This window comes from Burkholderia sp. S171, from assembly GCF_009766085.1.
Taxonomy (GTDB): Bacteria; Pseudomonadota; Gammaproteobacteria; order Burkholderiales; family Burkholderiaceae; genus Caballeronia.
Genome location: NZ_LMUF01000010.1, coordinates 315,026 through 412,484, shown reverse-complemented (window position 1 = coordinate 412,484; position 97,459 = coordinate 315,026). Strand labels below are relative to the sequence as shown.

The following is a 97,459-nucleotide window of genomic DNA, read 5'->3' as shown; positions in this document are numbered from 1 at the left end:
GCCCAGTTCACGATCCAGCGTGGTCTCACCAACACCGTCACCGCTTATGGTGGCGTGGTGGCATCGAGCGGATATGGCGCGATGAATGTGGGCGGCGCGTTGAACACGGGCGTTGGCGCGTTCTCGATGGACGTTACGGGCGCGTTCACGAGCATCCCGAATGCGCAATCGATGCACGGCACGAGCTTGCGCGTGGGGTATAGCAAGTTCATCGCGGCCACCGACACGAACGTATCGGTCGCGGCGTATCGCTTCTCGACGGCGGGGTACTTGAACCTGAACGATGCGGCGACGGTGCGCGATATCGCGGATCACGGTGGCGATATCAACTCGATTTACAGGCAGCGTAACCGCATGCAAGTGTCGGTGAACCAGAAGCTGGGCGACCACGGCACGATGTTCGTGACGGGCTCGTCGCAGAACTACTGGAACCGGGGTGGCGCCGACACGCTGTTCCAGGCCGGCTACACGAACGGGTTCAAGTACGGCACGTACAGTTTGACGGCTGGGCGCACGCGCTCGATGGACGGTCAGTTATCGAACGACTTCATGCTGAGCACGACCATTCCGCTGGGCCACACGGCGCATGCGCCGATGCTGACCACGAACGCCTCGCATACGTCCGATGGCGCGACGAACACGCAAGCGAACGTGAGCGGTTCGCTGGGTGAAACGAACCAGTTCTCGTACAACGGATACGGCACGTATAACGCGGGCGGGAGCGCGGCGAAGAACAATGCGAACGCGGGTGCGAGCGCGACGTATCGTGCGCCTTATGCGACGTTGAATGCATCGGCGAGTGGTGGCGCGGGCACGCGTCAGGTGTCCGCCGGCGTGCAGGGTTCGGTGGTGGCGCATCCGGGCGGGGTGACGTTATCGCAGACGGTGGGCGACACGATCGGCATCGTTGAGGCGCCTGCAGCCGCCGGTGCGATGGTGACGAGTTCGCCGGGAACGAAGGTGGATTCGCGCGGTTATGCGGTGGTTCCGTACTTGTCGCCGTACAGCATGAATGTTGTGGATATTGACCCGAAGGGCACATCGACCGATGTCGAATTTAAATCGACATCAGCGCAAGTGGCGCCGCGTGCAGGCTCTATAGTGATGATGAAGTACGAGACGGTGAGTGGACGGGCGGCATTGATTCAGGCGCCGAAACTGGGTGGTGGAGCGTTACCCTTTGGAGCGAGTGTGGAAGACGAACAAGGCAAGAGCGTGGGTGTGGTCGGTCAGGACAGCAGAATATTTGCGCGCGGTCTTGAGGATCAGGGCGCGCTGACGGTGAAATGGGGCAATGGCCCGGTCGAACAATGCCGGATCGCTTATACGTTGCCGAAGAAAGATTCGAAGGCGTATAACCCCGGGTATTTGTCGCTGCAGTCGCATTGCGTGCCGGGCAGTGAGATGCAGGCGGGGGTGACCCCTGCAGTAATGCCGGCGACTGTTGCACGGCAGAGCTGATGCGAACAACACGAGGACGACCCAACGTCTGCGGCCAACGCGAACGGCATGGGATCGCACCGCCACGCCGCCGCCAGCGCCGATGGTGCCCGATCTAGGTTTCCAGCACCGAGCCCGACGTGCTTGCCGATGGCAGCAACGCATCGCTATCGTCTTTGAGCTTGACGCCCGTGAGCTTCAGTCGCGTCGCTTCAGTCAACAGGTAATGCAGCTTGAACGCCGCTGCGTCGTAGTCGAGTCCTTCAGGCCGCACGTTTGAAATACAGTTGCGCTCCGCGTCGCTTTTGCCGATGCGCGGCTCATACGTCAAGTAGATGCCGAGACTATCGGGTGAACTCAAACCCGGCCGTTCACCAATCAGCATCACCACAATCCGAGCCCGTAAAATTTCACCGATACCATCGCCCAGCGCGACCCGCGCCTGCGTGGCCACGACGATCGGACCGATGCTAACGCCCTCCAGCTTCGTGCGCATCCGTTCGAGCAGCGGTACCGCATGACCTGTGGCGGCGTAGGCCGACAAACCATCGGCGACGACGAACACGATATCGAACGCAGCAGGCGCTGCGGCCGCGTAATCGCGCAACCGCGCCGCGCTTTCATCGTTCAGTTTTCTGCCCAGATCCGGGCGCCGCAAATAATGATCGCGATCAGGGGCCGCGCTTTCGGCGTCGAGCGTTTCAAAACCCGCTGCCCGCAACGATGCATGCAGGGCGGCGACATCGAGCGGTTGATGCACGGCGTCGCGGGCTTGCGCATGCGAAAGATTAAACGCAAGCAGAGGCGCTGTCGGCAGGCTGCTGCCCGCCCGGCCGAGCGCAATGCGCGCGTTGGTAAAACGGCGCAACGCGTCCCACGGATTGGTGCTGACTGAAGAAGGGGGATCGTCGAAATCAGCCATCAGGCGCCTATCCATTCAAGCAACGGTTGCGTGGCGGACGGGTTTAATAACCGGCCGCGCGGATCGGAAATTCGCATCGATTCAAGCCACACCTCGAACTCTGGCGCGCGCCGCAAGCCGAGCACATTGCGAACATACAGCGCGTCGTGGAATGACGTGCTTTGATAGTTCAGCATGACGTCGTCCGCGCCGGGAATGCCCATGATGAAATTGACATTGGCGACGCCGAGCAGCGTGAGCAGGTTGTCCATGTCGTCCTGATCGGCTTCAGCGTGATTCGTGTAGCAGATGTCGCAGCCCATGGGCACACCAAGCAGCTTGCCGCAAAAGTGATCTTCCAGTCCGGCGCGAATGATTTGCCGGCCGTCGTACAAATACTCGGGGCCAATGAACCCGACCACCGTATTCACCAGCAGCGGATTGAACTTGCGCGCGACTGCATAACCGCGCACTTCGCAGGTTTGCTGATCGACATCGTGGTGAGCATTGGCGGACAACTCGCTGCCCTGGCCGGTTTCGAAATACATCAGGTCGTTGCCAACGGTGCCGCGCTTCAGCGACAACCCCGCTTCATGCGCTTCCTGAAGCAGCGCCAGCGAGACGCCAAAACTGCTGTTCGCTTTCTCGGTGCCCGCTATCGACTGGAACACGAGATCGACCGGCGCGCCTTTTTCGATCGCGGCAATGGTGTTGGTCACATGCGTGAGCACGCATGATTGCGTGGGGACTTCGTAGCGTTGCCGGAAGTCATCGATCATGACGAGCAGCGTCGTGATCGCATTCAACGAATCCGATGCCGGATTGATGCCGATCATCGCGTCGCCGCAGCCGTACATGAGGCCGTCGAGCATCGATGCGGCAATGCCCTTGACATCGTCGGTCGGATGGTTCGGCTGCAAGCGCACCGACATATGTCCGGGCAAGCCGATCGTGTTGCGAAAACGCGTGATGACCGGACGTTTTTTCGCGGCGAGGATCAGGTCCTGGTTGCGCATCAGCTTCGATACGGCCGCGACCATCTCCGGTGTCAGCCCCGCGCTCACGCGGATCAGCGCGGCGGAGTCGGTGGTGTCTGCCAGCAGCCAGTTGCGGAAATCGCCTACGGTGAGATGCGAAATCTCGGCAAATGCCTCAGAGGAATGATCATCGATGATCAGGCGCGTGACTTCGTCAATCTCGTACGGAATGACGGCTTCGTTAAGGAAAGTGCGCAGCGGCACTTGCGCCAGTGCCATCTTCGCCGCCACGCGTTCTTCTTCGGTGTGGGCCGTCACGCCGGCCAACTGGTCGCCGGAACGCAGCGGGCTGGCTTTCGCCAGCAGCGTCTTCAGGTCGTCGAAACGGTAAGTCCGCAGACCAATGGTTTCGCTATAGCTCATCGCGTGATCCTTTCCAAAGCTTCTCCAGGCACTGATTGCGCGGTCGCCGGCCGGCCAGCGCTTACGGCATCCGGCCAGCGTCTTGCGCAGGTTGAGCCGCGCCCTTCGCCGACGACCGGGCCTGCGGTCGATGCACGCCAATCCACACGTTAACCCGAAGTATGGGGCGAAACAGTCAACCGCCAAAAATGTGGACCCGGTAATTCGAATGGAGCCATGCCGGATCTCCGCGCGGGAAGGCGCGCAGCGCCCATCGCGACCCTATTTCCCCCGTGCGATAATCCGGCTCTCCCCATCCGGGCACTTTCGCGCGGCGCACCTTGAAAAACCTGCTTGTTTCCCTCGATCGCGTGGCCGATTTCGACGAGATTGTCGACGTCCGCACGCCGCTCGAATTCGCGGACGACCACATTCCCGGCGCGATCAACGCCCCCGTGCTGAGCAACGAGGAGCGGGTGCGGGTCGGTACGATGTACAAGCAGGTGTCGCCGTTCGAAGCGTCGCGCGTGGGCGCTGCGCTGGTCGCGCGCAATATCGCGCAGCATCTCGATACGACCTTTGCCGGTCGGCCGCGCAACTGGCGCCCGCTGATTTATTGCTGGCGCGGCGGTACCCGCTCCGGTTCCGTCACCACGGTGTTCAGCATGATCGGCTGGCAGGCACGGCAACTGGCAGGCGGCTATAAAACCTACCGGCGCGTGACGCTCGATACGCTCGACCATCTGCCCGCCACGTTTCAATACATCGCGCTCACAGGCCCCACCGGCAGCGGCAAAACGCGTCTGCTGCATGCGTTGCACGAAGCGGGTGCACAGACGCTGGATCTGGAACATTTGGCGGCACATCGCGGCTCGCTGCTCGGCGCGTTGCCGGGTGAGCCGCAGCCATCGCAGAAATGGTTCGATACGCTGCTGGTCTGCGCGCTACGCGGCTTCGATCCGGCCCGGCCGGTGTTCATCGAGGCGGAGAGCCGGCGGATCGGCACGATCTCGTTGCCCCTGGCGCTGCTGGAGTCGTTTCACCGCGGTGCGTGTGTCGAGGTCGAGGCAAGCCGCGAGGATCGCGCCACGTTCCTGCTGCACGATTACGCGCATCTTTTCGACCAACCGGAATCGTTCAAGCAGCAACTGTCGCGGCTGATCGGACTGCATAGCCGCGAGCGGGTGAGCGGCTGGCATGCGTTGATCGACGAAGGGCGGCAGGCGGAGCTGGCTCGCGAACTGATCGACCTGCATTACGATCCGGCCTATTCACGAAGCAGCCACCAGAATTTCAGCGAACTGCCGCACGCCACGCACATGCTGTTCCGGCCGAACGACGCCGATGTGATCGAGCAGGCAAGGGCGCTCCTGGCACAACTCGACGCGACGCAGCAGGCCAAGACTGAAAAGCCGCCGGTGGCGTCGGCTTGACGCCGTTTCATTCCAATACAAACTAAACAAGACCATGCAATCCACTCTTCGACAACCTCGCGTCGCACTCGGCTGGATCACGTTCCTGCTGATTGCGGTCGTCGGCCTGTTCTACGTCAAATGGTTTCCGTACTACAACCGCGCGTTCGTGGCGGCCAGTCAGCATTCCATCGGTAAATCAATCTTGATGGGCACCGCCGCGAGCGCGCCCGCGCCGTCGTGGCATGCCGCGCTTGACTATGCCATCGCCTATGGCAAGGCGATCTGGCAGGCAATGGTCCTGGGGCTTCTGCTCGGCTCGGCGGTGCAGGCGCTGATTCCGCCGCAATGGGTGGCGCGCGCGCTCGGCAAGAGCGGCTTTGGCAGCGTGGTGAACGGTGGCCTGATGTCGCTGCCGGGCATGATGTGCACCTGCTGCGCAGCACCGGTCGTGGCGGGCCTGCGGGCGCGTCAGGCGGCGCCGGGCGCGGCTATCGCTTTTTGGCTGGGTAACACCGTGCTGAACCCGGCCACGCTGATTTTCATGGGCTTCGTGCTTGGCTGGCAATGGATGGGACTGCGGCTCGCGCTGGGCATCCTGATGGTTTTCGGTCTGGGGTACGCCGTGAACCGGATGGTGACGCCGAAGGAAGCCGAAGCGTCACGCAGCGTAATGGCGAAACTGGTGACCGAGGAAGATCCGGGGACCGCGTTCACGCGCTGGGTTCGCATTCTCGGACGCATGACGATCCGGCTTGTACCCGAATACATCGTGCTCGTGCTGGTGCTCGGCGCGGCGAGGGCGTGGTTGTTTCCGCATATCGGTCCGAATATCGACAATAGCGTGCTGTGGATTGTCGGTCTCGCTATCGCCGGCACGTTGTTCGTGATCCCGACAGCCGGTGAAGTGCCGATCATCCAGGCCATGCTGTCGCTCGGCATGTCGGTCGGTCCGGCAGGCGCGTTGCTGATGACGCTGCCGCCGGTCAGCTTGCCGTCGGTTGCCATGCTCGGCCGTTCTTTTCCGCCGCGCGTACTGACGTTCGTGGCTGTTGCGGTAATCGGGTTCGGGGTCGTCGCGGGGCTGCTTGCGGTGGCGCTGGGGTTCTAGCCACGGGTGACGTAATTTGTGGCGTCCAAAACACGAGAGGCCGGTTTCAATGCGAGTTGAAACCGGCCTCTTTTTCGTGAGCGTCAGTTGTTTATTGCAGTGGATGCGCGTACCCGACAGCCGCCGCCACCACTAACGCGTAGCCGCCTGGATCAGCAGCTTGAACGGCAGCGCCAGCAGCATCGCGCCGCCCACGCCGACACACCAGAGCGCCACGAACCACACCGTGCTCTTGAGCCGCGAACCCTTGCGGCGGTTGGTATCGGTTTCAGCCTCGGTCTCAGTGATAGTGATGTTCGCCATGGCGCACCTTCCCGCGAAAAACCCAGTAACCCAGCGTCGTATAAGCGATGATCACGGGCAAGATCACCGCCGCGCCAACGAGCGTGAACATCTGGCTCGAATGCGGAGCCGCGAGTTCCCAGAGGGACACGCCGGGGAAGATGGCATGGGGCGAAATGCTCGCCACCAGGCCGCTATAACCGAGCAGCACGAACGCCAGCGCCATCATGAACGGCCGCGTTTCGTGCCGTGAACGAATGGACCGGCGCATCAGCCATGCGCAGGCGATCACGAGCACAGGCACCGGCAGGAATCGATAGAACCACGGGGTATCGAACCAGCGCGTCGCAATGCCCGCGTCCTGCAGCGGTGTCCAGATACTGACGACCGCAATGGTCCCAAGTTGCAGCAGCGTCAGCGGCCACACGATCCGATAAAACCTGCGCTGCAAATCACCCTCCGTTTTCGCGATCAACCAACAGCAACCCAGCAGCGCATAGGTGACCACCAGCGCGAGTCCGGTGAACATGCTGAAGGGCGTGAACCACGTGAAGGCATCGCCGGAAAAACGGCCGTCCGTGACTGGAATGCCATTGAGAAATGCGCCAAGCGTTACGCCCTGGAAAAACGTCGCACCCGTCGATCCGCCGATAAACGCAAGATCCCACATGTGCTTCGTGCGCGTCGCCTTCGAGCGGATTTCGAACGTGACGCCGCGAAAGATCAGGCAGACCAGCATGAACATCAACGGCAGATAAAGCCCGGACAGCACGGTCGAATAGATCATGGGGAACGCGGCGAACAGGCCGGCGCCGCCCAGCACGAGCCAGGTTTCGTTGCCGTCCCAAACCGGTGCGACGGTGTTCATCATGACGTCGCGATCACGCTCTTCGGGGAAGAACGGAAACAGGATGCCGATGCCGAGATCGAAGCCATCGAGTACGACATACATCAGCACGCCCAGTGCGATGATCGCGGCCCACGTGAGGGACAGGTCCATGTCAGGCTCCTTCGATTGAATGCGTCACGGCGGACAGCGGCCGGCGCGCAGTATGGTTGTCGTCGTCCATGCGCGGTGCGTGAGTGATGGTGCCGGGCAATGCGGGACCGGTTCTAAGGAGCTTGAGCAGGTAGTAGATGCCGGTACCGAACACAAGCGTATAAACGATGACGAAAATCAGCAGCGTCACGCCCACTTGCTGTGCGGTGACAGGCGACACAGCCTGCGCCGTGCGCATCACGCCGTAGACAACCCAGGGTTGCCGTCCTGCTTCGGTCGTCACCCAGCCGGCGAGCAGCGAGATAAAGCCGGACGGGCCCATCACGAGCACGAAGCGCTGAAACATCTTCGATTCGAACAGCTTGTTTTTCCTTCGCAGTACGAAGCCGGCGACGCTCATCAGGATCATCAGTACACCGAGTCCGGCCATGATCCGGAAGCTCCAGAACACGATGGTCGAGTTCGGCCGATCCTCTTTCGGAAACGACTTGAGGCCGCGAATTTCGCCGTCCCAACTATGTGTCAGGATCAGGCTGCCCAAGTGCGGAACGGACACGGCGTACTTCGTGGTTTCGGCTTCCATGTCCGGGATGCCGAAGAGGTTCAGCGCCGTGCCGCCTTTCTCGGTGTCCCACAGGCCTTCAATAGCCGCGATCTTCGCCGGTTGATATTCGCGCGTGTTAAGTCCGTGCTGGTCGCCGACCATGGCCTGAAGCGGGGTGAGCACCAGCAGCAGCCAGAGCGACATCGAAAACATCTTCTTGATGGCGGGATCCTTGCGGCCCTTGAGCAAGTGATACGCCGCGCAAGCCGCCACCACGAGCGCCGCGACAATGAACGCCGCGATCGCCATATGCGACAGCCGGTACGGAAACGACGGGTTGAAAATGATCTTGAACCAGCTCACCGGCACGACATGATCGCCTTCGATACGAAACCCCTGCGGCGTCTGCATCCAGCTATTCGATGCAAGAATCCAGAAGGTCGAGATCAGCGTGCCGATAGCGACCATCAGCGTGGCGCCGAAGTGCGCTTTTGGTCCGACCTTGTTCCAGCCGAACAGCATGATGCCGAGGAATCCTGCTTCCAGGAAAAACGCGGTCATCACTTCATAGGCGAGCAGGGGGCCGGTGATCGGGCCGGCGAAGCTTGAAAAGCCGCCCCAGTTGGTGCCGAATTCGTAGCTCATCACGACACCGGACACCACGCCCATGCCGAACGCCACGGCGAACACCTTGGACCAGAACAGGCATAACTCCTTGTAGACGGGCTTACCGGTTTTGAGCCACATGCCTTCGAGCACCGCGATAAAACTCGCCAGCCCGATGCTCAGCGCCGGGAAAACGATGTGGAAAGAAACCGTAAAAGCGAACTGGATACGCGCTAGATCGAGCGCTTGCTGAGTGGCATGCATGGCAGGTTGTGCAGCCATCGCGGGCGCACTCGAAACGAGCTCGCGGGCGGGCGCTGGTTGGTTGGACTAAGTACGACGGAAGTGACTGTAAGCCAGTTTTTGAGATGAATGGTGCGGCGCGGCAGGAGGCGATAATGTGCGGAAATGTCGCAATTTTTGAGATGAATGATCTGTAACTCGCTGTTTACAAATAATTTTTCTGAGACATTGTGTAGGCGGACGAAATTGCTAGTTTGCTAATTCCGCGACAATCGACCGCACTGCGTCAAAGAACGTTCGTCATGTGGAGGCGAGATAGGGCGCGTTTTGGCGCGGAACGTGTGACGACGTGATCAGCGCGATTCTCCGGTGGTGCGTCGCCATACGCCGGGTACCATGTCGGAACAGCATCGCAGGCATTTTCTGGTCGAGATAACCGGCCTGCAGCGAAGCCAACCCAACACCGCGACGGGAGAAAAACCATGCGTCTTGATGACGAAGCCGAGAGCCGCAATGTGGAAGACCGGCGTGGCGCCGGAGGAAGCGGGGGCGGAGGATTTCGCATCGGCGGAGGGCGCTCGATTGGTATCGGCACGATCGTCGTGGCGCTGGCGGCCGCCTATTTTTTCGGCATCGATCCCATGCTGATCTTGAGCGGCGGGTCGACCGGACAGAGTGGTTCATACAGCCAGCCACAGACGCAGCAACGGCAGATGGACCTGCGCGCTCAGCCGCAAGCAAGCGCGAACGATCAAGGCGCAGTGTTCGTGCGCCGGGTGCTCGGCAACACCGAGCGCACGTGGCAGCAGATTTTCCGGACCCGCTACAACCAGGATTACCCGGCGCCCAAGCTCGTCCTCTTCACCGGCGGCACCGCGACGGCGTGCGGAACCGGTCAGTCAGCCATGGGGCCGTTCTACTGCCCGAACGACCGGACGGTGTATATCGATTTGTCGTTCTATCGGGAGTTGCGCGACCGCTTCGGCGCGGGCGGAGATTTTGCGCAGGCGTATGTGATTGCGCACGAAGTCGGCCACCATGTGCAGAACGTGCTGGGCATCATGAATAAAGTCGATGCTGCCCGGCAACGGATGTCGCGGGAACAGGCCAACCAGTTGTCGGTGCGGGTCGAGCTGCAGGCGGATTGTTTCGCGGGTGTTTGGGCGAACGTGGCCCAGAAGAACAACGCGAAGCTGATCGAACCCGGTGACTTCCAGGAAGGGCTGAACGCGGCGGGCGCAATAGGTGATGACCGGCTGCAGAAGGAGACGCAAGGACGCGTGGTTCCGGAAGCGTTTACGCACGGCACGAGCGCGCAGCGGCAGCGCTGGTTGAATCGCGGATTGGCGACGGGCGATCTGGGGCAGTGCGACACCTTTGGCGCCAAAACGCTCTGAGCGTGTCCTCTTTCTGGGCACCGCACGACGCAATTTTCAATGCCAAGGCGCCTGCACGTCAGGCGCTTTGTTCGGGCAAGACCGTGAAATAGTAGTGAAGACCGTTATTTCGACGGATAATTCGGGCAGAACGCGCGCCGCAGAACTTACCAATCCTGACAGCGCGGCTTTACGCCAATTTATAGAATTCCGGCTTTCGAATCGATCATGACCCGAACCGCTTTCGAACTGCCGAAAGCGCGACCGGTCAAGCGATCCAGCCGACCGGTGCACGGTTTCATGCGTTCTCGCCTGAAACCGTGCACCGGCGAATTAAAGGTCCCATAGCATCCCCATGAAGCGAATCCTGATTGTCAAGGTGACATCATTGGGCGATATCGTCGAGACGCAGCCCGTGGTCTCCGATCTTCGCCGTGCATTTCCGTCCGCCAAGATCGACTGGGCGGCAGACGCGGCCTTCGCCGACATCATTCGTTGGAATCCAGCGGTTGACCGCGTGTTGAGCGCGCCGCTGCGCAAGTTCAAGAAAGCACGAAGCTGGGCGGATTTGAAAGACATTGCCGCGTCTATCGGAGAACTGCGGGCCGAGAAATACGACGTGATCCTCGATATCCATGGCGTGTACAAGAGCGCGATCATCGCGTTCCTGGCTCGCGGGCGGCGGCGTTATGGCTACAAGAACAAGGATCTGGGCGAACTCGGTGCGGCGTTTGCGTACAACAAACGCTTCGGGCCGCGGCCGAAAACGGACGCATGGCGCGGCATGCGCGTGAGCGTGGCTGACGCGCTGGGTTATTCCTTCGATGAAACCCCCGGCTTCAATCTTCGCCTGCCGCCGCTGGCTACGCCGCTGCAGCTTCCTCAAGGCGCGCCCATCGCCATGCTGTTCCACGCCACTTCCGCCGATGAAAAGAAATGGCCGATCGACCGATGGGCCGAGACGGGGCGTTCGCTAACGGCGCGGGGTTATCGGATCGCGTTGCCGTGGGGTACTGAAGGCGAACGCCGGGAGGGCGAGCAGATTGCGGCGCTCGTGCCGGGTGCAATCGTTTTGCCGAAGCTGACCGTGACCGAATGCGCGCATTGCATCGAGGCGTCGGCGCTGGTTGTGGGCATGGATACGGGGTTGGTCCACCTGGCGTATGCGCTGGGCCGGCCCACGGTGATGATTTTTACGGCAACGTCGCGCGAGCATTTCGGCATTGGTGCGTCGACGCATTCGGTTGCTGTCGGGGACCAGGGTGCGCCGCCCAATGTCGCGTCGGTGCTGGAAGCAATAGAAGGCGTGTTGACGGGATCCACGGCGGCCGCCGCTCACGACGTAGCGACGGGGGCGGTGTCCTGATTCGAGTCGTTAAAGCATCTCGAAGAGCGCGTTCAAGCGGCCGAAAACCCCTCTGGGAACAGTCGTCCGAGCGCTGCTTCAAAATGCTCGATGGGCGCCGCGCCGCGTAACGCAATGGGCGGCGGCGGTTCCTCATTGCCCACACCGTCACGCGACAGCACGACGAACGGCACGCCCGTTACGCCGAGCTTCTTCGCAAATTCTTCGTCTTCGATCACCGCGTCGGTGAGTTCATCGCCGAGCAACGCTTCTTCCAGCGATTCCGGATCGATGCCGCACGTGGCGGCAATATCCAGCAGCGCATCGGTGTCGCCGATATCGATGCCGTCCTCGAAATACGCCTTGAAGATCGCACGATGCACCACGTCGAAACGACCCGATTCGCGCGCGAAAAACGCGGTCTCGAACGCCTTGCGGCTATGCGGTTGAACCGGCGGCAGGCGTAGCAACAAACCGCGTTCGATAGCGATCGGGTAGACCGAGTTTTCCCAGGTTTCATGCAGGGTGTCGCTATCCGGATCGATCGCGGAAGCGGGTTCGGGACGCAGTTCGAACGCGTGCCAGCGGACTTCGACGGCGTCGCCATAGGTCTGCTTGAACTGGTCGATGACCGGCACTTCCAGATAGCAGAAAGGGCACACGAAATCGGACCACACGTCGAGGTACAGCTTGGAGCTTGTCATATAAGGCTCGTTCAAAATTAGTCCAAAATTCTACCCGACATTGGGCTTTAGCCGCGTCCGCACTTTACCCGGCTATCGCGGTAGAGCGACGGGGTTTCTGCGACCCGTCTGCGCTGTCTTGCCGTCGAGCAGTGCGTGCAACACGGCACGACCGAAAGGGGTAGGACGCTCGTTCGTGATAGGATCCGCCCACTATTAAACAGGGGGCCGCAATGGCATTCAAAGAAACGAAGGGTAATAAGACCGTTGAGGCACTCGTAATGCCGGCACCGGGCGCAATGTTCAAGGGCTATATCCGCGTTGTTACGGAACACGTAAACGGGCCCATTGGCCAGACAATTGGACGCGGATGTGGACGTCCGGTCAAAACCGAGCAGGCTGCGCTTGAACTCGCAGAAATCGAAGCACGCCGGGTAATCTCGGGCAAGTAAGTGGGAAAAGCAGCTCTGAGCGACCGCTCGGAGCTGGCCGGCAGTGACAAAAGCCAGAAACACCCTCCGTAAAATTCTGCATTCCTCTGTTTTTCGCGCTTAAAACCCACCGTCCAGTTCGATCTTCGTGCCGTCGCTAAAGCGGCTTAGCCGGAACGCTTGCGGGTCCATCAGCGGTTTATCGTTCGCGACCATATCGGCCATCAGCTTCCCGGCACCCGGCCCGATCCCGAAACCGTGACCCGAAAATCCCGTGGCGATAAACATTCCCGGAACCTGTTGCGCGGCCGAAATTACCGGCACCGCATCCGGCGTGACGTCGATATAACCCGCCCATGCCTGCGCCACTTTCACGTTCCCAAGCCCCGGAAAGAGCGCTCGGAAAGCGTCGATGGCGACATCGTTGAATTTTTGGGTCGGCGCCGGATCGAGCGTGCGAACGGTTTCGAAGACAGTAGGCTGATCGAGCTGCCATGTCCGAGGCCGGCGTAGCTCTTCAAAAAACCGCTCGCCGAATGTGAAGTCCATCGACCTGAACTGGCTTTTCAGCGCCGGGAGGTATTGGCTGAATAGCCGGAAGCTGTCGGGCGTAATCTCGGCCAGGCTGCGGAACGCATTCGCGATCGTGTAGCCGCCATCCAGCCGCTTGCGGTATCCGACTGTCTGGTTGCACGCACTGACTTCAGGCCCACCGCTGACCGGTTCCGTGCGCAGCACCGACGACCTCACACTCAGCTGCGGCAGTTCAACGCCAACGCTGCCCGCGAACAAGCGTGTCCACGCACCGCCTGCCACCACCACACTCGAGCAGCGGATCGGACCGTATTCGGTCACGACGCCACTGATCGCACCCGCGCTCGTTTCGATACCCCGCACCGCACACGGCGTTAAAACCTTCACGCCCTTGGCTCGCAGCGCGTGGGCAATGGCCGGTGCCGCGCGCTGTGGTTCCGCGCGACCATCGGAGGGTGTGTAGATGCCGCCGGGAAATTTGCGCGCGGTGCCCAACATCAGCGCGGCGGTTTCGTCGCTGGATGTGATGCGTGAGTCGATACCCTCGCGGCCCACCAAGCTAACGGCGCGCGCCAGCCAGCTTTCGTGATCGGCGAGGGCCTTGAGGTCGTCGGCGGCGTAGAGGATGCCGCATTCCCGGAATCCCGTATCGATACCAAGCGTACGGTCCAGCTCTCGCCACAGCTTGAGGCTTTCCAGACTGAGTTCAAGCTCGCGCAAATCGCGATGCGTCGCGCGGCACCAGCCCCAGTTGCGGCTGGATTGCTCACCGGCAATATGGCCTTTTTCGCAGACGGCTACCGAAACGCCTTTCTCGGCGAGAAAAAGAGCTGTGCTCACGCCAATAATGCCGCCGCCGATAACGACAACATCGACGCGCTCGGGCAAATCACGATCTTCAACAACTTCAACGACTTGCGGACCCATCTATCCTCCTTGAACAGAGTGGTTGCCGGAAAACGGGTCCGGCAACCTGCTCACTGTGTTTTCGGGCATCCTGTGTGCTTCGCTCAACCCGATGGCGCGTCAAAGCCGGCGGCGTATTTTCAAGCCGGCTTGGCAGTCGATTCCATGCTGCGGCGGTACGCGCGGCATATCCACCCTGACTTTCTGGAGAACACTCGTGCAAAAAACAGCATCGGCCAAATGGAGTGGTGGCATCAAGGACGGTAAAGGTTACATTTCGACGCAAACCGGCGTTTTGAAAGACGCGCCCTATGGTTTTGCAGCGCGTTTCGAAGGCGGTCCCGGAACGAATCCCGAAGAGCTGATCGGCGCTGCGCATTCGGGTTGTTTCACAATGGCGCTGTCACTGCAACTCACGCAGGCGGGGCTCACGGCGGAAAGCCTCGAGACGAAGTCTACCGTGACGCTAGACAAGGACGGCGACGGGTTCTCGATCACTGCCTGCCATCTGGACTTGAAAGGCAAGGTTCCCGGTACCGACAAAGCCACGTTCGAAAAGCTCGCCAACGCGGCGAAAGAGGGTTGCCCGGTGTCCAAGCTATTCGCTGGAAACGCGAAGATCACGCTGAACACGGAATTCATCTCCTGAGTTTAAGTTGATGGGCTACTAAGGGCGCGGCCGCGTAACTGGCCGCGCCCTTTTTTGTGCGGGGTGAGCTGCCCGTGACCGTCGCGAGGCCGCAGGTCGAACGCCGAGGACCTGCCCACGGAGACTCAACGAATCAATTGACACGCGCCACCGTCTAAAATCAGGGGCGCGACTTATCCACATTTTTTGTGGATAGCCATGTGGACAACATGCGTGAGCACCGGCCAACTCATTGACGCGTAACGATTTACGGTTCCCCAACGTTTCGAAGGCAGGAACGCCGTCCACCGCCGGCAATGCATCTTCGGACGGTTGTTGCAAGCCCTGCAACCGCCGTTTTTGTCGAGAACCTGTAATCTGACGGCACTTTCAAGCAATCGAGCCGAACTGACCGAACTGAACCCTACTGTCGGTCAGCCTTCCTCACACTTCCATCCACACGCAGCACCGCCCTGGAGCATCAATGAAATTCAAGCTGGACTGGACGTGCATTGCGCCATTTGCCGCACTTGTCATCCTGGGACTGACGTTCGCCATGCCGAACGGCTTCCTGTTGATACTCTCCGCCGTCGCCCTCGCGTTCGCCGTATTCGCCGCGATCCATCACGCTGAAGTGGTGGCGCATCGCGTTGGTGAGCCGTTTGGCACGCTGGTGCTCGCAATAGCGGTCACGGTGATCGAAGTGGCGTTGATCGTCTCTGTCATGCTGACCGGCGGCCCGGAAAAGGCAGCATTGCCGCGCGATACGGTGTTCGCCACGATCATGATCGTCTGCAACGGGATCGTCGGGCTTTGCCTGCTTGTGGGCGGCATGCGCCATCACGAGCAGAATTTCCAGCTGCAGGGTGCAAGCGCAACGCTCGCTGTCCTGTGCGCGCTGTCGGTCCTGACCATGGTTTTGCCTGATTTCACCAGCACGGTGATCGGGCCGGGGTTGTCGACCTCGCAACTGGTGTTCGTGGGCGTGACGTCGCTCGTGCTTTATGTGGTCTTCGTGTTCGTGCAGACGGTGCGCCATCGCGACTATTTCCTGCCGCCCGTGCCTGCGCTCGATCCGAACCGAGGCGAATCCGACGATGTTCACGCGCCGCTGCCGACCAACGGTTTCGCACTGGCCGCTGGCGGTTTGCTGCTGCTCTCGCTGATTTCTGTGGTCGGGCTGGCGAAACTGCTTTCGCCAGCGGTCGAGGCAGGCGTCGCCCGTGCTGGCGCGCCCGAAGCGGTGGTTGGTGTGGTGATCGCTGCGTTGGTGCTGCTGCCGGAAGGCGTCGCCGCATTGCGCGCGGCTCGGCTTAACCGCTTGCAGACGAGCTTGAATCTGGCGCTTGGATCGGCGCTGGCGAGCATTGGACTGACCATTCCGGCAGTGGCGATGGTGTCGCTGGCGATCAGCCAGCCGATCGCACTTGGCCTCGGACCGAAGGAAATCGTGCTGCTCGCACTGACCTTGATCGTGAGCGTCCTGACGCTTGGCACCGGACGATCGACCTTGCTTCAAGGCGTGGTTCACCTTGTAATTTTCGCGACCTTCCTGTTTCTTTCCGTCGTGCCCTGATTGCGTCTAGCGGGGTAGCGGCGCATTCCCGGCGCCCGGAACCGTCTTTGCGCAAAAGGCTGGACTCAATCCGGGAAAGAGCCACGCGCTGTTGCGTTGACGCTTCATGACCCCGCTGATCTCAAAATATTTTTGCAATGCAGCATCGAATGCGTATAATAAGGGTATTCCCTAACGGGTAATCCCTTATTCGCGCTGAGGTGCTCTCATGAAAACCACCGCTCAAAGTTCGCTGCTCGTTTCGTTCGGTTCCTGGTTCCGCAAGACGAAGGCTGTTGTTCGCCGCGAAGCTGCTCACGCGCTGAACCTGCATCTGCAAAATTGCGCAGTAGTGGCCGAAGCGTATCGCCGGAAGTAAATCGGCTGGAGTTTGGCTGATTGCTGAATCAACGTATCGATGAGCCGTTTTATCGCTCTCGAACGTCGATTAGCGTGTCTTGTAAAAGCGAAGGCGGTTGCCGGAAAAGTTGCCGGCAACCGGGGGTGTTAAGCCTATTCGTACTGACTGCGCTAGATGTTCACTAGCCCATCAGGTCAGATTGCCCATCCGCCGAGATAAAACGCGGCGAGCACTGCGGCAATCACCACCGTGCCAACGTTCAGCTTCTTGTATTCGCCGGCTATCACGCGCCCGATTACGAGGGTGCAGAAGCCGAGCATGATGCCGGTCACAATATTGGCCGACAGCACAATGAATACGGCGCAGACAAGACCGGACATGGAGTCCACCAGATCGTCCATGTGAAGCTTGCTCACACTCGCCAGCATCAGCAGGCCGACATACATTAGCGCCGGAGCCGTTGCGTACGCGGGCACCAGTCCGGCGAGCGGCGAGAAGAACATCACCAGCAGGAACATCACGCCAACGGTCGCGGCCGCCAGACCCGACTTCGCGCCTGCCGCCACGCCTACCGTCGATTCAATATAAGCCGCCGCCGGCGCACCGCCCAGGCACGCAGCCACAATCGAGCTGACCGAGTCCGCCGTCAACGCCCGGCCGCCGTTCACTATCCGGCCTTTCTCATCGATTTGACCTGCCTGTCCCGCAACCGCGCGAATCGTGCCGGTGGCATCGAAGACGGCTGTCATCACCAGCGCGAACACACTAGGCAGCACGGCCAGCGACAGCGCGCCGCGAATGTCCATGGCGCCGATCAACGAAGCATGTCCGGGCGCGCTCAGCGAGGGCAGCGCGAACACGCCGGTGAAACGGACGGCGGGATCGAAGGCCAGTCCCAGCGCCGACAACCCGACCACCACCAGCAAGATTCCGCCCGGCACGCGCCGGCGTTCCAGACCGATGATTGCCGCGAGTCCGAAGATCGACATCAGCACCGGAAACGCGGTGATATGGCCAAGCGAAACGGGCAAACCAGCACCCGGGTTCTTGACGATCAGGCCGACATCGTTCGTTGCAATCAGCAACAGGAACAAGCCGATACCGATCCCCGTGCCATGCGCGACGCCTGCCGGCAGATTGCGCAGGATCCACGAGCGCACGCCGGTGACGGAGATCGCGGTGAACGAGACGCCCATCAGGAAGACGGCGCCGAGCGCGACGGCTGGCGAGAGCCCTTTGCCGAGCACCAGCCCGAACGCGGTGAACGCGGTGAGCGAGATTGCGCAACCGATGGCGATCGGCAAGCGCGCCCAGATGCCCATCAACAGCGAGCCGAATGCGGTCGTCAGGCAGACCGCCACGAAGACGGCGCGGGTGTCGAATCCGGCCTTGCCGAGCATCTCCGGGACGACGAATACGGAATACACCATCGCCAGGAAGGTCGTGATCCCGGCAATGACCTCGCGCCGTTGCGTACTGCCGCGCGCACTGATCTGAAAATATTTGTCGATCAATCCGCCGGATTGGGACGCGGGTGCGTCATCCTGGATGTCGATACCGGCAAGCGGCTGGATGTGGGGTTCCATCATTGAGCTGTTCTCCTTTATCAGCAGGCTGAAACAAGCGCGCCGGATGGTCTCGGGAGACCGGGCGGCGCCGTCTTCAGGGTCGTCTCGATAGGTTTATTTGTAGTGTTGGCGGGGGCCAACGCATTGGACTGGGGCCAGCACAGAGACTAGGGCAACATTAAGCCGCCTCCAATCTCAAAAATGGGATTCCAGTCATGCCGCGATCCTTATAAGGTCCGTTTCAGCACGGCTTTGAGGGAATACGTGTACGCCTTAAAAGTAAAGCAAAGCAAAAGGGCCAGGTCATGAATGACCCGGCCCTTTTGTCTGCCTTGAACCGACTGGAACGAATGCGGCCGCTTACTGGATCACGCGCGTCACGCCCCGTCCACGCGGATCGGCAACAGGTTCCGGCGTCTTGTCATCGATCTTGATGACCTGGATATCGCCGTTGAAACCTTGCTTCGCGAGCGTATATCCCTTTGCCTCCAGTTCCTTCGCGAGATCGCCGTCAATGGGTTTGTACGGCTCCCAGAAGATCGTGTTCGGCGGCAGCAACTGATGATGAAAGCGCATTGCAGCGACTGCTTCAGGCAAAGGCATGGAGAAGTCGTAGACGTTGCTGATCACCTGGAAGATCGATGTGAAGATGCGCGAACCGCCCGGCGTGCCGATCACCATGGCAACCTGATCATCCTTCGTGAGGATGGTCGGTGTCATCGAGGAGAGCGGGCGCTTGCGCGGTTCGATGGCGTTGGCGTCGCTGCCCACCACGCCGAACATGTTCGCTACGCCCGGCTTGGATGAGAAGTCGTCCATCTCGTCGTTCAGCACCACACCCGTGCCGTCGACCACCACACCGGAGCCGAAATAGCCGTTAATGGTGTACGTATTCGATACCGCGTTGCCCCACTTGTCGACCACCGAGAAGTGCGTGGTTTCAGCCTTCTCCGGCATCGTGGTGCCCAGGCCCGGAACGACGCTCTTGGTATCCGACGGCGTGTCGGGATTGACCTCCGATGCACGCTTCAAGATGTAGTCGTCGTCTATGAGCTGCGCGATCGGCACCTTGTAGAAATCGGGGTCGCCGAGATATTGGGCTCGATCCGCGAACACGCGTTTTTCAATTTCCGCGGTCAGGTGAATGTACTGGGCGGAATTGAGCGGCACGTTGGCATACTTGTCCTTGAGATCGGCCTTCATCTTCAGCAACTGGACGAGACCGATACCGCCGGAACTCGGCGGCGGCGCAGTGATGATCCGATACCCGTTCCAGCTCGCGAGCACCGGTTGCCGCCAGACCGCCTTGTATTCCTTCAGGTCCTTTGACGTGATCAGGCCGTGGCCGGCCATGGCTGTCGAGATCAGATCCGCCGTCTGGCCTTCATAGAAGCCCTTCGCACCCTTGTCCGAGATGCGCTGAAGCGTGGCTGCCAGCTCCGGCTGCTTGAAGTTCACGCCTTTATTAAGGTTTCCGAAGTAACTATCGAAGTTGGTCTTGCCGGCGAAGTCCTTCGACGCCGCATCCTTGCGTTCCTGCAATTGGTCGCTGACTTCAAAGCCGTCCTGCGCGTACTTGATTGCGGGCGCGACGACCTGTTTCCATTTCAGCTTGCCGAAGCGCTTTTGCGCTTCCCACATGCCCGACACCGTGCCGGGTACGCCGACTGCGCGATACCCGTACAGGCTCATGCCCTTGATGACTTCGCCTTTGTCATCGAGATACATGTTCTTCGTGGCGGCAATGGGGGCGCGCTCGCGATAGTCGAGGAAGTACGGACGATGATCCACGTAGAGCGTCATGAAACCGCCGCCGCCCAGGTTGCCCGCTTCCGGGTAGGTCACCGCCAGCGTGAAGGCGATCGCGACGGCTGCATCAACGGCATTGCCGCCTTCCTTAAGGACTTGTTCGGCGGCGTCGGCCGCGAACTTGTCGGCGACTGCCACCGCTGACGCGGTCAGGACCGCGGGTTGCGGTGCGACTTTCGCGTAGGCGGGACTGCTTTCAACGAACCCGATCGAGAGCGAAAACACCGTAGCAGCGAGCGTTCCGAGCGCAAACGGACGTGCGTGATGCAGCGAACTCATGGACTTCTTCATGGACATCTGGCTCCTCCTGAAATTGGGCGTCCGCCTGGGGTAATGATCATTTCCCGTCGCTTTCCCGTCGTTTTTCCGGCGAAGCGCTTAGGCGGAGACGCTCCGGGGCTTATACCACGGGCCTAATTGATTACGAAAGGGTGGGAAGCCCCGTGCCTGAGCTTGAGCAGGGGCGTGATGGTCCGGCGTGGAGGGCGACAAGCTATGCGATCTCCACGGCCACGGGACGTTGATCACGACCTGAGCTAACGGCGTCTCGCCGCCCCGGTGAAAGCGCGAAGCCGGACGCGCGTGCGTCAGGCCTCCTCGGTATCCGCGGATGCCGGTGTTTCGTCGAGGGAGTAGGTTGCCACCACACGCAGCACGGACTCACGGAACGAAGCAACCAGGTCCGAGCGGATGCCGCTGCTCGGATACGACAGCACATATTCGTATTCGATCGCGGCATCGAACGGTCGCACGACCACGCCGTGCGCGCGCCACACCTTGGCTGCAAACGGTTCGACGATCGACACACCCAGGCCGCCCGCGACCATCGCATAGCGCGTGTGCGCGGTATCGGTCAGCACCGTGTAGTTCGCCCGGTCTTCGCCGGCAGCGAATAGCGATTGCTCGGCCGCATAGGGTTGCCTTGAATTCGGCACCCAGCCGATGATGCGTTCGCCGCGCAGGTCTTGCGCCCGCACGGTTTTTTTCTTCGCCAGCCGATGCGACGCCGGCATTGCACACTGCGCCCGTGCATGGATCAATTTCTCGACCTCGATGCCCGCAACCGCCGCGAACGCTTGACTGATGGCGACATCGGCCTTGTGGTTCTGCAGGATCGTGAGCACTTCGGGTACTTTGACCGAGTCGACACGAATGGGCACGCCCGGATGGCGTTCGACAAAGTCGGCCAGGATGGGCGGCAGCAGGGTGCTCGCGATCACCGGCATGCACGCGACAGTGAGCCCTTCGGACGCCTCGTCGCGAATGATCTCGGCGACCTGCCTCAGGCGGTCCAGTCCCAGGAAATTCTCCTCGACCGACTTATAAAAACGCAACCCTGCGTTAGTCGGATTCAAGCGGCCGCCCACACGGCTAAAAAGGCTAAAACCGAGGTCAGCCTCTAAATCCGCAATCAGGCGGCTGATGGCGGGCTGAGTGACGTGCAGCGCGCGCGCGGCCCCAACACTGGTACCCATCATGATCAACGAGCGGAAAGCTTCTATCTGGCGAAAACGAATCATTGTCTTGAATCACCCTCCATGAACCTCAAGGACGCCGATGTTAGCGCGAACCAAGCGTGCCTGCCGATTTACGGTCGCGCGCGCGTAGATAAAGCACAGGTGAAACACGCAGCCTCCTGCCTATACCCAAAACGCATGGCCTATAAGCACATGTGAGTGGATTCCACTTTATTGCTCTGAAATACTCCCCGCGAACTCGCCTGATGTCGTCAGTTCGTAGGATATGTGTAAATATTTTTGAAGGTAATTGTTGGTGAAGGAGACGAATCTACGACGAGGCAAGGTACACGATGCCAGTCCTTGATCGATAAATTCGAAAGCGAAATGTTAGGTGGGCTAAGATGCTGGCCGCCGTCCGTCTGCTTCGGCATGCGAAGCACGGTACATAGCGACAGATAGCCACACATAACGGCACGCATCGCCGCGTTGCACAGGGTCAAAAGCCCTTTTGCTCCGCCGATCAGTGCTTGATGAACACATAAAAAATAAGGTTTCCCATGACGTTGTTTGCAGCTCTCGTTGCCCGTAGCACCTGCGTTGACGCGTTTTTTCGTCCGGGCGATGCTGTTCATCGCCGCGTTTCAGGCAAGTGGCTCCCCGCCCTTGCAGCGAGTGTTTGCGTTGTAGCCGCAAGCAATGTTCATCTGGCTCATGCGGCTATCGTGCCGCCCGGCGTGCAGCTTGCTGCCAAGCAGGAACTGGTGCGCAACAACGCGTCCGAGGTGGAGACGCTCGATCCGAACCTGGCTGAGACTGTGCCGTCCAACAACGTCACGCGCGACCTGTTCGAAGGCCTGACCGCAACCGATGCCGACGGGACCGTCGTGCCGGGCGTGGCGGAAAAATGGGAGCAGAAGGATGCAACCACGTGGATATTTCATCTGCGAAAGAATGCGAAGTGGTCCAACGGTGAGCCGGTGGTCGCGAACGATTTCGTGTACGGCTGCCAGCGCCTTGTCGACCCGAAGATTGCGTCAACGTACGCCAGTACCTTTGGCATCTTCTTGCTGAACGGCGCTGAAATCGTGGCGGGCAAGAAGTCACCGGACACGCTGGGCATCCGCGCAATCGACCCGTACACGGTCGAGATCAAGACGCCGTATCCGGTGTCGTTCATCCCGGAACTGATGTCGAATACGAATCTCGGTCCGATCAACAAAGCGGCCGTCGACAAGTACGGCAAGGACTGGACCAAACCCGGCAAGCTGGTGAGCAATGGCGCGTTCATGCTGAAGGACTGGCAGGTGAACAACAAGCTCGTGCTGGCACGCAATCCACAATACTGGGATGCGGCTCATGTTCAGTTGTCGCAAGTGACCTATCTGCCGGTCGAGAGCGAGACCTCGGACATCAAGCTGTTTCAGTCGGGCGACAACGACTGGGTGTATCAGTTGCCGTCCGGCATGTACCCGAAATACAAGCAGGAGTTCGCCGCCGACATGAAGATCGCGCCGATGCTCGGACTGCGCTACTACTCGTTCAATAACAAAGATCCCTTGCTCAAGGACGTGCGCGTGCGCCAGGCGCTCTCCATGGTGATCGACCGCGACATCCTCGCGCAACGCGTCACCGCGGACGGGCAGATCCCTGCGTACGGCGTCATTGTGAAGGGCGTGAAGGGTGCGGATGTGACCGCGTATGACTGGTCGACGTGGCCGATGGCGAAGCGCGTTGAAGAAGCGAAGAAGCTGCTCGCACAAGCGGGCGTCAAGCCGGGTACGACGTTGCACTTCGCGACGAACACCAGCGACTATCACAAGAAAATGGCTATTTTTGCGGCCTCCGAGTGGAAAACGAAACTGGGTCTTGACACGCAGATCGACGCGATGGAATTCAAGGTCCTGCTGAAGAAGCGTCATGCCGGCGACTATCAGATTGCACGCAATGGCTGGGTCGCGGACTATAACGACGCGACCACGTTCCTGCAGCTTGTGCAATGCGGTTCGGATCAGAACGACAGCTTCAACTGCAATCCCAAGGCCGACGCGCTGATCAAGGAAGCCAACGAAAGCACGGACCAGGTTAAACGTACGCAGTTGCAAACCCAGGCCGCGAAGCTTGTGATGGACGACTATCCGATCCTGCCGCTGCTGCAATACACCACGGTACGGCTGGTGAAAAGCTACGTGGGCGGGTATTCGCTGAAGAACCCGATGGACCGTTACCGTAGCAAGGACATGTATATCGTCGCGCATTGAGCGGGACGTAAATTCTCGCAATACTATCCAGCAAACAGCAAGAGGCGGTTACCGTGACGCGTTTTGTCGCGATGCCGCCAGGAGAGATGTCCCATGTGGTCCTATACGTTGAGGCGCGTGCTGCTGACGGTGCCTACGCTGTTGATTGTCGTCACCGTCTGCTATCTGCTGCTGCATGCTACGCCGGGCGGTCCGTTCGACGGTGAGCGCAAAGTGTCCGCCGAAGTGCTCGCAAACTTGCAGGCGAAATACCATCTCGGCGAGCCTTTGTGGAAGCAGTATCTGCTGTATCTCAACAGCCTCCTTCACGGTGACCTCGGTGCGTCGTTTCGATACGCCGACTGGAGCGTCAACGACCTCGTGCTGCGTGCATTGCCGGTGTCCTTGACCATTGGCGGTGTGTCCATGGTGCTCGCCATTGTGCTTGGCGTGGCGCTCGGTATTGTCGCGGCGCTGTATCGCAACAGCCCGGCGGATTATCTGCTGATGATCATCGGCAACGCGGGGAGTGCGTTTCCTTCGTTCGTGATCGGACCCGTGCTTATCCTGGTGTTCGCGATCCTGCTGAAGTGGCTGCCGGCCGGTGGCTGGAACGGCTTTCATGTGCGCTACATGGTGCTGCCGATTGCGCTGCTGACCATCATCAACGTGGCGACCGTGGGACGCGTGACACGCGGCAGCCTGATCGAGGTGATGAACACCAACTACATTCGAACTGCCTATGCCAAGGGCTTGTCGCGATGGACCGTCGTGATGCGCCATGCGCTGCGCCCGACGATGATTCCCGTGGTCTCCGTGATCGGTCCGCTCGCGATCGGTTCGATCACGGCAGCGGTCGTCACCGAATCCGTGTTCTCGTTGCCGGGCATCGGCAAGCTGATCGTGAATGGCGCGGCCAACCGCGATTACACGCTTGTGCTGGGACTGGTCGTGCTGGTGACGGTGGTCGCGGTACTGCTTAACCTGCTGGTCGATCTCGCGTATGCGTGGCTCGATCCGAAAATCCGCTACTGAAATAATGAGTCAACCAGCATGAGGTCCGCAATGAAACAAGGAACGCTCGTCCCCGCGCTCGAGAGCGTGCTGGCCGTGCCGGTGGAAGGCCGCAGCCCCTGGCAGGACGCCCGTATGCGCTTCGCGCGCAACAAGGCCGCCGTGGCAAGCCTCGTGATCCTGCTGCTGATCACGCTGGCCTGTGCGATCGGCCCCATGTTGCTGCCGAACGCCTTCGATTCCACCGACTGGAACATGATGAGTTCCGCGCCAACGTTTGCAAACTGGCATCTGTTCGGCACGGACGACACCGGCCGCGACCTGCTCGTGCGCTGCCTGGTTGGCGGCCGCGTCTCGCTGATGATCGGCGGGCTCGCCACGCTGACGTCAGTCACGCTCGGCATTGTGTGGGGCGCTATCGCGGGCTTCGTAGGCGGCCGCGTGGACAACGCGATGATGCGTATTGTCGACATGATGTACGCGATCCCGTACCTGCTGATCGCCATCCTGATGGTTACGCTGCTTGGCCGCGAGTTCTACCTCGTGGTCCTGACCATTACGGTGTTCTCGTGGATGGACATGGCGCGCGTCGTGCGTGGCCAGACGCTGGCGATCCGTTCGAAGGAATACATTGAAGCGGCGCGCGCTATCGGCGTTTCCACCAGCGGCATCATCCTGCGCCACATCGTCCCGAACCTGCTCGGCATTGTGGCAATTTACACAACGGTTACGGTTCCTGGCGTTATTCTTACGGAGTCCGTGCTATCGTTTCTTGGACTCGGCGTTCAAGAACCGATGACCAGTTGGGGCGTGCTGATTCAGGATGGCGTTGGCGTGATGGAAACAGCGCCGTGGATTCTCCTGTTCCCGGCGGCGTTGTTGTCGGTGACGCTGTATTGCATCAACTTTGTTGGCGACGGTCTGCGCGACGCGCTCGACCCGAAGGATCGGTAAGCACCATGTCACTGCTCAAGGTAAGTAATCTGGAAGTCGCCTTCGACTCGCCCGACGCCGTGGTCCGCGCAGTCAACGGCGTGAGTTTCGACCTGGAAGAAGGCAGCACGCTCGGCATTGTCGGCGAGTCGGGATCGGGCAAGAGCCAGAGCGTGCTCGCCATGCTCGGATTGCTCGCGACCAATGGCCGGGCAAAAGGCAGCGTGATGTATCAAGGTGAGAACCTGCTGAGCATGCCGGCGAAGAAGCTGAACCGCATTCGCGGCAATCGGCTTTCCATGATCTTCCAGGACCCCATGACGTCGCTGAATCCGTATCTGACGATTGAACGCCAGATGACGGAAGTGCTTGAACTGCACAAGAACATGACGCGACGCGCCGCGAAGAAACGCGCGATCGAGATGCTGGAAGCGGTGCGCATTCCCGAAGCCGCGCATCGTATCGATCAATATCCGCACGAACTGTCCGGTGGCATGCGCCAGCGCGTAATGATCGCCATGGCGCTGCTGTGCGAGCCGCAGGTGCTGTTTGCCGACGAGCCAACCACCGCGCTCGACGTCACGGTCCAGGCGCAGATACTTCAACTCCTGCGCAACCTGCAACACGACTTCGGCACGGCGATCGTTCTGATCACGCACGACCTCGGCGTGGTTGCCGGTCTGTGCGAGCAAGTGATGGTCATGTACGGCGGCCGCGTGATGGAACAGTGCAACGCGGACAACCTGTTCGCGCGTCCTTCGCATCCCTATACCATTGGTTTGCTGCGCGCATTGCCGCGGCTGGATCAGAGCGATGCGCCGCTCGTCGGCATTCCCGGCAATCCGCCGAACATGGCGCATCCGCCATCGGGCTGTCCGTTCCAGGAGCGCTGCATAGATGCAAGCCAGCGTTGCGCCGAGGCAGTCCCGCCGCTCGAATCGTTTGGCGGCGACACCACCTGGCTGCGAGCCTGCAATCGCCCGATCGAGCAGATGAAGTCGTTGCACGAGGTGGCCCATGTCTGAGCAAACCATCCTGTCCGTTCGCGACGTCCAGGTTCATTTCAACGTCAAGGCGAAGAGCAAATTACCGTGGGCACCGTCGCGCACGCTGAAGGCAGTTGACGGCGTGAGTTTCGATCTGAAGGCCGGCGAGACGCTCGGCGTAGTGGGTGAATCGGGCTGCGGCAAGTCGACCTTGTCACGCGCGATCCTCAACCTCATTCCGGCTACGCACGGTGAAATCGTCTGGATGGGGAAGGATCTCAGCGGCGCCACGGCAAAGCAATGGCACAGTGTGCGGCGCGACATCCAGATGATTTTCCAGGACCCGCTTGCATCGCTTGATCCACGCATGACGGTCGGGCAGATTATCGCGGAACCTTTGCGTGAACATCGTCCGGGTATGTCGAAGGACGAAATGAACCAGAAGGTTCGCGCAATGATGGGGAAGGTCGGTTTGCGCGAGCAGATGATCAACCGCTACGCGCACGAATTTTCAGGTGGGCAATGCCAGCGTATTGGCATTGCGCGTGCGTTGATCGTGGAGCCGAAGCTGATTGTCTGCGACGAACCTGTGTCCGCACTCGACGTCTCGATCCAGGCGCAGATTGTCAACCTGCTCAAGTCCTTGCAGCAGGAAATGAAGCTCGCGCTGATTTTTATTGCGCACGATCTGGCCGTGGTCAAACACATCTCGGACCGCGTCATGGTCATGTATCTCGGCCACGTCATGGAGCTTGCCGACAAACATTCGCTTTACGCGCGTCCTCGGCATCCGTACACGCGCGCGTTGCTTTCCGCGGTGCCGGTGCCGAATCCGGCTATCGAACGGACGAAGGTCGTGCAGATCCTGTCCAGCGATATTCCGAGTCCGATCAATCCCCCATCGGGTTGCGTCTTTCATACCCGTTGTCCCATAGCGGAGGCACGTTGTTCAGTGGAAGTGCCGACGCTGCGCACGCTTGAACATGGAGTCGCGGCAGCCTGCTTACTGGCTTAAATTACTGGCTTAAATTACTGGCTTAAATTATTTGCCTGATAGGCGCCTGAATCAGCGCTTTATTTGACCGCCGTTTCGACCCCCTGGCAGTAGCAAAGGTCTCCGTTTTTAACGGGGGCCGGGGAGTCGTTCGGCCAATCGTGAACTTTTCGTAGTCCCTTTCGTAGTCCCTGTAGTTCGCGTAGTTCCTGCAGTCACAACCCTCCGGTGAGTCGTTCCGAGCCCGGCGTGGGCGATTTCGTTCGCGCTGAAATTATATGAGAACAGCCATCGGCCCTTCACTCGCCGCCCATAAGAAATAAGAGACAAGCACATGAAACAACAAAAGCGTTCAATCGCCCTATCTCTAATTGTTTTCTCCGGTTTGATAAGCCCGTCCATGGCTGTTTTTGCAGACGATGATGATGTTGCAACACGCCATACTGAGGCACCTCCAAGTTCTCCGCCGAATTCCGAAGCGGATGCGCCGATCAGTAATCAATCGAAGTCTCAAGGGTTTATCGAAGATTCACATTTCAATCTTTTGTTTCGCAGTTATACCGAACACCTCGAAGGGGACGGTATCAAGAAGAAAGACGCGTCGATTCTCGGCAACCAGGCGGTGTTTGAATCGGGATATACGCGTGGCTTATTCGGCGTCGGTTTTGACGCGTCGTTGTTCAGCGCATTCAAGCTAAATGGCGGGCAAGGCGCCGGCAACCGCGTGCATTTGAATCACGACGGTCAAAGCGGTCAGAATCAGCTTGCATGGACCTACCCGGGCGTGTGGGACGTGAAAGCGCGGGTATCGAATACGGTTGTTAAATATGGTCAACAGTTATTCGATAATCCCTTTCTCGTCCCTCACGACAACCGCGCACTACCGCCGACTTACCGGGGTCTTTCCCTCGCGAGCGACGAGATCAAGAACCTGACGCTCAAGGCAGGGAGCGTGGATGCCGTGCTGGCCCGCGGCCAGACCAGCGTCTCGTCGTTGTCGACCGAATACGGCGGGACGCACTTCAGCCGCTTCACGTTCGCGGGCGGTGACTACACGCCCAATGACGACACGGCCGTATCGTTATACGGAAGCCGCGCGGAAAACGTCTGGGATCAATATTATCTGTCGCTCTCGCGCAGTATTGGCGATCCGTCGCAGATTCGGTGGACGGGCGGGCTAACCTATTACTACACGCACGATGTGGGGCAGAGTCGCGAAGGCTCGATCAATAACCACGCGTATAGCTTGCAGTTTTCGGGTACGCACAACGCGCATACGGTATCGCTGGGATTCCAGCAGATCGCCAGCAATCAGTTCTTCGATTATGTCGGCCAGTCCGCAGGCGATTATCTGGCGAATTCGCTTGATGTCGACTACAACGCGCCGCACGAAAAATCATTGTCGCTCAGCTACACGGTCAACATGAGCGGGTACGGTGTTCCCGGTTTGAAAATGACGGTGTGGAGCGCGTATGGATGGGGTGCGGATGCGTCAGACATGGCGAATCGATATGCCGATCCGTCGAACGCACTGCATGACCTCTATTGGAAGAATGGCGAGGCGGTTCATGGCACCCATTATGAATTCGGGTTCATTCCGTCCTATACGTTCGGGTCTGGAAAGCTGAAGGGAACAACTGCAAAGTTCTATTACATGCATCACCACGGCAGCAAGTACTATTCCGATTCCAGCAGCGACGTTTATCGCTTGATGGTGAACGTACCGGTGAATGTGTTTTAACCCGTGCCCTAAAGTTCTTCTATTGAATGGCTGAAAGGGTGCCGTGAGCTGGGCGCAACTCACGGCATGTAACCCAGCCGATAAAGCGTGGGGGATCAACCACCACGCGTTCAGCCCGCCGGGTGCTCCCAGCGGGCCTTTTTTTGCGCCTGGCTGATCGTAAGGCGTTCTAACGCTGTACACCCCAACGACGGACAGTAAGGCGCTCGAAGGTATCGAAGACAAGATGCTCCACGACCAGACCGATCACGATCACCGCCGCCAATCCCGCGAATACGCGATCCGTATACAACTCGTTACGGTTCTGAAAGATGTACCAGCCGAGGCCGCCATTTCCGGAGCTGGCGCCGAACACCAGTTCCGCCGCGATCAGCGTTCGCCACGCAAAGGCCCAGCCCACACGAAGCCCGGCCAAAATCGAAGGCAAGGCTGCGGGGACCAGAATCAGCAACACATGCCGAAGTCCCTTCAGCCCATAGTTGCGGCCGGTCATGCGCAGCGTCTCCGGCACCGATTGAAAGCCGGAGTACGTGTTCAACGCGAGCGGCCACAACACCGAATGCACAAGCACGAACAGCAGGCTCCCGGTCCCCAGGCCGAACCACAGTAACGCGAGCGGTAGCAGCGCGATGGATGGCAACGGATTGAACATGGCGGTCAGCATGGACAGCAGGTCCCGGCCAAAACGCGTCGACACGGCAAGCGATGTCAGCACGAACGCGAGCATCACGCCGAGCAGATAACCTCGCAAGAGCACGGACAAGGAGATCGCCGTTTTAGCGATCAGTTCGCCCGACCAGATGCCTTGTACGAAGGCCGTCAAGGTATCGGTGAAGGTGGGCAGCAGCAGGTCGTTGCCGACCGCACGCGCAGCCGCTTCCCAGATCCCGATCAGCACCAGGGCGATCAACGCCTTGCGTAACCACGTCTGGTTGGAAAGCCGCTTGCCGAACGGTAACGGCGCCTCCACGGCGACATCCTGCAGTGGTTTGGGAATGCATTCATATTCTTCGCGAACCGGCGGCACGAGCGCAGCAGGTTCGAACGAGGGGATCGTCGGCGTGCTCATTGAACGGCCTCCGTATCTTCGAACAGCAGCCGATGAATGCGCGCAACGCTCTGCTGAAAGTCGGTGCGTCCCGAACTGTCCTTGGTGAATTGATGGCTGTTCAACTCGGCACGCACCCGGCCCGGATGTGGCGTCAACAGCAAGATGCGGTTGCCGACAATCAGCGCTTCCTCGATCGAGTGCGTGACGAACAGCAGCGTGAAACTCGCCTCGTCCCACAAGCGCAGCAGTTCTTCCTGCATCTTGCGGCGCGTGAGGGCGTCCAGCGCGGCGAACGGTTCGTCCATCAGCAGCACGCGGGGTTGCATCGCCAGTGCGCGAGCGATTGCCACGCGCTGTTTCATGCCGCCGGAAAGCGTGTGCGGATAAGCATCGGCGAAAGCGGCCAGGCCGACTTTATCGAGGAAATGCAGCGCTCGTTCGCGGGCTTCCGCACGGCTCAGCTTCTTCCCGACACGCAACGGAAACGCCACGTTTTGCAGCACCGTTTTCCACGGTGGCAGTTGGTCGAACTCCTGGAACACGACAATGCGGTCCGTGCCGGGACCTCGCACCGGTTTATCGTCTATGCGGATCGACCCTGCAGTGGGTTCGATAAAACCCGCCACCGCTTTCAGCAGCGTTGACTTGCCGCAACCGGACGGTCCGAGCAGCACGAAGCGGTCGCCGCCATACACGTCGAAGCTGACCTCATGCGTCGCGCGCACGATGCGCTCGCGGGTGCGGTACTCGAGGCTGACGTTATCGACGGTGAGAAGCTTCGCGCTTGTCGCAGGAGCACTATTGCTCCCGGGCGGCGGATAAAGAACGGAAGGGTTGGCGGCCATGGCTGTGCATTCAGGCATAAAACACGACCTTAGCCGGACGTCTTGCGCGCGTGAACCAATCATTGCGCATATTCAAAACACGCCGACGCATAAGCGACGGTTTTGTTGTTCCAGTGCCGCGAACGTATGTTTAAGCGAGGGACGGAAAAACGCCCGCTGGAGTCGCGGGCGTCGTTAAAACGTGGCCTTGCAGCAGACAGGTTCAGCTGCCGTTGCCGAGCGCCGGATCGGCGAAGAAATAGTCTTGCCATGACTTCGGTTCGTTCTTGATCGCGCCGACCCGGTACATGAACTGGGCGAGGCCAAGCGTATTTTGCGGGGTGATCTTGAACTGCGTGTCCGGGTTCTTGATGATTGAGATCAGCAGCTTGCGATCAATCCGGGCGTTGTTCACGCGGATATAGGTATCCGCGGCCGCTTCCGGATTCGCCGCAATGAAGCGCGCGGCATCCGCCAGCGCAGCGATGAACGCGTGATACGTCTTAGGATTGTTGTCGTGGAATTTTTCGGTTGCGTAGAGCACGGTGGCCGAGCTGGGGCCGCCAAGGACATCGTAGGAATTCAGCACGATGTGCGCTTTCGGGTTACCCGCGAGTTCCTGTTCCTGGAACGGCGGATTGCCGAAGTGCCCGCTGATTTCCGTCCCGCCCGCGATGATCGCCGCGGCGGCATCCGGGTGCGGCACGGCTTGCGTCAGCTTGTCGAGGCGATCGTAGTCCTTGTCGCCCCAGCGCTTCGCGGCGGCGAACTGCAGCACGCGCGATTGCACAGACACCGATACCGCCGGCACCGCAATGCGGTCCTTCTCGGTGAAATCCGCGATGGTCTTAACGTTAGGATTATTCGATACGAGGTAGTACGGCAGGTTGCCGAGCGAGGCTACGCCCCTGACGTTCTGCTTACCGTGCGTACGGTCCCAGATGGTCATCAGCGGACCGACGCCTGCAGCCGCAATGTCGATGGAATTGGACAGCAGTGCGTCGTTGATCGCCGCGCCACCCGACAACTTCAGCCAGTCCACCTTGATATCGATGCCGGCTTTCTTGCCTTCCTGTTCGATCAGCTTCTGGTCACGCGCAACGTTCAGCAGCAGATACACCACGCCGAACTGTTCCGCGATCCGGATGGTGCCCTCGGCGTGTGCGGGCGTGGCCGTACCGAGCGAAGCGATGGCAACGGAGAACGAGATAAACGCTGCTGACAACGCGCGCAGCGACGAACGGGAACCTTCAGGTCCCCGCTGGGGGAGGAACGGAAGCGAGAACGAAAACGGCATCGAAAGTCCGAAGAAGTGTTTTTTAGAATTGAATTCGAAGCAGGGCATGAGCAGGGCGTGTCGACGCTCAGAACGGCGTATCGCCTTCGATCGTCGTCCGATACATCTTTCTGCGCAGATGGTCAGGCGTGCCCGCTGCGAGGTGCATGAGGGAGCGGTTGTCCCAAAAGACGAGGTCGTGCTCGCGCCACACATGCCGGTAGATATGCGCGTCGCGGACGCTGTGTTCGAAGAGCGCTTGCAGCAGGTCGCGGCTCTCGTCTTCCGGCAGGCCGATCACGCGCGTCGTGAAATGCTCGCTCACGAACAGCGCCTTGCGGCCGGTTTCCGGATGCGTGCGAATGATCGGATGAACGACCGGTTTTACCTCGGCGATCTGTTCGGCGGAGAGGTTGGGGCGCCACGGGCTGCGCTTTTGCAACTCGGCGTATTTCGCGAGATAGGTGTGCTCGGCGGAGCGCCCCTTGACGGCGTCGCGGAGCGCTTGCGGCAGCGTATCCCATGCCAGATGCATGTTGGCGAACAGCGTGTCGCCACCTTCCGCGGGTAGTTCCTGCGCGTGCAGCAAAGAACCCAGGCTCGGTGTTTCCTTGTACGACAGGTCCGAATGCCAGAAATGCCCGGCGTCGCCGAGACCGATCGGCTTACCGTCTTCCAGCACGTTGGAGACGATCAGGATTTCGGGGTGGCCGGTTAACTGGAATTGACGCAGCACGTGGATTTGCAGCGGCCCGAAACGGCGGCTGAAGCTGATTTGCTGATCGGGCGTGATGCGCTGGTCGCGAAATACGACCACGTGATGATCTAGATGAGCGCGATGGATGCGCTTGAAATCTTCGTCGGCAAGCGGCCGGCTCAGGTCGAGACCCGTTACCTCTGCGCCTAACGGCGAGCCTTCAAACGGCGTGATTTCGATGGTCTGGTGTGGGGATAAGGTCGTCACGCGGGACTCGTTAATTCGATTAAGAGCGCCAATTCAGGGCGGAAACGCTTGAATTTAAGCGGCGGTAATGCGCCAAGAAAAGCACGCCGCAAAACCCTGCTTAGACCCCGAATCTAGAATCCTCTGCGAACAACGTCAACGAACCAAATCCCATACGCTTATCTGTTTTAACGATAAACGGGCCGCTCCAGTGGAGGAGCGGCCATTCCGCCTCGCCGAATCATCAATGATTATGCGCCGGGTCGCTGCAATGAGCGCATGCACCCGGGCTGTCATTCCACGACGACCCCAGGATCAGGCTGCAAAAATTGAGGCGCTTGTAGGAAGGGTCCTTGAGCGCGAGGACATCGGCTTTCACGTTGCCGAACGTGGTCTCCGGCTTCTTGATCGTGCCGTGAGCGAACGCATCGATAATCCCTTCCTTGAAATTCACTTCACGCGGATGCACGGCGATAACCTGTTTGCGCTGCGACTCAGTGAATTGGTCGTAAGCGAGCCCGAGTACGTCCATCTCCACGCCCGCCGTGACTAGCGCGACCACCGGCTTCTTGTGCTGCGGAATGCCCGGCGTGGTGTGCAAGGCGATCGAATCCCAAACCTGTTCGATGTCCTGCTCGCCAATGCCATAACCCTTGAGGAAGTTACGCGCGGCGTTCGCGCCGTCCACTTCGAAGCGCTCAGTCGTGCTGCTGTAGGCGTCGATCAGGCCCATGTCATGGAACATGGCGCCGATGTAAAGCAGCTCCGCGTCGTAGGCCAGCTTACGCCGTTCGCCGGTCAGCGCGCCAAACAGGAACACGCGGCGCGAGTGGTTATACAGCAGGTCCGGTTCGGTATCGCGAACCAGTTCAGTCGCAGCGCGCGCCATGGTGCTGTCAGGAATGTGGATGCCGGCAATCGTAGTGCTCATGTTCAATTCTCCTTGGATGGTGGGCTTCTCCCCGATGCCGCCCTCGATGCCCCGAACACCTTGCTAAAATGCGCTGTTCGAAGCGGGTCATCGGGAGAAACGAAAGGGGGTGGACGACGAATTCAGTGTCGCCGCGCGTGCTCATGGCCGCAACGCATTGGGTCCGTCGAAGTCTGCCAACCGCACGGCGTCTCCTGCCAAGCGCGTAAAACGCGTGAAAAAACAGCCCTTTCCATAGGAGTACGACCTCATGCGCAGCGTCGCCATCGCGATTTTTCCGCAAGTGCAGGCGCTCGATGTCGCAGGTCCACTCGACGTATTCGCCGAGGCGAACGGTTTCGTCGCCCCGGGCGCGGGGTACGCGATCACGCTGGTCGGCGCGGACAACACGCCGGTGCGCGCGTCGAACGGCACGCGGATGCTCGCGGACATTACGTGCGAGGCACCGCAGCAGCGTTACGATATTGCGCTCGTGGCGGGTGGTCCCGGGCTTCCTTCCGATCTCCCCGATCCGCGCCTGAGCGCGTGGCTGCGCGACGTGGCTTCCCGTTGTGAGCGCTACGGTTCGATCTGCACGGGCGCGTTCGCGCTGGGTCATGCCGGTCTGATCGATGGCCGTCATGTCACAACGCACTGGCAAAATGCGCCGCAACTCGCACGGCAATTTCCACGGGCCCAGGTCGAGCTCGACCGTATTCATATTCGCGACGGCAACCTGGTGACATCGGCGGGTGTGACGGCGGGGATTGACGTCGCCCTTTCGCTTGTCGCTGAGGATCATGGGGCGCGTATTGCACTCGCAGTCGCGAAGCGTCTGGTGGTATTTGCACAGCGCCGCGGCGGCCAGTCGCAATTCAGCCCGTACCTGAGTGCGCCTGCCGACGAGACGTCACCCGCAGCCAAGGTGCAGGCCTACGTGATGGAGCATATTGGCGAACGCATGACGGTTGAAAAGCTGGCGCAAATCGCGGGCATGAGCGAGCGCAATTTCGCGCGCGGGTTCGTCGAGGCAACTGGCGTGACACCGCATGATTTCGTGGAGCGGGCGCGTATTGATGCAGCGCGCAACCTGTTGGAAAGCAGTACGACGCCGTTGAAAACAATCGCGTATGAGTGCGGTTTCGGCACGGCGGATCGCATGCGAATAGTGTTCCGGCAACGCCTGGGGGTGTCGCCCAATGATTACCGTCTGAGCTTTCAGAAACTCGGCGCAGACGCTTGACTGTGCACGAACGGTCGTGACGCGCTTTACGATGCTGGCATATGACGATGTCAAAACCCGGGCGATAAAGCACGCGGCCGTTTTGCATTGCTGCTTGCCGTATGCTGGACCGCTTCATGCTCACGGGAGAAGCGGGAGACGTTCCGTTCTTGTCGAGAGTGTTTCCGCTATCGAACCGACGTCGTCGTCAGTTCAGGTCGTGGTGTTCGAATCGTGCTCGTCCGGTTCAATGCTCGCGAACTTTTATGACACCGCCGACGAAGAACAAACCGGCTTCGCCGCCAGCAGCCTGAATCAATGAATCTGGAGATTTGAATGAAAGATGCTTATGAACGACGTGCACTTTTGCTGCATCTGGGCGATGTGCTGGAGGCACTGTCGTGCTTGTCACGTAGCGCTCAGCGTTACGCCACGCTCGGTGACGCAATTGCGCGTGAGGACTCGCTCACCAGTTTTACGTGGCTCGGTTATCTCGATGCCGCCATGACGCCGCAACAGGTGACCGAGCGCGCGACCGCTGCGTTTTTCCTTTGGCCGAAAACCCTGCTCGATGAAGACCTGAACCGCTCCTTGCTCGCATCGACGGTGCAGCACGACCTCTTCACTGGCAACGCCAAAGGGTGGGAGCGCTATGTCAAGGAGCGCAGAAACGACGTTGCTTGGTTCGCGGAAGGACTGCAGGCACCGTCACACGAAGCCAAGGCGGAATCGCGTTTTAGCCGCTGGCCTTATCCGGCAGAGACCGGGGCATCCTAACGTCCTGGATAGGCTCGTTGCTCATACCGCCTGTTCGCGCGACAAGACGGCTTGCAGGAAGCTGCGTGTGCGGGCTTCGCGCGGCGCCCCGAAAATCTGTGCCGGCGGTCCAGCCTCGATCACGCTGCCATGGTCCATCACCACGATCGTATCCGCCACATCGCGTGCAAAATTCATCTCATGCGTGACGATCAGCATGGTCATGCCTTCCCTCGCCAGCGTCTGCATAACCTGCAGCACCTCGCCGACCAGTTCGGGATCGAGCGCGGAGGTGGGTTCATCGAAGAGCATGACTTGCGGGCGCATGGCCAGCGCTCGTGCAATCGCCACGCGTTGCTTTTGCCCACCGGATAAAGTGCCCGGATAAACGTCGGCCTTATGACCGAGCCCGACCTTCGCGAGCAAGGCGCGCGCCTGGGCGTCGGCTTCCGCCGCGCTCACGCGGGCCAGCGAGCGCGGCGCGAGCGTGACGTTCTGCAGCGCGGTCAGATGCGGAAAAAGGTTGAACGATTGAAACACCATGCCCACATCCTTGCGGATCCGGTTCAGGCCGTTCTCGTTGATCATCCGGCCGTTGTCCACCAGCGCGTGGCCGCAGATCTTGACCGTGCCTTCTTCGGCCGTTTCCAGCCCGTTCAGGCAGCGCAGGAAGGTGCTCTTGCCCGAGCCGCTAGGCCCGATCACCACGATCACCTGAGACGGCTGCACGTCGATATCGATACTGTTCAACACGCGGTTGGGCCCGAACGACTTCGCCAGTTTTCTGACTGAAACAATGGGCTCGTTCATACTCATATTCACGGTCGTGCTCATGCTCAGACTCTCCCGTCGGCACGCAGCGATTTTTCTGTCTTGCGCAACACCAGCGACGTTGCGCTCGTCAGGATCAGGTAGATGAATGCGATCACGATGTACACCTCCAGCGACCGGTACGAGACACTAATGATCTTCTCGCCTTCGTGCATCAGGTCGTTGATCGTCAGCAGGGAGACCAGCGCCGAGTTCTTGATCAACGCAATAAACTCGTTGCCGAGCGGCGGAATCATGCGCACAAATGCTTGCGGCAAGATCACCTTGCGCATCGACATTCGATAAGGCATCCCAAGTGATCGCGCGGCTTCCATCTGGCCACGATCCACTGATTGAATTGACCCTCGCACGATCTCCGACACATACGCCCCGCTATAAACGCCGAGTCCAAGCACGCCGCACGCAAACGCGGGCAGCATGATGCCAAACTGCGGCAGGCCGAAGAACAGGATGAAAAGCTGCACGAGTAATGGCGTGCCGCGTATGAACGTGAGATAAGCGGTGCAGATGCCATAGACCACGCGACGCTGCGGCGCGAGCCTGCCGATTCCCACTAACAGGCCCAGCACGCAGCCGAGTACGAGCGAACAGGCCGTGACTTCGATAGTCGTCGCAGCGCCGGTCGCGAGTGCTTCCCAGCCTGCCCATACGGGGGAAAAATCGAGCGTCATCGGTTACTCCTGTCAGGCGATGCTTTATTGCTTGCCGAACCACTTCGTCGCGAGCGCGTCGTACGCGCCATTCGCGCGCAGTGTCTGCAGCGCCTTGTTCATTTGCGCCGTCAGATCGGTTTCGTCCTTGCGCAGCGCAAAGCCGTACAGTTCCGTGCTCAACCCCTTGTCGAGTACACGTACGTTAGGCTGCGCCTTCGCGTACTCCACGGCGGCGGGGCGGCCGGTGACCGCGGCATCGGCGCGGCCGATGTTCACCAGGTCAAACATCTCCTGGTTCTTTTCAACTTCCACGCGCTGCACCTTCGGATAGTTGTCTTTCAGGAAGGCGACCGATTTCGTGCCGACCTGCACGGTCACTTTCTTGCCGTCGAGATCGGCGGGTGTCTTGATCGACGTATCGTTCTTGCGCACCACCACTACAAGGCCGCCCTTGTAGTACGGATCGGTGAAATCGACGACCTTGCGGCGTTCGTCCGTCATGTAGATGCCCGACGCGGCCACATCAAAGCGATTCGCGATCAGCCCCGGAATCAGCCCCTTGAAGTCGATATCCACCCATTGCACTTTCTTGCCCATGGTCTTGGCCATGGCTTCGATCAACTCGATATCGAAGCCCGTGCGCTTGCCGTCCTTGACGAATTCGAGCGGGGGAAAGGTCGCGTCGGTCGCCACGCGGATGGTGTCATCGGCGGCGCGGGCGGCGGGCGCGGCGGCCACGCTAACGACAACAGCGAGCGCGAGGGCGGAAAGTGCCTGGGTCAGTTTCATGCTGGGTTCCTTGAATAGCGTGGACACAAAATAAAAGGGTTCAAAGCTTGTAGCCAATGCGATCTGCCGCCGCGCGCGTGAGCTGCGCGAGTTCGGCTTCACGTCCTGCAATGCGAGCCACCGGCGCCATCAAGGTGATGGTTCCTTCCAGCCGTCCCGCATCGGATATAAGCGGGGCGCTCACGCCCCATACGCCTATATCGACTTCGCTCTCGCTCGTCGCAAATCGGCGGCGGCGAATCTCGTCCAGTTGCACGCGTAGCGCGGCGGCGCTTTCAGCGTCATCGGATGCACTGCCGGCGATCAGGAGATCAGCCCTTGCTTCGGGCAGAAACGCGAGCAGTGCTTTCGCGGAGGCGCCGCGTGTCAGCGGATGCGTGCGGCCACGGGCGAACGAGCAGCGCAGCGGCTGGTCACTTTCAATCATTGAGAGGCATACGACGGCGTCGTTGATCGGGACGAGCAAGCCCACGCTCTCGCCGGTTCGCTGCACGAGCGCCCGGATTTCGTCGCGGCTTTGGGTAACGAGCTGCGCGTTCTGGTCGAAACCCCACGCGAGTTGCACGCTGGCCGGACCGGGTTCGAACAGGCCGGAGTTTGCATGCTCCTGCAAGAGTCCCCACTCTTTGAGCGAGCCCAGCAGCCGATACACAGTGGACAAAGGCGCACCAATGTCCGATGCGATCTGCTTGGCGCCGATCGGTCGTCCTGCTCGCGCAACGCTGGTCAGCGCGTTAAGGACGCGATCGACGACGGAGGAGGATTCGGCAGGCTGTTTCATGGCGAGAGTCTCTCTCGCCAATTCTCAAAGAAAGAAATAAATTCTTACTGGATGAGAAAATGACCGCGGCGAGGCCATTTTCCCTTTCAGTGCGGCGTGATGATCGGCAAAAAGGTCCGGCTTGCTGGAGAATCCGGGCGTTGCGCGACGGAGTTGCTCGGCTGCAAAGCCGGCTGAAGCTAACCGCGCCGCACCCTCAAGGACGAGACATGGACTATCTGACAAGCCTCAAAGTGTTCCGCGCGGTCGTGGAAGCGAAGAGTTTCACGCGTGCCGCCGATCTGCTTGGCGTGTCGCCGCCGGTCGTGTCGCGCGCCATCGCCACGCTTGAGCAGCGGCTGGGCAACAGGCTCTTTCATCGGACCACCCGCCACATCTCGCTGACCGAGACCGCCGAGCAATTCTTCGCGGGCTGCTCACGTGTGCTTGATGAACTCGACGCGCTGGAGGCTCAGGCGTCCGACCACACGAGTGATCCGACCGGCATGCTGCGGCTGGTCGCGCATACGACGGCAACGGTCAACCGGCTGGTCCCGTTGATCGCCACTTTCCGCCGTCGATATCCGCTGATCGGACTCGACGTCACGCTGACCGAGCGTCCCGTGGACCTGGTGGCGGACGGTTACGATCTCGGTGTCGTGCTGCCCTTCATGCTGACCAGCGACACCACCGTCACGCGCCTGCTCGAGCGCATTCCGCTCGTCATTGTGGTGACGCCGGGGTATCTGGAAGGCAAGCCGCGGCCGGTGCATCCGTCCGCGCTCGCCGGGCTTGAATTCGTCGCCATGCATGCGTCGATCCGCAAGCCCATGCTGACGTTCCGGCTGGACGGAGGCGAGCAGATCACGGTGCCGCTGAAGGCTGACGTGACATCGAACAACGCGGTGTTCAACCGCGAACTGGTGCTGCAGGGTTTCGGCCTGGGCGTGTTGCCTGCTGCGCTGGTTCGCGACGAATTGGCGTCCGGCAAGCTGGTGTCGCTGCTGGACGACTTCGAGATCGTCGATGGCGCGATCGAGATCCGGCTGGCGTATAGCAGCCGCACATTACTGCCGGCCAAGGTGCGGGCGTTCATTGAACACGCGGCGGAATTCTTCGAAGTCTGAGCCGGGCGGGCAAGCTTTCATTCTCATTTCGTATCGATTTCCTTCCGATTGTTGACCGATTCGTCATTAATTAAATGTGCGCAATGACGGTTGACTACGTGCATATGCACACATAATCTGTGCACATGCACACACGCCCTCCCAGACACGACGACTGTTTTGCGGTTCGCCAAGCTGCGCGGCACATCTCTCAGTTATACGAGCGGCATTTGTCTGCGGTACAGATCACGCCGACGCAATTCAGCATTATCTCGGCGCTTGAGCGCATGCCGGACCTGACGATGGCGGAACTCGCCCAGGCGATGGTGATGGAGCGCACGACGCTGGTCCGGGGGCTGCAGCCGTTGCTGCGCAGCGGGTTTGTCGTGGCGAAGTTGGGCGGCCCGTGTCAGCGGCGTTTGCAGTTGTCGTTGACTGAAGGCGGCCAGACCAAGCTAACCGAGGCCCTGCGGCACTGGCAGGCAGCACAAGAAGAATTCGAGGCGAAGTTCGGGCGCCGGCAAGCGGCACGTCTGCGGCGCGAACTGTTCCGCTTGACCAGCGAATGAACGTAGCGCCTGACCGTGCACCGCGCATGCCCGCATAAATCATTCGACGCAACCAACAGGATCCACCGATGACCACTCCCTCCACGCAGCTTCCGTCCACCGCCGCGCCCACGGCTGAGCGCGGAGCGCGGCGGCCTTTTCGGATCGGCTGGATGCCGCTCGCGATCATCGTCGTGGTGATCGTGATTGCCGCTGCGGCGACGTATTGGTTCACCGTGCTGCGTTTCGTGCAAAGCACGGACGACGCGTATGTCGGCGGCAACGTCACCGTGATGGCGCCGAAGGTGAATGGTTTCGTGACCGAACTGCTGGTCTCCGACAACCAGCGCGTGAAAGCGAACCAGGTGCTGATCCGGCTCGACTCACGGGACTACGACGCGAGGCTTGCACAAGCCGATGCCGACGTACAGGGCGCACGTGCCGCCGTTGCCGAGCTCGAAGCCAGGCAGCAGTTGCAGGCCGCCGTGATCAACCAGAGTCAGGCGGAGGTGCGGGCATCGGCGGCGGAAGTCACGCGCAGTGCGTCCGACCAGGTGCGTTACCGGCAACTCGTCAAGGACGAAGCGGTATCGAATCAGGTGGTCGAACGTGCCGACGCGGATTACCTGAAGGCTCGCGCCACGCTCGATAACAGCAACGCAGCGGCGCTTGCCTCGCAACGCCAGCTCGCCGTGCTTGCCGCACAGATCGACGACGCGCGTGCGCATGTCGCGACCGCTGAAGCGTTGCGGCGCGTAGCCGAACTGAACGTGGAGTACACGATCATCCGCGCGCCCGTGGACGGTTACGTCGGCAATCGCACGGCGCGGGTGGGGATGCTCGCGAACACGGGGGCGTCGCTGCTGACGATCGTGCCCACTGAGGGTCTGTGGATCGACGCGAACTTCAAGGAAGATCAGCTTAAGAAGATGCATGTGGGCGATCGTGTGGACGTCTCGCTCGATGCATCCAGTGGGACGTTTGAAGGTCATGTGGAAAGCCTTGCGCCGGCGACCGGTGCGACCTTCAGCGTATTGCCGCCTGAGAATGCCACCGGCAACTTCACGAAGATCGTGCAGCGCGTACCGGTGCGGATTCACCTCGACGTACCGAAGGACAAGCAGGACGTGCTGCGCGCGGGCCTCTCGGCAACGGTCAAGGTTCACCTCGACAGCGCGAGCCGTTCATGAGCCCGGCCGTTCCGATGAACCCCGCCGACCAGCCCACGAGACAGCGTGTTTTCGCGTTCGCGCTGATGTGCCTGGGCTTTTTCATGGCGACGCTGGACATCCAGATCGTGGCGTCGTCGCTCAGGGAAATTGGCGGCGGTTTGTCGGCGAGCCAGGACGAACTTTCGTGGGTCCAGACCTCATATCTGATCGCGGAAATTCTTGTGATCCCGATGTCCGGCTGGCTCTCCAAAGTGTTCTCCACGCGCTGGTTGTTCGTGGCTTCCGCAGTCGGTTTCACTGTCACGAGCATGCTGTGCGGCCTCGCGTGGGACATCAATTCGATGATCATTTTCCGCGGCCTGCAAGGTGCGCTCGGCGCCGCGATGATCCCGACCGTCTTCACCACGGCGTTCGTGTTGTTCCCCGGCAAGCAACGGCTGATTGCATCGACGACGATCGGCGCGCTCGCTTCGCTCGCCCCGGCGATCGGTCCGGTGATCGGTGGATGGATCACCTCGCAATGGTCATGGCACTGGCTGTTCTATCTGAACCTCGTGCCGGGGCTGGTGGTTGCAATCCTGGTGCCGAAGTTCGTGCATATTGACGAACCCGATTTGTCGTTATTGAAGAAAGGCGACTACCTGGGCATCGCGTTGATGTCGGGTTTCCTTGGTTGCCTTGAATATGTGTTGGAGGAGGGGCCGCGCAAGAACTGGTTCGGCGACGACGTGATCATCACCTGCACATGGATCTCCGCTATCTGTGGTTTCCTGTTTCTCGTGCACGCGTTCACTGCAAAAGATCCCGTTGTCGATCTGCGCGCGCTCGCGGTCAGGAACTTTGCGATCGGCTGTTTGCTGTCGTTCGTGACAGGCATTGGTATCTTCGTCGCGGTGTTCCTCACGCCGCTGTTCCTCAGCCGCGTGCGTGAACTGGATTCGCTGCAGATCGGGATTGCGTTGTTGTCGGTGGGCGTGTTCCAGTTGCTCGCGCTCGGGGCTTATGCCTTTACTTCCCGTCTCGTCGATATGCGCTGGTGTTTGCTTTTTGGCCTCGTGTGTTTTGGTCTTGGCTGCTACTTCTATGTGCCGCTCACGAACGACTGGGGCTGGCAGCAACTCCTGTTGCCGCAGGCGCTGCGTGGTATTGGCCAGCAGTTCGCGGTGCCGCCTATCGTGACAATGGCGCTGGGGTCATTGCCGCAATCGCGTCTCAAGTCAGCGAGCGGCCTGTTTAACCTGATGCGCAATCTCGGCGGCGCGATCGGCATTGCGGTCAGCGCGACCATGCTCAACGACCGGCTGAATTTTCACTATCTGCGAATCAGCGAGCGCGTCACAACGGGAAGTCCGGAGACCGAAGCGTTCTTATCGAGGCAATTTTCGCATTGGGGGTCGGTAGCCGGCGATGCGCTGAACGCGACCAACGCGGGCCTCGCCAACCTGCATGCGCTGGTGTTTCGTGAAGCGCTGGTGATGACCTTCTCCGACACCTTCTATGTCCTCACGATGTGCTTCGCCGTCGGCATAGTCAGCGTGATTTTCGTGCGGCCTATTGGCGCCGCGCCGCCTTCTCCTGACGCTCATTGAGGTCGACCATGTATAAGATTTTATTGGCACTGGCAGCAAGCATGACGCTTGCGGCGTGCGCCGTGCAACCCGCGAGCCATGCAGATCTACCGTCGACCGTACAGTCGATAGCGCCCGCGAACTGGAGCGCCGACGCCCCGCAAGCCAACGTGGATGCCGCCGCATGGTGGGAGCAATTCGGCGACCCCGTGCTGCATGAACTGGTGAGCTCGGTACTGAGCCAGAACCTGGATGTTCAAGCTGCGCTGGAGCGCGTGAAGCAGGCCGAGGCCGTGACTACGCAGCGGCGCGCGGCGCTTCTGCCGGAACTCGACGCGACTGCCACGGCGGCCGATGCACGCCAGAACACGCCGCCGCCGCTGGGCTATGTTCGTCAGGCGGGCTTCGGCGTAACGCTCGGCTGGACGCCCGACGTATTCGGCGGCGAGCGCCTTGAGTTGCTGGCGGCACAGGCGCAATTGACAGGCCGTCAACATGATGTCGATGCACTTCGCCTTGCGCTCGCAGCAAACACGGCGTCGGCATATGTGGATCTGCGCTGGGCGCAAAGCGAACAGAAGATCCTGCAGGACAACATCGCGATCCGGGAACGTGCGCTGCGCCTGACGCAAGAACGCATGCAATACGGGCTCTCGCCGCGCCTTGACGTCACCCGCGCACAGAACCAGCTGAGCGAGTTGCAGGCGCGTTTGCCGCGTGCCAACGCCACTGTCCAGCATCAGCTCAGCCTGATCGCGGTGTACTCGGGGCGCACGCCCGAATCCGTCGATACCCTCGTGCTCGCCACGCCCGGGACCATTCCGACGCCCTCGAGCGCCGTGCCGCAGATGCTGCCGTCGGAGGCGTTGCTGCGCCGTCCCGATGTCCGCAGCGCCTACGCCGAGCTCACGCAACGCGCAGCGGAAGTGGGTGTCGCGCAAGCGGACCGCTATCCGAAGTTCTCGCTGCAACTGACCGATGGTTTGCTCGCGTCGTCGTATCTTGGCTTGCCCACGCTCACCGACAACCTCTTCAGCGCCGCGCTCAATGCGACCAGTCCTATTTTCAATGCCGGGCGCATTACGGCGGGTATCGAGCAGAGCCAGAGCCGCATGCGCGAGTCCGATCTGCGTCTGCGGCAGACCCTGCTGCAAGCGCTGAAAGATGTGGAGGACACGCGTACCGATCTTGTCAGCACGTCGGAGCAGGCTGACCGCCTGAAGGAAGCATTGCAATCCTCCGATCAGTCGCTGCGCCTCTCCACGCAACTTTATAAGGGCGGTGCGAGCGGTTTCCTCGATGTCCTCGCCGCGCAGGAAGCATATTTGCAGGACTCGGATGCGCTGAATCAGGCGCGGCGTGAACACGCGCTGGCAGCAGTGGCGTTGTACCGTTCGCTTGGCGGCGGCTGGAGCGAAGCAAAGGCAGAGTGACAAAGCAGGAGCCATGCGTTGTGCGTGCGTCGGGTAACATCGGGCATCTTTTGTGTTCATTTGCTTAACCACCGCATGGCACTCAAAAACCTGTTGAGACGGCTTGACCTGACCACCTTGCAACTCTTCCTCGCGGTGTACGAGGAGGGCACGCTCACCCGTGCGGCCGAGCGTGAGGCCATCGCCGTATCGGCCGCGAGCAAACGGTTGCTCGAACTCGAACAGGCCGTGGGAGCGACGCTGTTCGTTCGCCGGGCGCGCGGCATGGAGCTCACGCCGGCCGGCGAAACTTTGCTGCATCATGCGCGCCGCGTGTTGCGCGATGTCGAGAACATTGGCATCGAGTTGGCCGAGCACGCGACCGGCGTGCGCGGTTATGTCCGCATGATGGCGAACCTCTCGGCCATCGTCGAATTCCTGCCCGAAGACCTGCGCGCATTCTTTTCGATGAACGAGCGCATCAAGCTCGACCTGGAAGAGCGCCCGAGCAGTGGCGTGGTGCAAGGCATAGCCGACAGCCTCGCCGACGTCGGTATCTGCTCAGGCGAAGCCGATACGCGCGGCCTCGATGTCTCGCACTACCGGCATGACTTGCTGGTCGTGGTGATGCCCGAGGATCATGCGCTCGCGCGCCGCGAGCAGGTCACGTTCGTCGAAACGCTGGATAGCGACTATGTCGGCCTGCATGCGGCCAGCTCTATCAATCTGCGCACGCAAATGGCCGCACGGCAGGCGGGTAAACCCATGCGGCTGCGGATCCAGGTGCCGGGTTTCGATGGCGTTTGCCGCATGGTGCAGGCGGGTCTGGGCATCAGCGTGCTGCCGCTGAAGGTCTTCAACACCGTTGGCCGTCCGCTCGGACTCACAGCCGTCACGCTCGACGAAACCTGGAGCCAACGCGATCTGATCGTCGTGGTACGCGACGTTGCCGGCCTCCCGCCGGTCAGCCGGATGCTGTTCGATCATCTGCTTGCCGTGGAGCACATTGAGCACGAAGGGCAGAAAGGTACCTGAGCGTTCGCCGTTCGCGAACGGTCATTGGCGAAATGCGGTTGGACGGGTCGCGCTGCCCGCTCCTAAGCTGTCTTCCAGGTTACGTTTTTCGGGAGACATGCATCATGGCTGGACCGCTCGCAGGCATTCGCGTCATAGAAATCGGCACGCTGATTGCGGCGCCGTTCGCCGCCCGCATGCTCGGGGAGTTCGGCGCCGACGTCATCAAGATTGAAGCGCCGGGCAACGGCGACCCGCTTCGCAAATGGCGAAAGCTGCACGAGGGCACGTCGCTCTGGTGGTATCTGCAGTCGCGCAACAAGAAGTCCGTGTGCGTGAACCTGAAGTCACCGGACGGTGTCGATGTCGTCAAGCGTCTCGCTGCGGACGCCGACGTCGTCATTGAAAACCTCCGTCCCGGTGCGCTCGAAAAGCTCGGCCTTGGCTGGGACGTGCTGCACGCCATCAATCCCAAACTGACGATGGTCCGCATCTCCGGATATGGACAGTCGGGACCGTATCGCGATCGTCCGGGCTTCGGTGCGATCGGCGAGGCCATGGGCGGGATTCGCTATACAACCGGCGAAGTCGATGGCGCACCGGCACGCGTGGGCGTGAGTCTCGGCGACTCGCTGGCTTCGCTGCACGGGGTGATCGGCGCGTTGATGTCGATCCTGCGCGTGAAGACCGGGCAGGGCGAGGGGCAAGTCGTGGATGTATCGCTCGTGGAAAGCGTCTTCAACCTGATGGAAAGCTTGATCCCCGAATACGACTTGCTCGGGCACGTCCGCGAACGCAGCGGCGGTGCGTTGCCTGGCATCGCGCCGTCGAATACGTATCGCACGGAAGACGGCGCTTTTGTGGTGATCGCGGGCAACAGCGATCCGATCTTCAAGCGCCTGATGCACGTAATAGGCCGCGCCGATCTCGCCGATGACCCCGCGTTCGCCCGCAACGACGGCCGCGCCGCACAGAGCGCACATCTGGACGAAGCGATCACCGCGTGGACCACGCATCATTCGATTGATGACGTGCTCGCCGCGCTCGAAGCAGCGGAAGTGCCGTCCGGCAGGATCTATTCCGTAGCCGACATTGTGGCGGACCCGCATTATCAGGCGCGCGACATGTTGCTTGACGCTGCGTTGCCCGGCGGCGTGTCGGTGAAGATGCCCGGCATTGTGCCCAAGCTCTCCGACACCCCCGGCGAAGTTCGATGGCAGGGGCCGGCGCTCGGGGAACATACGGACTCCGTACTGTCTGATCTTGGCTTCAATGTGAGCGATGTCGCACGGTTACGCAGCGAGGGCGCCGTGCAGTAGTGAGATTAAGCGCCACTGCTTCCACTCGCAAAACCTTTCCCTCAACAGCAAAGAACACATATGACCGGACGGCCTTGAAGCCAGTCCGGCAAGGAGACGATCATGAGCGATCTTGGCACCACGGCGGCCGTACCGAAGGCACACAGCGAAAACGACTTAAAAGCGGTGATCAGCAAGGTCGCCTGGCGGCTGATGCCGCTTATCATGATCTGTTACCTGTTCGCGTTTTTCGATCGCATCAACATCAGCTTTGCGAAGTTTCAACTACAAAGCGATCTCGGTTTTTCGGACACCGCCTACGGTCTCGGCGCCAGCCTCTTCGTGATCGGCTACGTCTTGTTCGAGGTGCCCAGTAACCTGATGCTTTACAAGGTCGGCGCTCGCCGCTGGATTGCGCGCATCATGATTTCGTGGGGCATCGCCACAAGCGCCATGGTACTGGTCGGCAACGAATGGCAGTTCTATGCGTTGCGCTTCATCATCGGCGCAATGGAAGCGGGCTTCGCCCCCGGCGTGCTGTATTACCTCACGTTGTGGTTTCCGGCGAGCTATCGCGGTCGCATCACCTCAATGCTGTTTCTTGCCTCGGCGTTCTCGGGGCTGGTGGGTGCGCCGTTATCGGGTCTGGTCCTCGGGCACATGGACGGTGTGCTCGGCATCCGCGCGTGGCACTGGTTATTCCTGCTTGGCGGTTTGCCGTGTATCGCGCTCGGCCTGATGGTACTCAAACTGCTGAAGGACCGCATCGAGGACGCAGGCTGGCTTAGCGCGTCGGAAAAGTCACTGCTGGCAAGCCGCATCCAGCGGCACGCCCCGCACACGGGCGCCGGCCGTTCGTTGCTCGACGCAGTCAGGACGCCCGGCTTCCTGATGCTCGGACTGATCTATTTTTTGATCCAGGTGGCGTCGTATGGGCTCAATTTCTGGGCGCCGCAACTCATTCGAAGCGCTGGAACGCACAACCCGACCACCATCGGCTTGCTGACGGCCGTGCCCTACGTTTGCGGCGCGATCGCCATGGTCGTGGTGGGCCGTCTCTCCGATGCCTCGGGCGAACGCCGTCAATTCGTCTGCGGGCTGTTGGTGATGGCGGCGATCGGCTTTTTTGCCGCCGGTATCTTCGATAAACAAACGGGACTTCTGATCGTGGCGCTCGGCGTGATGGGGGCGGGCGTGGTGGCCTCGATCCCGGCGTTCTGGGCGCTGCCGCCAAAACTCCTGACAGGGGCGGGCGCTGCGGGCGGCATAGCGTTGATCAACACGATCGGGCAACTCGGCGGCATTGTGAGTCCGGTGATGGTCGGACGGGTTCGCGACTTGACCGGCAGCACGACGCCCGCGTTATACGCAATCGGCGCGATGAGTCTTATCGGTGCGCTGCTCCTGCTGTTCGGTTTGCCCGCGATATTGCGCCAGAAAGATCCGTCGGAGGCTCGCGTTTCCGGGCGGTAATCTGGGCTTGGCGGTTTGATTCTTGGAGGCCATTCCGTGCTTTATAAGACTGGCAAGGCTTTGGTTGTGGCCTCAGGGAAAAATGCAATCGCAACCTGATACGTTGTTAAATATGGACACGGGTTTGTCGCAATGGGCCAATATAAATAAAGTCGAAGTGTTCGCGACAATACCCCGACTGCGTTATTCAGCGGATTTACACGCCGGGAAATTGCAGGTGTTTCTGGCTCAGCGCTACGATTTTGTCCGGCGCGTGACGCATTTAAATGGCTTTGAACGGTTATCCGGTTCCGATTCGGCCAAAAATACCGCCTTCCCCGGAATTGCCGAGAACTCAGGGAAAAGCGACCGGCATACTTCAACTAATGCATTAAAAGTTGTCGCGTCACCTCCGCCGGTCAAGCCCGTCCACTGTCCTCCCAATGCCGGGCAAACAGCGATTTGCCTTGCCTCACGCAACGATTCGGCGCATTCTTAATCGTTCCGATGCCGATGACCGTCTGTTTGCATATCGGTTTTCAGCAGATTTCCACGACGGTCAGCGCAGTGTGTCCAGCGAGTGCGTTATGACCATCCATACCACCGAATATCGCGGCTATGCATTGCGCGCTTATTCGCAGCAGATTTTCCCGCCGCACGGCGATCCGTTTGCAAAAGGTCCCAAGCGGTTTTCCGCCATTGTTCAGATAGACACCGTACCGTCCGACAGCGCAACGTCCAAGCGCTATTCACCCGCCATCAAAGGTGCCGAGCCGGCCAGTGCCGACGACGCTATTGAGCTGGCCATGCAATATGGTCGAGACATCATCGACGGCAAGGTTCAGGCCGGTGCACTATACAACGCCCGAAGCGGGCGCTTTTCCCGCTCGGTGCGGCGGTTCCAGCCATCCGTGACGGTGTCGTCCGTACCATTACAGCCAGGCGGAGCAGACAACGCAACATGAGCGGCAACGCTCGCAGTAGCCACGCGTGACAAGACTCCGGGGCGTCGCGCAATAACTGAAGAACATCATGAACGACACTGTAAGAAGCTATCGCGGGCTCGAAATTATTCCGCTGATCTACCCGCACAAGCCGCGCGGTGCGGACGGTTCCCGCCATTACGACTCGGGTTTCGACGCCGCCGTGAAGATTTCGCGGCGCGGCGTTGACGACAGCACGACCACCAGCCGGGTGTATCGCGTGCCGGGCACCGGTCCGTTCAGCGGCTCGGGGGAAGCGCGGCTGGCGTCCACGCGTTATGCAGAACGGCTGATCGACGGCAACGTCGCAGGCGAATCGATCGCTGATCTATGAGTTATTCACTCGATCACCCGCCCGTGGCCTCTTCGCTCGACAACCGGACGGCCGACAAGCCGGCCGGATGGGCCAATTACAACGTAGCAGCCTCGTCCAGGCGCGCAACGGGCGGAACCATGCCCACGCTGCGAATCACGCGCCTGAGCGACAAGCGCGTGATCTATCCGTTTGTCGGCTGCGCGGACATGCCGCTTTTCCCCGATGCACAAGGCGCACGCGACTATGCGGAGCAATATGGTGCAAGCTTGGTGGACGGTGATATCGCGGTGCCTGAGTGAGAAACGTGGCAAACGTGACAAAGCGGGCGACCATACGGCACCTGCCGGGCGCGCGGCGGACTGCAGTCCACGGGCCAATCGGGTGCAATCGTTTCATTGTGTGACTAGGCGGGGTCCGAAATAGCTTGACACCGTAACGCGCGACACGTATTCTGAAGGTCGAAGTATTCAAGAAGCTCGATTGCTGTTCATCATTCTGCCTCGTTATCTCCGCGGTATTTGTTGTCCTCTCACTTCCTTGAAGCTTCTCTCGCCTCAATACGGGGTTGCATTATTTTTATATTTTCAAGGATTTAATATGGATACCGGTATCGTTAAGTGGTTCAACGACAGCAAGGGCTTCGGCTTCATTACGCCTGACGCAGGCGGCGACGACCTCTTCGCCCACTTTTCGGAAATTCGTAGCGACGGCTTCAAGACGCTCGCCGAAAACCAAAAGGTTAGCTTCGAAACCAAGCAAGGCCCGAAGGGTCTGCAAGCTTCGAACATTACCCCGCTGTAATTGGTGGTGTAATTGATTTATCGCGTAAATTGGCTCGCGCCGATTTACGCGAGAAGTAAATGTTTTCGCGGAGCTTCGGTTCCCGGTTGCGGAAGTCGCTTTAATTCAACGGCGCCGCTACCACCAGCATTGCACCTGTCTGCCTCTGCTTGCATCTGTTTGCACTTCCACTTTAGTCCGCTTTAGTCCCTCTGCAATCTCCTGCAACTTCGCTGCCACACGTCGCGATTCAAAACGAACGCTTATTGTTTTGTTTGCGCGCTTGTGATTTCGGCTGCTTTCTGCTGTTTTCTGCTGTTTCCTCTGCGAATTTTTAAGGCCTCGTGCCTGTTATCAACGCGTCCTGACAATCAATATTTGTCTGACCCGCGTTTGTTCGTGTGTATCAACTCATGCATAATTCTAATATTTATCTGTACAACGGCTATAAGGTCGTTCCTTCAGCGCATCGTTTGCCTGATGGATCATTCGCGTCAAACCTCTTGCTTGAGCGCCATAGCGGCAGCGAGAAGGGTAACCGCTACCAGTTCCACGTTCTCGACTATTTCAAGAACGAAGCACAAGCGCTCGGTCATTCACGCAAGTGGGCACGGGATTGGGTCGACACCCGCGGCTGATTGTCTGCAGCGGGCCGCGGTAGATCCTCGGTGGGTCGTTACTCGATCATTGATATGGCTTGCTGTTAGCAGCATGCTCAAGACATTCGTTATTCCAAGCCTTGGTTTCTCAAGTTCGATTAATCGGCTTGCTCTCATAGTTCCCCGGCATGCGCACCAAGCGCATGTGTCCCGGCGGCGCACCATCAGGTGCGCCGTTTTCGTTTCAAGCCCGTCAAATAAGCGTTTGCTCCATATGGATGCCGTCGCGGTTGTCCTGCATTTGCTTAAAAATCGACTCCAAAAATACTTGTAAAAAGATTGCATCTTTACCCTCAAGCAACATCGTGGTGCGGTCGTTAAATCATTTGCCTGGATCGACAAATGTGTGACGGAGCATCAGAAAAGCTTAACGCGTTCGAGGATGAGAGCCTCGCCGTCAACAAACACTTTGCGACAGGCACGGCGCGCGGACACACGGATCGATGTGGCCGCGCTGCACTCATACCGCTGCCGACGCTTGGGGGGCCAAGAACGGCAGCGGCTATTCAGCCGTCAAGAGCCCGTTTCGGGCAGGAGTCACCACGTGAACCTCAAACACATGACGATCAAGAGCAAGCTCATTGCTGGATTCGGTGTGCTTTCTGTCATCGTGCTCGGTGTGTCGGCCATGTCGCTGCACGCGCTGAGCAGTTCGACCGATGGTTTTTCGAACTACGTTCATGGTCCAAGTGCGCGAGCCGACATGGCGGCGCAGGTTCGCACCGCAGTGGACCGGCGTGCCATTGCGGCCCGTAATCTTGTCTTGGTAACGAAACCCGCGGACCTGGAAATCGAGAAGGCCGACGTCACGCGTGCATCGGAAGACGTGCAGGCGAAGCTGAAGCTATTGAAAACCATGGTCACGAGCGGGCCAGACAGCAGCGACATCGCCCGCAGTCTGGTGGGAGAAATCGATCGCGTGGAGATGCTGTACGGGCCGGTTGCCAACGCCATCGTGGCGCTCGCGCTGGCGGGCAAGCATGACGAGGCCATCGTCAAGATGGATAACGAATGCCGGCCGCTGCTGGCTTCGCTCGTGAAGGCGACGGACGCTTACGCCGATTTCACGCGTAACCGCCAGGACCAGTTGGTGCGCGACTCCGATGATCAATATCAGATGCAGCGCAACCTGTTGATCGCCATTTGCGTGGCCGCGATGGCCATGGCATTGACGGCGGGTGTGTTCATCACGCGCTCGATCACGTTGCCGATCCGGCGTGCCGTCGATGTCGCCAGCACGGTGGCCCGTGGCGATCTTCGTAGCCGCATCGTGGTTACGCAAAACGATGAGACCGGCCAGTTGCTCGGCGCACTCGCCGACATGAACGCGCGGCTGATCGAAACGGTGAGCCGCGTGCGTGAAAGCAGCGGCAGCATCGCGAGTGCGTCGTCAGAGATTGCGATGGGGAACACCGACCTCAGCCAGCGTACCGAGGAACAGGCGGCGTCGCTGGAGGAAACGGCGGCGAGCATGGAAGAGCTGACATCGACGGTCAAGCAGAACACCGAAAACGCGCAGCAGGCCAGCGCGCTGGCGACAAGCGCGTCGGATGTTGCCCAGCGTGGCAACAAGGTGGTCGGGCAGGTGGTCGATACCATGCACGGCATCAGCGAAAGCTCGGCGAAGATTGCGGAGATTACGGGGATTATTGAAGGGATCGCGTTCCAGACCAATATCCTGGCGTTGAACGCGGCGGTTGAAGCGGCGCGGGCGGGGGAACAGGGCCGCGGTTTCGCGGTGGTCGCAAGCGAAGTGCGCAGTCTCGCGCAACGATCGTCGAATGCAGCCAAGGAGATCAAGGACCTGATCGCGCACTCGGTGCTACAGGTCCAGAACGGTTCGGCGCTTGCCAGCCAGGCCGGCGAAACGATGTCGGAGGTGACCCAGGCGGTCGCGCGAGTGACGGACATCATGGAAGAGATTGCGGCGGCATCGATTGAGCAGGGTCGCGGCATAGAACAGGTGAACCAGGCCATCACGCAGATGGACGAAGTCACGCAGCAGAACGCAGCGCTGGTGGAAGAAGCCGCGGCGGCATCCCAGTCACTGCAGGATCAGGGCCGGCAATTGACAGAGGCCGTGGCGTTTTTTCAGATGGAGGGCACGACGGTTGGGTCACATTCAGCGGTTGCGGCCACGTTTAAGCCGGGGGGTCGTGCTGCGGCTTCGCCCGCTACTAAACATGCCGTTAAACGCTCGCCCGCCGTGCGGATTGCATCGATGAAAACAGCCAGTGCCGGTGAGGAAGGCTGGAGCACATTCTGACGCGCGGCGACTGCCCGGCAAGGTAAATGAAGCGGCGCGACTGCGGTCGCGCTGCTTTTAACCGCTTGTCCATACGCTTTTCGGTTGGCTGCGTTTTTATAAGCTGAACGCGTTGTGTCATTGCATCCGTATGACGTTATTGATCAAATTATGTTTCGTTATCCAAATGACTGTTTTTAGGTTGGTCTCGTCGCGCTGTATTCTTTGTATCGATACGCTGGCTCGCAAACATCCGCTTTGCGGTGCGCTTATCTCTCTAGTGTCAAACGTCCCACGAACGTAACCGGTACCGCCCCGGTCTTGCCTGTCGGCGGCCCGCTCGCCGCATCGATCTATCCTTATCCCTTTCTAACGCGGCAGATTTGCGGTATTCCTGTCGGGATGAGCACGTGCACCCCAGCAGCGTGCTCACCCCGAATGCACCAGGAACCGGAGCCGTCGATGTCCTTATATCTTCTTGCCCTGCTGATTGGCGTTGTCGCCGGCCTTCGTGCCATGACCGCTCCCGCCGCCGTAAGCTGGGCGGCGCATCTCGGCTGGTTGCCCGTCCAGCACACACCGCTCGCGTTTCTTGGCGCAACCGTCACGCCTTATATCCTCACTGTGCTTGCCATTGGCGAACTCATCACTGACCAACTCCCGAAAACCCCCAGCCGCAAGGTGCCCATGCAGTTTGGCGCACGGCTTGTGACCGGCGCGGTGAGCGGGGCCGCGCTGGGTGCGGCGGCGGGTTCGATGATCGGCGGTGCAGTAGCGGGAGTGATCGGCGCAGTTATTGGCACACTGGGTGGCGCGAACGCTCGCGGCGCATTAGCTCGCGCAATAGGGCGTGATCTGCCGGCAGCGCTGATAGAAGACGTAATAGCGGTCGGTGGTGCAGTGTTGATCGTCATTGTGTTTGCTTGAGCTTCTTTCTGGGCGCTGCCGGTATGAGTGGCGTCGACGTCGGCATCGGCGCTGTTTCAGCGTGAATTCAGTGCGGCTTCAGTATTGGTGCCGCTTCGGTATCGAGAAGTAGGTGGCCAGCATTTCTGCCAGGCGCCAGGTGGCGCAAGGCCGCCGGCAGTGGGCGTCGAAGCCTGCATCTTTCAGGCTTTCAACCGGATCGGCTGGCCAGACGTTGCTGATCGCGACCAGCAACCGGCCGGTGATGTCGGCGTCGGGGCGCAGCGCGCTGATGAAGGCGTAGCCGGATTCGCTGTCGAGCCGCGTGTCCAGTATCAGTGCCTGGGGTTTCCAGTTTTGCAGCAGTGAGCGCGCCGATTTCAGGCTCTGGGTATGCATCACCTGCAGCCCGGTGAGCCGCAGCAGCGCGGCCAGCGATTCCCCTATCAGCTTGTCCTGGTGGGCGATCAGTACCCGTGGTGAGCCAATCGGCATGCGTGCCTGCTTGCCGCTCCATAGTGCGAAGTGTCTCTCGTCATCTGTTCCTGAACGACTGCTCATGGTGTCCTCCTCCTCGTTTTTGTAACTGGATGGGGCGCCGGAGCCGCATTACCTCCATGGACGGCGGCTTCGAGTCCGGCGATGGGATTACTGCGGAACCGATGACGCAGTGTCGCGGTTAAGCGTTTGCCGCAAAACCCGGTCGAGGAGGGGACCCGGGCGAATTTTTCGGGGGGATCGCAGACCCCCCTTCGTATCCCTGCGAAAGGAGGGGTGGCGAGGCCCCGACATGCCGTTACCATCAGGGTGTGATTTACGGGAATAGCAATGGAAAACGGTAATTTCAAAACGGTGCTGCTGGTCGAGGATGAGGGGCTTACGAGAAGCGCCATGAAAAGCCTGATCCTTGCCAACGAACCGTTGCTCGATATCGATGAGGCTGACGGCTTCGAACAGGCCAAGGAGAGGTTGTCCGAGCGCTCGTACGATCTCGTTTTCCTCGACTATCAATTACGGGGCAATTCCACGGGACTCGATCTGCTGAACTGGATCGGGGAGCAGGAGCGCGAGGTACAGACCATCATGCTGTCCGCACAAGATGACCGCGATACGGTGCTGGAATGCATCAGGAGCGGCGCATGCGGCTTTATTTCGAAGGCGAGTGAGCAAGGGGCGGGCGTGTTCCGCGAGGCCCTCAAGACGATTTTGAGCGGCCGCGTGTATTTGCCCAATAGCGTGCTGGGAAAGGGCGGTCACAGCCCCAAGCCGGTGTCGACGCATTCGGGCGTGACGGTCGAGTCGTTGAACTTGCCGCCGCGCTTGACCGAGACGCTGCGCTATTTGTTGCAGGGTTTGTCGAACAAGGCGATCGCGAGAAAAATGAATATCAGCGAGAACACCGCCAAGGAGTATTCCAGCGATCTCCTCGCCCGGTTTCATGTGACCCGGCGGACGTTCCTGATCGTGGAAATGGCGCGGCGCGGGATTGAGATGCCGATGGGCAACCCGGCGACAGCGGGCGCGCCACGGTAGGGAAGGCTTGACCTGAGAGATTGATAAAACTAAGCGGGGACGAGGCTTTGCCGGTGTTTGCGCCTCTACAATGCCGCCGGGGTCTTGCCGCCGGGGTCTTCCCGCAGTGGCAGGACAAGGGCAACACCGGAATTCCGCATGCGCGCAGTGATAAAAAAACCGGCAGCAGCGACACACCGCTTGTTGCCGACGGGGAAGGCGGATGCATCGCCACGATGCCCGCGCGTTTCGCTGAGCACGACCTCGACGACCTGCTGGCTGGCATGACCCAGAACAACCTGCATGCCGAGGTCGGATCCGGCCTGGCGGTTGGCGCTGAAGCGTTCTGAGTTTGCCTTTTGACCACCGTCCGCGCTTCAGGCGGCCGATTTCATTTCCTCCTCAGCAAGCCCTCGCCGCATCTCCCGCCGAGCGCCCCGCTATCAGCGACGTAATCTGCCGGCGCAACTCCGCCGGACTAACCGGCTTGCTCAGCACGTCGTGATCGCATGCGAGCGGCACGATGGTTGCAGCCGGCTCGCCGGTGACGACCAGGCACGGGCAGCGCCGCCCGATTTTCGCCGCGCCGAGCATAGCCACGTCGCGCGCTGTTTTCGAATCGCGTAAGCGGAAATCCGTGATGATGAGATCCGGATATCGTTCGATGCTGTTCAGCGTCGCCTCAAACTCTTCGAAGCTGCTCGCGGAGTCGAACAGCATGCCCCATTGCACGAGCAACGCTTCCGTCGATGCCCGCACGAGACTGTCGTCCTCCACCAGCAACACATAAAGTCCGTCCAGCGGCACGGTCTGCAAATCGGCGGTCTCACCCCGCGCACGCGGTGCAGCTTCGCCAAGAGGCGAACCGCAAATGGGCATTTCGAGCGAGAAGCGCGAACCGCGTCCTTCAGTCGATTTCAACTCGATCCGATGCTCCTCCAGGATGGATACCACCGCATTCACGATCGACAGGCCGAGACCCAGTCCCCGATCGTTGTCCTGTTCGGCGTTGCCCACCTGGAAGAACGGCTGGAAGATCGAATCCCAATGTTCCGGCGCAATACCAATGCCGTTGTCGACCACATCAATGCGCGTTCGCGTGGCTGAACGCACCACGCCCACGATCACCACGGGCTCGGCTTTCTTGCTGGCATCGGCGTAACGAATGCCGTTCGACACCAGGTTCACGATGGCCCGCCCCAACCAATGTGCGTCGCTGCGTACGTACACGGGCGCCTCGGGCATGCGCAGCCGCAACTCGACGCCGTGCATGGCCGCAAGCGGCCGCAGTTGTTCGGCTGCTTCCAGTACGGCGATCTTGAGGTCGAACACGTGATAGCGCGGCACGACGCGGCCCGACTCGAGCCGCGAGAGATCGAGCACCGCGTTCAGGAAGCGCGCAAGGATCACCGACGAACGGCCGGATTCATCGATCAGACGGGCGGCTTCGGTTACATCGTCGTGATGCAGTGCTTCGGCGGCGGCTTGCAGGAAGAGATTGAGCGCGTGCATGGGCTGCCGCAAATCGTGCGTGGCGGCGGCGAGGAAATTCGACTTTTCCCGGCTTGCGGTTTCCGCGGCCAGCATCTGCTGCTCCTTGAGCGCGAGCAATGCATTGGTCTTGGTGTCCTGATCTTTCTTCGACGCCAGCAGATCCAGGTGCTTCTTTTCCAGTTGAACGTTTGCGGTGAGGAGCTCGTTATTGAGCACACCGAGTGCACGCTCTGCCGCGAAGCGCTCACGCGATACCCGTTCCGCATGCACGCACACGCCATGACCGATCACGACCACGTTGAAGAGATAGAACAAGCCCATGTAGAAGTCTTCGGGCGAGAGAATCCTGATCGTGAGCTGCAGCACGATGACCGCTGAAAACGTCACCACCGCAGCCGTCAGCGCTACCTTGGACTTCAAATAGAAGAAGCCGAACTGGAAGAAAAATACGAGGTAGAGGCCAACGAAATACCACGTGTAATTGAATGGCCCGGGCGACAAGGCCACCAGCAGGAGCAGGATCAAGTTGCAGCCGTATACCCCGAAGAGGATCACGCGCTGGGACGTGGCATGCGTCGCGAACGACGCTCTCAAGGTCAGGCTGCCGACGAACACGAGCAACACGATGCCGGCCAGCCGCAGCGCCATGATCTGCATGAATACGGGGGCGAGCACCGCGCTTTCGCGCCCGAAGTTGAAGTCGTACCAGAGGAAGCAGACCCAGACGCTTAACGCGAGAAGCGCCGATGCGCGGCGAAACGCGCAGAAACGAAGGCTGTGGTCTTCGAGGAACTGGGCTTCGAAAGCGGCTTCGGGGAAGGGCTTCGGTATCGAGAGATTGCGTACGAGGCTTAAGCCCGCATCGCGTGCGGACGACGAAAAGAGCCGCGACGATTTGGGCGCGGCAAGGTTGGCAACATGCTCGGGAACGTCCATGATTCGCTCACTCGAAAAAGGGCGTGGTCGATTACTTTATCCGACCGCGCGCCCGAAGCAAACATCGTTTTTTACAAATCCCAAGTGCTTATCCGCCATGACTGCATGTCATCGGCGTGATCACCGGCACGCGCTCGCTAACCGCACGCTCTCACGTTACGCTCGCTTTCATGATTTTCGGATCGATATTCTTCCTGCGTTTATTCATCTGATCTTTAAAAAGGTACTGCCATGTCGCGCATTTTCATCACAGGGTCCGCCGATAGACGGGGTCAACTGGCCGCCCGTCTGCTCGTGGCGCAAGGGCATCAGGTGGTGCTGCACGCGCGCCATGCCGAGCGCGGCCGCGCGCGACGCGGATTTGCAGGATTGGCTGATCGAGGCGTGTGAGCGCTTGTCAGGGGTCGGCGGCCTAAGTGAAGAAGCGCTTGCCGTGCGGGAGCGCTATTGAATGCCGCTTATCGGAGGCGTTTTCGAACGCGAAGAACACGGCTGCGCGGCAAATCCCTGCGCGGCCGCTCAAGTCAACTCGGAAATCTCGATCAGGTTCAGATCGGGATCACGGAGGTAGACCGAGCGAATCTTTTGCGTGGCGCCGGTACGCTCGACCGGCCCTTCTATGATCGGCCATTCGCACTGCTTCAAGTGCGCGATCACATCGTCGAGCGGCACGGCCGCGATGAAGCACAGGTCCAGCGCACCCGGCACCGGCACATGCGCCTTCGGCTCGAACTCCTTGCCGCGCACATGCACGTTGATTTTCTGGTTGCCGAACTTGAACGCGGTCCGTCCAGCGCCGAAGGTTTCGAGCTTCATCTGCAGGATTTCGATGTAGAAATGACGCGTCGCCGCTTCATCGACGCAAGTCAGAACGAGGTGATCCAGGTGATCGATGATGGCCATGTCAGGCTCCTTCCTTGGCAAATGCGTGTTGTGCGGGCGGCGCGTCGTGCAGGTCGAGCCGGCGGCCGGCCTTGAGGATCTGGCTCGGTACGTCGTGACCGATCAGGCCGGGCAGCAACGCCGCTGCGTCGAGCACCGAGGTGAGATTAACGCCGGTGTCGTAGCCGTCCAGTTCCAGCATATGTACTAGTTCTTCCGTACATACGTTGCCGGTTGCACCGGGTGCGTAGGGACACCCTCCAATGCCGCCAAGCGATGCATCGAATCGATCGATGCCCGCGCTCAGCGCCGCGAGCGTATTGGCCAGCGCCATGCCGCGCGTATTGTGGAAGTGCAGCGTGAGTTCGAGCGCGGGGAACGCCTCGCGAACGCGTTCGCACAACGTCTTCACCTGTGAGGGGAACGCCATGCCGGTGGTGTCGCAGAGGGTCACGCCGTGCACGCCGAGTCCGGCGAAACGCTCGGTCCAGCGCAGCACTTCGTCAACCGCGACGTCACCTTCCATGGGGCAACCCATCGACGTGGACAACGACACGTTGATGGCAACCGGCGTTGCTTTCACCACGCTGATCACTTCGCGCAATTGCGCGAACGACTGTTCGCGGCTCATGCGCAGGTTCGCGTGGTTGTGGGTCTCGCTCACCGACATCACGAGGTTGACTTCATCGACACCGCATGACAGTGCGCGTTCCGCCCCACGCACGTTCGGCACGAGCACGGTGTAGACCACGCCTTCATGCCGCGCGATGCCGTGCATCACGGCTTCGGCGTCGCGTAGCGCGGGAATGGCTTTCGGCGATGTAAACGACGTCACTTCTATCTTCGCGAATCCGCATGCGCTCAAAGCGTTGACCAAGGCGATCTTCGCGTCGGTATCGACGAATTGCTTTTCGTTCTGAAAGCCGTCTCGCGTCGCGACTTCCTGGATATACAGGCGTTTCATGGGGGCTCCTCATGTCGGATTGTGGCGCGTTATACGGACATGATGAACCTGTGGCGATGGCCTGAAAATCGGTTGATTTTCCACGACCGTTTCCAAATTGGAAAGGCTCGTGCGAGGAGCCGGCGAGTGCCTTCGCACGTCAAACGTTTCGTCGTGGCACAGTCCTGTTTAAACATTACTTTCCGGCAGGAGTTCTTTCCGATGTCCGATTTCATTCTCGACAATCCGTTTCTCGAATTCCTCGATGCACGCCTGGTTGCGTGGAAGAGCGGTTACGCCGAGTTCCGCATGCCGATTCAAGCCCGTAACCTGAATCGGCAGGGCGTATTGCAAGGCGGCGCGGTGGCGACCCTACTCGACGCCGCATGCGGATATGCAGGTCTCTATGCCGAGCAGGGCGAACCCGCCATTCACGGTTTCACGCTTTCGCTGACGGTCAATTATCTCGACACGGGGCTGGGTGAGAGCGTGACGGCGAAAGGTTTTATCGAGCGGCAAGGGCGCAGTATCTTTTTCTCGCGCGGCGAAGCGTGGGTCGATGACAAGCTCCTGATTGCGAGCGCGCAAGGAACATTCAAATACGCCGGCACGCACGGGAAGAAGTGACTGACTTCATGCAGCACGCGGTTAAAAAGCGCCGGTTTCCCGGCGCTTCGGCCTTCACCAACATCCATGCGTGCGACGGCCTCAAGCCGCCGGCTTGAGCACGACCTTCGTCCAACCGTCGTCGCGAGCATCGAAGTGCTCGTAACCTTCGGGCGCTTTCTCAAGCGGCAATTCGTGCGAAATAATCACCGATGGTTTCGCCTTGTCCGCCGCGATCAGGTCGCGCAGCTTGCGGTTGTACGCCTTCACGTTGGCCTGGCCCGTTGCAATGTGCTGGCCCTTCATCCACATCGTTCCGAAGTCGAATGCGAGCTGCCCCTTCTGCATCAGCTTGTCCTCCGACTTCGGATCTTCCGCGACGAACACGCCCACCACGCCAATACCGCCCGTCGCACGCACTGACTTGACGAGGTTGTTCATCGTCAAGTTGGGCACTTCATGGCCCTTGCAACTGCATTGATAACCGACGCACTCGCAGCCCCGGTCCGCGCCTTCGCCACCGGTCAACTCCAGGACCTGCTCGACCGATGAACCGTCGCTGTCGTCAATGGGAATCGCGCCGATTTTCTCCGCCAGCTTGAGCCGGTCGGGGTGCGAATCGACGACCATCACCTTGCTCGCGCCTTTGATGGACGCTGACATGGCGGCCATCAATCCGACGGGACCCGCGCCATAGATGACCACGCTATCGCCCGGTTCCACGCCGGCCAGCACCGTCGCGTGATAACCGGTCGGAAAGATGTCGGAAAGCATCACGTAGTCGTTTTCCTTCTCCTCGGCATCGGGCGGCAGCAGCAGGCAATTGAAGTCGCCGAACGGCACACGCAGGTATTCGGCCTGTCCGCCTTCATACGGTCCCATGCCTGCAAAACCGTACGCGGCGCCTGCCATGCCCGGGTTCGCCGTCAGGCAGAAACCGGTCAAACCCTTCTCGCAGTTCTTGCAAAATCCGCAACCGATGTTGAACGGAAGACAAACGCGATCCCCCTTTTTAATGCGCTCAACCCCGGCGCCGACTTCCACGACCACGCCCAGGTTTTCATGACCGAAGATGCGGTTCGTTTCCATGTTGGTCCTGCCTTCAAACATGTGCAGGTCCGAGCCGCAGATGTTCGTGGTCGTGATCTTGACGAGCACGTCCGTCGGCCGTTGAATTTTCGCGTCCGGCATTTCCTTCACGGTCACCTTGCGCGGACCTTCGTACACGAGTGCTTTCATCACTGCTCCTTGAATGGTTGGGATGATGATTGAGATGACTGTCGCCATGGACTCGCCGGATGGCGGCTGACGATGTATTCAGCAGTGCGCGTTCCCGCTGCGAGCCGTTCCGCCGCCCGGTAACGATGACGTCCGAAGGTCGGTTGCACGCAGATTTTGCAAGTGGTAGGCCGTGCCTCCATTCGTTAGGAGCGCTGTGTTCGCGTCGGCCGTGCGAGTAGCGGGCGGGACCGATGTCGCTTCGGTCCTATCACCATGACGTGATCGTTCTAGGAGCGGGGTTTATGGTCGCATCTACTCAAAGGGACCCATCCAGCGCGTTTCCGGTGTGCCGGTTCGCTAAAAAACCATCCAGCATCACCGTTCCTTTTCCCGGGAGTCATCGAATGTCGAGAACGTTGGAAGCATCTCCCCCTGAAGTCGATCTGAAAACGCTGCGTAAGGTGATTCTCGCGGCATCGATCGGCAATTTCGTCGAATGGTTCGACTTTGCCGTGTACGGTTTTCTCGCGACCATCCTCACGCGGGAGTTTTTCCCGAGCGGCGACCCGGCAGTCGGGCTGCTCAAGACCTTCGCGGTTTTCGCCGTGGCGTTTGCATTCCGGCCGCTGGGCGGGATTGTGTTTGGCGTGATTGGTGACCGCATTGGCCGCAAGCGCACGCTCGCGTTGACCATCCTGATGATGGCCGGGGCGACCACGCTGATCGGCTTGTTGCCCACGTACGCCGCAGTCGGTGCGTTCGCGCCGTTCCTGCTGACGGTCATCCGCTGCGTGCAGGGTTTTTCCGCGGGCGGCGAATATGCCGGCGCGTGCGCGTACGTGATGGAGCATGCGCCGCAGCACAAGCGGGCGCGTTACGGCAGCTTTGTGCCGGTATCGACGTTCTCGTCCTTCGCGGTGGCTGCGGTCGTTGCGTACGCACTCGACGCGTCGCTTTCCGCCGATGCCATGAGCACCTGGGGCTGGCGCGTACCGTTCCTGGCCGCTGCGCCCATCGGCCTGATCGGTCTTTACCTGCGGATGAATCTCAGCGAAACCCCCGCTTTTCGTGCGCTTGAGGGTGAGCACAATGTGGCGCATGCGCCATTGCGCGACACGCTGCGCACGCAGGCACCGGGCATTCTGAAACTGGGGGCGTTTATCTCGGTGACGGCGTTGTCGTTCTATATGTTCACCACCTATTTCGCGACTTATTTGCAGGTGGCGGGCGGGTTGAATCGCGCGACGTCGCTGCTGATCACGGTGATAGCCTTGTTTTTTGCGGCGGCGCTGTGTCCGCTGGCCGGTCTGTATTCGGACTGGGTGGGCCGCCGGAAGACTGTGTTGACGGCGTGCGTGATCCTGATCGCGATGGTCTATCCAGCGTTCTCGCTGGCGGGGTCGGGGCACTTCTTGCCGTCGGTGATTGGCGTGGGCATGCTGGCGATTGGCGCGGTGTTGGCGAACGTGGTGACGGCGCCGTTGTTGTCGGAAGTGTTCCCGACGCGCACGCGCTATACCGCTTCGGCCATCACCTACAACCTGGCATACACGGTGTTTGGTGGCACGGCACCGCTGGTCGCCACATGGCTGATCACGACGACGGGCAACAACCTGTCGCCGGCGTTGTACTTGATCGTGATCGCGGTGATGGGATTGATCGGTGGACTGATGCTGCCGGAAACGTCGAAGGTCTCGCTGCATGGCGCGAGTGCCGCTCATCCCGATGCAACTGCCGCCGCCACGTTGAAAAGCGCACCGGGGTCAGCGGCTTAATGGTGGCTGATCGCTGCGGGTCGCTGATGATTTGATCACCGTTGCAATGGCTTCGTCTGGCGACGGCTGGGCATGTCCCGAGGCTGCAATAACCCGATCCACAAAGCGCAGCTTTTCGACGACGGGCGGCGCAAGCGCGAACGGGTAGGCGTCGGGCATGCCGAGACTGCGATTCAGGCTGTTTAATGCGTAGGTGAGCGGAAACCACTGTTTCATCAGATGATCGAAGGTGGCTTCGCCCGGCGGTGGCTTGGCCTCCAGCTTGGGGTCTAGCGAATTCCCCGGCATGAGTGCGACGCCGCAGGCCATGGCGGTATCGACGGTGTCCACGATGTGCAGGTAGTGCGCCCAGGTTTCCGCCCAGTCCTCCCATGGGTGAGTAGTCGCGTATGCGCTGACAAATGATTTGCCCCAGTTCGGCGGCGCTCCGTCCTTGTAATGTTTCGCCAGCGCTTCGCGATAATTCGCCCGCTCGTCGCCGAATAGTGCGCGAAACCCCGTGATCCACGGCGTATTGGCGACCAGTCGATCGAAATAGTAGTGACCAATCTCGTGCCGGAAATGGCCCAGCAAAGTCCTGTACGGTTCGCCCATCGATAACCGGACGCGTTCGCGCTGCGCGTCATCGGCTTCCGCGATGTTCATGGTGATCAGGCCTCTATCGTGACCGGTCAGCACTCTCTTACCGCGTTTGTCCTCCAGGAATTTGAACTGCAGCCCGGTCTTCGGATTGACCTGACGGGACTCCACGCGCAATCCCAGTGCGCCGAGCGTGTAGAGGAGGCGGCGTTTGGCCGCTTCCAGCCTGAACCAGTAGTAGCGGCGGTTCGCTATGCGCAGATTGGGAATGGTGTGCGTCAGGCGGCAGGCGTGACACAGCGGGTCGGGGGAGTCGGCCGGAACCATCCAGTTGCAGACTTTTTCGACTTCGTAGTTATGACAGCGCTTGAACAGCATGTCCCGGTGTTCGGGGTGCCGGCTGCGCCAGAGGCCGTCGCCCGCGTCTTCAAAAGCACTGATTTCAGCAATTTCCGGGATAAAACCAAGCAGCGATTCGCAGCGTTCGCAGCGAAAATTCTCGAAGAACACCAGCTGATTGCAATGATTGCAATGGAAAGTTTTCATAGGCCGCGGGGTTCGAAGTACATGGCGCATGTTCTCCTAGTATGGACATGCGCGCAGGAAGTTCTTCGCAGCAACCTGCATGCCGCCGGGGAAATCGATTCCAGAGGCGGCTTGGATCAAACTTTGACCTAGCTTACGCGTTCTGTCAGATACGCGGTCACGACAGTTTCATATTCATCGACGCGCAAGCGGCGCTCTTTCGGCTTCGCCGCCATGTAGAGCGGCGCGAGGCTTTTGACGAACTGCAGCAGCACTTCCGCGTTGCGAAGAGCGTCCGCTGCGGCCAATCCTTGCAGCGATGCGCAAACAAGTCGGCAAAACCAGCTACAACGCAATCCGGCTAAATCATTACTAAGGATGACGATCTACCTCGTCAGCTGGTTAGCCCGTCTATCTGCGTTACTGACTCGCAGCGCCAGCACTTGCGCCCCCCGGCGCGGCGGTTGCCTTGGCCGGGTTCGGGGTTGAGTTCGAGTTTGGAGCCGCGTTCGGATCCATCTCCCACCCGCCGCCGAGCGCGAGGAACAGGTTGACCTGATCGAGCGCGACTTGTCCTCGCGCCGCAGCCAACTGCCCATTCGTCGATGTCAATGTCCGCGTAGCATCCAGATCAGCGATAAACGATTCCCGTCCCGCGAGAAAGAAGCGATGAGTCTGATCGGCGGATTCCGCTGCTGATTTTTGCGCGGCCGTCAATGCATCGGCGCGGGTGTAATCGGCGGCGTAGGTGGCGAGACTCGACTGCGTTTCCCGCAGCGCCTTCAACACGACGCCATCGAACTGGGCAAGTGCGGCATCGGCGCCATATTGCGCGCCTTGAATCCGCCCTCGCTGACCGTTCACCGGGAAGCTCCAGCTAATCAATGGACCGAAACCCCATCGCGCGGTGGGTTGCGTACCGAGATCTTCCAGCACCCCTGTCAGCCCCGCCGATGCCCCGAGGGTCACCGTGGGAAACAGCGCACCCGTGGCCACGCCGATCCGTGCGGTCGAACCCGCCAGCTTGCGTTCGGCCTCGCGTACGTCGGGACGCCGGCGCAGCAGCGCGGCGCCATCGCCGACAGGCAGCGGCTGCGCGATCACCGGTGTTTTCTTGCAGGCAAACACGCCCTTGGGCAGATCGGCGGGTGCGCGCGCCAGCAGCGTGGCGAGCTGGTATTGCGCGATCCGCCGGCGTGCCGTGTAGACCGGAATATTCGCCGAGAGCGTTTCGACTTGCGTCTGGCCGCTCGTGACGTCAGGCGCATTGCCGCGGCCCGCCAGCTGTAAGCGCCGCGATACGGACACCCGCTGGCGTTGCAAGTCGAGCGAGCGCTGTGCAATGCCGAGTTCTTCCGCCGCCGAACAATTCTGCACGTAAGCCCGCACTACATCTGCCACCACCGTGATGCGCGCCAGATCGGCTGCGGCCTGCGTGGCGTCGCTGTCGGCACGCGCCGCTTCCACGCCCCGTCGCAGCGTGCCAAACAGATCGAGCTCATAGGAAATGTTGATGCCGACATCGCCTTCATTCGCGACCGGGATCTTTTCGAAGATCAAGTATTGCTCCGCCGATTCCTGCGCGCGTTTGAACGCAGCCGACGCACCGCCCGAAAAACCGCCTTGCGCCTGCGCCACGCTGAGCGCAGCGCGCGAGCGGCCGAGATTGGCCGCGGCAACGCGTAAGTCCGTGTTCGACGCCATGGCTTGCTGGACCAGATCGTCGAGGACGGGGTCGTCGTAGAGACGCCACCAATGTGTTGGCACCGGCCCGCTGGAGATTGTCGACTGGCCATCCGCGCCGTCGAGCGGGGCGTTGGCGAACGGTGCATTGACGATGGCGTCTTTCGGCACCGAGTAGTCGGGACCGACCGTAAAACACGCGGCAAGCGCGAGCACGAACGGCGTCAGGACGAGAGCGCGCGGCATCTTCATTGACTCGCACCCGGGGCGGAGGCGGCCGCAGTGCTGCTAACCGGTAGAACACCGCTTGCAGCGCTCACGGGAGCGGCAGAGGACGCACTTGAAGCACCAACGGCACCACTTGCTCCACCAACCACATTCGCCGACGTATTCGATTTAGCGAGCGGCGTGATATCGCGTACGGACACCGTCGCCGTGCGTCCCGCGATCATGCGAAAGTCTGCCGGCACTTCGTCCAGCGCAATCCGCACCGGAATCCGTTGCGCCAGCCGCACCCAGCTAAACGCCGGATTCACGTTCGGCAGCAGATTCGATCCCTGCACGCGGTCGCGATCCTCGATCCCCGCGACGATGCTCTGCACATGCCCGTGCAGCATCTTCGTCTCGCCCATTATCTTGATGTCCACCGGTTGCCCGATATCGATCCCGTGCAGCTTGGTCTCTTCGAAATAACCATCGACACGGAACGAGTGCAGGTCCACCACCGACAGCACCGAGCGTCCCGCCGTCACATATTCGCCCGTGCGCGGCGCGCGATCGTTGAGATAACCATCGACGGGACTCACTATCGTCGTGCGTTGCAAATTGAGCCGTGCCGTATCGATAGCGACATCCGCATCGGCCAGCGCCGCTTCCGCCGTTTGCACGCGCGAGCGGCTTTCCTCGGTCACTTCACGTGCGACGAGATCGCCGAGCGTGCGGTTGCGAGCGTCTTCGCGGCGGGCCTGATCGAGCGTTGCGCGGCGCTGCAGGGCTGTTGCCTGCGCCTGCCGCAGCGCGAGCGCGTAGCGTGCCTGATCGATGACAAACAGCACTTGGCCCGCGCTCACCGGCTGGTTGTCGACCACGTTCACGTTCACGATCAGGCCGCCCACGTCAGGCGCCACTTGCACGACGTCGGCGCGCACATGACCATCGCGAGTCCACGGCGCGAACATGTAGTAGTCGACCAGCCGCCACAACACGAACGCCGCAATCGCCACGACGACGAGGGTAAAGAGGATTTGTCCAACAGAGAACCAGGCTTTTTTCACGATAATTTCACGGTAATAGCCGATGCGAAACAATGACCACGATGCCAAGCACGATCACGTAGATCGCGAGGTCGAAAATGGAACGATGCCAGACGAAACGGTACAGGCCAACGCGGGCGAACACCCGTGTAACGACCAGGCAGAGCAGGTACGCGACCAGCATCAGTACCAGCGCGGCGGGCAGGAAGACACCGTAGATATCGACTTCACCGATCATCGCGGGGCGCTTTGCAAAAAGGATGGGAAGGCGCGGCGCGTCATGCAGCAGGCTCCGGTTGGGGCGGCGGTGCGGACACGAGCGTATCCGGGAACAGCGACAAACGCATGCCCACCAGCGCATGCAATGCGTCGCGAATCTGGCGGCCGGGAACGGTCTTCTCGGGCTGCGCTGCTTCTGCGTCCGCTTCCGCGTGAACCGCGCCGCCGCGCCGCGTGATGCGATCCAGCGCTATGTCAATGGCCGCTTCCAGGCTCGCCGGCACCGGCTGACGCGAGCCGCGCTCCACGCACTGCTGGAAATACGCGCGCACACCTTCCAGCACGCCATCGACCGAGGCGAGATCGGCGTCGTGCAGACGGCGCCGCAGACGCCGCAGATCGAGCGAGTTGAAAGCAATCCGCAGATCGCGAAAACTCTCGATGGACGGATGCCGCTGGTCGTCGCTGGCGGCAAGGCGCGGGATGATCTGCATGAGACGGTCGATCATGCGCGCGGTCAGATTTTTCTGGTCATCGACGGGCCGGGTCGACGCGCTCAGCGCCACGTCGCGCCAGCCCGAGCGGATCAGCCGGGCCGCAGCCAGTTCCGCGCCGAACGGCCGCGTCACGCGGGTCCAGACGAACGCGAATAACAAACCCGCCGGGCCCGCCAGATTGCTGTTCATGAAGGTCAGGAAGTTCGCGTCGTAGGTTCCCTGGATGCTGATGAACGTGGCCGTGTTCACGGCGGTCAGCATGGTCGCGAGATTGAATTGCGGGCGCGGGATCAACGTGCCGATCAGGATGAAGGGGACCGCGAACATGATCACGAGCATGGGGAAGTCGTGCACCGTCGGCAGTATGACGAATAGATACAGCCCGGCGAGCACTACGGCAAGACAGGTGTAGGTGAAGAACGCAAACACTTGCGGCGCGGGTTCATCGAGGGCGGCAAAAAAACAGCACGCCACCGCGGCCAGCGTGACCGCGCCCGCGCCGTCGTTCCAGCCAGACGCAATCCAGAGGCTGCACGCGATGAAGATGGCCAGCACGGCGGAACCCGCCGAAAACAGCAGCATGCCGCGATCGAAGTACTGCTGCGTGCCGCCAAGCCGCCAGTGCCGGTAGCGGGGCCGCCAACTGCCTTCTTCGTTCGTGATGATCACGCGCAGCGCGCGGCAATCCTGCCAGACATCGACCAGTTGTTTCAAGCGCCACAGGGTGTTCGACAGCAGCGCGCCTTCCCATGTCCGCAGAGCGTCCCCGTCCGGTTGCAGGCCGGCGATCCGGCTGCGCAGCGCGTCGGCCTTGGGGTCGTTGTTGGCATTGGACGACGCTGCATCAGTGCGTGCGGACAGCGGTTCGTCGAACCATGTGACGATATCGGCGAGTAGCGTTTCGAGACCCGGTGGCGGCGGGTTCTGGCCGTTGAACAACGCGGCCAGCGGATCGCTAATCGCCGACATGATCGGCATCAACAGCTGCATCCGGCCACGCAGCGCCTGCGTTCGCGCGAGCACGTCAGGCCGGGTGTGATCGTAGGCGAGCTGGCTCAGCAGGAATTCGAGCGCGTTCACGGTGACCGCGAGCCGCTGACGGCATGCTGAGATGGTCTTGCCGCCCATCCGCCCGGAGAGCGTTTCCTTGGCGTAGAACGCGGCGTCGCGGAACCACGCGTCGGTCCGTTCGATCAGCGTCGGCGCGAGGCGGCTCGGCAAGATGACGCCGCCGACCACGCTGGCGCACACAATGCCGAGCACGATCTCCTCGGTCCGCGATACCGCGAGATCGAAGATGCCCGCCGGGTTCATCACGGAGGGGAGTGCGATCAACGGCATGGTGTAGGCGGCCAGCATGAACACGTAGCTGCGCGCGGTACGGTCGGAGATGGCGAGAAGCAGCAGCGTGCCCGTCCATAACGCGACCACGGCGCTGAACCAGTAGGGCGACTCCACGAACGGCGGTACGAACAGCACGGCGGCCGAGGCGCCGATCATGGTGCCGAGCGCGCGATACAGCGCCTTGGACCGCGTCGCCCCCACGAACGGATTCGACACGATATAAACCGTCGCCATCGCCCAGTAAGGACGGGGCAGCTCCAGCTTGAGGCCGATATAGAGCGCCAGCATGGAAGCCGCGAAGGTCTTGACCGAAAATATCCAGTCGCGCGAAGTGGGGTACGTCATGGTGCGCTAGACGCCTTCTTCCGTATCGGTGCCGGTTGAGCCGATGGTAGGGCCTTGGTGTGACGCGGATGTTGTTGAAGCTTGTTGCGTTTGACTGGACGCGCCCAGTTTAAACGCAGCGAATACCCGCAGGGTCGCTTCCAGGTCTTCGCGGCTTACATCGTTCAGCACGCCGGCGCGCAGTCCGATCAGTTCTTTCTCGATCTTGGCGGTCACCGACCGGCCTTCGTCAGTGAGCGAGATGATTTTCGCGCGCCGGTCGTCGGGGTCTTCGTCCCGGCGCACCAGGTTGGCCGCGCACAGCTGATCGAGCAGACGCACCAGCGACGGCCCTTCGATCCCGGTCAGTTCGGCGAGCGCAACTTGTCGAACGGGCGCGTCGAGGCGTGCCGCGATCAACAGCGGCGTCGCGCAGGCTTCGGATACGTTATAGCCCGATATAACACTCTGGCTCGTGCGCCGCCACTGCCGGGAGGCAATCACGAGCGCGCTGCTGACGGATTGGCGAAGGACATCGATTGATGGCATGGCGCGCATTGTATTTCGACAACAATTCGTTAGCAAGCTATTGAATTAATTTTTTAGGGCGGGATGATCTTGAGGGCGAAGTGAGGGCAGTAAAAAATGGCTTAACGCCTGGTGCCGCGCTTGAGCAGGAGTTGGCTCAGTACGGTAAACGCCATCGTGGGAAGTTCATCCAGTTTGCGCACAACGATGTTATGCGCATAAAACTTTTCTACGGCATCGTCGAGAAGTCCGACGCCAATAAGCTCGATCCCAGAGCGTGTAATCTGGTCGATGCGCGCCCGCAGGTCGGTCCGCAAGATCACGGGATGACCATCGCCCGTGGCGGGATAGCCGTCGGATAACACCATCAGGATGCGACGGCCGGCGCGTTGCGCGGCCAAACGCTCGGCGGCCCACGCCAGCGCCTCGCCGTCCGGATTCTCGTGACCGCAATCAATCGCGCTTAGTCCCATCGGATTGTTCGAACCGAAGCGCTTGTAGATCTGCAGGTCCAGCCGTTCGACACGCCGGTTGAAACGGTTCAAATCCACGCCTTCGGCTAGCTTCTGCTCATAAAATGCGCGCATTTCCGGGGATTCGACCGAACTGTAGCCGAGCACTTCGCACTTGAACGAAAGCTGCATCAACGCGTCGCAAAGCGCGGCGGCGCAGAGTCGGGCGAGAGTAATTTTTCGGCCAACCATGGAGCCGCTGCGGTCGATCAGCAGCGTGACGGCGGCATCGCGACCCTCGGTCGTGCGCTTGACGCGAAACGGTGTCCGGTATCCCGGCGATACAACCAGCTTCGCCAACGCAGGCCGGTCGATTTCTCCACGTTCCTGGTCCCGTTTCCAGTGCGTTTGTTCATCCGCTTTCAACGCGCGTTCAAGGCGCGCGGTCAACGGCGCGGTTTCCGCGCGGGCGAGCGCGCGCAGGTTGCGCCACGCGGCGGCGTCGCCCAGGCCGGTGAGGTCGGTGATGAGATCGAATTCGGTCGTGAGCGGAATAGACAGGCGAGGGCGGCCATCGATCATGTCGATATCGAAGGTCATCGGCGGCGCCGGAGCGTCTCCTTCCGATGCCTCTGCGCTGGCGTCCGACGGTGCCTGGGCCATGCTGGCGGCATCGGAGGAAGCTGCGTCGGAGATTTCCTGCGATGCCGCGTCGAGCCCATCCGGATCGCCCGATACCTGCTCGGCGTCCAGCGCTTCATCGGCGTCGGCGGAAAACATCATGGTGTTCACATCGCCGGCAGCCAGCGACCTGATCCGTGCCACGAGCGCCCGTGCGCCGGCCACGCTTTCAAGGGTCGAACGGCTGGCACGGACAGTCTGCAGCAGCTCGCTTACGGCGCCGAGCGTAGCAATGAGCGCCGGAGTGCGTTCCGTCACGTCCGGCGCTTCGTCCCAGAGCGCGCGATCGATAAACCAGATCAGTTTGTCGCGCCAGGCCAGGGTCGGCCAGCGTGCGTGCGTGGTTTGCGCCGTTTGCTCACGCAGTTTTCCGACAAACTTGCGGGCACCCGGGTAGTCATTGAACAGCCGCTCGCAGACGCGCCGGTCCTCAATCGCTTGTGCAATTTGCTGGGTTGCGCCCGGATTCAGCGCCCTGATTTCGCTAATGGTCGAGTACTTCGAGCGCGCCACCAGCAAGTCGAGCTGGCCGGTGAGCGCGTCCAGATCGGCTGCGCCGGCAGCGCCCGGCGGGAACTCCGGCAACACGATGCGGTCGCGGTCTACGCGCGGCCCGGATGCATCGAACGATACCGTCACGCCGTATCGGCCCGTCAGCACGCGCGCCATCTTGCCGAGCATGACTTGTGTGGTGTCTGAGCGGGTCAGGTCAGAAGTGGCCACATCAGTTACCGGGAAAACGTGATGGTGTCGCGCTATCTTCCACGGCACTCAACACGGCAGCCGCCGTGAAAACCGCCGCAGCGCTCGCGGAACACCGCCCAGTACCGACTTGATTGAGCATAAGCACGCGTTTCATTCGTCGAACGCAATGTGATGCCGGATGATGCTGCGGATCAGCGCGGCGTCCTCAGCGCTGACTTTCGCGTAGATCGCCGGGCCGGCAGCGCGTTCCGGGTCGCCGGAACGCAGCATCAGGTCGGCCCAGTCGAGCAGGCGGCGGGTCGAAAACGCACTGGCCAGATCCTCGCGGGCAAACGCCGCGCGGCAATCGGCGGCAATGGCGGCGAGCGTTTGCGCCATCGTCCGCGTGAAGCGGCTCCCAAGCGTGCGCATCAACACTTCGGCCTCTTCCTCGGGCGACAGGTAATTCATCAGATACACACGCCAACGGTCGAGGAACGCCTCGTTCATCAGGTTGGCACCCTGATACAGATGCCGATAAACGCTCATTGCACCCACAGCGTTTGCGGTCGCGAACAGGCGGAAGGACGGATGCGGCGCTACCAGTTCGTTGCCTTTTTCCTTCAGCAGCAAACGGCCGTGAGGTTCGAGCACGGCAGTGAGGACGGCGAGGATCGAGGGTTCGGCGAAGTCGATTTCATCGACTACAAGCCACAGGCCTTCGCGCATGGCTGTCGGCAGCACTCCGTCCACCCAAAGCGTCTCGCCGCCTTTCACGGTCCAGAAACCGACGAAATCACCGATGGTCGTCTGGCCGTTCATGTTCGCCCGCAGCACGCCGTGTTGCGTACGGGCCGCGACCTGCTCGATCAGGCTCGTTTTTCCCGCGCCGGTATGGCCGATCAGCAGCACCCGCCGGTTCTCGACGATATCCTGGAGGATGTCGCCAAAACGCTCGGGAAAGAGATAGGCGGGGTTCAGGCGCGGCACGAGCGGACCAGACTGGCCGACAGGCATGTCCACCGGGCCAATCGTCGTTGTTGCTTCGTTTGAATCCGGATTCGTGGCTTGCAGCGGTTGCCTGACGGCGCGCCGAAGCTCTTTGAGAAACCCGGTTCGTCCTTCCGCGGGCAACGGTGCGAGCGCCGGATCGTCGGGTCGAAAAAACCCCTCCCGATGCCACTTTTGCAACTTCGACTTGAGGTTTTCCAAGTCGACGACCGTATCGATATTGCCCGGCCCATCGCCGTATCCATGTTCGATCCGATACATCTGCGGCCGGTCAGAAAGCGTCACCTGCCACCACTCGGCGGCCTGTCCCGTCGAGCGCTCGTAGCGGCCAATGTGAGGATCGTCTTGCAACTTCGGTTCGGGCGCGTTCATTGGCTTGCAGGCATGGGCAGGTGAATGGGTGAGGCTGAATGTTTGAAACTTTACACGGTCGCGGGAGTAACCCAACGCGATGTGAAGTCTGAGGTCTGCGCCGAGAGAGTTTTTCGAGCTTAACTGGTGAGGATCGGTCGTTGGAATTTTAAGCAATAAATTACCTTATTAAAATCGTATAAGCACCTGATTTGTATCGAATATTTCCTAAAAATCCGCGCCAATCTACATAGGCTCGAAAGTTGTGCAGAAAAGCTAACCAAGTGATTGTTTTAAAACCAATAAATCGATGCCAAACCGGTCTTTGTTAAAGTGGTTTGTCAAAAATTCTCCATGTTCTTGTTTAACAAAAGAAATGGATCGTAACCGATTGATTTTACTGCGAAAAAATAATTACTAAATGTTATAAGTTAGATGACGCTGCTATACACTTGATTCTAAACATATAAGTGAAATTCAAGTCCAATCTCACAAGTCCAATATCTCGAGAACACATCAACTGCCGCCCGTACAAGCTTGATCGTCAAATGAAGTCCGCAACGCCTTCCTCCTCACGGTGGCAAAATACGCGCTCCACCCACCAGGAGCAGCAATGAGCACCCCGATTCAGCACGATTTCCGTTCCGATACCGTCACGCGACCCAGCCCGGCCATGCGCGCTGCGATGGCATCGGCGGAAGTCGGCGACGATGTTTTCCGCGACGATCCCACCGTCACGCAACTCGAAGCCGTGATGGCCGAGCGTTTTGGCAAGGAAGCGGCCGTGTTCCTGACCTCGGGTACGCAATCGAACCTGGTCGCGCTGATGGCGCATTGCGAGCGAGGCGACGAGTACATCGTCGGGCAGCAGGCCCATTGCTATCGCTGGGAAGCCGGTGGCGCGGCGGTGCTGGGGAGCATCCAGCCGCAACCGTTGAACAATCAGGCGGACGGTTCGTTGCTGCTGGCGGAGATCGAGGACTCGATCAAGCCCGACGATTCGCATTACGCGCGCACGCGGCTGCTGGCGCTGGAAAACACCATCGGCGGGAAAGTTTTGTCGCAGGAGTACATGGAAGCGGCGACGGCGCTGGCGCGTCGGCACGGCCTCGCTACCCATCTTGACGGCGCTCGGATCTTCAACGCGGCGACCGCGCTGAATACGCCCGTTGCCACGCTGACGCGCTGCTTCGATACGGTGTCCGTGTGTTTATCGAAGGGATTGGGCGCGCCGGTCGGGTCGGTGCTGGTCGGCAGCGCGGAGTTGATCGCGAAGGCGCGACGCACGCGCAAGATGGTGGGCGGCGGTTTGCGGCAGGTCGGCATTCTCGCGGCGGCCGGGATTTACGCGCTGGAGCACAACGTGGCGCGCCTCGCCGATGACCACGCCAACGCGACGACGCTGGCCAAGGGCTTGGCGGCCTATCAACAACTGAAGGTCACGATGCCGGACACGAACATCGTGTTCGTGGAAGTGGACGGCGCGATTGCCGCTGACTTCAAAGAACATCTGGCGGCGCGCGGGATTGGCATTACGTCGGCGTATAGCGCGACGAAACAGCGCTGGGTCACGCATCTGGATGTGGACAGCGCGGCGGTTCAAAACGCGCTGGCAGCAGTCCGGGCGTTTTTCTCAGAACGGTAATTGCCACGCGTGCGTTCAATCTTCCTTAATAAAGTCGATGAACGCGCGCAACGGCGCCGGCATATGCGTGCGGCTCTGGTAGTACAGAAACGGCCCTGAAAAATGCTCCCACCACTCGTGCAGCACGGGCACGAGCGCGCCGCTTTGTATGGCTGGCCGCAAGAATTCCTCGAACGTATAGATCATGCCCAGGCCGGCTGTCGCGGCGCCCACTTCTAGCTCCATCACCGACGCGACCAGCGGCCCGTTAGGCGTGAATCGAACCTGTTCTCCATCACGCTCGAAGCGCCACGCCGCCAGCACGCCGCTTGCGAACCGATGCCCAATGCACGCGTGCTCCAGTAAATCGCGCGGGTGTTCAGGCCATCCGTGCGCCGCAAAATACGCCGGCGCGCCCGCCGCCACGAAATGCTGCGTGCGCGGACCGATCGGCACAGCGATCATGTCGCGCTCCAGCCGTTCGTCGTAGCGGATACCGGCATCGAAACCAGCTGCCAGCACATCGATAAACGTATCGTTCGATACCACCTCCAGCGTGATCCCCGGATGCGCGGCCAGAAAACGCGCGACGATGGGCGGCAGCACGTGCATGGCCACGATAGTCGGCACATTCAGGCGCAAGGTGCCGGTCGGGCTGTCGCGGAAGCTATTGATCGCATCGAGTGCGCCGGCAATCTCGCCGAGCGCCGGCCATAGGCGTTCCAGAAGGCGCTGCCCAGCTTCCGTGACCGTGACGCTGCGGGTCGTGCGATTGAGCAGGCGCACGCCGAGCCGAGCTTCAAGCCGGCGAACGGCCTCGCTCAACGCCGACGCCGAGACGCCGCGCAAACGCGCCGCCGCCCTGAAACTGCGCACCTTGGTGATAGCGACGAAGGCGCTGAGATCGGAGAGATCGGGATCATTCATTGTGCGTTTTTTCGTACAGCCCGTGCTGTGAAGGCCGGATTGTCGCACGCCAAAACGCCTCGCATACTCTGTTCACTGCTCGCAATTACGCGACACCAGCCCCTGGAGACTCCATATGAACCATCTGCAACTCGGCGCGACCGGACCGCGCGTATCGGCACTCGGACTTGGCTGCATGGGCATGTCCGGCATGTACGGACCGGCCGACCGGAGCGAAAGCATCGCCACGATTCACGCGGCGCTCGATGCCGGGATCAACCTGCTCGATACCGGCGATTTCTACGGCAGCGGCCACAACGAAGCGTTGATCGGCGAAGCGTTGAAGGGCACGAAACGCGATGCCGCCATCATCAGCGTGAAATTCGGCGCGCTGCGCGATCCGGCGGGCGGTTGGGTGGGTTATGACGCGAGACCGGCCGCGGTGAAGAACTTCCTGACGTATTCGATGCAGCGCCTGGGAGTGGATTACATCGATATCTACCGGCCTGCGCGGCTCGATCCGAATGTGCCGATTGAAGACACCGTGGGCGCGATTGCCGAGATGGTGAAGGCGGGTTACGTGCGTCACGTCGGGCTGTCCGAGGTCGGCGCCGAAACGATCCGGCGCGCGGCAGCCGTGCACCCAATTGCCGATCTGCAGATCGAATACTCGCTGATTTCACGGGGTATCGAAGGCGATATTCTCTCGACGTGCCGCGAACTCGGTATTGGCGTGACGGCTTACGGCGTGTTGTCGCGAGGACTGATCAGCGGCCATTGGCAGGCGGCGCAAAATTTGGCCGGTAACGATTTCCGTGCTCACAGTCCGCGTTTTCAGGGCGAAAACGCTGAACGGAACCTGCAGTTGGTCGAAGCGTTGCGGCGGATTGCGGAGGCCAAGGGCGTGTCGGTGGCGCAGATCGCGATTGCGTGGGTCGCGGCACAGGGCGCGGATATCGTGCCGCTGGTGGGCGCTCGGCGGCGAGACCGGTTGACGGAAGCACTGGGGGCGCTGGATGTCGTGCTGACGCCGGATGATCTCAGTGCAATCGAATATGCCGTGCCGAAGGGCGCTGCCGCCGGCGACCGTTACGCTGCCGCGCAAATGGCCCACCTCGACAGCGAAGTCCGCCACGGATAACCGTTCGGATCAGACTCAAGGCGTTGGCGCGATCCGATTGCAAGTTGGCGCGATCGGATTAGTGCAGCGGGACGCGCGCTCCTAGAATCCGTTGAACGCAGCACTCATCGTTCAACGTAAAGGAAGCGCTCATGTCTTCAGTCTGGTTTATTACGGGTAGTTCTCGCGGCATCGGCCAGGAATTGGCCAAGGCCGTCCTGGCCGCGGGTCATCGTCTGGTTGCGACGGCGCGCCGTCCTGAAGATCTGGCCGCGCTCGTGGAGCAGTACGGCGAGCGCGTGCGCGCCGTCCCACTCGACGTCACCGACCCGGCTTCGGCGCGGGCCGCCGTGCAGCAGGCCGTAGAGGCGTTCGGCCGTCTGGATGTCGTCGTCAACAATGCGGGTTACGGCAACATGGCGTCGATCGAGGAAGGCGACGACGCCGATTTCCGCGCGCAGATGGAGACCAATTTCTACGGCGTCGTCAACGTCACGCGCGCCGCGTTGCCGGTCCTGCGCACGCAGCGCAGCGGCCATATCATCCAGATTTCATCGATAGGCGGACGCGTCGGTTCGCCTGGCCTTGCCGCGTATCAATCGGCGAAATGGGCCGTGGAGGGATTCTCCGAAGTGTTGTCGAAGGAAGTCGCGCCGCTCGGCATCAAGGTGACGATCGTCGAGCCGGGCGGCTTTCGCACGGATTGGGCCGGTTCTTCGATGACCATCCACGCGCCCGGCCCCGACTACGCTGCGAGCATGGCGCCTTTGCTCGAATACCGTGCTTCGCACAAGCCAGTCGGCGATCCCGCGAAAGCCGCGCAAGCGATCCTCGGCATAGCGGGACTGGACGAACCGCCTCTGCGTTTGCTGCTCGGCAGCGACGCGGTGCATATCGCGGGACAAGTGCATGAAGCGCGCGGCGCGATGGATGCCAAGTGGCGCCACGTGAGCCTGTCGACCGACGCCGGCGATGCCACCGAATGGCGCGGGGTGATCGATAAACTCGAGATCGTTAAGCAGCCTGTCACGGACTGAAAAGCTGATGAAAACCGATGGCGTTCCGGTCAGCCACGCACTGATCGCACGGCTTGAAACGCTGGGCGTGGATGTGCCGCGGACGTTCCGTGCAGCGGGTCTACCGTTGCCGGCGGCCGAGAACGCCGAGCCGGGCCGGTTGCGGCTGACGACGCAGAAATACTTCGCTCTGTGGGAGGCTATCGCGCAGGTGAGCGGGGACCCGGCTATCGGCTTGCGGATTGGCGCTGAGACCTCGCACGGGCAGCTCGACGCCATGTCGCTCGCGGCGCTGCATTCCGCCAATTTCGGCGAGGCACTGGCGAAGTTGGGGCGTTACAAGCGGCTGAGTTGTCCGGAGGAAGTGGTGGTCACCGTGCAGCGTGACGAGGCGGCTGTCACGTTCCGCTGGTTGCTGGCCGATGGCTTTATCCCTGACCTGCTGGCGGACGCCATGTTCGCGTCCGCGCTGGCCATGGCGCGGCGCGGATCGGGTGTGGCGATCAAACCGCGTCGCGTGGAGCTGACACGGCGGGCGGCCAACCGGGCGATGTTCGCGCGGCATTATGGATGCGAGATCGTGTTCGATGCCCCGAACGATGTGCTCGTATTCGATGCAGCCAATCTCGCGCTGCCTTTCGTGACGCATAACGTCGATTTGCTTGCCGCTGTGCTGCCGCAACTCGATGCCGGACTGGCCGCGCTTGCCCGCGCGCAAACTTTCACCGATCACGTCGATGCCGTTCTCGCGCGGAGCATGCGCGGCCAGCGGCCGAGCGTTGAAGCGCTGGCGCGGGAGCTCGCGATCAGTACACGCACGCTGCAGCGCAAGCTTGCACTCGATGGAACAAGTTATCAGCAGCAGCTCGACCGCGTGCGCAACCGGATAGCGCGGCGTTTGCTGGGTAGCACGGATCTCGCTGCGGGCGAGATTGCGTGGTTTTTAGGTTTCGAAGAGGTCAACTCATTTTCCCGGGCGTTCAACCAGTGGGAAGGGATGACGCCTCAGCGATGGAGGGGAAACGCGGGTGAGGACCGTGACCAGTCGTTCTTAAAACCCATCGTTTGATTCGGAATGCTGATTAGATGATCTTGGTGCCTTGTCATCCACCTGCAACGGAAAATTCGAGGCGGCGATGAAGCTTCATCCCGGTGCCCGGTTGCGTCAGTGTTTGATCATTGCGCAAACTATGTCGCTGAATATCTCTGGCTGCTCGAGCATCATCATGTGGCCGGTGTCGGGCTGGATCACATAGCTTAGCGACGCGCTCTTGACCCAATCGGGTACGTCCCATCCGGGTGCCGATCTTTCTCCCGCGAGCAAGTGGATCGGCGTGCCATTGGCGATGACCGTGTGCGCATGCTGAAGAAACGCCGGTGAGCCCGTTTCTTTCACCACCGCGCGAGCCGTGGCCGCGATGGTCGAGCGAGGCTGGTGACGCAGGATATCGTTTGCCCAGGCGATTCGCTGCGGGCTGAGCGCAATGCCGCTGTCTTGAAGCCAGGCGGTGGGATCATCGAGCATAAGCCGATGTTCGGCGCGCCACGCTTCTTCACTGAGCGCTGCAATTTTCCGGCACCAGAAGGCGTCGTTAAGGGTGAAGTTGCCTTCGACGCTAATGAGCCCGCGTACCAGCTTGGGTGCCGTTGCTGCAATAAGCATCGCAACGGCGCCGCCGACGCTGTGGCCCAGTAACCAACTCGGTTCTCCGATGTGCTCTTCCACGTATCGGATAACCGATGCTGCCTGATTGTCGAGCGTAATCGGGCGAGCGTCGGCGTTCGCCTGTGGTCCGTATCCGATCAGGTCGGGCGTGTGGACGCTTATTCCGTCCATCCGTGCGGCGGGTGAAAAATAGTCTATGGATCCCATCAGGCCGTGGATCATGACGAGCGGCGTTTCTTTGTCCATCTTCTTCGGTTCCTCAAGCATCTCTGGTTATCCGGATTGAGCGATGGCGCAACAAAATACGAGCCCGGTTCATACGTTGATGAAGGCCTCTGGCTGGACGAATACTAGCGCGACTTATAACCTGTTAGCTACGCAGGACCGGACATCGCGACGGCCGGCGAACGCACGCGTTCGCGCGAGCACTTGCAAAGAGTCGAGCCGGACCCACGCCAACACGCACAACGATAAAATTCCCGTCCTGCAATAAACTGTGAGACTCGAATCCAGTCGCGGCCGTCATGGCGGTGGCCTGGTCCCGGAATTCCCGTTTGAAAAGTGAAAAGGACCGATCTTGCTTCACATCGAAACCCCGTTGATCCTGCATCCCGGACTGTCTACGTCCACGCGCCGCATCTGGCTCAAGCTCGAAAACCTGCAGCCTAGTGGCTCGTTCAAAATGCGTGGGATGGGCTTGTTGTGTTCGCGCGCTAAGGCGGCCGGCAAACTCCGCGTAGTGTGCCCGTCGGGCGGTAACGCCGGTTTCGCAACGGCATTTGTGGCGCGCTTGCTTGGCATGCAGGCTGAGATCGTGGTGCCTTCCACGACGCCGGAAAGCACTCGTAAGCGTATCGCCGCGCTGGGCGCAACAGTGACCGTGCATGGCGATGTCTGGGACGAAGCGAACGAGCATGCGCTGGCACTGTCGGCGTCGGATGACGTCGAATATGTGCCGGCGTTCGATCACCCGGTGCTGTGGGAAGGTCATAGCACGATGATCGACGAGATTGTCACTGTCCTGCCGCAAGTGGATGCGGTTGTGGCGAGCGTGGGCGGGGGCGGTCTGCTTGCAGGAATCTTGACGGGTTTGTTGCGCCATGGCCGCACGGATTGTCGCGTGATCGCGTGCGAGACAACGGGCGCCGCGTCATTTCGCGCGGCGCTTGATGCGGGGCATCCGGTGAAACTGGATCGTATCGACAGCATCGCAAAGTCGCTTGCTGCGCTTCAGGTAGCGAGCTGGCCAGTGGATGCGATCCAGCAGTTTCCGCACGAGTCGGTGGTGCTGACGGATGCCGATGCAATCATGGGCGTGACGCGTTTCGCCGATGATTATCGGCAGCTTGTGGAACCGGCTTGCGGGGTGTCGCTTGCTGTCGGTTACCTCGATCACCCGGCGATTGCTGCCGCGCACGACGTGGTGATCGTGGTGTGCGGCGGAGTCAGTGTCGATGCGCGGATGGTGGCGGACTGGGCGAGCTGATTCGCTTATGCCTGATCTTTGCCGGGGACGCATCATGCTGCGAAAACAAAGACACGCCAGAGCAAAGTTCAACGATCGTATGTGAGTTTGACAGCCCGATCGTCCTCGTCCATCACATCTCCGAAGCCGGTCGGCACGACGACTAGCGGGTGATCGGTCGTCGTGTCAAAGCGATCGGAAAGTGCGAAGGCCTCCGAGATAATCTTATCTACGTCCTGCCGCATCATCGTCACTTCAAACGGTAAATGCGCGGCAAACGGGTCCCAGTCGAAGCACCCGACAACCGTCGATTGCAACGCATCGCGGGACAGTTGCGACGTGAACTGCACCAGCCCTTCGAATGCGGTAATCGAGTTGATAAACAAGCCCGCGGGCAGCCTGCCAAGGCTCTCATAACTATGAGCAAGTGCTTGCCGGGCAGCGGACGCGTTGTATCCACAGCAGTCCACCGCGTCGGCTGCCGGACTGATCCCCGCGGCCTCGAAAGCGTCGCGGAATCCGATAATGCGCTCCTCTGTTGCGTACTCGCCGGCAACCCCGCCCAGGAAAGCCAATTCTTCAGGGGCACCGCCTCGCATCCTCATTTTATCGATCAGCACGTTAGTCAGCGCGCGAGCACCGCCGCGATTGTCCGAGACAACCGACGGCGCGCCCGAACCCGGCAAGTCGACATTGATGCAGGTCACGCCTGCTGCCGCACACAGTGCGTTAAGCGGCGTGGGGTTGCGCACGCCGGCGATGAAGAGCACTTCGACCCGTTGCGACAGCAGCGTCTCGGTGACGCTTGTCTCAACCGCTGGATCCCGTTGCGTACTGACGACGATAGGGCACAGACCCCGGCTTCTCGCTTGTTCTTCAAACGTCTCCGCAAGCCCTGCAAAAAAACGGTTGCGATAGTGCGGAAGAATCATGCCGGCGAGCCCGGAGCGCGAGAGCCTCAGCCCTCTGGCACGCATGTTGACGTTGTACCCGAGTTGTTGCGCGCTCTCCAGAATGCGATTGGCGGTTTCTTCCTTGATGCGATACCTCGTCCAACTGCCGTTCAGCACCATGCTCACCGCAGTAACCGACGTGCCGGTCGCCTCGGAAATATCGTAGATCGTGGATTTGCGCCCTTTACCGCCGCGGACCATCTGAATTTCCCTTTTGATTGGGTTGCATTGCCCCCGAAGGCTGACCTGCTTCGGCTGGAAACCATACTAGGGTATTCGAGAGTTGACCACTATGCTAAATGGATTCAGCATCGAATTCACTATGAGCTGAATGGATTTAGCAACTCGCTGTCAATTTCGCAATCCGCGACCGTTACCGGAGGAGTGATTCAATGAATAAGCTCGGTGTTCATGCATTGGTATGGGCCGGCGACCTGACGCCGGAGTCGACCCGCAAGGTCATCAGCCAGACCAAGGCGGCAGGTTTTGATCTGGTCGAGCTGTCCCTTCACGGCCCCAAGGTCATGGACTTGACCCTCACGCGTGACCTGCTCCAGGAGCATGGTCTTGAGATCGGGTGTTCGCGTGGCCTTACATTAGATGCTGATGTATCCAGCGACAATCCGGAGTCGGTTGCGCGGGGTCTGGCGTTGCTGGAAGAGGGCGTCAGCATCACGGCGGAACTGGGCGGTAATTACTTCGGCGGGATCTTGTACGGCGCAATGGCGAAGTACCAGGCGCCGCTCACCGCGCAGGGAAGGCGCAATGCGGTTGACTCGCTCAAGCGGATTGCCGATTTCGCCTTGAAGAAGGATGTTACCCTCGGCCTCGAAGTCGTGAATCGATACGAAAGCAACCTGCTTAACACGGCATCACAAGCGCTTGGCATGCTGGATGAAGTCGATGCGCCCAACGTTGTCGTGCACCTCGATACCTACCACATGAATATTGAGGAATCGGACTTCATGCAGCCCGTTCTGGCATGCGGGAAGCGTTTGGGTTATGTCCACATCGGCGAAAGTAACCGGGGCTATCTGGGATCGGGCACGATTGATTTTGCCCAGTTCTTTCATGCACTATCCATGATCGGCTATGAGGGCGTCGTCACGTTCGAAAGCTTCTCGTCGACCGTTGTCAACGAGCAATTGTCGAACGCGCTGGCAATCTGGCGGAACCTGTGGGACGACAGCATGGATCTGGCCACTCATGCGCGGACGTTCATCGCTGGCGGCATTAATGCTGCGGCTAAAGCAAGGGCGCATCATTAGCGACATCGTTGCCGGGGCGGTGCGGAAGGACACGCCGCGGGAACGTAGAACGGTGGCCGCCATGCGCTAACCGCGAAGCAATGCCGCGCTGCCGGGCCGTGTGCTGTCTTCGTTTCGCGGAGGACGGCCGGGCGGTTTGAATGCCGATGAGATGTGCCAAGCCATTTAGAAACCACACAGGATTGTGCCGATGATTGAAGACCGTTTTCTTGCTCGACTGGAGCAGCTTGTGGCCGATGGCCAGCGTCGTATCCTTGGGCTGGCAGGTGCGCCGGGCGCCGGCAAATCAACGCTGGCGCAGGCCATTCTCGACGCACTGCCAGGCCGCGCGGTGGTCGTGCCTATGGATGGTTTTCATCTTGCGAACGTAGAACTCGAGCGTCTTGGCCGCGCGTCCCGCAAGGGTGCCGAAGATACCTTCGACAGCGCCGGTTACGTCGCACTGCTCGCGCGCCTGCGCGTGCAGTCTCACGACGAGGTGATCTATGCCCCCACGTTTCGCCGAGAGATCGAAGAACCCATTGCAGGGGCCATTCCGGTCATGCCGGACGTGCCGCTTGTGATCACCGAAGGCAACTATCTGTTGCTGCAGCAAGGCCACTGGACAGCCGTTCGCCCTCTGCTCGACGAAGCCTGGTACGTCGACGTCGATCCAGCGTTACGCTTGCAGCGGCTTATTGCGCGCCACGTGAAGTTTGGCCGCGATGAAGACGCCGCCCGCGAATGGGTTCAGCGAACCGACGAAGTGAACGCGGCGCTGATTGACAAGACGCGCGGGCGCGCCGATCTCGTTTTCCAATGGACGACATAGAACGTGTGACGACAGAGAAGAAACCACCCCCGTCGATCTACCTGGATTGACGAATCAACCCCTGCTACCCGCCTCCAAGCGCGGGTAAACCCATCCCAACGCGCGCCCAAACCGGTCGCGCCGCACCCCTGCCAATGCAGTCTCCATTCGCCCCAATTCTCGGGGGCGAAATCTCTTGCATCGCTTAAACGGCCCTCATCGCAACGCAGCAAAAAAAACGGCAAACCTGCCGTAGCGCTAGCGTTTACAACCCAGTCGCACCGCACCACGCTCAATTCGCCAAACAAATCCTCTTGACTAATACTGTGTGTGGAATATTGTATATCACAAACCAAACAACGCCAGCCAAGGAGGAGAGACGTTATGGCAGAAGTACTGAACCACCCGCAGACCGCCACTGCAGCGGAGACAACGAAGCAAGAAACACCGGCGACCACCGACGGTTTCCATCTGGTCATCGATGCCCTGAAACTGAACGACCTCAACACCATCTTCGGGCTGGTCGGCATTCCCATTACCGACCTGGCGCGCTTGGCGCAAGCCGAAGGCATGCGCTTCATCGGCTTCCGTCATGAGCAGCACGCGGGCAATGCGGCGGCTATCGCCGGCTACATGACGCAAAAGCCGGGCATCTGCATGACCGTTTCAGCGCCTGGCTTCCTGAACGGCCTGACAGCGCTTGCCAATGCGACTACCAACTGCTTTCCGATGATCCTGATCAGCGGATCCAGCGAGCGTGAGATCGTCGACTTGCAGCAAGGCGACTACGAAGAGATGGATCAGCTCAACGCCGCCAAACCGTACGCGAAGGCCGCGTACCGCGTCCTGCACGCGGAAGACATTGGCATCGGCATTGCGCGTGCGATCCGTGCGGCCGTGTCGGGCCGTCCCGGCGGCGTCTACCTGGACTTGCCGGCGAAACTGCTGTCCCAGACCATCGACGCAGTGAAGGGCAAGCAGTCTTTGGTACGGGTGGTTGACGCGGCGCCGCGCCAGATTCCGGCGCCTGACTCCGTCAAGCGCGCGCTCGACGTGCTGAAGGGCGCGAAGCGTCCGCTGATCCTGCTCGGCAAGGGCGCGGCTTACGCCCAGGCCGATGCACAGATTCGCGAGCTTGTGGAAAAGAGCGGCATTCCTTATCTGCCGATGTCGATGGCCAAGGGATTGCTGCCCGATACCCACGAGCAATCGGCGTCGGCAGCGCGTTCGTTCGTGCTGCAGGAAGCCGACGTCGTGCTGCTGATCGGCGCGCGCCTGAACTGGCTGCTGTCGCACGGCAAGGGCAAGACGTGGGGCGCCGCGCCGAAGCAATTCATCCAGGTCGACATCTCGCCGACGGAAATCGACAGCAATGTGGCTATTGCTGCGCCGGTGATTGGCGATATCGGCTCCTGCGTGTCGGCGTTGCTGGGCGGCATCGATGCAAGCTTCCCGAAGCCTCCCGCCGAGTGGACGGGCGCGATCTCCGAGCGCAAGAACAAGAACCTGGAAAAGATGGCCGCGACACTGGCCAAAAATCCGTCGCCGATGAATTTCCACAGCGCCTTGCGCGCGATCCGCGACGCGTTGAAGACGCGCCCGGACATCAACGTGGTCAACGAAGGGGCGAACACGCTTGACTATGCCCGCAGCATCATCGACATGTATGAGCCGCGCAAGCGGTTCGACTCGGGTACGTGGGGAATCATGGGTATCGGCATGGGCTTCGCGATTGGTGCGGCGGTCACGAGCGGCAAGCCGGTCGTCGCCATAGAAGGCGACAGCGCGTTCGGTTTCAGCGGCATGGAACTCGAAACGATCTGCCGCTACGACCTGCCGGTTTGCACGATTGTCTTCAACAACAACGGCGTGTATCGCGGCACCGATGTGAACCCGACCGGCGGCAAAGATGTTGCCCCGACGGTGTTCGTCAAGGGCGCGCGCTACGACAAGATGATTGAAGCATTCGGTGGCATTGGCCGCCACGCCACGACGCCGGAAGAACTGACGGAGGCGCTGCAGGAAGCCATTGCGTCCGGTAAGCCGACCCTGATCAATGCGGTGATCGATGAAGCCGCGGGCACCGAGAGCGGTCGCCTGACGAATCTGAATCCGCAAAGCACGGCGATGAAAAAGTAATCCGCTTGGAAGGTACCGGCGGCAATGCAAACACGCGCCGCCGATGTCACCGCCTGGAAAATCAGTAAAAACCCACCTTTAGCCAGTGAGTCAGGAGACAGGAATCATGAGCAAGCCACTCGAGGGAATCAAGATTATCGACTTCACGCACGTGCAGGCAGGTCCGGCCTGCACGCAGTTGCTTGCGTGGTTCGGCGCCGACGTGATCAAGGTGGAACGCCCGGGGTCGGGCGATGTTACCCGCACGCAACTGCGCGATATCCCGGACGTCGACGCGCTGTATTTCACGATGCTCAACAGCAACAAGAAGTCACTTACGCTAGACACCAAAAAGCCGGAAGGCAAGGAAGTCCTGGAGAAGCTTATTAAGGAATCCGATGTGATGGTGGAAAACTTCGGTCCGGGTGCGCTCGACCGGATGGGTTTCCCGTGGCAGTACATCAAGGAACTGAATCCGAAGATGATCCTGGCGTCGGTGAAAGGCTTCAGCGACGGCCACCATTACGACGACCTGAAGGTCTACGAAAACGTCGCGCAATGCGCGGGCGGCGCGGCATCGACCACGGGGTTCTGGGACGGTCCGCCGACCATCAGCGCAGCGGCGCTGGGCGACAGCAACACCGGCATGCACCTCGCCATCGGCATCCTGACGGCGCTGATCGGCCGCGACAAGACGGGCAAGGGACAGAAGGTCGCGGTATCGATGCAGGACAGCGTGCTTAACCTGTGCCGCGTGAAACTGCGCGACCAGCAACGCCTGGACCGGCTGGGCTACCTCGAGGAATATCCCCAATACCCGCACGGCGAATTCAGCGATGTTGTTCCGCGCGGCGGCAATGCCGGCGGCGGCGGCCAGCCGGGCTGGGTGCTGAAATGCAAGGGCTGGGAAACTGATCCGAACTCGTACATCTACTTCACGATCCAGGGTCACGCGTGGGCGCCGATTTGCCGTGCGATCGGCAAACCCGAGTGGATTGAAGACGCGAACTACAACACGGCTTCCGCACGTCAGCCGCATATCTTCGACATCTTCAAGACGATTGAAGAATGGCTCGCCGATAAAACCAAGTTCGAAGCGGTGGACATCCTGCGCAAGTTCGATATTCCGTGCGCGCCTGTGCTGACGATGAAAGAGCTGGCCAACGATCCGTCGTTGCGTGAAAGCGGCACGATTGCCGAAGTCCAGCACAAGGAACGCGGCTCGTATCTGACGGTGGGTAGCCCGATCAAGTTCTCGGACATGAAGCCGGAGATCACGGGATCGCCGTTGCTGGGCGAGCATACGGATGAAGTGCTCGAGAGCCTGGGTTACAGCAGCGCGCAGATCGCCAACCTGCATCAGAAACAAGCGGTTTGAACGTGAAATAAGCGCGAAACCGCCGCGCCGTGGATTGCCTTGATGGACCCACGGCGCTGCCTGAATCGCGGCCAGAAAGACCAAGGCCATTTCAACAATGAATAGCGCCATGCATACAACATCCCCCATCGATTTCGAGCAACTGGTCGACGTGATTGGCGACGCGGTGGTCATCTCCGACGCCCGTGGCGCGATCACCCTGTGGAACCCCGCCGCCGAGCGCATGTTCGGCTTCACGCCCGAAGAAGCGCTGGGCAATTCGCTGGACCTCATCATTCCCGAACGCTTGCGCGGGCGTCACTGGAGCGGCTACGAAAAAACCATGGCGACCGGCGAGACACGTTACGGACACGACGTGCTGCGCGTGCCGGCCGTGCACAAGGACGGCCGGTCTTTATCGATTGCATTCACGGTAGCGCTGCTGCATTCAGCGGGACAGGAAAAGAGTGTGACCGGCATCGTAGCCGTCATACGCGATGAAACCAGCCGCTTCACCGAAGAGCGAAACCTGCGCAAGCGCCTCGCTGAACTCGAAGCAAAATCTGGCGCGCGATCCGAATAGAGAGATCGCCCGCGGGATTGCAATAGCGTAAAAGGAGACAACAATGACCGCCCAAGCGGACGTGAAACGTTACGAGCTGCTGATTGGTGGCGAAGCAGTGGCGCCCGGTGGCGGCGCGTATTCCAGCATTATCGATCCATCGACCGAGACGCCGATAGCAAGCGTTGCCCAGGGCACCGCGGCGGATGTCGACCGTGCCGTGCAGGCGGCGCGCGCCGCGTTGAAACCGTGGAATGCAATCAGGGCATCCGAGCGCGGCCGGATCCTGATGCGCTTTGCTGAATTGATGCGCACCCATCAGGATGAAATTGCCGCGGTGGAAAGTCTCGACGCCGGCAAGCCGATCTCCGGCGTGCGGCGCCAGGATGTACCGGCAGCCATCGACACCCTCGCGTATTACGCGGGCTGGTGCGACAAGATCAATGGACAAGTGGTACCCACACGCCCGGACGCGCTGACTTATACCGTGCGCGAACCGGTCGGTGTGGTCGCGGCTATCGTGCCGTGGAATTTCCCGTTGATGATCGGCATGTGGAAGATCGCGCCCGCGCTTGCCTGCGGCTGCACGCTGGTCGTCAAGCCCGCGGAGCTGACGCCGTTATCGGCGTTAATGCTTGGCCGTCTCGCGCTGGAAGCAGGCGTGCCGCCGGGCGTACTCAATATTGTGACCGGCAAGGGCTCGGTGGTCGGCGACGCGCTCGTAGCGCACCCGGGCGTGGACAAGGTCACGTTCACGGGTTCGCCGTCGGTCGGGCGGGGCATCTTGCAGGGCGCGGCGGTCAACTTCAAGCGAGTAACGCTTGAGCTGGGCGGCAAGTCCGCCAACGTCATTTTCGCCGATGCCAATCTCGATCAGGCCGCACGCGCGGCTGCGTCGGGGATCTTCTTCAACGCGGGGCAAGTGTGTTCGGCGGGCTCGCGAGTCCTCGTTCAGCGATCGGTATATGACGAGGTCGTCGAACGTCTGGCGCAGCGTGCGAAGTCGATCACGTTGGGTGATCCATCGCAGAAGGAAACGTCCATGGGACCGCTCATTTCCGCGAAGCAGATGCAGACGGTGCTCGATTACGTGGACATTGGGAAGGGCGAAGGGGCGTCGATTGTCTCGGGTGGCAGACGTTGGGGCGAGCGCGGTTATTTTGTCGAGCCCACGGTGTTTGCCAATGTCGAACACGAGATGCGCATCTCGCAGGAAGAGATCTTCGGCCCGGTTGTCAGCGTGATTCCCTTCGATGACGAAGCAGACGCCGTACGCATTGCCAACGGGACGCTGTACAGCCTCGCGGCGGGTGTGTGGAGTGCAGACATAGGCCGGGTGCACAGGATGGCGTCGGCGCTCAGGGCCGGCACGGTCTGGGTGAATACATACGGTTATACCGACGTGCGATTGCCGTGGGGCGGTTCGGGTGATTCAGGCTTTGGACGCGAGCACGGGGATGTGGCTATCGAGAACTTCACGGAGCCTAAGAGCGTGTGGGTGTCGTTGGCGCAATGAGCTGGATGCAAGAAGGGGCGGGTTGATCAACCCGCCCCCTTTGAGAGCTTGATACCTGAGGCATGACCTCAGGCGCTAACAACGCCAGGCCGAATGCCTCAAGCCGCTTGCGCGTGAGGGCTATCGCAGTCGGGCCGCCACATTTGTGCGCCACGGGTGTCGTCGGCGCGGGCGATGGTCGTGGCACGGCAGGCCTCGTAATAGGCGTTCTTCCTGTCCACGATGGCCTCGCACAGGAACTCCGCGCTGTACGCCTTGAGCAAGTGAGGGCAATGCAATTCGATGTACTGCGCAATGCGCGCCTGATCGCTGGGAGCGTGCGCCAGCGACCGAAGTGTTTCGACGTCCCAGCGGAACATCAGGTCAAGTTCTTCGAAGGCGCTGTTGTAGGCGCAAAGCTGACTCTGGAGTTCGCGTGCATCGGCGATCGTGGTGTGTGAACGGTTCATGGTCGTCTCCTGATTAAGCGTGACTGACAGCGTGATGTTTGCTGCTTGGCTTAACTGCAGGATAGGAACATTGATCCATATACGATAGTCACTTGTTTTTAGCCTAACTATTAAAGATACCTAATAGATGGTTTACCCGATATGCGTAATAGCCGAGATTTGCGCCGCCCCTTCGTCGATGAGGAATTGCTTGAACGCCATCGCCACTGCCGGAAGCCGCTTGTTATGACGATGCACCAGATACCAGTTAAGCATTACGGGAAAACCCGCTATGTCGAGCACGGCCAGCCGTCCGATCTGCAACTCCATGCTGACCGTATGCGCCGACAGGAAGCTGATCCCCATACCGGCGATCACCGCCTGCTTGATGGTCTCCGTGCTGGTGATTTCCATGGCGATGTTCAGCGGCTTGAGCCGTCCCGCGAAACCTTCCTCCATCGAATTCCAGGTGTCAGAACCCCGCTCCCTGACGATGAACGGCTCCTCGACAAGCGATTCAAGCGGAATGTTCTTCTTGCCCACCAGCGGATGGTCAGGGGGCGCCACGATCACGTAAGGGTGCGGAGCAAACGAAACGTTCTCGGTATCCATGTCCTTCGGCGGGCGAACCATGATTGCGAGGTCCGTGAGGTTGTCGGTGAGCTGGTGCAGGAGTTCTTCGCGGTTATGAACCGCCAGGTTCAGCTTGACCTCGGTATTGCGTTTGGTGAATTCGGCCAGCAAGCGCGGAAAGAAATAATCGCCGGCGCTGATCACGGCCACGTTCAGCGTGCCTCCGGAAATACCCTTGAGTCGCGCCATGGCGTCGTCGGCTTCGCGGAACTGTTCGAGGATCGCGCGGCTGTGATGAAGCATTTCCTGACCGGCCGATGTCAGGTAGATCTTCTTGCCGAGTTGCTCGAAAAGCGGCAGTCCCGCGTGCTCCTCAAGCTGCTTCACCTGCGTGGAGACGGCCGGCTGGGTGAGGTAGAGCTCTTCGGCGGCGCGCGAGAAGCTGAGTCGCCGTGCGACGGTTTCGAATATTTTCAGTTGCCTAAGCGTCGCATTTCGCATCATGACGGATCTCCACCTATAAACGATCCTGAATTTATACAATAAATTTTTCTAACTTTCCCTAATCGTTTTTCTGCCGCAGGATGCTTTCAACGTGCGGTAGTTTCGTAAGGTGCACGGGGGGAGAGCGCAGCGGCAGGTCTTATCCGGGTTGTCCCTATAAACACCAGAACATCGGGAATCGCTTAAAAATGATTCTTCTTTTTACCGCTCGTAGTTTTACGGCCCATAGGATGGGTTGGGCCGTAGTCGCACCGCCACGCCACGAACACGTTCCCTGACCGACCAAGACCCCTCACACCGGTGACCAAGATACGGTGTGCCGCAGTCGATTGAGTAATCGATGAAGCAGTCGATGAAGCTGTTGATTACGCGCCGCACGAGCGCTGAAACATAACGGAGACAGACATGGCAAACGCAGCGACGGCACCGTCCGCTGGTCAGCCCAAAATGGGGTGGCACAACAATCGGTGGGCTCAACTCGCCATCGGCATCATCTGCATGGGGCTAGTCGCCAATCTGCAGTACGCGTGGACTTTATTCGTAGTCCCGATGGATGCAAAACATCACTGGGGCCAGGCGGCGATTCAAACCGCGTTCACCATTTTCATTGTTACCGAAACCTGGCTGGTTCCGCTGGAAGGCTGGCTCGTCGATAAATTCGGCCCGCGGCCGGTCGTGATCGGCGGCTCGATCTGTGCGGCGCTAGGCTGGATCATCGATGCAAACGCGACCAGCCTGATCCATCTCTACATTGCGGCGGTGATTGCCGGCGTGGGCGCGGGTTGCGTGTACGGCACCTGCGTGGGCACGGCGCTCAAGTGGTTCCCGGACAAGCGCGGCCTCGCTGCCGGCTTAACGGCGGCAGGTTTCGGCGCGGGCGCGGCGGTCACGGTCATCCCCATCTCGAACATGATCCAGCGGTCAGGCTACGAACACACCTTCGTGTTCTTCGGCATCTTCCAGGGCGTCTGCATCCTGTTGCTCGGCATGCTGCTGGTCCGTCCGCGGCCGCCGGCTTATGCTGTTCCGGCCAAGCGCGTGGTGGCGTCGAAGATCGACTACACCACGGCCCAGATGGTCCGCTCGCCGCTCTTCTGGGTGCTGTACATGATGTTCGTGTTCGTCGCGGCGGGCGGGGTGATCGCCACGGCGCAACTCGGTCCGATCGCGAAGGAATACGGCTTTGCCAAGATGCCCGTCAGCCTGCTCGGCGTGACCTTGCCGCTCCTGACCATGGCGCTGTCGATCGACAACCTGTGCAACGGTTTCACGCGACCGCTCTGCGGCTGGATCTCCGACAAGATCGGCCGCGAGAACACCATGTTCTTCATCTTCATCGGCGAAGGCGTTGCGTTGCTCGGTCTCATGGAGTTCGGCCACAACCCTTACTTGTTCATGTTCTTCGCGGCCATCACGTTCCTGTGCTGGGGTGAAATCTTCTCGATCTTCCCGGCCACGTGCGCCGATACCTTCGGCAGCAAATACGCCGCCGCCAACGCCGGTACGCTTTATACGGCGAAGGGCACCGCTTCCATGCTGGTGCCGCTCGCCTCGGTACTATCGGCCATTGGCTCATGGGACGCGGTGTTCATCGCGACGGCCACCGTCTCGATTGCCGCTGGCTTGTGTGCGAAGTTCGTGCTCGCGCCGATGAGAAAGCGCTGGATTGATAACACGGTCGCTGAGTCGAGGCGGCTCGATGCCGCCACGTTTCAGACTGCCTGGACAGAAACGCCGCGCAACTCGTCGGCACAATGACCCGGAGCCAGACTGATATCGCTGATACCGGGCAGCGGTTGAAGGCGTCCGGCGTGTCGCTGCAGCAATTGCGCTTGTTCGTGGTCCTGGCGCAGCATCGGAGTTTCACCCAGGCGGGCAACGCGCTCGGCGTTACGCAGTCGGCGGCGAGCCGCAGTATCAGGGAGCTGGAAGACCTGCTTGAAATGAGGTTGTTCGACCGCACGACGCGTCAGGTCGCGCTCACCGATACCGGCCGCGCGCTGCTTCCGCGCATTGCGTTGCTGGTCGATGAACTCGAGGTGGCGCTGCGTTTCGGGCAGCAGGTTTCTACGGTCGAAAACGGCGCGGTGTCCATAGCGAGCAGTTCCGGCCTGGTCGCTTCGGTGCTGCCGGCGCTGCTCTCATCGTGCCGGGCGAGCTACCCCAATATCGCGCTGACGTTGCATGATGCACCGCAGGGCAGGGTGCTGGAACTCGTGCGCGCCGGCGATGCCGACATGGGTGTGTTGACCGATCCCGTAAATGATAGTAATCCTTACGATCTCAGCGATTTATCGACGGAAACGCTTTTCTCCGAATCCCTGTGCGCGATCGTTCCGACGCGACATGCGCTTGCATCGCATGCCACGGTGCGATGGCGCGACCTGAGCGGTGCAAGCCTGTTCCTTCTCGACGACGACGCAGGCAGTTTCGACGTCATTGCGCGTGCGCTCGATGAACACGGTGCGTCGAACGTCAGGCTTCAGCGCTTGAGCCAGGCTGCGAGCGTCGTGCAGATGGTCGCGGCCGGACTGGGCATTGGCATCCAACCGATGCACGCAGGCGCAGCCTTGGCCCAAGCGCTGGTGCAACCGGTGCCGTTATGGCCGTCGGTGACGCGAACCATTGCGCTTGTGAAACGGAAGAACCGTACGTTGCCAGTGCAGGCAGCGCGTATCTGGACGCACGTCGTTTCGTCCTATGATGAGGAACATAAGCCGCTGCAAACCGCTCACGCCTGATCCTCAATGCACCGAATGTTCGAAGCGCGGCTCCTTGAAAAAGAGTCGCGCTTTTTTCTTGCGCTTTCTTCGTTGTTATCCAATACTGAATCTAATATGTTGTATATCAGAAGAGAAAATGGTCCAGGAGACGACAATGAAAATTTGCATTTACGGTGCCGGCGCGATCGGCGGTTACATGGGTGCGCAACTGGCCCGAGCGGGAGCGGACGTTAGCTTCGTCGCACGGGGGCCGCATCTGGCTGCCATGCAGGCGAACGGCGTGCGCTTGCAGATCGATGGTGAGGAGCACACCGTCAAGGTTCGTTGCACGAACAATCCTGCAGAACTCGGGCCGCAGGATTATGTGGTGATTGCGCTCAAGGCGCATTCGGTGCCTGGCGTGGTCGACTTGATGCAACCGCTGCTCGGGCCGGATACCGCGGTGGTCACGGCGGTGAACGGCCTGCCTTACTGGTATTTCCATGAGCACGGCGGGGCGCTGGCCGGCACTACGCTGGAAAGCGTCGATCCGGGCGGACGGCAATGGCAGGTGCTTGGACCGGAGCGGGCGATCGGCTGCGTGCTGATTCCTGCCGCCGAGATTGCGGAGCCTGGCGTGATTCGCCATGTGTATGGCAAGAAATTTCCCATCGGCGAGCCGAGCGGGCTGGTTACGCCGCGCCTGCAGGCGTTCCACGACATCATGAGCGCCGCCGATATGGAAGCGCCCATGCGTGACAATATCCGCGACGAAATTTGGCTAAAGCTGTGGGGCAACCTCTGTTTCAACCCGATCAGCGCCCTGACCGGCGCCACGCTGGATGTCCTCACCAGCGATCCGGCAGTACGCAAGCTGTCACGCCAGATGATGGAAGAGGCGCAGGGCATTGCACAGCAACTCGGCGTCCATTTTCGTGTCGATGTGGAAAAGCGCATCAACGGGGCGGCCGCGGTCGGGGCTCACAAGACCTCGATGTTGATGGATTGCGAAGCGCGCCGGCCGATGGAGATCGATCCGATCGTGACTGTTGTGCAGGAAATCGGCCGTAAGCTCGCCATTGACACACCGATGATCGACGCCGTCCTGGCGCTGATCAAACTGCGGGAAGGCGTCAACCAGGGAACGGCCAAGCCCGGTATCAAAACGATTGAATCCTTCACGCGTTCGCAAAAAGCCGCTTAAACTGCGAACACAGAAGGGCTGTTGTTTCTGATATATCACATACGAAATATGTTGCGCTGCGCTGCGACGCAACATATACTGAAGGCTCTTGGAGTAAACCACTAGGAGCCGGAAATGAGCATCGCTTTATTAGTCGTGATCGGAATTGCCTTGGTAGCGGGCGGTGTGGGTGTGACGTTTGCACTGGCATCGGCGGTGCCGCAAGACGTGTTGCAGCGCGCGCAGGACAATGGTCGGTACGCTGGATTGGCGGCGGATGACCAGGGCGGCGGCACGGGTACACGGGCGACGACGGGCGTGCGGAACCTGGGACATCAAACCATCAATGCCATCTGATACTGAAGTTGCTGCAACCCCGGCGAGTCTTCTTGAGCCGCGGGCGGAAGGTAAGCCTGCTGGCGTGACACTTTCGCTGGCGCCGATCAACGCGACCGTATCGTTGCGCGATCAGGCGTATGCACGGCTGCGCCAGGCCATTTCCGAGGCGGATATTTATCGTTCGCGGGAAGAGATCCGGCTGGATGAGAAGGATTTGACTGAGGCGCTGGGCGTGAGTCGTACACCGATTCGCGAAGCCATGACGTTGCTTGAGCAGGAAGGGTTTCTGCGAACGGTGCCACGGCGTGGGATTTATATCGTGCGTAAAACCAAGCACGAGATTGTCGAGATGATCAATATGTGGGCCGCGCTGGAAAGTATGGCGGCGAGGCTTGCGACGCAGCGTGCGACGGATGCAGAGATTGCAACGTTACGGCACATGTTTGACCATTTCCAGAATCAGGCGCCGGCTGAGCATATTGAAGAGTATTCGGAGGCGAATATTGCCTTTCATCAGGCGATGGTGCAGTTGAGCAAGTCGCAGATTATCTTCGATACGATCAAGAATATTTTCGTGCACGTGCGTGCGATCCGGAAGATGACGATTTCGCAAAGCGATCGGGCGGCGAGGTCGATTGAAGATCATATGAGGATTATCGAGGCGCTTGAAGCGCGGGATACTGAATTGGTCGAGAGGCTGGTGCGGCAGCATTCGCTGGATTTGGCGGCGTTTGTTGAGGCTAATTGCGATTTTCTTGACTGAGAGGCGGGGGTTCGTTCGCACTAGGTCAGGGTGGGGCGCTGGCGCTGGGTTGGGGTTGATGCCGGGTTGCTAGGTTCCTACGTCAGCGGTCGGAGTCGGTGCCGGGTTGCTGCTTTCAGCGTTAGTGGTCTGCGAGAGTCGGATTTTCTCTTC

General features: G+C 60.4%; 92 protein-coding genes and 1 pseudogene. 54 read left to right on the top strand and 39 right to left on the bottom strand.

Annotated features, from left to right (window positions below):
• A partial coding sequence (locus tag GSQ93_RS07570; protein ID WP_158935024.1) for a fimbria/pilus outer membrane usher protein occupies positions 1-1,461 on the top strand: 1,461 nt, incomplete at its 5' end.
• A gap of 94 nt (positions 1,462-1,555) precedes the next feature.
• Here the strand turns inward: GSQ93_RS07570 and eutC are convergent.
• Positions 1,556-2,362: an ethanolamine ammonia-lyase subunit EutC gene (gene eutC / locus GSQ93_RS07565; RefSeq protein ID WP_158934993.1), complete on the bottom strand. Its 807-nt coding sequence runs from the start codon at positions 2,360-2,362 to the stop codon at positions 1,556-1,558.
• The gene (locus tag GSQ93_RS07560) at positions 2,362-3,741 is read right to left on the bottom strand and encodes an ethanolamine ammonia-lyase subunit EutB (RefSeq protein ID WP_158934992.1); all 1,380 of its coding nucleotides are present in this window, start codon (positions 3,739-3,741) and stop codon (positions 2,362-2,364) included. Before GSQ93_RS07560 ends, eutC begins: the two co-directional genes overlap by 1 nt.
• A 320-nt stretch (positions 3,742-4,061) precedes the next feature.
• Between GSQ93_RS07560 and mnmH the strand changes: the two genes are divergently transcribed.
• Both mnmH and GSQ93_RS07550 read left to right on the top strand, forming a co-directional pair.
• Positions 4,062-5,153 (top strand): tRNA 2-selenouridine(34) synthase MnmH, encoded by a 1,092-nt coding sequence (mnmH, locus tag GSQ93_RS07555; protein WP_158934991.1) that lies wholly within the window; start codon positions 4,062-4,064, stop codon positions 5,151-5,153.
• Positions 5,154-5,187: 34 nt separating this feature from the next.
• A complete protein-coding gene (locus GSQ93_RS07550; RefSeq protein ID WP_158934990.1) occupies positions 5,188-6,243 on the top strand; it encodes a permease in 1,056 nt (351 codons plus the stop codon).
• Positions 6,244-6,375: 132 nt separating this feature from the next.
• Here the strand turns inward: GSQ93_RS07550 and GSQ93_RS07545 are convergent, their stop codons facing one another.
• From GSQ93_RS07545 to GSQ93_RS07535, 3 genes are read right to left on the bottom strand one after another with little or no spacing between them, the layout of a single operon-like run.
• Positions 6,376-6,546 carry a hypothetical protein gene (locus tag GSQ93_RS07545; protein ID WP_158934989.1) on the bottom strand — a complete coding sequence of 57 codons (171 nt, stop codon included), beginning with the start codon at positions 6,544-6,546 and terminating at the stop codon, positions 6,376-6,378.
• Entirely contained in the window at positions 6,524-7,525 is a 1,002-nt protein-coding gene (gene cydB / locus GSQ93_RS07540; protein ID WP_158934988.1) for a cytochrome d ubiquinol oxidase subunit II, read from the bottom strand. Before cydB ends, GSQ93_RS07545 begins: the two co-directional genes overlap by 23 nt.
• Position 7,526: 1 nt before the next feature.
• Positions 7,527-8,939 (bottom strand): cytochrome ubiquinol oxidase subunit I, encoded by a 1,413-nt coding sequence (locus GSQ93_RS07535; RefSeq protein ID WP_158935023.1) that lies wholly within the window; start codon positions 8,937-8,939, stop codon positions 7,527-7,529.
• Between the two features lie 461 nt (positions 8,940-9,400).
• Between GSQ93_RS07535 and GSQ93_RS07530 the strand changes: the two genes are divergently transcribed.
• A complete protein-coding gene (locus GSQ93_RS07530) occupies positions 9,401-10,315 on the top strand; it encodes a neutral zinc metallopeptidase (protein WP_158934987.1) in 915 nt (304 codons plus the stop codon).
• A gap of 334 nt (positions 10,316-10,649) precedes the next feature.
• On the top strand, positions 10,650-11,660 hold the full coding sequence (gene waaC, locus GSQ93_RS07525) for a lipopolysaccharide heptosyltransferase I (RefSeq protein ID WP_158934986.1): 1,011 nt from the start codon (positions 10,650-10,652) through the stop codon (positions 11,658-11,660).
• 32 nt (positions 11,661-11,692) lie between these two features.
• Here waaC and GSQ93_RS07520 read toward each other — a convergent pair whose 3' ends face one another.
• Entirely contained in the window at positions 11,693-12,343 is a 651-nt protein-coding gene (locus tag GSQ93_RS07520) for a DsbA family protein (protein WP_158934985.1), read from the bottom strand.
• Positions 12,344-12,555: 212 nt separating this feature from the next.
• Between GSQ93_RS07520 and GSQ93_RS07515 the strand changes: the two genes are divergently transcribed.
• Positions 12,556-12,774 (top strand): hypothetical protein, encoded by a 219-nt coding sequence (locus GSQ93_RS07515; protein ID WP_158934984.1) that lies wholly within the window; start codon positions 12,556-12,558, stop codon positions 12,772-12,774.
• A 99-nt stretch (positions 12,775-12,873) separates the two neighbouring features.
• Here the strand turns inward: GSQ93_RS07515 and GSQ93_RS07510 are convergent, their stop codons facing one another.
• Positions 12,874-14,214, bottom strand: coding sequence for an FAD-binding oxidoreductase (locus tag GSQ93_RS07510; protein WP_158934983.1), 1,341 nt, complete (start codon positions 14,212-14,214; stop codon positions 12,874-12,876).
• A gap of 196 nt (positions 14,215-14,410) precedes the next feature.
• On the opposite strand from GSQ93_RS07510, the gene GSQ93_RS07505 reads away from it, so the two are divergent.
• The 3 genes from GSQ93_RS07505 to GSQ93_RS07495 all read left to right on the top strand — a co-directional run bounded on the left by GSQ93_RS07505 (position 14,411) and on the right by GSQ93_RS07495 (position 16,755).
• Positions 14,411-14,842 (top strand): OsmC family protein, encoded by a 432-nt coding sequence (locus GSQ93_RS07505; protein ID WP_158934982.1) that lies wholly within the window; start codon positions 14,411-14,413, stop codon positions 14,840-14,842.
• A 463-nt stretch (positions 14,843-15,305) separates the two neighbouring features.
• The gene (locus GSQ93_RS07500; RefSeq protein ID WP_158934981.1) at positions 15,306-16,397 is read left to right on the top strand and encodes a calcium:proton antiporter; all 1,092 of its coding nucleotides are present in this window, start codon (positions 15,306-15,308) and stop codon (positions 16,395-16,397) included.
• A 208-nt stretch (positions 16,398-16,605) separates the two neighbouring features.
• The gene (locus GSQ93_RS07495) at positions 16,606-16,755 is read left to right on the top strand and encodes a hypothetical protein (protein WP_158934980.1); all 150 of its coding nucleotides are present in this window, start codon (positions 16,606-16,608) and stop codon (positions 16,753-16,755) included.
• 176 nt (positions 16,756-16,931) lie between these two features.
• On the opposite strand, the gene GSQ93_RS07490 is transcribed toward GSQ93_RS07495, so the two are convergent.
• The 4 genes from GSQ93_RS07490 to GSQ93_RS37595 all read right to left on the bottom strand — a co-directional run bounded on the left by GSQ93_RS07490 (position 16,932) and on the right by GSQ93_RS37595 (position 22,206).
• On the bottom strand, positions 16,932-18,326 hold the full coding sequence (locus GSQ93_RS07490) for an NCS2 family permease (protein WP_158934979.1): 1,395 nt from the start codon (positions 18,324-18,326) through the stop codon (positions 16,932-16,934).
• Positions 18,327-18,665: 339 nt separating this feature from the next.
• Positions 18,666-20,393 (bottom strand): gamma-glutamyltransferase, encoded by a 1,728-nt coding sequence (gene ggt, locus GSQ93_RS07485; RefSeq protein ID WP_158935022.1) that lies wholly within the window; start codon positions 20,391-20,393, stop codon positions 18,666-18,668.
• Between the two features lie 308 nt (positions 20,394-20,701).
• On the bottom strand, positions 20,702-21,634 hold the full coding sequence (locus GSQ93_RS07480; RefSeq protein WP_158934978.1) for a LysR substrate-binding domain-containing protein: 933 nt from the start codon (positions 21,632-21,634) through the stop codon (positions 20,702-20,704).
• Positions 21,635-21,843: 209 nt separating this feature from the next.
• Positions 21,844-22,206 (bottom strand): hypothetical protein, encoded by a 363-nt coding sequence (locus GSQ93_RS37595; protein ID WP_174254583.1) that lies wholly within the window; start codon positions 22,204-22,206, stop codon positions 21,844-21,846.
• A 90-nt stretch (positions 22,207-22,296) separates the two neighbouring features.
• Between GSQ93_RS37595 and GSQ93_RS07475 the strand changes: the two genes are divergently transcribed.
• The 6 genes from GSQ93_RS07475 to GSQ93_RS07450 all read left to right on the top strand — a co-directional run bounded on the left by GSQ93_RS07475 (position 22,297) and on the right by GSQ93_RS07450 (position 29,479).
• Positions 22,297-23,832: a peptide ABC transporter substrate-binding protein gene (locus tag GSQ93_RS07475; protein ID WP_254073791.1), complete on the top strand. Its 1,536-nt coding sequence runs from the start codon at positions 22,297-22,299 to the stop codon at positions 23,830-23,832.
• Positions 23,833-23,925: 93 nt separating this feature from the next.
• A complete protein-coding gene (locus tag GSQ93_RS07470) occupies positions 23,926-24,846 on the top strand; it encodes an ABC transporter permease subunit (RefSeq protein WP_158934976.1) in 921 nt (306 codons plus the stop codon).
• A gap of 30 nt (positions 24,847-24,876) precedes the next feature.
• Positions 24,877-25,779, top strand: a complete 903-nt coding sequence (locus tag GSQ93_RS07465) for an ABC transporter permease subunit (protein ID WP_174254586.1) — start codon at positions 24,877-24,879, stop codon at positions 25,777-25,779.
• Positions 25,780-25,784: 5 nt separating this feature from the next.
• Positions 25,785-26,783, top strand: coding sequence for an ABC transporter ATP-binding protein (locus tag GSQ93_RS07460; protein WP_158934974.1), 999 nt, complete (start codon positions 25,785-25,787; stop codon positions 26,781-26,783).
• The gene (oppF, locus tag GSQ93_RS07455; RefSeq protein ID WP_158934973.1) at positions 26,776-27,759 is read left to right on the top strand and encodes a murein tripeptide/oligopeptide ABC transporter ATP binding protein OppF; all 984 of its coding nucleotides are present in this window, start codon (positions 26,776-26,778) and stop codon (positions 27,757-27,759) included. Before GSQ93_RS07460 ends, oppF begins: the two co-directional genes overlap by 8 nt.
• A gap of 379 nt (positions 27,760-28,138) precedes the next feature.
• Positions 28,139-29,479 carry an OprD family outer membrane porin gene (locus GSQ93_RS07450; RefSeq protein WP_367889741.1) on the top strand — a complete coding sequence of 447 codons (1,341 nt, stop codon included), beginning with the start codon at positions 28,139-28,141 and terminating at the stop codon, positions 29,477-29,479.
• Positions 29,480-29,648: 169 nt separating this feature from the next.
• On the opposite strand, the gene GSQ93_RS07445 is transcribed toward GSQ93_RS07450, so the two are convergent.
• The 5 genes from GSQ93_RS07445 to GSQ93_RS07425 all read right to left on the bottom strand — a co-directional run bounded on the left by GSQ93_RS07445 (position 29,649) and on the right by GSQ93_RS07425 (position 34,504).
• Positions 29,649-30,548: an ABC transporter permease gene (locus tag GSQ93_RS07445; RefSeq protein ID WP_158934971.1), complete on the bottom strand. Its 900-nt coding sequence runs from the start codon at positions 30,546-30,548 to the stop codon at positions 29,649-29,651.
• The gene (locus tag GSQ93_RS07440; RefSeq protein WP_158934970.1) at positions 30,545-31,375 is read right to left on the bottom strand and encodes an ABC transporter ATP-binding protein; all 831 of its coding nucleotides are present in this window, start codon (positions 31,373-31,375) and stop codon (positions 30,545-30,547) included. Before GSQ93_RS07440 ends, GSQ93_RS07445 begins: the two co-directional genes overlap by 4 nt.
• Positions 31,376-31,577: 202 nt before the next feature.
• Positions 31,578-32,651, bottom strand: coding sequence for an ABC transporter substrate-binding protein (locus GSQ93_RS07435; protein ID WP_158934969.1), 1,074 nt, complete (start codon positions 32,649-32,651; stop codon positions 31,578-31,580).
• 67 nt (positions 32,652-32,718) lie between these two features.
• Positions 32,719-33,594: a TauD/TfdA family dioxygenase gene (locus GSQ93_RS07430; protein ID WP_158934968.1), complete on the bottom strand. Its 876-nt coding sequence runs from the start codon at positions 33,592-33,594 to the stop codon at positions 32,719-32,721.
• 223 nt (positions 33,595-33,817) lie between these two features.
• Entirely contained in the window at positions 33,818-34,504 is a 687-nt protein-coding gene (locus tag GSQ93_RS07425; RefSeq protein ID WP_158934967.1) for an HD domain-containing protein, read from the bottom strand.
• 250 nt (positions 34,505-34,754) lie between these two features.
• Between GSQ93_RS07425 and GSQ93_RS07420 the strand changes: the two genes are divergently transcribed.
• Together GSQ93_RS07420 and GSQ93_RS07415 are read left to right on the top strand one after the other, a co-directional pair.
• Entirely contained in the window at positions 34,755-35,726 is a 972-nt protein-coding gene (locus tag GSQ93_RS07420) for a GlxA family transcriptional regulator (protein WP_158934966.1), read from the top strand.
• Between the two features lie 315 nt (positions 35,727-36,041).
• The gene (locus tag GSQ93_RS07415) at positions 36,042-36,482 is read left to right on the top strand and encodes a hypothetical protein (protein WP_158934965.1); all 441 of its coding nucleotides are present in this window, start codon (positions 36,042-36,044) and stop codon (positions 36,480-36,482) included.
• Positions 36,483-36,503: 21 nt separating this feature from the next.
• Here GSQ93_RS07415 and GSQ93_RS07410 read toward each other — a convergent pair whose 3' ends face one another.
• The 4 genes from GSQ93_RS07410 to GSQ93_RS07395 are packed head-to-tail and all read right to left on the bottom strand — an operon-like array spanning position 36,504 to position 39,515.
• Positions 36,504-37,295, bottom strand: coding sequence for an amino acid ABC transporter ATP-binding protein (locus GSQ93_RS07410; RefSeq protein WP_301952050.1), 792 nt, complete (start codon positions 37,293-37,295; stop codon positions 36,504-36,506).
• Between the two features lie 2 nt (positions 37,296-37,297).
• On the bottom strand, positions 37,298-37,963 hold the full coding sequence (locus GSQ93_RS07405; RefSeq protein ID WP_158934964.1) for an amino acid ABC transporter permease: 666 nt from the start codon (positions 37,961-37,963) through the stop codon (positions 37,298-37,300).
• A gap of 24 nt (positions 37,964-37,987) precedes the next feature.
• Positions 37,988-38,734: a transporter substrate-binding domain-containing protein gene (locus GSQ93_RS07400; protein ID WP_158934963.1), complete on the bottom strand. Its 747-nt coding sequence runs from the start codon at positions 38,732-38,734 to the stop codon at positions 37,988-37,990.
• A gap of 40 nt (positions 38,735-38,774) precedes the next feature.
• Positions 38,775-39,515: an IclR family transcriptional regulator gene (locus GSQ93_RS07395; protein ID WP_158934962.1), complete on the bottom strand. Its 741-nt coding sequence runs from the start codon at positions 39,513-39,515 to the stop codon at positions 38,775-38,777.
• A gap of 209 nt (positions 39,516-39,724) precedes the next feature.
• On the opposite strand from GSQ93_RS07395, the gene GSQ93_RS07390 reads away from it, so the two are divergent.
• From GSQ93_RS07390 to GSQ93_RS07315, 16 genes are all read left to right on the top strand, one after another.
• Positions 39,725-40,621, top strand: coding sequence for a LysR family transcriptional regulator (locus tag GSQ93_RS07390; RefSeq protein ID WP_158934961.1), 897 nt, complete (start codon positions 39,725-39,727; stop codon positions 40,619-40,621).
• A 125-nt stretch (positions 40,622-40,746) separates the two neighbouring features.
• Complete coding sequence (locus GSQ93_RS07385; protein ID WP_158934960.1) at positions 40,747-41,169, top strand: MarR family winged helix-turn-helix transcriptional regulator; 423 nt, start codon at positions 40,747-40,749, stop codon at positions 41,167-41,169.
• A gap of 68 nt (positions 41,170-41,237) precedes the next feature.
• Complete coding sequence (locus tag GSQ93_RS07380) at positions 41,238-42,338, top strand: HlyD family secretion protein (RefSeq protein WP_158934959.1); 1,101 nt, start codon at positions 41,238-41,240, stop codon at positions 42,336-42,338.
• Positions 42,335-43,909, top strand: a complete 1,575-nt coding sequence (locus GSQ93_RS07375) for a DHA2 family efflux MFS transporter permease subunit (RefSeq protein WP_158934958.1) — start codon at positions 42,335-42,337, stop codon at positions 43,907-43,909. Before GSQ93_RS07380 ends, GSQ93_RS07375 begins: the two co-directional genes overlap by 4 nt.
• A gap of 8 nt (positions 43,910-43,917) precedes the next feature.
• Complete coding sequence (locus GSQ93_RS07370; RefSeq protein WP_158934957.1) at positions 43,918-45,321, top strand: efflux transporter outer membrane subunit; 1,404 nt, start codon at positions 43,918-43,920, stop codon at positions 45,319-45,321.
• A 75-nt stretch (positions 45,322-45,396) separates the two neighbouring features.
• Positions 45,397-46,335 carry a LysR family transcriptional regulator gene (locus GSQ93_RS07365; protein WP_158934956.1) on the top strand — a complete coding sequence of 313 codons (939 nt, stop codon included), beginning with the start codon at positions 45,397-45,399 and terminating at the stop codon, positions 46,333-46,335.
• A 104-nt stretch (positions 46,336-46,439) separates the two neighbouring features.
• On the top strand, positions 46,440-47,633 hold the full coding sequence (locus GSQ93_RS07360) for a CaiB/BaiF CoA-transferase family protein (RefSeq protein WP_158934955.1): 1,194 nt from the start codon (positions 46,440-46,442) through the stop codon (positions 47,631-47,633).
• Between the two features lie 102 nt (positions 47,634-47,735).
• Positions 47,736-49,085 (top strand): MFS transporter, encoded by a 1,350-nt coding sequence (locus GSQ93_RS07355; RefSeq protein WP_158934954.1) that lies wholly within the window; start codon positions 47,736-47,738, stop codon positions 49,083-49,085.
• A gap of 82 nt (positions 49,086-49,167) precedes the next feature.
• The gene (locus tag GSQ93_RS07350; RefSeq protein WP_158934953.1) at positions 49,168-49,563 is read left to right on the top strand and encodes a hypothetical protein; all 396 of its coding nucleotides are present in this window, start codon (positions 49,168-49,170) and stop codon (positions 49,561-49,563) included.
• Positions 49,564-49,651: 88 nt separating this feature from the next.
• A complete protein-coding gene (locus GSQ93_RS07345) occupies positions 49,652-50,029 on the top strand; it encodes a hypothetical protein (protein WP_367889740.1) in 378 nt (125 codons plus the stop codon).
• Positions 50,030-50,096: 67 nt separating this feature from the next.
• Positions 50,097-50,381, top strand: a complete 285-nt coding sequence (locus GSQ93_RS07340) for a hypothetical protein (RefSeq protein WP_158934952.1) — start codon at positions 50,097-50,099, stop codon at positions 50,379-50,381.
• Positions 50,378-50,662, top strand: a complete 285-nt coding sequence (locus GSQ93_RS07335; RefSeq protein WP_158934951.1) for a DUF6723 family protein — start codon at positions 50,378-50,380, stop codon at positions 50,660-50,662. The genes GSQ93_RS07340 and GSQ93_RS07335 overlap by 4 nt, the downstream gene beginning before the upstream one ends.
• A 298-nt stretch (positions 50,663-50,960) precedes the next feature.
• Complete coding sequence (locus tag GSQ93_RS07330) at positions 50,961-51,164, top strand: cold-shock protein (RefSeq protein WP_031362000.1); 204 nt, start codon at positions 50,961-50,963, stop codon at positions 51,162-51,164.
• Between the two features lie 392 nt (positions 51,165-51,556).
• Complete coding sequence (locus GSQ93_RS07325; RefSeq protein ID WP_158934950.1) at positions 51,557-51,781, top strand: hypothetical protein; 225 nt, start codon at positions 51,557-51,559, stop codon at positions 51,779-51,781.
• A 580-nt stretch (positions 51,782-52,361) separates the two neighbouring features.
• Positions 52,362-54,068: a methyl-accepting chemotaxis protein gene (locus GSQ93_RS07320; RefSeq protein WP_158935020.1), complete on the top strand. Its 1,707-nt coding sequence runs from the start codon at positions 52,362-52,364 to the stop codon at positions 54,066-54,068.
• 441 nt (positions 54,069-54,509) lie between these two features.
• Positions 54,510-54,974, top strand: a complete 465-nt coding sequence (locus tag GSQ93_RS07315) for a DUF4126 domain-containing protein (RefSeq protein WP_158934949.1) — start codon at positions 54,510-54,512, stop codon at positions 54,972-54,974.
• 78 nt (positions 54,975-55,052) lie between these two features.
• Here GSQ93_RS07315 and GSQ93_RS07310 read toward each other — a convergent pair whose 3' ends face one another.
• Positions 55,053-55,514 carry a response regulator gene (locus GSQ93_RS07310; protein ID WP_158934948.1) on the bottom strand — a complete coding sequence of 154 codons (462 nt, stop codon included), beginning with the start codon at positions 55,512-55,514 and terminating at the stop codon, positions 55,053-55,055.
• 267 nt (positions 55,515-55,781) lie between these two features.
• On the opposite strand from GSQ93_RS07310, the gene GSQ93_RS07305 reads away from it, so the two are divergent.
• A complete protein-coding gene (locus GSQ93_RS07305) occupies positions 55,782-56,486 on the top strand; it encodes a response regulator transcription factor (protein ID WP_158934947.1) in 705 nt (234 codons plus the stop codon).
• A gap of 53 nt (positions 56,487-56,539) precedes the next feature.
• Positions 56,540-56,815, top strand: a complete 276-nt coding sequence (locus GSQ93_RS07300; RefSeq protein ID WP_158934946.1) for a PbsX family transcriptional regulator — start codon at positions 56,540-56,542, stop codon at positions 56,813-56,815.
• 52 nt (positions 56,816-56,867) lie between these two features.
• On the opposite strand, the gene GSQ93_RS07295 is transcribed toward GSQ93_RS07300, so the two are convergent.
• Positions 56,868-58,895: a hybrid sensor histidine kinase/response regulator gene (locus tag GSQ93_RS07295; protein WP_158934945.1), complete on the bottom strand. Its 2,028-nt coding sequence runs from the start codon at positions 58,893-58,895 to the stop codon at positions 56,868-56,870.
• Between the two features lie 231 nt (positions 58,896-59,126).
• Between GSQ93_RS07295 and GSQ93_RS07290 the strand changes: the two are divergent.
• Positions 59,127-59,237 (top strand): annotated as a pseudogene (locus tag GSQ93_RS07290) (short-chain dehydrogenase); the annotation flags it as partial.
• A gap of 177 nt (positions 59,238-59,414) precedes the next feature.
• Here GSQ93_RS07290 and GSQ93_RS07285 read toward each other — a convergent pair.
• Positions 59,415-59,798 (bottom strand): VOC family protein, encoded by a 384-nt coding sequence (locus GSQ93_RS07285; RefSeq protein WP_158934944.1) that lies wholly within the window; start codon positions 59,796-59,798, stop codon positions 59,415-59,417.
• A 1-nt stretch (position 59,799) separates the two neighbouring features.
• Positions 59,800-60,741, bottom strand: coding sequence for a hydroxymethylglutaryl-CoA lyase (locus GSQ93_RS07280; RefSeq protein WP_158934943.1), 942 nt, complete (start codon positions 60,739-60,741; stop codon positions 59,800-59,802).
• Positions 60,742-60,942: 201 nt separating this feature from the next.
• On the opposite strand from GSQ93_RS07280, the gene GSQ93_RS07275 reads away from it, so the two are divergent.
• Positions 60,943-61,347, top strand: coding sequence for a PaaI family thioesterase (locus tag GSQ93_RS07275; protein ID WP_158934942.1), 405 nt, complete (start codon positions 60,943-60,945; stop codon positions 61,345-61,347).
• Between the two features lie 81 nt (positions 61,348-61,428).
• On the opposite strand, the gene GSQ93_RS07270 is transcribed toward GSQ93_RS07275, so the two are convergent.
• Positions 61,429-62,565, bottom strand: coding sequence for a glutathione-independent formaldehyde dehydrogenase (locus GSQ93_RS07270; protein WP_158934941.1), 1,137 nt, complete (start codon positions 62,563-62,565; stop codon positions 61,429-61,431).
• 386 nt (positions 62,566-62,951) lie between these two features.
• Between GSQ93_RS07270 and GSQ93_RS07265 the strand changes: the two genes are divergently transcribed.
• Complete coding sequence (locus tag GSQ93_RS07265; RefSeq protein ID WP_158934940.1) at positions 62,952-64,322, top strand: MFS transporter; 1,371 nt, start codon at positions 62,952-62,954, stop codon at positions 64,320-64,322.
• Here the strand turns inward: GSQ93_RS07265 and GSQ93_RS07260 are convergent.
• From GSQ93_RS07260 to GSQ93_RS07220, 9 genes are all read right to left on the bottom strand, one after another.
• Positions 64,311-65,447, bottom strand: a complete 1,137-nt coding sequence (locus GSQ93_RS07260) for a putative zinc-binding metallopeptidase (RefSeq protein ID WP_158934939.1) — start codon at positions 65,445-65,447, stop codon at positions 64,311-64,313. The genes GSQ93_RS07265 and GSQ93_RS07260 overlap by 12 nt on opposite strands.
• Positions 65,448-65,575: 128 nt before the next feature.
• A complete protein-coding gene (locus tag GSQ93_RS07255; protein WP_158934938.1) occupies positions 65,576-65,734 on the bottom strand; it encodes a hypothetical protein in 159 nt (52 codons plus the stop codon).
• A gap of 112 nt (positions 65,735-65,846) precedes the next feature.
• Complete coding sequence (locus GSQ93_RS07250; protein WP_254073798.1) at positions 65,847-67,355, bottom strand: efflux transporter outer membrane subunit; 1,509 nt, start codon at positions 67,353-67,355, stop codon at positions 65,847-65,849.
• Between the two features lie 2 nt (positions 67,356-67,357).
• Entirely contained in the window at positions 67,358-68,383 is a 1,026-nt protein-coding gene (locus GSQ93_RS07245) for an efflux RND transporter periplasmic adaptor subunit (RefSeq protein WP_158934936.1), read from the bottom strand.
• Between the two features lie 7 nt (positions 68,384-68,390).
• A complete protein-coding gene (locus GSQ93_RS07240; protein WP_158934935.1) occupies positions 68,391-68,600 on the bottom strand; it encodes a DUF1656 domain-containing protein in 210 nt (69 codons plus the stop codon).
• A gap of 40 nt (positions 68,601-68,640) precedes the next feature.
• A complete protein-coding gene (locus tag GSQ93_RS07235; RefSeq protein ID WP_158934934.1) occupies positions 68,641-70,767 on the bottom strand; it encodes an FUSC family protein in 2,127 nt (708 codons plus the stop codon).
• A 6-nt stretch (positions 70,768-70,773) separates the two neighbouring features.
• Complete coding sequence (locus tag GSQ93_RS07230) at positions 70,774-71,295, bottom strand: MarR family winged helix-turn-helix transcriptional regulator (protein WP_158934933.1); 522 nt, start codon at positions 71,293-71,295, stop codon at positions 70,774-70,776.
• A 101-nt stretch (positions 71,296-71,396) separates the two neighbouring features.
• Complete coding sequence (locus tag GSQ93_RS07225; RefSeq protein ID WP_367889739.1) at positions 71,397-73,130, bottom strand: cobalamin biosynthesis protein CobT; 1,734 nt, start codon at positions 73,128-73,130, stop codon at positions 71,397-71,399.
• A 132-nt stretch (positions 73,131-73,262) separates the two neighbouring features.
• Positions 73,263-74,474 carry an AAA family ATPase gene (locus GSQ93_RS07220; RefSeq protein WP_158934932.1) on the bottom strand — a complete coding sequence of 404 codons (1,212 nt, stop codon included), beginning with the start codon at positions 74,472-74,474 and terminating at the stop codon, positions 73,263-73,265.
• Between the two features lie 592 nt (positions 74,475-75,066).
• On the opposite strand from GSQ93_RS07220, the gene ltaE reads away from it, so the two are divergent.
• Positions 75,067-76,098 (top strand): low-specificity L-threonine aldolase, encoded by a 1,032-nt coding sequence (gene ltaE, locus GSQ93_RS07215; protein WP_158934931.1) that lies wholly within the window; start codon positions 75,067-75,069, stop codon positions 76,096-76,098.
• A 15-nt stretch (positions 76,099-76,113) separates the two neighbouring features.
• On the opposite strand, the gene GSQ93_RS07210 is transcribed toward ltaE, so the two are convergent.
• Entirely contained in the window at positions 76,114-77,004 is an 891-nt protein-coding gene (locus GSQ93_RS07210; RefSeq protein WP_158934930.1) for a LysR substrate-binding domain-containing protein, read from the bottom strand.
• A 115-nt stretch (positions 77,005-77,119) separates the two neighbouring features.
• On the opposite strand from GSQ93_RS07210, the gene GSQ93_RS07205 reads away from it, so the two are divergent.
• From GSQ93_RS07205 to GSQ93_RS07195, 3 genes are all read left to right on the top strand, one after another.
• Positions 77,120-78,124 carry an aldo/keto reductase gene (locus GSQ93_RS07205; protein WP_158934929.1) on the top strand — a complete coding sequence of 335 codons (1,005 nt, stop codon included), beginning with the start codon at positions 77,120-77,122 and terminating at the stop codon, positions 78,122-78,124.
• Positions 78,125-78,255: 131 nt separating this feature from the next.
• Positions 78,256-79,140, top strand: a complete 885-nt coding sequence (locus GSQ93_RS07200) for an oxidoreductase (RefSeq protein WP_158934928.1) — start codon at positions 78,256-78,258, stop codon at positions 79,138-79,140.
• Positions 79,141-79,147: 7 nt separating this feature from the next.
• Positions 79,148-80,188, top strand: a complete 1,041-nt coding sequence (locus tag GSQ93_RS07195; RefSeq protein WP_158934927.1) for an AraC family transcriptional regulator — start codon at positions 79,148-79,150, stop codon at positions 80,186-80,188.
• 96 nt (positions 80,189-80,284) lie between these two features.
• Here GSQ93_RS07195 and GSQ93_RS07190 read toward each other — a convergent pair whose 3' ends face one another.
• Complete coding sequence (locus tag GSQ93_RS07190) at positions 80,285-81,052, bottom strand: alpha/beta fold hydrolase (protein ID WP_254073789.1); 768 nt, start codon at positions 81,050-81,052, stop codon at positions 80,285-80,287.
• A 310-nt stretch (positions 81,053-81,362) separates the two neighbouring features.
• On the opposite strand from GSQ93_RS07190, the gene GSQ93_RS07185 reads away from it, so the two are divergent.
• Positions 81,363-82,271, top strand: coding sequence for a pyridoxal-phosphate dependent enzyme (locus GSQ93_RS07185; RefSeq protein ID WP_158934926.1), 909 nt, complete (start codon positions 81,363-81,365; stop codon positions 82,269-82,271).
• A gap of 68 nt (positions 82,272-82,339) precedes the next feature.
• Here GSQ93_RS07185 and GSQ93_RS07180 read toward each other — a convergent pair whose 3' ends face one another.
• Positions 82,340-83,404: a LacI family DNA-binding transcriptional regulator gene (locus GSQ93_RS07180; RefSeq protein WP_158934925.1), complete on the bottom strand. Its 1,065-nt coding sequence runs from the start codon at positions 83,402-83,404 to the stop codon at positions 82,340-82,342.
• A 191-nt stretch (positions 83,405-83,595) separates the two neighbouring features.
• On the opposite strand from GSQ93_RS07180, the gene GSQ93_RS07175 reads away from it, so the two are divergent.
• From GSQ93_RS07175 to GSQ93_RS07150, 6 genes are all read left to right on the top strand, one after another.
• Complete coding sequence (locus tag GSQ93_RS07175; protein ID WP_158934924.1) at positions 83,596-84,471, top strand: sugar phosphate isomerase/epimerase; 876 nt, start codon at positions 83,596-83,598, stop codon at positions 84,469-84,471.
• Between the two features lie 190 nt (positions 84,472-84,661).
• Positions 84,662-85,282, top strand: a complete 621-nt coding sequence (locus tag GSQ93_RS07170; RefSeq protein WP_158934923.1) for a nucleoside/nucleotide kinase family protein — start codon at positions 84,662-84,664, stop codon at positions 85,280-85,282.
• A 363-nt stretch (positions 85,283-85,645) separates the two neighbouring features.
• Entirely contained in the window at positions 85,646-87,400 is a 1,755-nt protein-coding gene (gene oxc, locus GSQ93_RS07165; protein WP_158934922.1) for an oxalyl-CoA decarboxylase, read from the top strand.
• Positions 87,401-87,506: 106 nt separating this feature from the next.
• The gene (gene frc, locus GSQ93_RS07160) at positions 87,507-88,757 is read left to right on the top strand and encodes a formyl-CoA transferase (RefSeq protein WP_158934921.1); all 1,251 of its coding nucleotides are present in this window, start codon (positions 87,507-87,509) and stop codon (positions 88,755-88,757) included.
• A gap of 109 nt (positions 88,758-88,866) precedes the next feature.
• On the top strand, positions 88,867-89,319 hold the full coding sequence (locus tag GSQ93_RS07155; RefSeq protein ID WP_158934920.1) for a PAS domain S-box protein: 453 nt from the start codon (positions 88,867-88,869) through the stop codon (positions 89,317-89,319).
• 43 nt (positions 89,320-89,362) lie between these two features.
• The gene (locus GSQ93_RS07150; RefSeq protein WP_158934919.1) at positions 89,363-90,814 is read left to right on the top strand and encodes an aldehyde dehydrogenase family protein; all 1,452 of its coding nucleotides are present in this window, start codon (positions 89,363-89,365) and stop codon (positions 90,812-90,814) included.
• Between the two features lie 98 nt (positions 90,815-90,912).
• Here the strand turns inward: GSQ93_RS07150 and GSQ93_RS07145 are convergent, their stop codons facing one another.
• Both GSQ93_RS07145 and GSQ93_RS07140 read right to left on the bottom strand, forming a co-directional pair.
• Entirely contained in the window at positions 90,913-91,263 is a 351-nt protein-coding gene (locus tag GSQ93_RS07145) for a hypothetical protein (RefSeq protein WP_158934918.1), read from the bottom strand.
• A 132-nt stretch (positions 91,264-91,395) separates the two neighbouring features.
• On the bottom strand, positions 91,396-92,316 hold the full coding sequence (locus GSQ93_RS07140) for a LysR family transcriptional regulator (RefSeq protein WP_158935017.1): 921 nt from the start codon (positions 92,314-92,316) through the stop codon (positions 91,396-91,398).
• A gap of 408 nt (positions 92,317-92,724) precedes the next feature.
• Here GSQ93_RS07140 and oxlT point away from each other — a divergent pair, with 408 nt between their 5' ends.
• From oxlT to GSQ93_RS07115, 5 genes are all read left to right on the top strand, one after another.
• Positions 92,725-94,077, top strand: coding sequence for an oxalate/formate MFS antiporter (oxlT, locus tag GSQ93_RS07135; protein ID WP_158934917.1), 1,353 nt, complete (start codon positions 92,725-92,727; stop codon positions 94,075-94,077).
• Entirely contained in the window at positions 94,074-95,060 is a 987-nt protein-coding gene (locus GSQ93_RS07130) for a LysR family transcriptional regulator (RefSeq protein ID WP_158934916.1), read from the top strand. Before oxlT ends, GSQ93_RS07130 begins: the two co-directional genes overlap by 4 nt.
• 136 nt (positions 95,061-95,196) lie before the next feature.
• Positions 95,197-96,225 carry a 2-dehydropantoate 2-reductase gene (locus tag GSQ93_RS07125; RefSeq protein WP_158934915.1) on the top strand — a complete coding sequence of 343 codons (1,029 nt, stop codon included), beginning with the start codon at positions 95,197-95,199 and terminating at the stop codon, positions 96,223-96,225.
• 114 nt (positions 96,226-96,339) lie between these two features.
• Entirely contained in the window at positions 96,340-96,561 is a 222-nt protein-coding gene (locus GSQ93_RS07120) for a hypothetical protein (RefSeq protein ID WP_158934914.1), read from the top strand.
• Positions 96,551-97,306, top strand: a complete 756-nt coding sequence (locus GSQ93_RS07115) for a GntR family transcriptional regulator (protein WP_158935016.1) — start codon at positions 96,551-96,553, stop codon at positions 97,304-97,306. Before GSQ93_RS07120 ends, GSQ93_RS07115 begins: the two co-directional genes overlap by 11 nt.
• Positions 97,307-97,459: the final 153 nt, after the last annotated feature.

Coding starts and splice junctions, on each gene's coding strand:
- eutC (WP_158934993.1), bottom strand. CDS start 2,362: ATGGCTGATTTCGACGATCCCCCTTCTTCAGTCAGCACCAATCCGTGG.
- GSQ93_RS07560 (WP_158934992.1), bottom strand. CDS start 3,741: ATGAGCTATAGCGAAACCATTGGTCTGCGGACTTACCGTTTCGACGAC.
- GSQ93_RS07550 (WP_158934990.1), top strand. CDS start 5,188: ATGCAATCCACTCTTCGACAACCTCGCGTCGCACTCGGCTGGATCACG.
- GSQ93_RS07545 (WP_158934989.1), bottom strand. CDS start 6,546: ATGGCGAACATCACTATCACTGAGACCGAGGCTGAAACCGATACCAAC.
- cydB (WP_158934988.1), bottom strand. CDS start 7,525: ATGGACCTGTCCCTCACGTGGGCCGCGATCATCGCACTGGGCGTGCTG.
- GSQ93_RS07535 (WP_158935023.1), bottom strand. CDS start 8,939: ATGCATGCCACTCAGCAAGCGCTCGATCTAGCGCGTATCCAGTTCGCT.
- GSQ93_RS07530 (WP_158934987.1), top strand. CDS start 9,401: ATGCGTCTTGATGACGAAGCCGAGAGCCGCAATGTGGAAGACCGGCGT.
- waaC (WP_158934986.1), top strand. CDS start 10,650: ATGAAGCGAATCCTGATTGTCAAGGTGACATCATTGGGCGATATCGTC.
- GSQ93_RS07520 (WP_158934985.1), bottom strand. CDS start 12,343: ATGACAAGCTCCAAGCTGTACCTCGACGTGTGGTCCGATTTCGTGTGC.
- GSQ93_RS07515 (WP_158934984.1), top strand. CDS start 12,556: ATGGCATTCAAAGAAACGAAGGGTAATAAGACCGTTGAGGCACTCGTA.
- GSQ93_RS07510 (WP_158934983.1), bottom strand. CDS start 14,214: ATGGGTCCGCAAGTCGTTGAAGTTGTTGAAGATCGTGATTTGCCCGAG.
- GSQ93_RS07500 (WP_158934981.1), top strand. CDS start 15,306: ATGAAATTCAAGCTGGACTGGACGTGCATTGCGCCATTTGCCGCACTT.
- GSQ93_RS07495 (WP_158934980.1), top strand. CDS start 16,606: ATGAAAACCACCGCTCAAAGTTCGCTGCTCGTTTCGTTCGGTTCCTGG.
- GSQ93_RS07490 (WP_158934979.1), bottom strand. CDS start 18,326: ATGATGGAACCCCACATCCAGCCGCTTGCCGGTATCGACATCCAGGAT.
- ggt (WP_158935022.1), bottom strand. CDS start 20,393: ATGAGTTCGCTGCATCACGCACGTCCGTTTGCGCTCGGAACGCTCGCT.
- GSQ93_RS07480 (WP_158934978.1), bottom strand. CDS start 21,634: ATGATTCGTTTTCGCCAGATAGAAGCTTTCCGCTCGTTGATCATGATG.
- GSQ93_RS37595 (WP_174254583.1), bottom strand. CDS start 22,206: ATGAACAGCATCGCCCGGACGAAAAAACGCGTCAACGCAGGTGCTACG.
- GSQ93_RS07470 (WP_158934976.1), top strand. CDS start 23,926: ATGTGGTCCTATACGTTGAGGCGCGTGCTGCTGACGGTGCCTACGCTG.
- GSQ93_RS07465 (WP_174254586.1), top strand. CDS start 24,877: ATGAAACAAGGAACGCTCGTCCCCGCGCTCGAGAGCGTGCTGGCCGTG.
- GSQ93_RS07460 (WP_158934974.1), top strand. CDS start 25,785: ATGTCACTGCTCAAGGTAAGTAATCTGGAAGTCGCCTTCGACTCGCCC.
- oppF (WP_158934973.1), top strand. CDS start 26,776: ATGTCTGAGCAAACCATCCTGTCCGTTCGCGACGTCCAGGTTCATTTC.
- GSQ93_RS07450 (WP_367889741.1), top strand. CDS start 28,139: ATGGCTGTTTTTGCAGACGATGATGATGTTGCAACACGCCATACTGAG.
- GSQ93_RS07445 (WP_158934971.1), bottom strand. CDS start 30,548: ATGAGCACGCCGACGATCCCCTCGTTCGAACCTGCTGCGCTCGTGCCG.
- GSQ93_RS07440 (WP_158934970.1), bottom strand. CDS start 31,375: ATGGCCGCCAACCCTTCCGTTCTTTATCCGCCGCCCGGGAGCAATAGT.
- GSQ93_RS07435 (WP_158934969.1), bottom strand. CDS start 32,651: ATGCCGTTTTCGTTCTCGCTTCCGTTCCTCCCCCAGCGGGGACCTGAA.
- GSQ93_RS07425 (WP_158934967.1), bottom strand. CDS start 34,504: ATGAGCACTACGATTGCCGGCATCCACATTCCTGACAGCACCATGGCG.
- GSQ93_RS07420 (WP_158934966.1), top strand. CDS start 34,755: ATGCGCAGCGTCGCCATCGCGATTTTTCCGCAAGTGCAGGCGCTCGAT.
- GSQ93_RS07415 (WP_158934965.1), top strand. CDS start 36,042: ATGAAAGATGCTTATGAACGACGTGCACTTTTGCTGCATCTGGGCGAT.
- GSQ93_RS07410 (WP_301952050.1), bottom strand. CDS start 37,295: ATGAGCACGACCGTGAATATGAGTATGAACGAGCCCATTGTTTCAGTC.
- GSQ93_RS07405 (WP_158934964.1), bottom strand. CDS start 37,963: ATGACGCTCGATTTTTCCCCCGTATGGGCAGGCTGGGAAGCACTCGCG.
- GSQ93_RS07400 (WP_158934963.1), bottom strand. CDS start 38,734: ATGAAACTGACCCAGGCACTTTCCGCCCTCGCGCTCGCTGTTGTCGTT.
- GSQ93_RS07395 (WP_158934962.1), bottom strand. CDS start 39,515: ATGAAACAGCCTGCCGAATCCTCCTCCGTCGTCGATCGCGTCCTTAAC.
- GSQ93_RS07390 (WP_158934961.1), top strand. CDS start 39,725: ATGGACTATCTGACAAGCCTCAAAGTGTTCCGCGCGGTCGTGGAAGCG.
- GSQ93_RS07385 (WP_158934960.1), top strand. CDS start 40,747: ATGCACACACGCCCTCCCAGACACGACGACTGTTTTGCGGTTCGCCAA.
- GSQ93_RS07380 (WP_158934959.1), top strand. CDS start 41,238: ATGACCACTCCCTCCACGCAGCTTCCGTCCACCGCCGCGCCCACGGCT.
- GSQ93_RS07375 (WP_158934958.1), top strand. CDS start 42,335: ATGAGCCCGGCCGTTCCGATGAACCCCGCCGACCAGCCCACGAGACAG.
- GSQ93_RS07370 (WP_158934957.1), top strand. CDS start 43,918: ATGTATAAGATTTTATTGGCACTGGCAGCAAGCATGACGCTTGCGGCG.
- GSQ93_RS07365 (WP_158934956.1), top strand. CDS start 45,397: ATGGCACTCAAAAACCTGTTGAGACGGCTTGACCTGACCACCTTGCAA.
- GSQ93_RS07360 (WP_158934955.1), top strand. CDS start 46,440: ATGGCTGGACCGCTCGCAGGCATTCGCGTCATAGAAATCGGCACGCTG.
- GSQ93_RS07355 (WP_158934954.1), top strand. CDS start 47,736: ATGAGCGATCTTGGCACCACGGCGGCCGTACCGAAGGCACACAGCGAA.
- GSQ93_RS07350 (WP_158934953.1), top strand. CDS start 49,168: ATGCAATCGCAACCTGATACGTTGTTAAATATGGACACGGGTTTGTCG.
- GSQ93_RS07345 (WP_367889740.1), top strand. CDS start 49,652: ATGACCATCCATACCACCGAATATCGCGGCTATGCATTGCGCGCTTAT.
- GSQ93_RS07340 (WP_158934952.1), top strand. CDS start 50,097: ATGAACGACACTGTAAGAAGCTATCGCGGGCTCGAAATTATTCCGCTG.
- GSQ93_RS07335 (WP_158934951.1), top strand. CDS start 50,378: ATGAGTTATTCACTCGATCACCCGCCCGTGGCCTCTTCGCTCGACAAC.
- GSQ93_RS07330 (WP_031362000.1), top strand. CDS start 50,961: ATGGATACCGGTATCGTTAAGTGGTTCAACGACAGCAAGGGCTTCGGC.
- GSQ93_RS07325 (WP_158934950.1), top strand. CDS start 51,557: ATGCATAATTCTAATATTTATCTGTACAACGGCTATAAGGTCGTTCCT.
- GSQ93_RS07320 (WP_158935020.1), top strand. CDS start 52,362: ATGACGATCAAGAGCAAGCTCATTGCTGGATTCGGTGTGCTTTCTGTC.
- GSQ93_RS07315 (WP_158934949.1), top strand. CDS start 54,510: ATGTCCTTATATCTTCTTGCCCTGCTGATTGGCGTTGTCGCCGGCCTT.
- GSQ93_RS07310 (WP_158934948.1), bottom strand. CDS start 55,514: ATGAGCAGTCGTTCAGGAACAGATGACGAGAGACACTTCGCACTATGG.
- GSQ93_RS07305 (WP_158934947.1), top strand. CDS start 55,782: ATGGAAAACGGTAATTTCAAAACGGTGCTGCTGGTCGAGGATGAGGGG.
- GSQ93_RS07295 (WP_158934945.1), bottom strand. CDS start 58,895: ATGGACGTTCCCGAGCATGTTGCCAACCTTGCCGCGCCCAAATCGTCG.
- GSQ93_RS07285 (WP_158934944.1), bottom strand. CDS start 59,798: ATGGCCATCATCGATCACCTGGATCACCTCGTTCTGACTTGCGTCGAT.
- GSQ93_RS07280 (WP_158934943.1), bottom strand. CDS start 60,741: ATGAAACGCCTGTATATCCAGGAAGTCGCGACGCGAGACGGCTTTCAG.
- GSQ93_RS07275 (WP_158934942.1), top strand. CDS start 60,943: ATGTCCGATTTCATTCTCGACAATCCGTTTCTCGAATTCCTCGATGCA.
- GSQ93_RS07270 (WP_158934941.1), bottom strand. CDS start 62,565: ATGAAAGCACTCGTGTACGAAGGTCCGCGCAAGGTGACCGTGAAGGAA.
- GSQ93_RS07265 (WP_158934940.1), top strand. CDS start 62,952: ATGTCGAGAACGTTGGAAGCATCTCCCCCTGAAGTCGATCTGAAAACG.
- GSQ93_RS07260 (WP_158934939.1), bottom strand. CDS start 65,447: ATGAAAACTTTCCATTGCAATCATTGCAATCAGCTGGTGTTCTTCGAG.
- GSQ93_RS07250 (WP_254073798.1), bottom strand. CDS start 67,355: ATGCCGCGCGCTCTCGTCCTGACGCCGTTCGTGCTCGCGCTTGCCGCG.
- GSQ93_RS07240 (WP_158934935.1), bottom strand. CDS start 68,600: ATGATCGGTGAAGTCGATATCTACGGTGTCTTCCTGCCCGCCGCGCTG.
- GSQ93_RS07235 (WP_158934934.1), bottom strand. CDS start 70,767: ATGACGTACCCCACTTCGCGCGACTGGATATTTTCGGTCAAGACCTTC.
- GSQ93_RS07230 (WP_158934933.1), bottom strand. CDS start 71,295: ATGCCATCAATCGATGTCCTTCGCCAATCCGTCAGCAGCGCGCTCGTG.
- GSQ93_RS07220 (WP_158934932.1), bottom strand. CDS start 74,474: ATGAACGCGCCCGAACCGAAGTTGCAAGACGATCCTCACATTGGCCGC.
- ltaE (WP_158934931.1), top strand. CDS start 75,067: ATGAGCACCCCGATTCAGCACGATTTCCGTTCCGATACCGTCACGCGA.
- GSQ93_RS07210 (WP_158934930.1), bottom strand. CDS start 77,004: ATGAATGATCCCGATCTCTCCGATCTCAGCGCCTTCGTCGCTATCACC.
- GSQ93_RS07205 (WP_158934929.1), top strand. CDS start 77,120: ATGAACCATCTGCAACTCGGCGCGACCGGACCGCGCGTATCGGCACTC.
- GSQ93_RS07200 (WP_158934928.1), top strand. CDS start 78,256: ATGTCTTCAGTCTGGTTTATTACGGGTAGTTCTCGCGGCATCGGCCAG.
- GSQ93_RS07195 (WP_158934927.1), top strand. CDS start 79,148: ATGAAAACCGATGGCGTTCCGGTCAGCCACGCACTGATCGCACGGCTT.
- GSQ93_RS07190 (WP_254073789.1), bottom strand. CDS start 81,052: ATGCTTGAGGAACCGAAGAAGATGGACAAAGAAACGCCGCTCGTCATG.
- GSQ93_RS07180 (WP_158934925.1), bottom strand. CDS start 83,404: ATGGTCCGCGGCGGTAAAGGGCGCAAATCCACGATCTACGATATTTCC.
- GSQ93_RS07175 (WP_158934924.1), top strand. CDS start 83,596: ATGAATAAGCTCGGTGTTCATGCATTGGTATGGGCCGGCGACCTGACG.
- GSQ93_RS07170 (WP_158934923.1), top strand. CDS start 84,662: ATGATTGAAGACCGTTTTCTTGCTCGACTGGAGCAGCTTGTGGCCGAT.
- oxc (WP_158934922.1), top strand. CDS start 85,646: ATGGCAGAAGTACTGAACCACCCGCAGACCGCCACTGCAGCGGAGACA.
- frc (WP_158934921.1), top strand. CDS start 87,507: ATGAGCAAGCCACTCGAGGGAATCAAGATTATCGACTTCACGCACGTG.
- GSQ93_RS07155 (WP_158934920.1), top strand. CDS start 88,867: ATGCATACAACATCCCCCATCGATTTCGAGCAACTGGTCGACGTGATT.
- GSQ93_RS07150 (WP_158934919.1), top strand. CDS start 89,363: ATGACCGCCCAAGCGGACGTGAAACGTTACGAGCTGCTGATTGGTGGC.
- GSQ93_RS07145 (WP_158934918.1), bottom strand. CDS start 91,263: ATGAACCGTTCACACACCACGATCGCCGATGCACGCGAACTCCAGAGT.
- GSQ93_RS07140 (WP_158935017.1), bottom strand. CDS start 92,316: ATGCGAAATGCGACGCTTAGGCAACTGAAAATATTCGAAACCGTCGCA.
- oxlT (WP_158934917.1), top strand. CDS start 92,725: ATGGCAAACGCAGCGACGGCACCGTCCGCTGGTCAGCCCAAAATGGGG.
- GSQ93_RS07130 (WP_158934916.1), top strand. CDS start 94,074: ATGACCCGGAGCCAGACTGATATCGCTGATACCGGGCAGCGGTTGAAG.
- GSQ93_RS07125 (WP_158934915.1), top strand. CDS start 95,197: ATGAAAATTTGCATTTACGGTGCCGGCGCGATCGGCGGTTACATGGGT.
- GSQ93_RS07120 (WP_158934914.1), top strand. CDS start 96,340: ATGAGCATCGCTTTATTAGTCGTGATCGGAATTGCCTTGGTAGCGGGC.
- GSQ93_RS07115 (WP_158935016.1), top strand. CDS start 96,551: ATGCCATCTGATACTGAAGTTGCTGCAACCCCGGCGAGTCTTCTTGAG.